Origin of the sequence: Modicisalibacter coralii, assembly GCF_004117855.1 — a bacterium.
In the GTDB taxonomy this organism is placed as follows: Bacteria; Pseudomonadota; Gammaproteobacteria; order Pseudomonadales; family Halomonadaceae; genus Modicisalibacter; species Modicisalibacter coralii.
In genome coordinates, this window is the sequence record NZ_QWBW01000012.1 from 56,893 (window position 1) to 171,368 (window position 114,476).

Genomic DNA, 114,476 nt, shown 5'->3' on the forward strand with positions numbered 1-114,476 from the left:
CAGCGTGACCAGCAGCGCCCGGACCCGCCCCTCCCAGTTGTCGTCGGTCTCGGCCAGGGCGCTGGCGATGATGCCGAGGAACAAGGGTATCGTCAGCGCGATCCGGTCCAGATGCCAGCCGAGGGCGATGGCGCCGCCGAGGGCGAGGAACACGCGCAGGCTGTAGGCGAACTTGTCGAGCGTCCACAGGCGACGCAGGGATTGGGCGAGCGAATCGGGAATCTCGGTATCTCCGGGTCGTGACCGTGGGGCACGCTTGCCTGCCGGGGCGGTGGCAGACACCTGGCGCGGCGCTGATGCTCTTAAACTTTAGTATAACGTCTTGTGGCTTATCGGCGGCAACAGCGAGCGCTTTACCCGGGGCGGACACGCTGGGCGGGGACGCAAGGGTACACAGTCACACCTGAGCCGTGCGGTCTCGGACGTCGGCCCGAGCCGGTTCCTGCGGCTCGGGCGCGCGGCCGCCAGGCGATTGGTCAGAGGTGCTTGAGCAGTGCCTGGAGGCGATTGAGATCCCGGGAATCGCCGACCAGCCGCAAGCGCCCGTCGATCAGGCCCTCGCGGAAGGCCCGCTGGGAGGGCTTCTTCAGGACCGCCAGGGCGGCCTCGGCGTCGCGAAAGCGCAGTTCCAGGTCGAGATCCACCGGCAGGCCCGGGGCGCTGGCGACCCGCTCGGCGTTCATCCGGTAGTGTCGGGCGATGGACAGATCCTCGGTGGCGATGCCCCAGTCCAGCCGACCGCGTTCGCGCAGGGCGTCGCGAAACGCCGTCCGGCGCCGCCGCGCACGCTTGAGCATCCAGCCGAGCAGCCACAGCATCAGTCGAAGCTTCATGGCGCATCCATGACGTCAGAGGAGGAAGGGAGAGCCGTCGCCTGGGCGACGGCTGGCGGGAGGGCCCGAACACGCTGACGGTACCGGGCTCTCTCCCGCGGCGGTCTTACTTGGAGACGGCGTCCTTGAGAGCCTTGCCGGCCTTGAAGGCAACGGTCTTGCTGGCCGGGATGGTCAGCGACTCGCCGGTCTGCGGGTTCTTGCCGGTACGGGCCGCCCGCTCGCGCACGGTGAAGGAGCCGAAGCCGATCAGTGAAACGTCCTGCCCCTTGGCCACGCTGCCGGTGATCTCGTCGAGAATCACGTTGAGCACCTGACTGGCCTTGTCCTTGGAAAGATCGGCACGCTCGGCAATCGCCGCCGCGAGTTCTGGCTTGCGCATATAGCCCTCCTGAAATGTGGCAGTGAAGACGGCAGCCTCGACTACCGTGGGTCTTGTTGTTCGTGACTTAGGTCGACGCGAACCCGCAGGTCTGCGGGGTATGACGCAACTAGATTAGCAACGGCGGCGCGGCCCGCGCCAGTTCGACTTTCCGCCGCACGCAGCGTCCAGTCAACGCAAAGCCCAACAAACGTCCGTTCTCGTCTTCCGCCAGGGCACTGAGGTCGACGTCCTCGCCCTCGATCCGCCAGCGGTGGGGAACTTCCCGCGGGGGCAGGGCGACCACCGGGCAACAGGGGGTCTTGACGATCACCGGCCAGGGTCCGTAATTCACCGCGGTGGGCGTACCGGCGAGCGTCGCCGCCAGCGCCTTGGCGCTCGCCTGCAGCGGCTGGACATACATGGCATTGACGCCGTCCACGCAGGCCACGTCGCCCAGCGCGTAGATCCCCGGCGCCGAGGTGCGCAGGTAGCGGTCGGTATGAATGCCCGCCGCACTGCTGGTGATGCCCGCCCGCTCGGCGAGCGTCGTGCGCGGTGCGAGGCCGGTGGCCACCAGCACCAGGTCGGCATCCAGCGCATGGCCGTCGTCCAGGGGCAGGCACACGTCGCCACCGTCGAGCGACGGGGCCGTCACGCTGCGCCCCAAGTGCAGCGCGATACCGGCGCCGGCGAGCTCGCCGGCCAGCGCGTGGCCCAGCGGCTCGGGGAGCAGGCGCGCCAGTGGCGCTCGCTCGGGGGCAATCATCGCCACCGCGTGGCCGCCGGCGGCCAGGTCGTTGGCATATTCACAGCCCACCAGCCCGGCACCGACGATCGCGACCCGGGCCGGCCGACCGACGGCCTCCAGCGCGGCGTGAAAGGCGCGGTAGTCGTCGAGATCGTTGATGGTGAAGACCCGTCCGGCGAGCGCCGCGTCGATGGCGAAGGGCGGTTGTGGCGCGGCGCCGGTGGCGAGCACCAGCTCGTCGAAGGCCAGCCTCTCGGTGCCGAGGTGCAGCTCGCGCGCCCCCGGGTCGACGGCATCGACCCGGGTATGGGTACGCACCACCAGGTTCAGTTCGTCGGCGAGCGCCAGCGCCGAGCGGCTGGCCAGGGCGTCGGGGGCCAGCCCCTTGGCGAAGCCGGTGGACAGCAGGGGCTTGGAATAGTCGTCGCCACTGTCGGCGGTGATCAGGGTGATCGGCCGTTGCGGCTGGTGGCGACGCAGGGCACGCGCCAGGCCGAGACCGGCCATGCCGCTGCCGAGCAGGATCAGAGGTGAGCTCATGCGGTTCCCTGGCATGATGATTCGAGGGTGACGGGCGATGAATGCCGCCATGGTACACTATCGCGTCCCATTTCCGACCCGGAGGCCGCCGTGCCCGAGGCGACATCCCTCCCGGCGAACGTCCCCCACTGGCGCCCCGCCGCGGCCTGGCGACCGGCGATGAGCGCCGCCTGGTGGCGCTGGCTGGCCTCGCGCGACTCGCTGACCCGGCGGCTGATCGCCGCGGCGCCACAGGGCTTCGCGGTACGCCTGCTCGCCCAGCGGCTCACCTGCCCGCGCCGCGACGAGGCCGTCGCACTGGGCATCCCCGCAACGCGCTACGTATGGTGCCGCGAAGTCGCGCTGTGCAACGGCGACACACCCTGGGTCGTGGCCCGCTCGGTGGCCCCGCTGGAGCGCCTGGGCGGCCAGCGTCTCGGCCAGCTCGGCGAGCGCTCGCTGGGCAGCTGGCTGTTCCGCCAGCCGGGTCTCGAGCGCGGGCCGATCGAGATCACCCGCAGCGCACCGCCCTTCCATCCCGCCACCGGCCCCTGGGGGCGCCGCTCGCGGTTTCGTCACGGCCGCTTCGAGGTACTGGTCCAAGAGTTCTTCCTAGCGCGCATGGCGGATGAACTGGCGCTACCCAGACGCTAGACTGGGCGACGTTTGCCACCGGAGATCACCATGTCAGACAGCCCGCGTCCCACGGGGGCGGCGCGTTTTCATCCCGCGCGCCTGCCCGCCTTCCTGCATTTGACCCGGCTCGATCGGCCGATCGGCACCTGGCTGTTGATGTGGCCCACGCTGTGGGCGCTGTGGATCGCCGCCGAGGGCCTCCCCGAGCGCGCGACGCTGCTGATCTTCGTCGCCGGGGTCTACCTGATGCGCGCCGCCGGCTGCGTGATCAACGATTACGCCGACCGTCACTTCGACGGGCACGTCAAGCGCACCCGCGACCGCCCGCTGGCCACCGGTCGCATCGGCGAAGGCGAGGCCCGGGCACTGTTCGTCGCGCTGGTGGCCGCGGCCTTCGTGCTGGTCTGCTTCACCAACGCCTTCACGGTGATGCTCTCGGTGGGCGGCGTGGCGCTGGCCTTCGTCTACCCGTTCATGAAGCGCTACACCCACTGGCCGCAGGCGGTGCTCGGCGCGGCCTTCTCGTGGGCGATCCCCATGGCCTTCGGCGCCGTCCAGCAGCAGGTGCCGGTGGACGCCTGGCTGCTGTTCTTCGCCAACGTGGCCTGGACGGTGGCCTACGACACCGAATACGCCATGGTCGACCGCGACGACGACCTGACGATCGGCATCAAGTCCACCGCGGTGCTGTTCGGCGCCTACGACAAGCTGATGATCGGCCTGCTGCAGCTCGTCACGCTGACGCTGCTGGCGGTGGTCGGCGCGCACCAGGCGCTGAACGGCTACTTCTGGGTCGGCCTGGCGGCGATGGCGGCGATCTTCGTCTACCAGCAGTGGCTGATCCGCGACCGCTCGCGGGAGCGCTGTTTCCGGGCGTTTCTCAACAATCACTGGGCGGGGCTGGTGCTGTTCGCGGGGATCGGCCTGGCGCTGTGGCCGGTGGTGTAAGAGTTCATTTCCAAACCCTCTGATGGTGGGCGCCGGGGGCAGGGCAAAGCGAGGGTCCTTTGCCATGGACGGCAAAGGTAGCGCCCAGGGAGGGGTTTACAGCGCCCTCGCGACGCCCTGCCGCCGGAGAAGCCCACGCCGCCTACCGGTTGTGAAAGGCCAGCATTGCGCCCGCGGCACGTTTGTCACAAGCTTGTCACATTAGCGCGTTGTAATCGTCATCGTCCTGTCACTGCCGGATGCTCGCCAATGGAGGACGAGATCCGCCACCGCACGAGGCCAGGGGAATGACATCCAAGACCGTGCTCATCGTCGACGACGAGCCCTCCATTCGCGAGATGATCGCCGTGGCGCTGGAGATGGCCGACTACCGGGTACTGGAGGCCGACAACGCCCAGGACGCCCACGCCCTGATCGTCGACGACCAGCCCGACCTGCTGCTGCTCGACTGGATGATGCCCGGCACCAGCGGCATCGAACTGGCGCGTCGCCTCAAGCGCGAGGAGACCACCGCCGAGCTGCCGATCATCCTGCTCACCGCCAAGAGCGAGGAGGACAACAAGATCCTCGGTCTCGAGGCCGGTGCCGACGATTACATCACCAAGCCGTTCTCGCCGCGCGAGCTGGTGGCCCGGCTCAAGGCCGTGCTGCGCCGGACCACGCCGCGTGGCATCGAGGATGCCGTCGAGGTCGAGGGGCTGATGCTCGATCCGGCCAGCCATCGGGTGTCGTCCCACGGCCAGGCACTGGAGATCGGCCCCACCGAGTACCGTCTGCTGCAGTTCTTCATGACCCACCAGGAGCGCGCCTATACCCGCGGTCAGCTACTCGATCAGGTGTGGGGCGGCAACGTCTACGTCGAGGAGCGCACCGTCGACGTGCACATCCGCCGCCTGCGCAAGGCGCTGGGCGAACCCCACCAGCATCTGATCCAGACCGTGCGCGGCACCGGCTACCGCTTCTCGGCAAGAGGCTGACCCCGGCCGATGTACTACTGGACCAACGAACTCTGGCGACTGGCCTATCTGGTCGGTGGACTGGGGGCGTTGGGCTGGGTGCTCGATGCCCCCGGCTGGGGGCTGGCCGGCGGCCTGGGGCTGTTCGTGTTCATCCACCTGCGTCACCTGCGCGAACTCTACGTCTGGCTGACCTATCACCCCGGCCGCGAGCCGCCGGTGGGCAGCGGCGTGTGGGGCGACCTGTTCGACCGACTCTACAAGTACCAGAAGACCCAGCGGATGACCCAGGAACGGCTGCGCGACGTGATCCGCCGCGTCCAGGAGTCCTCCGAGGCGATGCGCGACAGCGTGGTGATGCTCGACAGCCGCGGCGACCTGGAGTGGTGGAATACCGCCGCCGAGCGGATGCTCGGTTTCCAGACCCGCCACGACCGCGGTCAGCACATCACCAATCTGCTGCGCGACCCGCGCTTCGTCGACTACTTCTACGCCCGCGACTATCGCGAGCCGCTGACCCTGCCCTCGCCGATCCGCGACGACCTGGTCCTGCAGTTCCAGATCACCCTCTACGGCGACGACGAACGCCTGGTGATGGCCCGCGACATCACCCGCCTGCACCGCCTGGAGCAGATGCGCCGCGACTTCGTCGCCAACGTCTCCCATGAGCTGCGCACGCCGCTGACCGTGCTCGCCGGCTATCTCGAGACCTACACCGAGTACGCCGATCAACTACCGCCGCGGTGGCGGCGCGGGCTCTCTCAGATGCAGGAACAGACCACGCGCATGCAGAATCTGGTCAACGACCTGTTGCTGCTCTCGCGGCTCGAGACCGATCACCAGACCGAGCGCTCCACCCCGGTGGCGATCGACGACCTGCTGGAGAGCGTGCGCCGGGATACCGTCGCGCTCTCGGAGGGACGCCACAGCGTCCATGTCGAGATCGAGGATCCGCGCCGGCTCTCGGGGGTCGAGCAGGAACTGCGCAGCGCCGTCTCCAACCTGGCGTTCAACGCCGTGCGTTACACCCCCGAAGACAGCACCATCACCCTGCGATGGCGCGCCTGGCAGGAGGGCGCCGCGCTGGAGGTCGAGGACGACGGCGAGGGTATCGATCCGGTGCACATCCCGCGGCTCACCGAACGCTTCTACCGCGTCGACAAGGGCCGCAGCGCCGCCACCGGCGGTACCGGCCTGGGCCTGGCGATCGTCAAGCACGTATTGCTGCGCCATGACGCACGCCTGGAGATCGACTCCAATCCCGGCGAGGGCGCGCTGTTCCGCTGCGTGTTCCCCGCCGAGCGGCTGATCGAGGCCGACCCGGCGCTGGCCGACGCACAGCGGGCCTGACGGCCGAGCCACTCACGCGTCCCGCTGCTTGCCGAAGGGTATGCACAGCGGCGTGTGAAAGAACGGATCCTCGATCACCCGGCACTCCAGCTGGAAGATCTCGCGTACCCGCTCGCGGGTGATCACCGCCGGCGGCGCCCCCTGGGCATGAACCCGGCCATCGCGAACCGCGACGATGTGATCGGCGTAGCGACACGCCAGATTGAGGTCGTGCAGGACCATGACGATGGTCTTGCCGGCCTCGCGGTTGAGCGACTTCAGCAGCTCCAGCACTTCCATCTGATGGGTCAGGTCGAGAAACGAGGTGGGCTCGTCGAGCAGCATCAGCGGGGTGTCCTGGGCCACCGCCATGGCAATCCAGGCCCGCTGGCGCTGACCGCCGGAGAGGGTTTCGACCCGACGTTGCGCCTGGTCGCGCATGGCGGTGCGTTCCAGCGCGTCATCGACCCGGCGCTCGTCCTCCTCGGACCACTGCGAAAGCCAGCTCTGATGCGGGTGGCGCCCGAGGCACACCAGCTGGCGCACGCTGATGCCCTCCGGCGCCACCGGATGCTGCGGCAGCAGCGAGAGGACCCGCGCCACGGCCCGGGTCGAACGCCGGCGAATGTCGTGGCCATCGAGGCTGACCTGGCCCTGCCAGGGATCGAGCAGGCGCGCCAGCGCCTTGAGCAGGGTGCTCTTGCCGCAGCCATTGCTACCGACCAGCACCGAGATGCGCCCCTCCGGCAGGTCCAGCGACAGATCGCGCAGGATGGTCCGGCGCTGATAGCCCAGGGTGAGTCGGCGTGCGGAAATCGTCGTCATGCTAGCTTGCCTGTCGCAGCAGGAGTCCCAGGAAGAACGGCGCCCCGATGGCCGCCACGAAGATGCCCGCCGGCAGGTCCAGCGGCAGGCACAGCGTGCGCCCGGCCAGGTCCGCCAGCATCACCAGGCACGCGCCGAGGACGCACGCCATGACCACCTGCGCGGCGCCGGGGGCCCTCACCAGGCGCCGCGCCAGGTGCGGCGCGACCAGACCGACGAAGGCCATCGCCCCGCCCCAGGCCACCGCGATACCGGCCAGGCTCGCCGCCAGGATCATCAGCGCGGCGCGCACGACCTGTACGCGCACGCCGATGCCGACCGCCAGGGCGTCGTCCAGCGCGGCCAGCAACGCGAAGCGCACCAGCGGTGCCATGACCGCCACGGCGAGGGCGAACCACAGCGCCAGTTGGCCGACATCCGGCCAGTTGCCGCCGTAGACGCTGCCGGTCAGCCAGACATAGGCCGACAGCGTGGTCGACAACGGGCTGGAGACCAGCACGAAGGTCGTCACCGCCCCCAGCAGCGCGGAAAGGCCGATACCCGTCAGCACCAGCCGCAGCGGCGTCACGCCGCGCCGCCAGGCCATCAGATAGACGACGCAGGCGGCGAACAGCGCGCCGCTGGCCGCCGCCAGCGGCAACCACCGGCTGCCCAGGTCGGCGGCCAGAAACGCGAAGTAGCCGACCGCCGCGGCGCTCGCGCCGCTGGTCACGCCCAGGGTGTCGGGCGAGGCCAGCGGATTGCGCATCACCTGTTGCAGCAGCCAGCCGGACAGCGCCAGCGCGCCGCCCACCAGGGCGCCCAGCAGGGTCCGGGGCAGGCGCAGTTGCCAGACGATCAGGCCAAGATCGCTGTGCGGCGTGGCCAGTGCCGAAGCCAGCGCGCCCGGGGCCAGCGGAATCCGGCCCAGCGCCAGGCAGGCGAGCAGCGTCAGCCCCGCCGCTCCCAGCACGATCAGCACGCGCCGCCAGGGTCGCCAGACGACGGCCCGCGAGAAGCCCCCGAGTCGCAGCGCGCCGACCTCAGCCATGCGCCGCCCCCTGGCGTCTCAACAGCGCCATGAACACCGGCGCGCCGACCAGCGCGGTCATCACCCCGATCGGCACCTCGCCCGGCAGGATCAGCGTGCGCGCGGCCACGTCGGCCAGCAACAGCAATATCGCGCCCAGCAGGGCGGCGACCGGCAGCCAGTGACGATGGTCCGGCGTCGACACGCGTCGCGCGACGTGCGGCACGATCAGTCCGACGAAGGCGATGTTGCCGGCCATGGTCACCGCCGAGCCGGCCAGCGCAACGACCAGCACGATCGACACGAGCTGCAGCCGGCGTACCGCCACCCCTGCGCCGATCGCCACCGCCTCGCCGGCGGCCAGCACGTTCCACGGTCGCAGGCACGGGCCGCACGCCAGCAGCGCGGCCAGCGCCAGCAGCATCAGCGGCCAGACATCCGCCAGCGGCCGCCCGGACACCGAACCGGCCAGCCAGAACAGCACCGCGTCCAGGCCCTGCTGGTCGATCACCAGCAATGCCTGACTGAAGGCCTGAAAGAGCGCGGTCAACGCGGCGCCGGCCAGGATCAGCCGCAGCGGGCTCGACTCGCCGGGCCGACGCATGGCGATCCAGCCCACCAGCAGCGAGGCCAGCGCGGCGCCGGCGAAGGCACCGACGTTGGCCAGCCATCCCGGCAGCGCGCCGCCCAGGGTGACCAGGACGACCACCGCGAACAACGCGCCGGCGTTGATGCCCAACAGGCCGGGCGACGCCAGGGGGTTGCGGGTCAGGGTCTGCATGATGCCGCCCGCCACGCCCAGGGCGGCGCCCACCGCCAGGGCCACCAGCGTGCGCGACAGGCGGGTGGTGCGAACCAGCAGGGCGTCGACGTCGGTCGGCGACGGCGCCCACAGGGCCTGCCCGACCGTCAGCGGATCGAGCCAGCGGGCACCGGCCATCAGGCTCAACAGCACCGCGCCCGCCAGGACCGCGATCAGCGGAAGCAGCCGTCGACTCATGCCCGGCCCTCGTCGGCCTCGTCCAGCCAGGCCGCCACGTCGTCGAGCATCGCGAACACGCCGAGGATGCCGCCCGAGAGACTCCACGCCACCGGATCGACCGACCATACCCGGCCGTGGCTCGGCGCGGACAGCCGTTGCCACAGGGGGTGGCCGCGCAGGCGCCGATAGTGCGCCACGGCGGCCTGACTGCGCGACCGGTCGAGCACGAAGAAGACGTCGGCATCGAGCGCCGGCAGGCTCTCGACCCCGCCCACCTCGAGGATCACGCCGTCGGCGTCGCGCGCGGCCCGGTTCCAGACGAAGCCGAGATCGGCCAGTACCGAGCCGCCGAAGCTCGAGGCCAGGTAACTGCGGATCGCATTGCCGCGAATGTCCAGCAGCGACACGCTCAGCGGCCAGCGATCCGCGAAACGCGCCCGCAGGCGACGACGCAGTGCCGTCATGCGGCTCGCCAGGCGCGCCTGCAGGTACGCCGCCCGCGGCTCGCGATCCAGTACGCCGGCCAGGGTCGCGAGGGTGCGCCGGTAGTGGTAGATGTCGTCGAGCATGGCCACCGGCGCCAGCGCCGAGAGCAACGGCGCGATGCGCTGGTGACGAAAGCGCGAGGCGACGATCAGGTCGGGCTCGAGCAGCGCGATGTCCTCGAGACTGGGCTGGGTTTCCAGCCCGACCAGGGTCACGCCGTCGAGCGCCTCGCGCAGGTAGGGGTAGATCGGCTTGTCCTGCCACGACTCGACCACCCCCACCGGCGTCACCCCCAGCGCCACCAGCGTGTCGGTCGCCCCCTGGAACAGGCTCACCACGCGGACCGGCGCGGCCTTCGAACGGCCCCCGGCCAGCGCCGGCAAGGCGCCCAGGGCCATCAGCAGGCCCAGGAAACGCCGTCGCGACGGCGCATCCGGCAAGACGTCCTCACAGCGACTCATGGGACCGGGCTCAAAAGTCGACGCTGTAGCCCACACGCAGCGTCCGGCCACGACCGGCAAAGTAGCGGTCGTTCATGTAATCCGCATTGGCGCTGTCCAGGGCGCTCTGGGAGTAGTAGGTGATGTAGCGCTTGTCGAACAGGTTGGCCACGGCGAGATCGACGCGCCCGACCGGCAAGCGATAACCGACCGCCGCGTCGACCAGGGTGTAGCCGTCGAAATCCAGATCCCAGCCGTTGGCGCTGTCGTCGAAGTCCTTGTCGAAGGCATGGTTGACCTGGATGAAGGTCGACCACCGGGGCGTCCAGTCGGCCGACCAGCTGGCCACCAGACGATCCGGCGCCACGTTCAGGCCGTTGAGCCGGGCGTCGAGGGTGCCGTCGTCGTTGCTGTCATAGCGGCCACGCATGTGCGAGTAGGCCAGTCGCGAGCGGTGGCGCTCGTTGAACCGGTAATCGAGCGAGGCTTCGATACCCTCGATCTCGGTCTTCTCGCGCTGCATCTCGAAAACGCCGTCGTTGGTCGTCAACCGCGAGCCGAAGTCGGAGGAGGAGAGGTAGTAGCTCAACTCGCCGCTGAGGCGCCCGTTGTCGTAGCGGACGCCGGTCTCGATGTTGTCGGTGACGATCGGGCGCAGGTTCTCGATGTCACCGACCGAACTGCCCGGCGTGTCGATGCCGCGCAGTACCCGCCCGACGTCGGGAATGGTGAACCCTTCCGAGTAGTTGGCGAACAGGCTCCAGTCGTCCACCGGCCGCCAGATCACCCCGGCGTTGAACAGGGTGTCGTTGAAGCTCGGCGAACCGCCTTCGACATCGACGCCGTTGTTGGCCGCCACGGTACGGTAGCCGTCGATGTCGAGCTTGGCATATTCATAACGCGCGCCGGCCGAGAAGGTCAGGGCATCGACCGGACTGAAGTCGACCTGCATGAAGGGGGACAGATCGGTGTAATCCACCGGCGGCACGTAGGTGCGGTCGGTAAGCCACAGATATTGCTCGGTCTCGTCGCGCAGGACGTCGAAACCCAGGGTCAGTTTGACTCGATCGGCCCACAGGTCGTCCCTGGTCAACGACGACTTGATGCCGTACTTGCGGGTCTCCGCCATGGACTGGTCGTAGAGCGTGCCCACCGGGGCAATGGCGGGATCCTGGAAGCTGCCGGAGTCGGTGGCACCGAACAGCGATTCGTAATCCTGGTAGAAACCGAGCACGTTCAGATGCATACCCGCGAGATCGTAGTCGTCCCAGGTCAGGCCGGTGGTCCACACCCGGTTGAAGGGGGCGTCCCCCGGCGGATCGCCGCGCTCCGAGGTGGTGGCGATGTCTGCCTGGCGATCGCCGGTGACGCTGAGGTACTCGTCCTCGCCCTCGATGCGATAGTGATTGACGCTGAACTGCAGACGGCGGTCGTCGCCGAACCAGTAGGCGACCTTGCCGAACAGGTCGTAGGCCTCGGAATTCATCAGGTCGCCCTGAGTATTGTCGACGCCGACCGGACGATCGTCGCCATCGAGGTACAGCCCGCGGTCCTCGTAGCTCATGGAGAACACGTAGTCGGCCGCTCCCCGGTTGCCACTGAAACCGTAGTCGGTGCGATAACTGGCGGTGTCGGCATCGAATTCCGAGGTCGGCGTGGTGACCCGGGTCTCGAAGTGCTGATTGAACGAACCGGGTTCCGGGCGCCGGGTGACCAGATTGATCACGCCACCTGCCGCCCCCAGGCCGTTGGTGGCATTCGCCCCCTTGATCACTTCGATGTGGTCGACCATCGAGAAATCGATGGTATGCAGTTCGCGGCCGGTGGGACGCAGCGGATTGGACTGCGGAATGCCGTCGATCAGGACCAGCGGCGTACGCCCCCGCAGGGACTCGCCGCTGCCGCTCATCTTCTGACGGGGCGGCGCATAGCTCGGCAGCAGGTTGCTGAGTATCTCGGACGAATCCGAGGTGATGCGCTGTTGCTGTTCCAGTTCCTCTCGGGTGATGAGCCGTATCACCTGAGGGGTGTCTTCTCGAGTCTCGCCCGAGCGGGTCGCCGTCACCACCAGTGGGTCCATCGCCATGTCGCTGGCCGCCTGCGCCATACCGCCGCCCGTGAGAAGGCCACAGCCAACCACGAGAGGAATTGTCGTCTTTCGCATGATCCTTGCCCTGTGTCGCATTCTTGGCGCTCTTCGTGGGGTCGCGTCGCGACGACAACCCTACCAGGCAAGAAGCGAACATCAAGACAAATGATAACAATTTTTATTCAAATAAAAGCCATGAGTGACATTGACTTCAGACGACCCGCCATCACCAACGGCATGAGCCGGCAAGCACGGCGGCGTGCCGCCGCGCCCACACCTCATTGCGCGACCGGCAGATCCCGATAATGCTGCTGCCACATCAGTACCGCGCCGGCCACCGCGCCGGGCAGCAGCAACAGGTTGAGTACCGGCACCCAGCTCGCCGCCATCACCCAGCCGCCGAAGGTCAGCGTCGGCCACCAGCGCGCGCGCAGGCGGCGCTTCATGTCGGCGAAGCTGACCAGGTTGTTGTCCATCGGGTAGTCGAGGTAGGTGATCGCCATCATCCACGCCGAGAACGCCGCCCACAGAAAGGGCATCACCAGGTTCAGCCCGGGGACGAAGCCCAGCAGGAACAGCAGCGCCATGCGCGGCAGGATGTAGGCCAGCTTGACCAGCTCGCGGCCCAGGGCGTCGATGGCGGTACGCGCGAAGCCGCGATCGTCGAGCGGGGCGCGCCCGGTGACCCGGCGCTCGACCTTCTCGGCGAGAAAGCCGTAGAAGGGCGCGGCGATCAGGTTGGAGACCAGCGTGAAGGTGAAGAACACCACCACGGCGAGACTCACCACCAGCAGCGGCCAGATCAGCCACTCGAGCCAGTTCAGCCACTCGGGGACCTTGAGCATCCAGTAGTCGAGCCAGCCGCCGAAATTGTCGAGTAGATAGACGATGGTGCCGACGTAGAGCAGCAGGTTGGCGACGATCGGCAGAAAGACATAGCGCCGCAGGCCCGGCGAGAGCACCAGACGGGTGCCCCGGGACAGGGCGGTGAGAGCATTGAGCATAGCGCGTGATCCGAGCGGCCTGACGAAACGGCCGTCGCACGGGCGACGGCCGGAAGACGCTGGCGGGCTCGCCCGCCAGGCCGCTAACCTTTGCGCTTCAGAGTCTCGTCGTCAAGCGACTCGACGTCGCTGTGGCGGATGTCGAGCCCCTTGACCAGGTAGATCACGTACTCGGCGAGGTTGTCGGCATGATCGCCGATGCGCTCCAGGGCACGCAGGATCCACATCACGCTGAGGATCGAGGTGATCGAGCGCGGATCCTCCATCATGAAGGTCACCAGCGAGCGCATCGCGGTGGAGTACTCGCTGTCCACGGCGTCGTCCTCCTGGACCACCTTGAGCGCCAGCTCGGTGTCGAAACGGGCGAAGGCGGTCAGGGCGTCGCGCACCATCTTGCGCACGTGTTCGCTGATGTGACGGACCTCGACGAAGCCGCGTGCGGTGAGGCCCGACTCGGCCAGCGACAGGGCGTTGCGGGCGATCTTGCTGGCCTCGTCGCCGATCCGCTCGAGATCCGAGGTGGCGCGGATCACCGCCAGCACCAGCCGCAGGTCGGAGGCCGCCGGCTGGCGGCGTGCCAGGACCCGCGTGCATTCCTCGTCGATCTTGAGCTGCATGTCGTTGACCGCCCGGTCGTTGTCGGTCACGCGCTCGGCCAGACGGCTGTCGCTGTCGAGCAGCGCGGCAATCGCATCCTGCACCTGCTTCTCGACCAGCCCGCCCATCGCCATCAGATGGGTCTTGAGCTCCTCGAGCTCCTGGTTGAACTGGTTGGAAATGTGCTGGCTGTGGGTATCGCTGGTGATGTCCATGATTCCTCCGGGGCCGCGCCGCTCAACTCATGCGGCCGGTGATGTAGTTCTCGGTCCGCGCCAGGCGCGGGTTGGTGAACAGACTGTCGGTGGCGCCGTACTCGACGAGTTCGCCGTCGTGCAGGAAGGCGGTGTAGTCGGAGACCCGCGCGGCCTGCTGCATGTTGTGAGTGACCAGGACCAGGGTCAGCCGTGACTTCAGCGAGCGGATCAGTTCCTCGATCTTGAGCGTCGAGATCGGGTCCAGCGCCGAGGCCGGCTCGTCGAGCAGCAATACCTCGGGCTGCACCGCCAGCGTGCGGGCGATCACCAGGCGCTGCTGCTGGCCGCCGGAGAGCCGCCAGGCCGAGGTGTGCAACTGATCCTTGACCTCGTCCCACAGCGCCGCCGAGACCAGCGCCCATTCGATCACCTCGTCGAGGGTGCGCTTGCGCTTGATGCCCTGCAGGCGCAGCCCGAAGGCGACGTTGTCGTAGATCGACATGGGAAAGGGGTTGGGGGTCTGGAAGACCATCCCCACCCGCCGGCGCAGCTCGGCGACATCCACGTCCGGCGCATGGATGTCCTGGCCCTCGAGCCGGATTCGCCCCGCGCGGCCGACTGTGTCGTCGAGGTCGTGCAGCCGGTTCAAGGCGCGCAGCAGCGTCGACTTGCCACAGCCCGAAGGCCCGATGAAGGCCGTCACGGCGTGGCGCGGAATCGCCAGCGTCAGGTCGCGCAGTGCCGGTCTACCGTCGTAGGCCAGGCTCAGACCGTCGATCGCGAAGCAGCTCGCCGCCGCGTCGAAATCGGTGATCTCGGCGGACGCGCCGCGTGGGCTCAGGGTCACGGACAAGACGATCCCACCTCCCGGACAAGCACGGATATCCGCGGCGACGCGCGCTCAGTGGCGCAGGGCACGATGCCGCTGGCGCAGATGATGCCGCAGAAAGATTGCAGTTAGATTAAGCACCACGATGACCGCAACCAGCAGCAGCGCAGTGGCGTAGACCAGCGGCAACGCCTGCTCGGCGTCGGCGCTCTGGAACCCCAGATTATAGATATGGTAGCCGAGGTGCATGAACTTGCCGTCGAGGTGCAGGTAAGGAAACTCGCCGTCGACGGGCAACTGCGGCGCCAGCTTGGCCACCCCGACCAGCATCAGCGGCGCCACCTCGCCGGCGGCCCGCGCCACGGCCAGGATCACCCCGGTGAGCATCGCCGGCATGGCCATCGGCAGCACCACCCGGGTCAGCGTCTCGTAGTGGGTCGCGCCCAGCGCCAGGGCACCCTCGCGCTGGTGATCGGGAATCCGCGCCAGGCCCTCCTCGGTGGCCACGATCACCACCGGCAGAGTCAGCAGCGCCAGCGTCAGCGCGGCCCACAGCAGCCCGCCGGTGCCGAAGGTCGGCGACGGCAGCGCCTCGCTGAAGAACCAGCGGTCGAGCGTGCCGCCGATCCCGTAGACGAACACCCCCAGCCCGAACACGCCATAGACGATCGACGGCACCCCGGCGAGATTGCGCACCGCGATGCGCACCGCCCGGGTCACCGGCCCCTGGCGGGCGACCTCGTGGAGATACACCGCGGCGAGCACGCCGAACGGCGTGACCAGCAGCGACATCAGCAGTACCAGCAGCACGGTGCCGAAGATCGCCGGCCACACGCCGTCGCTGCCGTTGGCCGAGCGCGGCCCCTCGCTGAGGAAGGCCCAGACCCGTCGACCCCACAGTCCAAGCTTGTCGAGAGTCCCCATGGCGTTGGGCCGCCAGGCATCGAGCACCGTCGCCAGCGGCTGCTCGAGCCGGCGCCCATCGACGCTTTCCAGCACCAGGCTGTCGCGGGCCAGCGCCTCGCGCAGCCCGGTCAACGCATCGCGGGCCCGCTCGAACGCCGCCCGCTGCTCGGCGCTCGCGGTGCCCGCCGCCAGCTGGCGGGCCAACGGGGCAATGGTCTCCCGGCGGCGGGTCTCGATCGTCTCGCGCAGCGCCCGGGCGCGGGCCAGGCGGGTTTCCAGCGCCTGCCAGCGCCGGGCGCTGCCGGCCGTGGCATCGATCACGGTCGTGTCCGCTTCGCGCACCGCGACCAGCCGGCCGATGAAGGGCCCCCAGCGTTCGCGCTGGAGTTCGAGCAGATCCCCCGGGCGGGTGCGCGAGACGATGTCGCCGGCCTCCAGCCAGCGCCAGGTGCGGCCGTCGAGGTCGCGATTGCCGGTGCGATAGAGCCACTCGTCACGCCCGTCGCGGGTCGTGACATGGCGCACCGGCTCGCCGGCGATCACCGCGCCGTCGGCGAGCGTCACCCGCTCCAGCGATGCCGGCCAGAAATGCGCCAGCCCGCGCCCAGCGATCAACATCAGCAGGGCCACGACCATCAGTAGCGACACGGCGACCCCACCCGCCGCCAGCCACGGCCAGCCGCCCTCGCCGCTTGTCCGCCAGCGTTTCATCCCACGGCTCCCAGCCGCCGCCAGCGGCGCCGCAGCCGCTGGCGCACCAGCTCGGCCAGGGTGTTGACGCAGAAGGTGAAGACAAACAGCACCAGGGCACTCAGGAACAGCACCCGGTAATGGCTGCCGCCGACGGCGGCCTCGGGCAGCTCGATGGCCAGGTTGGCGGCGATCGAGCGCAGTCCCTCGAAGGGGCTGACGCCGAAGATCGCGGTGTTGCCGGTGGCCATCAGCACGATCATCGTCTCGCCCACCGCACGCCCGGCCCCGATCATCACCGCCGAGAAGATGCCCGGACCGGCCGCCGGCAGCCAGACCCGCGTCAGCGCCTGCCAGCGGGTCGCGCCCAGTGCCTGGGCGCCCTCGTCGAGGCTGCGCGGTACGTCGGAGAGCGCATCCTCGGCCAGGGCATAGATGGTGGGAATCACCGCAAACCCCATCGCCAGCCCGACGATCAACGCATTGCGGCTGGCATAGTCCAGTCCCCAGCGATCCTTCAGCCAGCCCGGCAGGTCGCCGGCGAACAGCCAGCCCTCGATCAGCGGTGACACGCTGAACGACAGCCAGGCCAGCAGCGCCAGCCAGGGCACCAGCCAGAGCCCCGCCGCGGCCAGCGGCAGGCACCGGCGCGCGACGGCCGGCAGGCGGGCCTGGAGCATTCCGGCCACCAGGGTCCCGACCGGCAGCACGACCAGCAGCAGCAGGGAACCGGCCAGATGGCGGTCGACCCAGGGGGCGAGCACCAGCCCGGCGACGAAGCCGATCACCACCCCGGGCAGCGACTCCATCAGCTCGAGCGCCGGGCGAACCCGGGCGCGCAGTGCCGGGCCCATGTAGGCCGCGGTATGAACCGCCGCCGCCAGCGCCAGCGGAACGGCGAATACCAGCGCCCAGAAGGCCGCCTTGAGCGTCCCCCAGGCCAGCGGGGCGAGCCCGAAATGCGCCTCGCTTTCGGGGCTGCTGACGTTGGCCTGCCAGCGCTGCCGGGGTTGCATATGCCCCTCGTAGAGCACCGGCGTCCACAGCGTGCGCCAGGAGACCTCGGCGTGTCCGGCAGCGAGTGTCAACGTCTTCAGGCCGTCGGCGGCCAGCCACCACAGGCGGCGACCGTCCGCCGACACGGCCAGCGCGAGCGGCGACTCGGCGGCGGCCGGCGCCCCCTGCCAGACGCGGCCGTTGAGGGCCTGATAGAGCGCCAGCCCGCCGTCGGCGTGCAGCGCCACGGCCAGGCGCCGGCCGGGCACGGGCACCAGGCGCGTCACGGCGGTGGAATCCCCGGAGACGGCGTAATCCGGCGCCGCCAGCAGCGGCTCGGCGTCGTCATGCCGGTCGAGCCAGCGGTGCACGCCGCCACGACTGTCGCCGACGAGCAGGGTCTCGCCGCCGCTCAGATAGCTCAGGGCGGTAATCCGGCGATCGTCGGGCAGCACCGGAAGGCGGCCCAGCCTGCGCGGCTCGCCCGCTGCCAACGACCACACGGCGAGTTCGTGCCCGTCACCCAGCACCAGTCGACCGTCGGGGTCGAGCGCCAGCGCCGAGGCGGCGTCGGGCAGGACGAAACGCTCGACCGCCTCGCCGTCACCGCGCAGCACGGCGACACGGCCCGCGGCGTCGCGCCCCGCCAGCCACCAGCGCTCGCCATCGCCGGCCGACGCCAGGGCAGCGATGGTCTCCCCGGCGAACAACGTGTAGCGCCGGGTGCCGGGCCCGTCGGGACGCGCCTCGGCGCGTCGCGGGACGCGTAACACCTCGCCGCCGGACAGGGCCAGCACGAGGGCATCGGGCCCCGCGCTCAGCCCGGTCACCGAACGGCCATCGAGCCGCTCGGCGGGGATCCGTGCGGCATCGATGGCGTCCGCGCCCGGGGCGATGCGGCGATAGCCGCCGTCGCGATCGATGACCAGCACATCCCCGGCCGCCGTGGGCACCAGACCCACCGCCGCCCCGGTGCCTTCGAGATCACGCGAGGCCTCGGTCGTCACGCGGGCCGGCGCGAACAGCGGCACGACCTCCACGGCGAGGAACACGCCGATCGCCAGCACGGCGACGATCACGCCCAGGCCCCCCGCCCGGATCGTCCCGGCGGCGAGACGATCGCGCAGACGACGCCAGCGGCGATGCAGGCGGTGGGACGGGGTCGGAAAATCAGGCATGCATCACGAGGTGGGTGCGGACGAGGGTAAAGCGCGACATTACGACAGACGCATGACAGAACGATGACAATCGGTTCATGGCGAGGCCTCCGAGGGGCTTTCCCACGCCCCGTTGCGTTCCCTCGGCAAGCCCAGTCGACGCCGCCACGCCCGGCGTTGCGCCTCGGGCAACGGCACGAACCCCGCCTCGACGACGCGTGCCTGGCCGTCACGGGAGAGCACCAGGTCGAGAAAGGCCCGCTCGAGTGGCGCCAAGGGGGCTTCGGGGTCCAGGTCGACGTAGAGCAGCAAAGGCCGCGTCAGCGGATAGCGGCCCTCGCGGGCGGCCTCGAGCGAAGGCGGCACCGCTCGACCGTCGGCGTCGATCAGCGCCAGCGGCTTGACCGCCGCGGTGAGATAGCCCATCCCCGAGTAGCCGATGCCGCCGAGACTCTCGCCCACTGCGGCGACCACCGCCGCCGAGCCGGGGTACTGATTGACGTCGGGACGGAAGTCGCCGTGGCACAGCACCACCCGCTTGAACAGGCCATAGGTGCCCGAGGCGCTGTTGCGACCGTGTCGGGTAATCGGCCGCTCGCGCCAGGGCCCGTCGAGGCCCAGTGCGCCCCAGCGGTCGATCGCGCGTGGCTCGCCGCAGCGGCGGGTATCGGAGAACAGCGCATCGAGCTCGCCGAGGGAGATGGCGTCGAGCGGATTGTCGCGATGCACGAACACGGCCAGGGCATCGAGCGCCACCGGCAAGGCGGTGGGCGCGTACCCCCGGCGGGCGATGAAGTCGGCGCGCTCGGCGTCGGTCATGCGCCGCGACATGGCGCCGATCCGCGTGGTGCCCTGGGCGAGCGCCGGCGGCGCGGTGGCCGACCCGGTGGCCTGCAGCTGCAGGCGCACCCCCGGGTAGCGGCGTTCGAACTGCTCGCCCCAGCGCATCATCAGCCCGGCCAGGGTGTCCGAGCCGATCACGTCGAGGGTACCGACCACCGGCGCGGCGCGGACATCACCGCCGACGAACGCCGACGCCGCCAGGATCAGCATCGCCAGCCTGCCCATCAACCATCCTTTCCAGGCACCACCCATCGCGGCCCTCCGAGCGGAATGCATTCGGCGCTGGTCGCGGCACCGCAGCGACGTTTAAGATGATCGCCATCGACCGTGATAACAACAAGCGCCGGAAATGAATCGACCATGACCGATCTCGACGACGTCCCCGCCCCGCAGGGCGATCTGACCCTCAAGGTCCTGGCCACCCGTCAGGATACCAACTTCTACGGCGACATCAGCGGTGGCTGGCTGGTCAACCAGATGGACCAGGCCGCCGAACTGTGCGCCGGCCGCCAGGCCCACGGGCGCACCGCCACGGTCGCCATCGAGGCGATGGACTTCCTGTGCCCGGTACGCATCGGCTCGGTGGCCAATATCTTCACCGCGGTGCGCGAGATCGGCCACAGCTCGATCACCATCGACGTCGAGGTATGGATCCGCCCGCCCCACGAACGCAACCCCGACGAACTCCACAAGGTCACCGAGGCGCGTTTCGTGATGGTGGCACTGGACGACAATGGGCGGATACGGCCGGTGCCCGACAACGACTGACGTCAGCCCTTGTCCACCATCGCCCGGTTCTTGAGATAGGCGAATTCGCCGATGTCGGTGAAGCGCCGTACCTGCTGCTGGAAGGCCTGATAGGAGTCGAAGATCTTCTTCGACGCCGGATCGCCGGCAGCCTGTTCGGCGAGCACGGTCTGTGAAGCCTCGGCGAGCGCCTCGAGCACGTCGTCGGGCAGCGAGCGCAGCTTGACGCCATGCTCGTCGACCAGCGTCTCGAGCGCTTCGGCGTTGCGCAAGGTGAACTCGTCGATCATCGCCAGGTTGGCCGAACGGGCGGCCTCGCTGACCACCACCTTGAGATCGTCGGGCAGCGCCTTCCAGGCATCGAGGTTGACCGTGCCCTCGAGGATCGCGCTGGGCTCGTTCCAGGCCGAGGTATAGTAGTACTCGGCGACCTGATAGAGGCCGAAGGCCAGATCGTTGTAGGGCCCCACCCAGTCGGCGGCGTCGAGCACGCCGGTCTGCATCGAGGTAAAGATCTCCGAACCAGGGATGGTCAGGGCGGTGGCGCCGATGCGATTCATCACCTCGCCGGCCAGCCCGGGCAGGCGGATCTTCAGGCCCTGCATGTCCTCGAGGGAGTTGATCTCCTTCTTGAACCAGCCGGCCATCTGGGTGCCGGTGTTGCCCACCGCGAACGGCTTGAGGTTGAAGCCGGCGTAGAGCTCGTCCCACAGTTTCATGCCGTCGCCCTGGTACAGCCAGGCGTTGGTCTCGGTGGTGTTCATGCCGAACGGCACGGCGGTAAAGTACTGTGCCGCCGGCACCTTGCCGCGCCAGTAGTAGGACGCGGAGTGCCCCATCTGGGCAGTGCCCTCGGAAACCGCATCGAACACTTCGAGGGCCGGCACCATCTCGCCGGCGCCGTAGACGTCGACCTGCATGCGCCCGCCGGAGAGTTCGCCGATGCGCTTGGCGAAGTCATTGGCCCCGGTGCCCAGTGCCGGGAAGTTCTTGGGCCAGGAGGTGACCATCTTCCAGCGCACGGTGTCCTGGGCGCGGGCGGTGGAAACGAAGGGCGCGGCCACGGCGCCGGCGGCCCCGGCCCCCAGCGTCGAGAGGAACTTGCGACGTTGCATGCAGACGTATCTCCGATTTGGTGTTCTTGTCCCCTTAGAACGCCTTTCACAGCCGGTAGACGAAGCGGGCTTCTCCGGCGGCCCCCATCATCCGAGGGTTGGGAAATGAGCTCTTAGGGCTGTGTCCTGTCCCGGGCACGGCGCGGGCCGCGACCGAAAGGCCACAGTATGCGTTAGGGCTTAATTGACCGGCAAGGCAGGAAAGGCCGCCGCCGCGGACCGGCAGACGACCGGCACGCGGCGGCGGACGAGGTCACAGCGGCGTCAGCTTGGCGAACCCCAGCACCAGCCACTTGTTGCCCTCGTCCTCGAAGCTGACGTGGACCCGGGCCCGCTCGCCCTGGCCCTCGGCGTCGAGGATCACGCCCTCGCCGAACAGCGGATGACTCACCCGCTGGCCCAGCGACAGGCTTGGCAGGTCGTCGCCGGCGGACACCGACTCCTGCTGCGACAGCCCGCGCGCCGGGCGCGTGGCGGTCACCGGACGCGAAACCTGACCGCGCAGGCGAACCTCCTCGAGCAGTTCCTCGGGCAGCTCGCGCAGAAAGCGCGACGGCCGCTGGAAGGTCTCCTTGCCGTGCAGCCGGCGCAGTTCGGCATGGGTCAGGTAGAGCTTGTGCATGGCACGGGTCACGCCGACATAGCAGAGCCGGCGCTCCTCCTCGAGACGTCCGGGCTCCTCCAGCGACATCTTGTGCGGGAACAGCCCCTCCTCGACCCCGGCGATGAACACCACCGGAAACTCCAGGCCCTTGGCCGAGTGCAGGGTCATCAGCTGCACGCCGTCCTCGAACTCGTCGGCCTCATGATCACCGGCGTTGAGCGCCGCCTCGGCGAGAAACGGCTCGAGGGCCGCACTGGCCTCGCCGACTTCCTGTATCGCCAGCGCCTCGCCCTGGGTGAAGGCGCGCGCGGCATTGACCAGTTCCTCGAGGTTCTCGACCCGGGCCTGGCCCTTCTCGCCCTTTTCGTTGCGGTGATGCTCGACCAGGCCGGTGACCGCGTTGACGTGCTCGATGATCTCGTGCAGCGCCATGCCCGAGGTATCGTTGTCGAGCTGATCGATCAGGTTGGCGAAGGCGCTGACGGCATTGCCGGCCCGCCCCTTCAGCGTCCCGTCGCTGACGCTGTCGTGGAGCGCCTGCCACAGCGAGACGCCGGTCTCGCGGGCGCGCACGCGCAGGATCTCCACGGTGCGCGTGCCGATGCCCCGCGCGGGCACGTTGATCACGCGTTCCAGCGAGGCGTCGTCCTCGCGGTTGAGCAGCAGGCGCAGGTAGGCCAGGGCATTCTTGATCTCCAGGCGCTCGTAGAAACGCTGGCCGCCGTAGATGCGATACGGCATGCCCTGGCGGATCAGGGTCTCCTCGATGACCCGCGACTGGGCGTTGGAGCGGTAGAGGATGGCGATCTCGCGGCGGTTGAAGCCCTCGTCGACCTTCTCCTTGATGGTGTCGACGATGAAGCGCGCCTCGTCCAGGTCGTTGAAGCCGGCATACACCGAGATCGGCTCGCCCTTGGCCCCGGCGGTCCACAGCTCCTTGCCCATGCGCCCGGCGTTGTGGCTGATCAGGGCGTTGGCGGCGTCGAGGATCGCGCTGGTCGAACGGTAATTCTGCTCGAGACGCACGGTGCGCGTGTCGGCGAACTCCTCCTCGAAGCGGCGGATGTTCTCGACCCGCGCCCCGCGCCAGCCGTAGATCGACTGGTCGTCGTCGCCGACCACGGTGAGGCCGGCACTGTCGCCGGCGAGCAGCTTGAGCCAGGCATACTGCAGGGTGTTGGTGTCCTGGAACTCGTCGACCAGCAGATGGGCGAAGCGTTCGCGATAGTGCGCCAGCAGCCGCGGGTTGTCGCGCAGCAGCTCGAGGCTGCGCAGCAGCAGTTCGCCGAAGTCGACCAGCCCGCCGCGCTCGCAGGTCAGCTGGTAGCGCTCGTAGAGTTCGACCATCTGGCCCAGATAGGCGTCGCCGTGGGTCTGCACCTGCTGCGGACGCAGGCCCTCCTCCTTGCAGCCCGAGATGAAGTACTGCACCTGACGCGGCGGATAGCGCTCGTCGTCGATGTTGTAATCCTTGAGCAGGCGCTTGATCAGGCGCAGCTGGTCGTCGCCATCGATGATCTGGAAATGCTGCGGCAGGCGCGCATCCTGCCAGTGGGTGCGCAGCAGGCGGTGAGCGATGGAGTGGAAGGTCCCCACCCAGATGTTGCGCAGCGAGAGGCCCAGCAGCGCCTCGAGGCGGGTGCGCATCTCGCGGGCCGCCTTGTTGGTGAAGGTCACGGCGAGGATCGCGTAGGGCGAGAGCCGCTCGACCTGCATCAGCCAGGCGATGCGGTGCACCAGCACGCGGGTCTTGCCCGAGCCGGCGCCGGCCAGCACCAGCATGTTGCCCAGCGGCGCGCTCACGGCCTCGCGCTGGGCCGGATTGAGATCGTCGAGCAGCGACGAGACGTCGCCCGGTGAAACGTCGTCCATGGAGGGTCAATCGGGTCTCGAAATGAGCGCCCAGCTTAGCATATCGCGGCCGCCACGGCGCCTGCCCGAGGGGCAGGCTCGGGCCGCTCCGGGCAACCGCGAGCGATTCGCCGCGTTGTCTCGGGCCCCCGGCCCGCGAGCCGGTTGACAGCTCAGCGGCGTCCCGCTTTCATGCGGGCTTCCCGCACGCAGAGACACGACAGCCATGCATCCATCGCTCAACCCCGTGGTCATCCCGGATTCGGTGGCCGTCTCGCGCCGGCCCAACCCCCGCAATCCGGTGGAACCCGAGGCCATGGCACGCTTCGACGGCAAGACGCTCTTCTACGATGTCTTCGTGGATGACCAGCGTCGCCGCCTGGTCGCGATCGGCCCCCCGGCGCTGAATCTCGCCGACTACGTCGATGCGATGACCCTGAGCATCGATGGCCGCGAGGTCGCCTTCCAGCGCCAGGAGTGGGACGAACAGCGCCTCTCGCTGCTCACCGCCGCGTTGCCGGCGGCGGCCACGCACCGCGTGACCTTCAGCTTCGCCGATTTCACGACGACCCTCGACCTCGCCGGTGACGGCGAAGCGCCGCCGCCGCGCAACGTGCTGGCCGCCATCTCCAAGAACAACCGTACGCGCTGGATCTCCGAGTGGGTCGACTTCTACCGCGCCCGCTATCCGCTGGACGCGATCTATCTCTACGACAACGGCAGCGACAACATCGACGAACTCGAAACCGTGCTCGCCGGCCGGGCACAGGTGATCCGCTGGCATTTCCCTTACGGCCCGCCCGGCAAGGTGTTCAACAAGTTCGCCCAGGCGGGCGCCCTGAATCATTGCCTGCGTCGCTTCGTCGGGCGCGGAGTGCTGTTCAACTTCGACATCGACGAGCTGCTGATCGCCGATCCCGAGCGGATCCTGGCGGACGTGGCGCGCCAGGGGACGCTCTATTTCGACAGCTACAACGTGCCTTACGTCACCCCGGCGAGCGACGACTACTCCTACGGCGATTTTTGCCACCGCTATGCACAGCGCAAGACCACGGCACGCAAGTTCATCTGCCGGGCCGAGGCGGTCGACGTCATCTCCCAGCACAATACCTGGCGCTATCGCGGGCCCCGCTTCTGGAAACGCCTCAAGCGCAACAAGCCCGACACCCGCACCAGCCGCGACGGTCACTTCCTGCACTTTCTCGGCATCACCACCAACTGGCAACCCTGGCTCAACAAGCTCGAACCGGTCTCCCCGCAGGATCTGGTCTTCGACGACAGCCATTGCCGGGGCCGGACCGACCCCTGAAGCGCCTCACGCCGGCCCTTCTTCCTCGCCCGGCTCGGGAAAGCGAAGCGGCGTGAGGCTGCGCTTGACCGCCTTCAACTGCTCGGCGAGCCGGGGCCCGCGGGTCTTGGCCACCCCCACCGCGAGCACGTCGATGATCACCAGATGGGCGATGCGCGAGCTCATCGGGGTGTAGATCTCGGTGTCCTCGTGGACGTCGATGTACAGCGCCAGGCTGACCTCCTCGGCCAGCGGCGAGCCGCTGGGACACAGGCCGATCACCGTGGCACCGCTCTCCCGCGCCAGACGCACGCTGTCGACCAGCGCCCGGGTGCGCCCGGTCTGCGAGATCGCCACCACCACGTCGCCCTCCTTGAGGGTCGCCGCGGACATGTTCTGCATGTGCGGGTCGGCATAGGCCGAGGTGGAGATCTGCAGGCGGAAGAACTTGTGCTGGGCGTCGAAGGCCACCGCGCCGGACGCCCCGAACCCGTAGAACTCGACCCGGTCGGCCATGGTCAGGGCGTTGACCGCGCGGCCCAGCGCGTCGTTGTCGAGCCGGTCACGCACCGACAGCAGGGTGCCCACGGTGGAGTCGAAGATGCTGTGGGAAAACTCGGCGATGCTGTCGCTGTCGTTCATCGAGAACTGGGCGAACTGGCTGCCCGAGGCCAGCATCTGCGCCAGCTTGAGCTTGAAGTCCTGGAAGCCGTTGCAGCCCAGCGCCCGGCAGAAGCGCACCACGGTGGGCTCGCTGACCTTGGCCTCGGTGGCCAGGTCGACGATGCGCATGTGGATGACTTCGTCGGGATTGCGCAGCACGAAGCGCGCCACCTTCTGCTCGGAGCGGCGAAAGTGCTCCATGCGACGTCTCATTTCATCGAACAGGGCACGGCTCACGGCTCGCTCCTCGTTGCGGTTGGGGTGCGGCGCTCGTCACCCGCGAGGGGCGAATCCTCCCGCAGGCCGCGACGGCGACTCCAGTATGCCCAATCTGCGTTAAAAACGGCAGCCGGGCCCTCAATGTCACGATTTTGTCAACTGGGGTATAGTAAGAAGTGACGTGTTCAGGTCTCGTTGGCAATACCGGCTGGCGACGGTCGGGCTGGACTCACGTCCACTTGGTATTCTCGTCGCATGGTCGAATGCAGCCCGTTGCCGGCAAGGCCTGGGGGCACCTCTCGTACTGCAAGGAGAGTCGATCATGCGCAACGAAGAACAGCTCGGCGCCGTCAAGAGCGAGCTCATGGATATCTTCATGACCCTCGAGGTCAACGAGCACGAGACCCGCAAGAAGACCGCCGCCGTGCGCTACCTCCGCGCCCGCCGCGGCATCGAGATGCACCGCGAGATCAAGCAGCTCGAGCGGGAGATCACCGACTACGAGGACGACGCCTTGCAGTAGCCCGACACACGGACGCCCCGGCCGATGGCCGGGGCGTCTCGCTTCGCGCAGGCGGTCGCCTCACAGGCTGCCGATGAAGACCACGATCACCCCCAGCGGGGCGATGAAGCGGGTCACCACCTGCCAGACCGCGGCACTGCCGCCGACCAGCCCCAGTTCCTCCTGAACGCTGCGCCGATCGAGGCACCAGGCGGTGAACAGGATCACCCCCAGCCCGGTCAACGGCAGCATGAACTTGCTGGTCAGGGTGTCGAGCAGGTTGAACACATCGAGCCCGAACAGCACCGGACCGCTCCAGACGTTGAACGACAGCAACGCGGCGATGCCCAGCGCCCAGGCCGCCACGCCGGAGACGAGCGTCGCGGCGGCGCGTGACAGCGGCGTGCGCTCCTCGACGAATTCCACCACCGGCTCGAGCAGCGAGATCGCCGAGGTCAGCGCGGCGAAGGTCAGCAGCAGGAAGAACATCAGGCCGAGGATCACGCCCCCGCCCATGTTGCCGAAGGCCAGCGGCAGGGTGACGAAGATCAGCCCCGGCCCGGAGTTCAGGTCGAGCCCGTTGGCGAAGACGATGGGGAAGATCGCCAGCCCCGCGCCGAGGGCGATCACCGTGTCCATGATCACCACGGTGCGCGCGGTGCGCAGCAGGTTGACCTCCTCGCCCAGGTAGGAGCCGTAGGCCATCATGATGCCCATGCCCAGCGACAGCGTGAAGAAGGCGTGACCCAGCGCCGCCAGCACGGTGGTGCCGGTCAGCTTGCTCCAGTCGGGCTGGAACAGGTAGGCGAGCGCCTCGCCGAAATGCCCGGTGGTCATGCCGTAGCCGATCAGCACCACCAGCAGGATCGCCAGTGCCGGCATCAGGGTGCGTACCGCCCCCTCCAGGCCCTTGGTCACGCCGCGGGCGACGATGCCGATGGTCAGCAGCATGAACACCGAGTGCCAGCCGAGGAGCCGGGCCGGATCGCCCAGCATGCCATTGAACAGCCCCCCGATGCCGTCGGCGTCCAGACCACTGAAATCGCCGGTGACCGCGCCCAGGGTATAGGACAGCGACCAGCCGCCGATCACGCTGTAGAACGACAGGATCAGAAAGGCGCCCAGCACGCCGCTGATGCCCACGGCCACCCAGCCGGAGCTGAGGCGGTTGGTGCGGGTCAGTTCACTCATGGTGGAGACCGGGTTCTTCTGGCCGCGCCGGCCGAGCAGCCATTCGGCGACCAGGATCGGCAACCCGATGAGCGCGATGCAGACCAGATAGACGAGCACGAAGGCCGCGCCACCGCTCTGGCCCACCATGTAGGGAAATTTCCAGATGTTGCCGAGGCCGACCGCCGAGCCCGTCGCCGCCAGGACGAAGGCCAGCCGGGACGACCAGTGCGCATGAAGTTGTTTTGACATAATTCACCCTGAGTGTACGTGTCGTCATCGATCGATCGGATGCGATGACGGCTTGTCCTTGTTGGGCCACGTCCCGCGCGCCGTGGGTCGCACGACGCAGACCAGGGGCATGGCAGGATCCTTGAAACGCCAGCAGGATCACTGCCGCCGAGGCGGACCGACGACGCCGCATCGGGTGAGACGCGGCATCGCCGGCCCTGCCGGGTATTGCCGGACAGCAGGCGCCATCGGTGGTATCGGCCGCTGCTTCCAGCAAGAAACGCCATGATGACGAAAATGACCGACAAAACTATCCGATAGCGCCGCCGTTGGCCAGCCTGCCGGGGTGGATTGACCAGGCGCCATGGCGTCGCTCGCTGGTGCTCCACCGCACTCAGAACAGCGCGGCCTGGCGCTCGCCGGGGAAGGCCGGCAAATCGCCCATGGCAAGCCGCTCGTGGAGCCTTCGCGCGAGCTGCGGTGCCTGACGATTGTCCGGGGTATGCACAAACAGGAAAGGGGTTTTCCCCTGTTTTATCCACAACGTGAGCCGCTCGATCCACGGCGTGAAGCGTTCGTTGTTGAGCGCCTCGTCGAGATGCCCGATGAAGCGCACGATTGGCCTATCTCCCGTGGAGAGCACGTGTAGCGGGCGTCTGGGTTTCTCGGCCTGGGCCTTTTTCAGGCGGTGATCGTCGCCGGCCGGGGTCGCGAACAGCGGACGCACGTCGAGCATCACCCGATCGACGTCATGAGTTATCAACAACCGGTTGAGTTGCTGTTCCGCGCTTCCCTTGTGGAAAAATTCACTGGCCCGGACCTCGACACTGCAGGGAATGTCACTGGGCCAGCGGCCGAGAACACCTTCCAGTCGCGGCAATTCGTCCTCGCCGAAGTCCCGTGGCAACTGGATCATCACCGGCCCCAATCGGGGGCCGAGCGGCGCCAGGCGCGTCAGGAAGTCGTCGAGCTCGGCATCGACACCCGTCAGGCGCTGCTCGTGGGTGAGCCGCGCCGGCAGCTTGAAGCAGAAGCGGAAGTTCTCCGGCGTCTGCCGGACCCAGTTGGCCACCGTTGCCTCGCGCGGCGCGCCGCTGTAGAAAGTGGTGTTGCCCTCGACGCAGGAGAACACCCGGGCATAGTCGCCGAGGAAGTCCTCCGATGTGGCGTGACGCGGGTAGAGACCGCCACGCCAGTCGCCATTGGCCCACATCGGCAGGCCCAGGTAGAGCGACGGCGCACGAGGCTGGGGGGCGGCGGTTGGGGTCGACATGGCGCTCCCGTTAGGGAAACACTGCATAAATGCCTGCGCGAGCGAATCGCTTCGTTGCGTGGTACTCGAAAACTCGCCTAACTTCATGTTATGTCTCGTTTTCTGCGTTCCATGCGCCTCGCGCTTCATCTCGCTCGTCGATTTATTCAGCATTTCCTTAGGCGGATCAGGCGGTCATGATACGCCACACGCTCCGTCGCGTCCGCTGCCCGGATTCGACCATAGCGCGCCGCGAGCGCTGCCATGAGGAGCGGCGCTTGCCTATAATCGAGCCAGCGCCGCCACGACGGCGCCTTCAAGGAACGGAAAACGAGGTGCCTTGCGTGATCGTCGACAGCCCGCGTCGTCATGGACGATGGTTGCCCCCCAGCGGCCGGTACTGGGCCGGCCTGATCGTGCTGCTGCTGCTCGCCGCGTGCAGCAGTCAGCGCCCCGCCCCGGAGCCGGCATCGCCGGTGGAACAACAACTGACCCGCAAGATGCATCCGATGGGCTGGCGGGACCTGCCGGGCTGGTCACAGGAGAACGCCGTGGCGGCCTGGGGCGCCTTCCGCGACAGTTGCACCCGGCTCGCCCGGCGCGATGGCTGGGCCGCGGTGTGCCGCGATGCCGACCGGGTCGATCCGCTGGACAGCGCCGCCATCCGCCACTTCTTCGAGAACCGCTTCAATCCCTACCTGATGGTCAACGACGACGGGACCACCACCGGCTTGATCACCGGCTACTACGAGCCGGTACTGCACGGTTCGCTGACCCGCCACGGCGAGTATCAGGTGCCGATCTATCGCCTGCCGCCGGCCTGGCAGGGTTCCCCCGGGGCAACGCGGCCCGGGCGTGCCCAGTTGCGCCGCAGCGGCGTGCTCGACGGCCACGAGCTGGTGTGGGTCACCGATCCCATCGAGGCGGCCTATCTGCAGATTCAGGGCTCGGGGCGGATCGAACTCGCCGAAGGCGGCATGCTGCGCGTCGGCTTCGCCGGCACCAACAACCAGCCGTTCCGCTCCTTTGCCCGGGCACTGATCGACAGCGGCGAGATCACGCCGGGTCAGGCGACCCTGCCGGGCATCCGCGCCTGGGCACGACGCCATCCCGGGCAGGTGGACAGCGCGCTCGACGTCAATCCCCGGGTAGTGTTCTTCCAGATCCGTGACGGCGACGACGCCACCACCCGGGGCGACGGCCCGGTCGGCGCCCTCGGCGTGCCGCTCACCTCACGACGCAGTCTCGCCGTGGACCCCTCGCACATTCCGCTGGGGGCACCGGTCTTCATGGCCACCACCCGGCCGCTGTCCAACGAGCCGATGCAGCGGCTGATGGTCGCCCAGGATACCGGCAGCGCGATCAAGGGCGCGGTGCGCGCGGACCTGTTCTGGGGGCAGGGGGATCAGGCCGGTGAACTGGCCGGTCGCACCAAGCAGCCCGGCCAGTTGTGGGTGTTGATGCCGCGGGGTCGCTGACTCAACCGCGGCGTTCACACGTGCGGCTGGCCGGACTCGTCGACGCTCTCGAAGGTCACGTTGCCCTGGGCGTCGACGCCACAGGTCACGTTGTAGTAGACGTTGCCGTGACCGTGCAGGTTGATGCGCAGAGTGTAGGGCTGGCCCGGCTCGTAACCGGGTGCATTGGTCGACTCCTCCAGCGGCATGCCCTCGAGCCGATCCCCGGCCGGCCCCTTCAGCGCCTGCTCGTGGCACTGTTCGACCAGCCCCTTCGAGCCCGCCTCCCCGTCCTGCGCGGCCAGGGCGTCGGCACAGGCCAGCAGCCCCAGCGTCGCCGAGGCGACGACGATGCCGGATACCATCCATTGACGTGACATGATTGCTCTCCTTGATCGTGCGTTTGTCATCCCTGTATAGGCCGTGGGCCTGCCCGAAAGTTCGCCTCGGCGACTACAGCAGTCGGCGCAGGCGCAGCGCCGCCATCACCTGCACGACCCCGTAGAGCAGCGCGATGACGCCGATCCAGATGGCGGTGACCGCCAGGCCGCTGAGCGGGCTGACCACGAAGATGACGCCCAGGATCAGCGCCAGCACGCCGCTCAGCACGGTCCAGCCCTCGCCGGGCACGTGGCGGCGCACCCGCAGCCCCAGCAACAGGCGATGCACGCCGGCGACGATCAGCCAGAGCCCCAGCAGCACCAGCAGTGCGCTGGCCGCCGAGAGCGGGTCGAACACGGCGATCAACCCGAACAGCACCGAGATCACCCCGTAGAACACCAGCCAGCCCCGCGCGAAGCCGCCCGAGCCGGTCGCCAGGGTAAACAGGCTGGTGATGCCTTCGGCGAGCGCCATGATCCCCATGATCCAGGTCAGCGCGGCGATCGCGGTGAGCGGCTGGAAGACGGCGATCACCCCGAAGACGATGGCGATGACCCCGTAGACCATCAGAATCCACCAACTGCGTCCCAACAGACTTCTCACCCCATTGACCATCGATTCACTCCTTGTCGGTGCCATCCCAGAATAGCAGAGCGTCCGAACCCGTCGTCCTCGGCGTTCAAGCACGCCCGGCAAGGTTTCCTGTCACCCTCTCCAGACGCCCTGCAACCGCCCGACGAGTCGCTCGGCCTCATCGGCGTCCTGGACGTTCGTGAATCCCAGCAACAATCCCGGGCTCGCTGCCTGCCCCAGATACCAATCCGACAGAGCCTTGACCGCCAGGCCTCGTCGTTGCGCCCGTGCCGCCAGGCGCACATCGTCATCATCGTCGATCAGGCGGGCCAGCAGTTGCATGCCACCCGCCGGCAGGTCGACACGCAGGCGAGCGGCAAGCCGCGTCTCGAGGGCTCGCCTGAGGCAGTCGCGGCGCTCGGCGTACAACGCACGCATGCGTTTCAGATGGCGAGAAAAATGCCCCTCGCTCATGAAATCGGCAACCACCGCCTGGGGCAGTTCGGGACAGCCATGTCCGAAAGCGACCAGGGTATGGCAAAAACGCTCGACCTCCGCTTCCGGTACCACCAGATAGGCCAATCGCAGATCGGGGAAGAGCACCTTGCTGAACGTCCCCGTGTAGAGCACGCGACCTCGCCGATCGAGACTCTTCAATGCCGGCAACGGTCGGCCACGGTAACGGAACTCGCTGTCGTAGTCGTCCTCGATGATCCAGGCCTGATTGTCCGCGGCCCACTCGAGCAGCGCCAAGCGACGTGGCAGCGTCAGTGTCACGCCCATCGGGCTTTGATGGGACGGCGTGACCACCGCGAATCGGGCATCCTCGGCTCGGCGTCGCCCCGCGGCGATATCCAGCCCTTCGGCATCCACGTCGATCGGGACGAGCGACATGCCGGCCGCCTGCAACATGTCCCGGGCCATGAAGTAACCCGGCTCTTCGAACCAGCCTCGATCACCGGGTCTCAGCAGCGTCCGACAGATCACACTCAGGGCATCCCGATAGCCGGCGGTGATGATGATCTGGTGTGCATGGCAATCGATGCCCCGCGACACACCGAGATAGGTCGCCAGTGCCTCGCGCAACGCCCTCATTCCCCGGGGATCGGGATAACCGAGTTGCGCGGCGTTTCGGCGTCTCAACCGACGTGTCGTCAACCGTGACCAGAGCTTGCCGGGAAACGCATCCAGGGCCGGCAGGCCCAGTTGAAACGGCAAGGGAGACCGAGGTTCGACGCCCGGTGTCGATACCGCGACGTCCCGTCGCTCGACGAGATCCGCGGTTTGCTCCATCGCCAGCGCCGGCGAGACGAAGGTGCCCGCCGCGCCGCGCGACAGGAAATACCCCTCACTGACGAGGAGCTGGTAAGCCAGTTCCACCGTGCCGCGTGACAGATTGAGTTCGCTGGCCAGGCTACGCACGGAGGGCACACGGTCATCGGGCCGCAATCGCCCGGTGGCGATCGACTCGCGAAACCGCTGGTAGAGCTGGCGATAGAGCGGCACGGTCTGGCGACGATCGGGTTCCAGATGACGATTCGACATGGTGATGTCCCAGTCAATTCAGTGAATCTTGGCCCTATTGACTATGCCATACCCCCGCTATGTTGGATGTCCCGAAACGAGGCGTTCGACATGGCGTCCTCCCCGCTGCAGATCGCCGCGACGCTCACCGCTTCCCCGGCCCCCGAGGGGTCCCCGACCCAAGAGAATCCCACCATGGAAACACTGCGCCTGCCCTATTCGACCCTGTCGGCCGACACCTACCGACACTTCCTGGGCGCCAAGACGGCACTCGAGAATGGCCCCCTGGATGCGGCCACGCTCGAACTCATCAACCTGCGGGTTTCCCAGCTCAACGGCTGCGCCTTCTGTACCCAGATGCATGCCGCCCGGCTACGCGAGCAAGGAATCGATAACGGCAAGATCGACAGCATTGCCGGCTGGCGGGCCAGCCGGCATTTCACGAGCCGCGAGCGCGCCGCCCTGGCCTGGGCCGACGCCTTGACCCGAGTGGACGAAACCGCCGCGCCCGACGAGACCTATACGCCGTTGCTGGCCCATTTCAGCGAGACGGAGGTTTCCGACCTGACGTTCGCCATTGCCCTGATGAACGCCCTCAATCGCATCGGTGTCGGCATGCGGCTGTGACCCAATACCCGGTATGCCTCAAGCTTGCCGTATCAGCTGCAGCGGCCAGCGCAACACGAAGCGGGTGCCGCCGTGGGCCGACGGCTGACAGTACGCCTGCCCGCCGTGCGCCTCGGCGATGGTCTTGACCACCGCCAGCCCCAGGCCGCTTCCGCCGCTCTGGCGCGAGCGCGAGGGCTCGCCACGGCGGAAGGCCTCGAAGAGGTCGCCGGCCAGGGCACTGTCGATGCCGGGGCCGTCGTCTTCCACGCTCAGCAGGCAGTCGTCGTCGACCCGCGCCAGACGCACGTGCAGGGTGCCCGGGTCGGCATGGCGCAGGGCGTTTTCCAGCAGCGCCATCAGCGCCTGGCGGAGTCGCTCGGCATCACACGCCACTTCCAGCTCGGTATCCAGCTGCGCATCCAGCCGAAAGCCCTTGTCCGCCAGCGGCGTGGCGAAGGCCTGCAGGACGGCGCGCAGTTCATCGGCCAGCCTCACGCGGGTCCGCTGCACGTCCAGATGGCCGCTGTCGTTGAGGCTCACCACGCGCAGGTCCTCGACCAGCCGGCCAAGGCCATCCACCTGGCGCAGCAGCCCCTCGAACAGCTCGCTGCTGGGGGTGAACACACCCTCCGCCAGGCCCTGCAGGCGACCGCGCAGCACGGTCAACGGGGTGCGCAGTTCGTGGGCGATGGCGGCATTCCAGAACTCGCGCTCGCGGGTCATGCCCTGCAGGCGTTCGGCCATGGCGTTGAAGTCGCGCACCAGCTGCGCGGTCTCGCCCATGGCACGGTCATCCAGCGGGGCGCGGGCATCGAGCTTGCCCTCGGCCACGTCACGCAGGCTGTGCGCCACCGCGTTCAACGGCGAGATCAGGCGTCGCGACAGCCGAATGGCGACGAATACCGCCAGCGCCAGGGCGGCGATGATGGTGCAGACGATCCAGACCAGCTCCGCTCGGGAGGGCACCAGCGTGTTGGAAATGCTATCCGGGAGGTAGGTCAGGGCTAAGCCGTAGAACACGTAGCTGCCGATCACCGAGAGGCCGATGATGCCCAGCGCCATCACCGCCAGGGACTGGATGATCTGCCGGCGCAGTCCCGGTGTCGGCTTCATGGCGCCACACCGAAGCGATAGCCCACGCCCCAGACGCTGGCCGGCACGCCCTGAATGTCGAAGGCTTCGAGCTTCTTGCGCAGCTTGCTCACGTGGCTGTCCACGGTGCGCTCCAGCGTGTCGCCTTCGGGCAGGCAGCTCTCCAGCAGTTCGGCGCGGCTGAATGCCCGCTGCGGCGTTCGCATCAGGCACGCCAGCAGCTTGAACTCGGTCAGGGTCAGCGCCAGCGCCTGCCGCTGGCCGTCGATCTCCACGCTGGCCTCGTGGCTCTCCAGGTCGACCTGGAACGGGCCCACGCGCAGCACCTGCGTGGCGGCAGGTATCGACCGGGTGCGCCGCAGCACCGCCTGCACCCGCGCCACCACTTCGGCCGCGTTGAAGGGTTTGACCACGTAGTCGTCGGCGCCCAGGCGCAGGCCCATCAGCTTGTCGATGTCCTGATCGAGCGCGGTGAGCATGATCACCGGCGTCTCGCCGCGGGCACGGATCTCGCTGAGCACCTTCCAGCCATCGAGCACGGGCATCTGCACGTCGAGCAGCAACAAATCCGGTTTGAGCGATTGGTGCAGGGCCAATGCCTGCTGGCCATCGGTGGCGTGGCGGGTACGCAGGCCGCTGCGCTGCAGATAGGCGGCGAGAATCTCGGCGATCTCGGTTTCGTCTTCGGCGATCAGCACCAGCCCCTGAGCGGGTGCACCGGGTCGCGCTGCAGTATCAGACATGAGCGGGCTCGATAACGGCGGCACCCGATGGTAACGCGCCCTCCACACTTTCTCCATCAGGCCTCGACACCCTCTCGACAGCGCCAGGCCAGACTGCCGCAACGGCCGTCGCCCGACGCGGCGGCCGGATCGAACAGCGCGTTCAACGAGGTGGGAAATGGCAGGCCGGAGAGTGAACCGAAAAGCGTACCAGCCGCGTGGCGGCATATCCGAGGCGCGCACGGCGCCGGGTATGCGTCTGCGCCAGGGGCGGGTCGGGTTGCGGGCGACGTTGGTCGCGCTGGCCCCGACCCGGCTGATGATCGCCCGAATGATGATCGTCGGGCTGATGATAACCGGGCTGGCCGGCTGCGACTCCCGGTCCGCCGCCACCGACGCGGCCCCAGCCGCACCAACCCCGGTCTCGGTGATGACACTGGAAGCCCACGAGCTGTGGGTGCATGAAGCGCTGCCCGGGCGCGTGGCCGCCGTGCGCAGCGCCGAGGTGCGCGCCCAGGTCTCCGGCATCGTGAAGCGGCGGCTGTTCGAGGAGGGCAGCCAGGTCGAGGCCGGCAAGACGCTCTTCCAGATCGACCCGGCAACCTTCGAGGCCGAGGTCGACGTCGCCGCGGCGGCGCTGCAACGGGCCCAGGCGACGCTGACCCAGGCCCGCACCAAGGCTGAGCGTCTGACCACGCTGAGACGCAGCGAGGCGATCAGCCGCCAGGCCTACGACGACGCCATCGCGCTGCGCGATCAGGCCGCCGCGGATGTGACCCAGGCCAGGGCGACGCTGGCGCGGCGCCAGCTGGACCTGCGCTTCGCCAGCGTCGAGGCGCCGATTGCCGGGCGCATCGACCAGGCGCTGGTCAGCGAAGGCGCGCTGGTCTCATCCACCGATACCACGCCCATGGCGCGCATCCAGCAGATCGATCAGGTCTACGTCGACGTGCGCCAGCCCGCCTCGCGACTGGAGACACTGCGTCAGCAGGCCGGCTCGGCGACACCCGAACCGAACGTGGAGATCCTCGGCAGCGACGGCAAGCCCCTGGGCCTGCGCGGGCGCATCCTGTTCTCCGGCATCCAGGTGGATGCCGGCACCGGCGACGTGCTGCTGCGCGTGCGAGTGGACAACCCGCAGCACCGCCTGCTGCCCGGCCTCTACGTGCAGGCGCGGATTCCCCGCGCGCATTACCCCGCCGCGCTGAGCGTGCCGCAGCAGGCGGTGACCCGCACGGCGGGCCAGGCCAGCGTGTGGGTGGTCGATAGCCAGGACCAGGTACGCCAGGTGCCCGTCGAACTCGGCGAGCTGGTCGCGGGCCGCTACCGCGTGGTGTCCGGGCTCAGCGCCGGGCAGCAGGTGGTCATCGAGGGCATCAAGCGCCTGAGACCCGAGACCCAGGTCGCCACGCGCCGCTGGCAGCCCGCTGCCAGCGGTGACCCCCTCAGCGCTGCCGCGCGCTGAGTTCGGAGAGATCGTCATGCCGCAGTTCTTCATCAACCGCCCGGTATTCGCCTGGGTCATCGCCCTGTTCATCGTGCTGGTCGGGGTCATCGCCATCCCGCAGCTGCCCATCGCCCGCTACCCCTCGGTGGCGCCGCCCTCGGTCAGTCTCACCGCCACCTACCCGGGGGCCACGCCGCAGACCCTCAACGACTCGGTGGTGAGCCTGATCGAGCGCGAACTCTCGGGGGTCAAGAACCTGCTCTACTTCGAGTCCTCGGTGGATGCCTCGGGCAGCGCGCAGATCACCGCCACCTTCAAGCCGGGCACCAATCCCGAGCTGGCCCAGGTCGACGTGCAGAACCGCATCAGGGCGGTCGAGTCGCGGCTGCCCCAGGCCGTGCGGCAGAACGGCCTGCAGGTGGAGTCGGCCGCCTCGAACTTCCTGATGATGGTCGGCATGACCTCGCCCAACGGCCAGTACGACGAGATCGCGCTGAACGACTACCTGGCGCGCAATATCGTCCAGGAGCTGCGTCGTATCGACGGCGTGGGGCGCGTGCAGCTGTTCGGCGCCGAGCAGGCGATGCGCGTCTGGGTCGACCCGCACAAGCTCACCGCCTACGGGCTGACCATGAACGACCTGGCCCAGGCGATCGAACAGCAGAATACCCCGATCGCTCCCGGCCGGATCGGTGACGAGCCGACCGTGCAGGGCCAGCGCGTGACCGTGCCGCTGACCGTACAGGGGCAACTCTCCACCCCGGAACAGTTCGCCGCCATCGTCCTGCGCGCAAGCGCCGACGGCGCCAAGGTGGTGCTCGGCGACGTGGCCCGGGTCGAGCTGGGCGCCCAGTCCTATGGCTTTTCCAACCGCGAGAACGGGGTACCGGCGACCAGTGCCGCCATTCAGCTCTCACCCGGGGCCAACGCCGTGCGCACCGCCGCGGCGGTGCGTGAGCGCCTGGCCGAGCTGGCGCCGAGCCTGCCGGCGGGCATGACCTACTCGGTGCCATTCGACACCGCCCCCTTCGTCAAGGTCTCCATCGAGAAGGTGGTCCATACCCTGTTCGAGGCCATGGCGCTGGTGTTCCTGGTGATGCTGCTGTTCCTGCAGAACCTGCGCTATACGCTGATCCCGGCCATCGTCGCGCCCATCGCGCTGCTCGGCACCTTCGCGGTGATGCTGCTGGCCGGATTCTCGATCAACTCGCTGACCATGTTCGGCATGGTGCTGGCCATCGGCATCATCGTCGACGACGCCATCGTGGTGGTGGAGAACGTCGAGCGACTGATGGCCACCCTGGGCCTGTCGCCGAAAGAGGCGACCCTGCGGGCGATGCGCGAGATCACCGGGGCGATCATCGGCATCACCCTGGTGCTCACCGCCGTCTTCATCCCCATGGCCTTCGCCAGCGGCTCGGTGGGGGTGATCTACCAGCAGTTCACCCTGTCGATGGCGGTATCGATCCTGTTCTCGGCCTTCCTCGCCCTGAGCCTGACCCCGGCACTGTGCGCCACGCTGCTGCGACCGGTGAGCGCGGATCATCATGCCAAGCGCGGCGTCTTCGGCGCCTTCAACCGCGGCTTCGAGCGCCTCACGGCGAACTATAGTACGCGGGTGACGCGCCTGCTCGGGCGCAGCGGGCGGATGATGGCGCTCTTCGCCGTGCTCTGCGCGGTGCTGGCCTTCGCGGCCACGAGGCTGCCGTCGTCCTTCCTGCCCGACGAGGATCAGGGCTACTTCATGACCTCCATCCAGTTGCCCACCGGCGCCACCAGCGAACGCACGCTGGACGTGGTCAAGGCCTACGAGGCGTACGTGGCCACGCGCCCGGCGCTGGACGCCAACCTAGTGGTGCTGGGCTTCAGTTTCTCCGGCTCCGGCCCCAACGCGGCCATCGCCTTCACCATGCTCAAGGACTGGGACCAGCGCGACGGCGCCACCGCCGCCGAAGAAGCCGCGCTGGCGCAGCAGGCCATGGCGGACAACGTCGAGGGTACGGTGATGAGCCTGATGCCGCCGGCGATCGACGAGCTGGGTACGTCGTCCGGTTTCAGCCTGTTCCTGCAGGATCGCGCCAACCGGGGCGAGGCCGCGCTGATGGATGCCCAGGCGCAGCTGATGGCACTGGCCGCACAGAGCAAGCTCGTCAGCGATGTCTACCCCGATGGCCTGCCCCCCGGCGAGAGCATCCGCCTGGAGATCGACCGCCAGAAGGCCGAGGCCATGGGCCTGTCGTTCGCCGCCGTGAGCAACACGCTGTCGGCGGCCATGGGCTCGCTCTACGTCAACGACTTCCCCAATGCCGGGCGCATGCAGCAGGTGATCGTGCAGGCCGACGCCCCGGCGCGCATGCAACTGGACGATGTGCTCGGCCTGCGCGTGCGTAACGCCAGCGGCGGCATGGTGGCGCTGCGCGAGGTGGTGACGCCGGTATGGGGTGAGACGCCGCAGCAGATGCTGCGCTTCCAGGGCTTTCCCGCCGTGCGCATCGCCGGCGGCGCCGCGCCGGGTGTTTCCAGCGGTGCGGCGATGGCCGAGATGGAGCGCCTGGTTGCGCAGTTGCCGCCGGGCTACGCCGTGGCCTGGACCGGGCAGTCGCTGCAGGAGCGTCAGTCGGCGGCGCAGGCGCCAATGCTCATGGCGCTCTCGGCGCTGGTGGTGTTCCTGGTGCTGGCGGCGCTCTACGAGAGCTGGTCGATTCCGCTGTCGGTGATGCTGGTGGTGCCGTTGGGTCTGCTCGGCGCGGTGGCCGCGGTGATGCTGCGCGGCCTGCCCAACGATGTGTTCTTCAAGGTGGGGATCATCACTCTCATCGGCCTGTCGGCGAAGAACGCCATCCTGATCGTCGAGTTCGCCCGCCAGCTGCACGCCGAAGGCCGCCCGCTGGTGGAATCCGCGGTGACTGCCGCACGCTTGCGCCTGCGCCCGATCCTGATGACCTCGCTGGCCTTCACCCTCGGCGTGGTGCCGTTGATGCTGGCCTCCGGCGCCAGTGCCGAAACCCAGCACGCCATCGGCACCGGCGTGTTCGGCGGCATGCTCAGCGGCACCCTGCTGGCGGTGTTCTTCGTACCGGCGTTCTTCGTCTTCGTCATCGGCACCCAGGAACGCTTCAGCGCCTGGCGCGCACGGCGTCGCCGCGGATCCTGACACATCCCGGCACTCTCTCACGCCCGACAATGGAGGAGCACGATGTCACGGTTGCCCACCATCCCCCGCCGCTGGCTGATCCTGCTGGCGGTGATACTGGCTTTCCTGCCGGTGGTCATCGACATGACCATCCTGCATATCGCCGTGCCCTCGCTGACCCTGGCGCTCGGCGCCTCGGCCACCGAGGTGCTGTGGATCATCGACATCTATCCGCTGCTGATGGCGGGCCTGCTGGTGCCAATGGGTACCCTGGCCGACCGGGTCGGCAACCGCCGCGTGCTGCTCGGCGGTCTGGTGGTGTTCGGCCTCGCCTCGCTGCTGGCCGCCTTCGCGCCGACCCCGGCGCTGCTCATCGGCGCCCGAGTGCTGCTCGCCCTCGGCGGATCGATGATCGTGCCGTGCGTGCTGGGCATCATCCGCCGCACCTTCGAGGATGAGCGCGAGCGCGCCCTGGCGCTGGGTCTGTGGGGCACGGTGGGCGCGGCCGGCGGGGCGCTCGGGCCGTTGATCGGTGGGGTGCTGCTGGAGCACTTCTGGTGGGGCTCGGCGTTTTTCGTCAACGTGCCGATCATGCTCGGGGTCGTACCGCTGGTATTCCTCCTGCTGCCGCGCAGCGAGGTGACCACGCCGGGCACCTGGACACCGGGCCAGGCGCTGCTACTGATCGGCGGCATGCTGGGTCTGGTGTATGGCATCAAGGCCGCAGTGGGAGGCACCCAGCCGTTGAGCGTGGCGCTGCCGGTCGCCCTGCTGGGTGCCGCGCTGCTGGGCCTGTTCGCGCGCCTGCAACTGCGCGCGATGACACCGATACTCGATCTGGCGCTGTTCTCGCGCCCGGCGATCCTCGCCGGCATCATCATGGCCACGCTCGCCAGCGGTGCCCTGGCGGGGGTCGAACTGACCCTGGCTCAGGAGCTGCAGTACGTACTGGGCAAGACACCGCTGCAGGCCGGTATCTTCATGATCCCGATCATGGTCGCGGCCGCGCTCGGGGGGCCGGTCGCCGGTCACCTGTCCCACCGCTATGGCTTGCGCCTGGTGGCCAGCGCCTCCTTGGCGGTGTCTGCCGGGGCGCTGGCGTGGCTGGCCATGGCCGACTTCCATCATCCCGGTGTCGGCGTGCCGGCCCTGCTGGCGCTGCTGGGTCTGGCCCTGAGTATCGGCCTGACCGCCTCATCCATCGCCATCATGAGTTCGGTGGCGCCCAGCGAGGGCGCGGCGGCCGGCTCGCTCGAAGCCACCGCCTACGAGCTGGGTACGGGTCTGGGCATCACCCTCTTCGGCGTCTTCATGAGCCGCGTGTTCCGTCACAGCCTCACCCTGGACCCCGAACTGGCCACGCCCCTGGCCGAACGCGCGTCACGCTCCATCGGCGACAGCTACGTGATCGCCGAAAGCCTCGCCGCGCCCCAGGCTCGCGCCCTGGTCGAGGCCGCCAAGGCAGCGTTCTCGGCCACCCATTCGCTGCTATTGATGAGCGCCGCTGCCCTGCTGGCGGTTGTGGCGATTCTGGTGTGTCGGCTGCTACGGGGATATCAAACGCATTTCCAAAACCTCTGATGATGGGCGCCGGTGGCAGGGTAAAGCGAGGGTCCTTTGCCATGGGTGGCAAAGGTAGCGCCCAGGGAGGGATTTACAGCGCCCTCGCGACGCCCTGCCGCCGGAGAAGCCTGTTTCGTCTACCGGTTGTGAAAGGCGTTCATCGTCCGGCACTGGCAGAGAACGGCTGGTGTTCATCACCCGCGATATCCCGCGCGAGTCGCTGGAGAGCGTAGTGGTGGCGGTGAGCTGAACCCTCCCCCTCAAGGCCGGGCGTTGGAGGTCGCCGGGAAATCGCTACTCCACCGTCACGCTCTTGGCCAGGTTGCGTGGCTGGTCGACGTCGGTGCCCTTGAGCACGGCGGCGTGATAGGAGAGCAGCTGCAACGGCAGGGTGTAGAGGATCGGCGCCAACGCCTCGTCGACGTGCGGCAGACGCAACACGTGCACGCCCTCGGCCTCTTCCAGGCGCACGCTCTCGTCGGCGAACACGAACAGTTCGCCGCCGCGGGCACGAACCTCCTGAAGATTGGACTTGAGCTTCTCGAGCAGTTCGTCGTTGGGCGCCACCGAGATCACCGGCATCTCGCTGTCGACCAGCGCCAGCGGGCCGTGCTTGAGCTCTCCCGCCGGGTAGGCCTCGGCGTGGATGTAGGAGATCTCCTTGAGCTTGAGCGCGCCCTCCAGGGCGATCGGGAAGTGCGACCCGCGGCCCAGGAACAGCGCGTGGTGCTTCTCGGCGAAGGCCATCGACAGCGTCTCGATGGCGCCGTCCAGCCCCAGCACCTGGGTGATCGCACCGGGCAGGGTGCGCAGCGCCTGGACGATCTCCGCCTGGCGCGATTCGTCCATGCCGTTGAGGCGCCCCAGCGAGAGCGTCAGCAGCATCAGCGCCACCAGTTGGCTGGTGAAGGCCTTGGTGGAGGCCACCCCGATCTCGGGGCCGGCCTGGGTCATCAACGTCAGGTCGGACTCGCGCACCAGCGAGCTGCCGGGCACGTTGCAGATCGCCAGGCTGCCCACGTAACCGCGCTCGCGGGCGAAGCGCAGCGCCGCCAGGGTATCGGCGGTCTCGCCGGACTGCGACAGGGTCACGAACAGCGTGCCGTCGGGCACCACCACCCGACGGTAGCGGTATTCCGAGGCGACCTCGACCTGGGCGGGAATGCCGGCATACTTCTCCAGCCAGTAGCGGGCCACCAGCCCGGCATGGTAGCTGGTCCCGCAGGCGACGATATGTACCTGACGCACCTGCGAGAAGATCGCCTCGGCCTCGCTGCCGAAGCTCTCGATCAGCGCCCGGCGTTCGCTGAGCCGGCCCTCCAGCGCGGCGGCGACGACCTGGGGCTGCTCGTGGATCTCCTTGAGCATGAAGTGCCGATAGCCGTCCTTGGTGGCCGCGCCGTCGCCGTGTTCGTAGGTGTGCACGCTGCGCTCCTGGCGTTCGCCGGCGGCATCGAAGACCGCCACCGGCTCGCCCCGGGCGATGCGCACCACGTCGCCCTCCTGCAGATAGATGAAGCGGTCGGTGACCGGCAGCAGCGCCAGGGGGTCGGAAGCCAGGAAACTCTCGCCGATGCCCACGCCGACCACCAGCGGGCTGCCCTTGCGCGCGCCGACGATGAGCGACGGCTGGCTGCGATGCGTGACCGCCAGCGCGTAGGCGCCGTCGAGCAGGGCGACCGCCTGGCGGACGGCCTCGAGCAGGTCCTGGGTGCGATTGAATTCCCGCGCCAGCAGGTGGGCGATCACTTCGGTATCGGTCTGCGAGGTGAACACGTAGCCCTGGCTCTCGAGTTCCGCCTTGAGTGTCTCGTGGTTCTCGATGATGCCGTTGTGGACCACCGCCAGGCTCTCGCCCGACTGATGGGGATGGGCGTTCTGTTCGGTGGGCCGGCCATGGGTCGCCCAGCGGGTGTGAGCGATGCCCACCCGCCCCTCGAGCGGCCCGGCATCGAGGCTGGCCTCGAGCGCCGCGACCTTGCCCACCGCGCGCCGGCGGTTGAGCCGGGCGTCGTCGGAGAGCACTGCCATCCCCGCCGAGTCGTAGCCACGATATTCGAGGCGGCGCAGCCCCTCGAGGAGGATTCCCTGAACGTTGCGCTCGGCAACGGCACCGACGATTCCACACATGTTGGGGCTCCTTGTCTCTCAGTCGTCCACGGCGACGCGAACCACCCTGACACCGTGCGCCTCGATGCGCGAGCAGGTCGTGTCGTCCATGCCCGTGTCGGTGATCAGGGTCTGGATGCGTGCCCAGGGCAGTTCCAGATTGGGAATCCGGCGGCCGAGCTTGTCGGATTCCACCAGCACCACCACCTCGCGTGCCACCTCGGCCATGACCCGCGACAGGCCGAGCAGCTCGTTGTAGGTGGTGGTGCCACGGTCGAGATCGATGCCGTCGGCACCGATGAACAGTTGATCGAAGTCGTAGAAGCGCAATACCTGCTCGGCGACCTGGCCCTGGAACGACTCCGAGTGCGGGTCCCAGGTACCGCCGGTCATCAGGATCGCCGGCTCCGGCTCCAGTTCGCGCAGCGCGCAGGCCACCGACAGGGCATTGGTCATCACCACCAGCCCTTCGCGACCGCCGAGTTCGGGAATCATCGCCGAGGTGGTGGTGCCGCTGTCGATGATGATGCGGTTATGCGCACGGATCCGTTCGCCGGCGGCGCGGGCGATCGCCCGCTTGGCCGCCGAGGGCGGCGCGTTGCCCTCGGCGAGCATCTCCTGGGGCAGCGGCACGGCACCGCCGAAACGGCGCAGCAGCAACCCGCTCTTCTCCAGGGTGGCGAGATCCTTGCGCACCGTGACTTCGGAGGTGGCGAAGCGGCGCGCCAGGCTATCGACGCTGGTTTCACCATGGGCGTTGACGTGGGCCAGGATGGCGTGACGGCGTTGGGCGGTATCGCGTTTGCTCATTTCAGCGTTCGTTGCGAAAGCAATATCTTTCGATTCGAAAGAATATCGGCCCATCAAACGCGATGCGCCAGCGCCCGTCAAGCCGCAGGGGGCCGGCGAGGAAGAATTTCAGCGTACGCCGGGTGGCGGGGTCACTCGCCACCCGGCGAGGGGCATGAGAGCGCTCATCGCGCCCGGCGTAGTCCCGTTGGGCGGCGTCAGGAGGAGCGCTTGGTCGGACGCTGCCAGCCGCCGAGCGAGGTCTGGCGGCTGCGTGCCACGGCCAGCGAGCCGGCCTCGACGTCCTTGCTGATCGTCGAGCCGGCCCCCACGGTCGCCCCCTCGCCGACGCTGACCGGCGCGACCAGCGCGGTGTTGGAACCGATGAAAGCCCGATCGCCGATCTCGGTATGGTGCTTGTTGGCACCATCGTAGTTGCAGGTGATGGTGCCGGCACCGATGTTGACGTCGCGGCCCAGGCGCGCGTCGCCGACGTAGCTCAGGTGGTTGATCTTGGCCCCCTCGCCGACCTCGGCGTTCTTGGTCTCGACGAAGTTGCCGATCCTCGCGCCCCGCGCCAGATGCGTCCCGGGCCGCAGGCGGGCGAAGGGCCCCACCTGGCTGCCGCCGTCGAGGGTCGCCCCCTCGATGACACTGTGCGCCTGGATCGTGCTGTCCGGCCCCAGCCGGGCATCGCGGATCACGCAGTAGGGGCCGACGTGCACGCCGTCGGCGAGCTCGACGTTACCCTCGAACACGCAGCCCACGTCGATGAACACGTCGCGTCCGCAGTCGACATGGCCGCGCACGTCGAGCCGCCCGGGGTCGGCCAGCGTCGCCCCGCTGCGCATCAGGCGCTCGGCGGCGTCACGCTGGACGATACGTTCGAGACGCGCCAACTGGACACGGTCGTTGACCCCTTCGACCTCGACGGGATCGCCGGGCTGGGCGGTGGCGATCTCGATGCCCTCCCCGGCTGCCATGGCGATCACGTCGGTGAGGTAGTACTCGCCCTGGGCGTTGTCGGCCGAGAGCCGCGGCAACCAGCGACGCAGTTGATCGGCGGTCATCGCCATGATGCCGGTGTTGCACTCCTGCACGCGACGCTCGGCCGGCGTGGCGTCCTTGTGCTCGACGATGGCCACCGCGTGGCCCCGCTCGTCGCGCTTGATGCGCCCGTAACCGGCGGGATTCTCCAGGGTCACGGTCAACAGGGCCATCCGCCGCTCGTCGACCCGGTCCAGCAGCGCGGCCAGCGTCTCGCGCCGGATCAGCGGCACGTCGCCGTAGAGGATCAGCACCTTGCCGTCGCCGAGCGCGTCCAGCGCCTGCGCCACGGCATGCCCGGTGCCCTTCTGCTCGGCCTGGACGACGAAGTCGGCCGGCGTGTCGCCGAGCGCTTCGCGCACCTGATCGCCGCCATGGCCGATGACCACGTGCAGCCGCCGGGTCTCCAGCTCACCGGCGGTATCGAGCACGTGACGCACCATCGGCCGGCCCGCCAGTTCATGCAATACCTTGGGGCGCCGCGAGCGCATCCGCGTTCCCTGGCCGGCGGCCAGGATCACCACATCGAGCGTCATTGCCGTTCCTCGTCCATCGTGCCTGAAACCCGCTCAGTGTAAGGACAGCCGCGGCCAAGCACCACTGGCGTGGCGACTCGGCCCGCCCCCGTCCCTCCCGGGAACTGTGCCGGTCAGGCGCCGCGCGCCATGCCTGGCGCACCCAAAAAAACGCCCCGTGGAGCGGGACTCCACGGGGCGTCGATCGTGCACACGGTCGGTCTCAGCGCGACCCGCTCTTGCGCCGCAGCTGATCCAGGGTGCGCAGCTTGGCCACTGCCTCGGCGAGCTCCGCCGCGGCCCGGGAGTAGTCCAGGTCCGACTTCTGCTCGTCGAGCTCGTGCTTGGCCTCCTTGCGCGCCGCTTCCGCCTCGGCCTCGTCGAGATCGCGAGCCCGCACCGCGCTATCGGCAAGCACCGATACCAGGTTCGGCTGGACCTCGAGGAAGCCGCCGTCGACGTAGTAGATCTGCTCGTCGCCGTCCTCGCCCAGCACGCGCAGCGGGCCCGGCTTGAGCTCGGTCAACAGCGGCGCGTGACCGGCCATGATGCCCAGGTCACCCATCGTCCCGGCCGCCACCAGCTGGCTGATCTCGCCGGAGAAGATCGACTGCTCGGCGCTGACGATCTCGCATTGGAAGCTGTTCGCCATACCTTAGGTCCTCTCAGTGAGGGGCTTCACTTCATCTTGTTGGCTTTCTCGACGGCCTCGTCGATGGTGCCGACCATGTAGAAAGCCTGCTCCGGCAGCTCGTCGTAGTCGCCGTTGAGAATGCCCTGGAAACCACGGATGGTGTCCTTCAGCGACACGTACTTGCCGGGCGCCCCGGTGAAGACCTCGGCGACGAAGAACGGCTGCGACAGGAAGCGCTGGATCTTGCGCGCCCGGTTGACCGACAGCTTGTCCTCGTCGGACAGCTCGTCCATCCCCAGGATGGCGATGATGTCCTTGAGCTCCTTGTAGCGCTGCAGCACGTTCTGCACGCCGCGCGCGGTGTCGTAGTGCTCATCGCCGACCACCAGCGGATCGAGCTGACGCGAGGTGGAATCGAGCGGATCGATCGCCGGGTAGATACCCAGCTCGGCGATCGAACGCGCCAGTACCACGGTGGCGTCCAGGTGGGCGAAGGTGGTCGCCGGCGACGGGTCGGTCAGGTCGTCCGCGGGCACGTAGACGGCCTGCACGGAGGTGATCGAGCCGGTCTTGGTCGAGGTGATGCGCTCCTGAAGCACGCCCATCTCCTCGGCCAGCGTCGGCTGGTAACCCACCGCCGACGGCATGCGACCCAGCAGTGCCGAGACCTCGGTCCCCGCCAGGGTGTAGCGGTAGATGTTGTCGACGAACAGCAGCACGTCGCGGCCTTCGTCGCGGAACTTCTCGGCGATGGTCAGGCCGGTCAGCGCCACGCGCAGGCGGTTGCCCGGCGGCTCGTTCATCTGGCCGTAGACCAGCGAGACCTTGTCGAGGACGTTGGACTCCTGCATTTCGTAGTAGAAGTCGTTGCCCTCGCGGGTCCGCTCACCGACCCCGGCGAACACGGAATACCCGCTGTGCTCGGTGGCGATGTTGCGGATCAGCTCCATCATGTTGACGGTCTTGCCCACGCCGGCGCCGCCGAACAGGCCGACCTTGCCGCCCTTGGCGAACGGGCAGACCAGGTCGATGACCTTGATGCCGGTCTCCAGCAGCTCGCTGGAGGCCGCCTGATCGGCGTAGGTCGGCGGCGTGCGGTGGATCGGCATGCGCTCGTCCTCGCCGATCTCGCCGGCCTCGTCGATCGGCTCGCCGAGGACGTTCATGATGCGACCGAGGGTGGCCTTGCCCACCGGCACGGAAATCGCCGCCTGGGTGTTGTCGACCGACAGGCCACGCTTGAGCCCTTCGGTGGAGCCCATGGCGATGGCTCGCACCACGCCGTCGCCCAGCTGCTGCTGGACCTCGAGAACGGTCCCGGAATCCGAGACCTTCAGCGCGTCGTAGACCTTGGGCACGTCGTCCCGCGGAAACTCTACGTCAATCACCGCGCCGATGATTTGTACGATACGTCCGCTCATCTTGGTTCCTCTTAAACCTGCAAATGAAACCTGCTGCGTCTCACCGGCGCGTCACACCGCGGCGGCGCCACTCACGATCTCGGAAATTTCCTGGGTGATGGCCGCCTGGCGGGCCTTGTTGTACACCAGTTGCAATTCGTCGATCAGGTCGCCGGCGTTGTCGGTCGCGTTCTTCATCGCGATCATGCGCGCCGCCTGTTCGCAGGCTGCATTCTCGACCACCGCCTGATAGACCTGGGACTCGACATAGCGCTTGAGCAGCTTGTCGAGCAGGTCCTTGGCGTCCGGCTCATACAGGTAGTCCCAGCTGTCGGGACGGGTTTGTTCGCCGTCGGCCCCCTCGTCGAGGTCGGTGCTCAGCGGCACCAGCTGACGCACGATCGGCTTCTGGCTCATGGTGTTGACGAATTCGTTGTACACCACGTAGAGCCGATCCAGCGTGCCCTCGTCGAAGGCGTCGAGCATGACCTTGACGCTACCGATCAGATCCTTGGCCTCGGGGGCCTCGCCGAGCCCGCTCTTGGCGGCAAGCAGGTTGCCGCCGTACTTGCGGAAGAACGCGCCGGCCTTGCTGCCGATGGCGACGAAGTCGGTCTCGACGCCCTTGTCGCGCCACGCCTTGGCGTCCTTGACCACGGCCTTGAACAGGTTGACGTTCAGGCCGCCGGCCAGGCCACGGTCGCTGGACACGACGATGTAGCCGACCCGCTTGACCTCGCGATCGAGGGTGTACGGATGCCGGTACTCGGGATTGGCCTTGGCGATATGCCCGACGACCTTGCGGATCTGCTCGGCATACGGATGACTGGCCTGCATCCGCTCCTGCGCCTTACGCATCTTCGACGCAGCGACCATTTCCATGGCGCTGGTGATCTTCTGCGTATTCTTGATACTGCCGATCTGAGTCTTGATCTCTTTTGCGGCTGCCATAGCGATCTACCTTATTCGTGGCCTCTCAGGGAAATCACGGGCCCGGCGCCGCCGGGCCCGACGGATCACCAGGTCTGAGTGGCCTTGAATTGCTCGACGCCGGCCTTGAGACCCGACTTGATCTCGTCGCTGTAGTCGCCGGACTCGTTGATCTTGTCGAGAAGATCGCCGTGCTCGTCCTTCATGTAGTGGTGCAGCGCGTCTTCGAAAGCCAGCACCTTGTCCACCGGCACGTCCTCGAGGAAGCCCTCGTTGGCGGCGAACAGCGACAGCGCCATCTCGGCGATGGACAGCGGCGTGTACTGCTTCTGCTTCATCAGCTCGGTGACGCGCTGACCGTGCTCGAGCTGCTTGCGGGTCGCTTCGTCGAGATCCGAGGCGAACTGCGAGAACGCCGCCAGTTCGCGGTACTGGGCCAGCGCCAGACGCACGCCGCCACCCAGCTTCTTGATGATCTTGGTCTGCGCGCTGCCGCCCACACGGGACACCGAGAGACCGGCGTTGATCGCCGGACGGATGCCCGAGTTGAACAGCCCGGTCTCGAGGAAGATCTGACCGTCGGTGATCGAGATCACGTTGGTCGGCACGAACGCCGAGACGTCGCCGCCCTGGGTCTCGATGATCGGCAGCGCGGTCAGCGAGCCGGTCTGGCCCTTGACCTCGCCGTCGGTGAACTTCTCGACGTAGTCGGCGTTGACGCGCGCAGCGCGCTCGAGCAGGCGCGAGTGCAGGTAGAAGACGTCACCCGGATAGGCTTCGCGGCCCGGCGGACGACGCAGCAGCAGCGAGATCTGGCGATACGCCCATGCCTGCTTGGTGAGGTCGTCGTAGACGATCAGGGCGTCCTGGCCGCGGTCGCGGAAGTACTCGCCCATCGAGCAGCCGGCATAGGGCGCGAGGAACTGCATGGCGGCCGGATCGGCGGCGCCGGCGGCGACGACGATGGTGTGCTCCATCGCGTCGTGCTCCTCGAGCTTGCGCACCACGCTGGCGATGGTCGACTGCTTCTGACCCACCGCGACGTAGATACAGGTTACGCCCTTGCCCTTCTGGTTGATGATGGTGTCCACGGCGATGGCGGACTTGCCGATCTGACGGTCGCCGATGATCAGCTCGCGCTGGCCGCGACCGATCGGCACCATGGCGTCGATCGACTTGAGACCGGTCTGGATCGGCTGGTCGACGCCCTGGCGGGTGATGACGCCGGGAGCGACCTTCTCGACCGCGTCGGTCTGCTTGGCGTCGAGGTCGCCCTTGCCGTCGATGGGATTGCCCAGCGCGTCGACCACACGGCCAACCAGCTCGGGGCCCACCGGCACCTCGAGGATACGACCGGTGCACTGCGCGGTCATGCCCTCTTCGAGCATCTGGTAGTCGCCCAGCACCACGGCGCCGACATTGTCGCGCTCGAGGTTGAGCACCATGCCGAAGACGCTGCCGGGGAATTCGATCATTTCACCGAACATCGCGTCCGCCAGCCCGTGAATCTTCACGATGCCGTCGGACACGCTGACGATGGTGCCCTCGTTGCGGGCTTCGGAGGCGACATCCAGCTTCTCGATACGCTGCTTGATGATGTCGCTGATCTCGGAAGGATTCAGTTGCTGCATGCCATGTCCCTCAAGCTCAGACGGAAAGTGTCTCGCGCAGGCGCGCCAGTCGACCGCGTACCGACCCGTCGATGACGGTGTCGCCGGCACGCAGGATGACGCCGCCCAGCAAGGCGCTGTCCACCTGAGTGGTAATGGAGATTTCGCGGTTCAGACGCTTGGCCAGGGCGCTGGCGAGCGTGTCTTCCTGCTTGGCGTCGAGCGGATAGGCGGAGACGATGGTCACGTCCATGCGCTTCTCCTGCTCGGCCTTGAGCAGGTCGAACTGCTCGACGATCGCCGGCAGCGCCGCCAGGCGGTTGCTCTGCCCCAGGGTCCGCAGGAAGTTCTTGACTTCCTCGCTGAGCGCATCGCCGCCGACGTCGATGAGCACGTCGGCCTTTTCGGCGCCGGACAACCGCGGGTTGTTCAGCACGCGCTCGCGCAGCGTGTCGTCGGCGACCGCGCGGGCCGCCAGCGTCAGCATCTCGGACCAGGCCTCGAGCGCCCCTTGGGCGTTCGCGAACTCGAACGCCGCCTTGGCATAGGGCCGGGCGACGGTAGACGTTTCAGCCATGGGTCACCTCCTCAGAGCTCGGCGGCGAGCTTGTCGACGAGCTCGCGATGCTTGGTCTCGTCGATGGAGGACTCCAGGATACGCTCCGCCCCTTCGACGGCGAGTCGCGACACCTGCGAACGCAGCTCTTCCTTCGCGCGATTGATTTCCTGGTCGATCTCGGAACGGGCGTTGGCAATCATGCGTTCGCCCTCCTGGCGGGCGTTCTCGCGCGCCTCCTCGATCATCTGGTTGGACCGCTTGTGGGCCTGCTCTAGGATCTCGGCTGCCTGTTCTTTGCTCTCGCGCAACGTCTCGCTGGCCTGCTCCTGGGCCAATTCGAGGTCGCGGGTGGCACGGCTGGCAGCGTCCAGGCCATCGGCGATCTTCTTCTGGCGTTCCTGCAGAGCCTGCATGACCGGAGGCCATACATACTTCATGCAGAACCAGACGAAGACCGCGAAGGCTATGGCCTGACCGATCAGGGTAAGGTTCAGATTCACGCCAGCACCTCTCGCTTCACTAGTTTGTGGTCAGAGTCCCGGTTGGTCTTGCGACCCACCGTGATTCAACCCACAAACGGGTTGGCGAAGGTGAAGAACAGCGCGATACCCACACCGATCATGGTCACGGCGTCGAGCAGACCGGCGACGATGAACATCTTCACCTGCAGCTGCGGGATCATTTCCGGCTGACGGGCAGCGCCTTCCAGGAACTTGCCGCCGAGGATGCCGAAGCCGATGGCGGTACCCAGGGCACCCAGCCCGATCAGCAGGGAAACGGCGATAGCGGTCATGCCCAGAACTTGTGCTTCCATGGTGTACTCCAGTTTTCAGTCAAGTGGTTTAGCGGGTTAAGGGTTAACGGTTCAATGCTCTTCGGTCGCCATGCTCAGGTAGACGATCGTCAGCATCATGAAGATGAACGCCTGCAGCGTGACGATCAGGATGTGGAAGACCGCCCAGGAGAAGTGCAGCGGCAACTGCCACAGCCCGATCATCGCGATCAGGATGAAGATCAACTCGCCGGCATACATGTTGCCGAACAGACGAAGGGCGAGCGATACCGGCTTGGCCAGCAGGGTCACCACCTCGAGGAGGAAGTTGATCGGAATCAGGATGACCTGGAACAGCTTGTTGGAGGAATTGAACGGATGCAGCGTGAGTTCCCCAACGAAGCCGGAAAGCCCCTTGTGACGAATGGAGTAGATGATGATCAGGGCAAACACCGACAGCGACATGCCCAGCGTGGCATTGACGTCGGTGGTGGGCACGACCTTGAAGTAGACGTGCGACGGGTCGGCGCCGAACAGCACGCCGATCTTCTGGGCCAGCATCGGCAGCAGGTCGACGGGCACCAGATCCATGAGGTTCATCAGGAAGATCCAGCAGAAGATCGTCAGCGACAGCGGAGCGATCAGCTTGCTCTTGCCGTGGAAGGTCTCCTTCACCGAGTTGTCGACGAACTCGACCATCATCTCGACGAAGTTCTGCAGCCCCTGGGGCACGCCGGTGGTGGCCGCCTTGGCCGCCTTGCGGAAGAGCCACAGGAACAGCACGCCGAGGCCGATCGACCAGGCCATGGTGTCCAGGTGGATCGCCCAGAAGCCCATCTCGGAAGCCTCTTGCGCGGAATGCGCCATCGCCCAGCCATGCTCGGGGTGATACCCGAAGGTCAGGTTCTGCAGATGGTGCTGGATGTACGCCGTCGGCGTCAGATTGTTGCCTGCTGCCATTGCACTGCCTCGATGTCAGGTGTACGACGCGCGACGCAACAGCCAGGGCCCCAACCATTGCGTCGCCAGTGTCGCCACGTAAGCGCCAAAGAAGAAAGCGGGGTTTGAGGGAGGCACTGCAATGAACACCAGGGTGAACAATGCCGCCGTCAAACCGAACTTGCCGGCTTCGGCCCGATAGAAACTCTTGACGATGTCCCTGGCGTGTCGCGCTCCCTGATAGCGGAAGGCGCGCCAGGCAAAGTAGGCATTGGGAACCACGCCGATCAGGGCGCCGAGCAATGCCGATACTGCCACTGCCACGCCTGCCGTCCCGGCCGCGATCGCCACCATGATCAGCAGCACGAGCATCTGGGCGGCCAGCAGGCGCGCGAATCCGGGTCGTTTTATCTGGGCCGGGCGTGGTTCAGGCATAAATTTTCGGGTGTCTTGCGGCCGCAGCCACCGGATTTATCGTGCACTGAGCGCCCCCAGCGCCGGACCTCGGCGGATTATAGGGAAGCGGGGGGGCGCCTTCAACCGAACCTGCGGCGAATTCACGCGAAGTCCCGCGAGGCTACGACCAAAGCGCGACGAACGTCGGAGAAAACCGCTTACCAGGCTAACTATTGATGCGACCGCTCAGCGAATGTGCGCGAGGATGCCGTCCAGCTCGTCGAGGCTGCCGTAGTGAATGGTCACCTTGCCCTTGCCGCTCTGGCCGTGACGAATCTTCACCGAGGCGCCGAGCAGGTCGCCGAGCTGGGTCTCGAGCCGTGTCACGTCGGCGGACGGCGCGGCCGTGGTCTTCGTCGCGGGCTTGCCGGCCTGCAGCTTCTTGACCAGCGCCTCGGTCTGGCGAACGGTGAGATCGTTGTTGACCACTTCGTGAGCGGCCTTGCGCTGTTTTGCCGCGGGCAGCACCAGCAGCGCCCGGGCATGCCCCATGTCGAGATCGCCGCGTTCGAGCAGTGTCTGGACTTCCGGATCCAGCGCCAGCAGGCGCAGCAGGTTGGCGACCTGGGCACGCGACTTGCCCACCGCATCGGCGACCTGCTGCTGGGTCAGCTCGAATTCGTCGAGCAGACGCTTGAGCGCCAGCGCCTCCTCGACGGGATTGAGGTTCTCGCGCTGGATGTTCTCGATCAGCGCCAGGGCCAGGGCGGTCTGATCGCTGACGTCGCGCACCACCGCCGGGATGGTGTCGAGTTCGGCGAGCTGGGCGGCGCGCCAGCGCCGCTCGCCGGCGATGATCTCGTAGCGGTCCTCGCCGACCGGACGCACCACGATCGGCTGCATCACCCCCTGACTGCGAATCGAGTCGGTCAACTCCTCGAGGGCTTCCGGCTGGATGTCGCGACGCGGCTGGTAGCGCCCGCGCGACAGCTGGCCCAGCGGCAGACGCACCAGCCGCTCCTCGCCACTCGGTTCGGCGGGGGCTTCGGGCTCGGTCTCGGGGGCATCGAGCTGAATATCGGCGTCGAGCAGATCGCGACGGCGGGCGTTGGCACCGATCAGGGCATCCAGGCCGCGGCCCAGGGCACGTTTACGAGTCATGGAGCTTTCCTTGAGACGATCCCGGGGTCATAGCGACAGACGGCGAATCAGTTCCTTGGCCAGCACCCGATGGGCCTGGCTGCCGCGCGAGAAGCGCGCGTACTTGGTGACCGGCAGGCCATGGCTGGGCGCCTCGGCGACCCGCACGTTACGCGGAATCACCGCCTTGAGCAGGGTGTCGCCGAAATAGTCGCGCAGCTGCTTGGTGACGTCGCGGGTCAGGCTGTTGCGGTTATCGAACATGGTCCGGACGATACCGAATACCTGCAGCGCCGGATTCACGCTGGCCTGGATCTGCTCGACGGTATCGAGCAGCGCCGAGAGCCCCTCCAGGGCATAGAACTCGCACTGCAGGGGAATCAGCACGCCGTCGGAAGCGGTCAGGCCGTTGACGGTGAGCATGTTGAGCGACGGCGGGCAGTCGATCAGGACCACGTCGTATTCGCTGGCCACGCCGCTGACCGCCTCGTGCAGGCAGCGCTCGCGCCCGTCGCGGTCGAGCAGGTCGACCTCGGCGGCGGTCAGGTCGCCGTTGCTCGGCAGCAGCGCATAACCGGCCTCGGGGCAGTCGAGGATCACTTCGGCGGCCGGCTTCTCGCCGAGCAGCACGTCGAGCACGCTGCCGTCGAGTTCGTGCTTGTCGACGCCGCTACCCATGGTGGCATGTCCCTGCGGGTCGAGGTCGATCAGCAGCACGCGCCGGTCCAGTGCCGCCAGGCAGGCCGCCAGATTGACCGCGGTGGTGGTCTTGCCGACGCCACCCTTCTGGTTGGTCAGGGCGATGATCTTGGTCACGAACGAGACTCCCTTACTCGACGATGAGCCCGACGGGCCCGGCTTGGTGGCCACCCGGCCGATTACGACGTAGACACCGGCTCGGCGCCCCCGACCCGGCGTCCCCGACTCGGCGTCCCCGACTAGCCGGTACGGCGGACGCGCAGCAGGTGGCGCTCGGCGTCCTCGCCCGGCACGTGAAGCGCACGACGCTCGATCAGACGGGCAGATGCCGGCAGCCCGGCCAGCTCATCCTCGCAGGCCTGCCCCTTCATCGCCAGCCATTCCCCCTCGGCGGTCAGCAGCGGATCGCTCAGAGAGACGAAATCGCCCAGGCTGGCGAAGGCCCGCGAAAGGATCTGGTCGAACGGCTCGGCGGTGAAGCGCTCGACACGCGCCTGGACCGGCGTAACGTTGTCGAGCCCCAGTTCGAGCACCGCCTGGCGCTGAAAGCGAACCTTCTTGCCGTTGCTGTCGAGCAGTGTCACGTCGAGTTCCGGGGCGAGAATCGCCAGCACCAGGCCGGGAAAGCCGGCACCGGCGCCCACGTCGAGCACCCGCGGCCCGCTCACCGCCGACAGTACCGAGGCGCTGTCGAGCAGGTGGCGGGTGACCATCGCTTCCGGGGCGCGTACCGAGGTGAGGTTATAAGCCCGGTTCCACTTGTGCAACAGGCCCAGCAGGGCCAGCAATTGCCGTCGGGCCCCGGCTTCGACGTCGATGGCCAGGGCCGCGAGGCCGGCGTCGAGACGACGCTCGCATTCCGGCGTCATGCGTTCACCGCGCGGCTATCGTCGAGCAGTCGCCGTTTCTTGAGATGGATCAGCAGGATCGATACCGCCGCCGGCGTGACGCCGGAGATGCGGCCGGCCTGGGCCAGGGTCTCGGGGCGCGCCGCGGCGAGCTTGTCGCGGATCTCGTTGGACAGCCCCTCGACCCGCGAGTAGTCGAGATTCGCCGGCAGCGGGGTGGCCTCGTGGCGCTTGAGCTTGTCGATCTCGCCCTGCTGGCGATCGATGTAGCCCTGGTACTTGGCCTGGATCTGCACCTGCTCGGCGACCGCCTCGTCGTCGACGCCCGGTGCCTCGATGCCGTCGAGACCGACGAGATCGGCATAGCCGAGCTCGGGACGCTTGAGCAGCTCGAGCAGGTTGTACTCGCGGTTGAGCGGCTTGGGCAGTCTGGCATTGAGCTGCTCGGCCGCCGCCGAACGCGGCTGGATCCAGGTGGCGGACAGCCGGGACTGTTCGCGCGCGATCGCTTCGCGCTTGGTCGTGAATGCCGCCCAGCGCGCGTCGTCGATCAACCCCAGACGCCGCCCGGTCTCGGTCAGGCGCAGGTCGGCGTTGTCTTCGCGCAGCAGCAGGCGGTATTCGGCCCGCGAGGTGAACATCCGATAGGGCTCCTGGGTGCCCAGGGTGATCAGGTCGTCGACCAGCACGCCGAGATAGGCCTCGTCGCGCCGCGGGCACCAGGACGCCTCGCCGCGCACCCGCAGGGCGGCGTTGATCCCGGCCAGCAGGCCCTGGGCACCGGCTTCCTCGTAGCCGGTGGTGCCGTTGATCTGTCCGGCGAAGAACAGGTTGTGGACGAACTTGGTCTCCAGCGAGTGGCGCAGATCGCGGGGATCGAAGAAATCGTACTCGATGGCGTAGCCGGGCCGGGTGATATGGGCGTTTTCCAGCCCCTCGATCGAGCGCACCACCTGCAGCTGCACGTCGAACGGCAGCGAGGTCGAGATACCGTTGGGGTAGAGCTCGTGGGTGTCGAGGCCTTCCGGTTCGATGAAGACCTGATGGCTCGACTTGTCGGCGAAGCGATGGACCTTGTCCTCGATCGACGGACAGTAGCGCGGCCCCACGCCGCCGATCACCCCGGAGTACATCGGCGAGCGATCGAGATTGGCGAAGATGATCTCGTGGGTGCGCGCGTTGGTATGCGCGATGCGGCAACTGACCTGACGCGGATGCATGTCCCGCGAGCCGAGATACGACATCACCGGCGACGGCGCATCGCCGGGCTGCTCCTCGAGGCGGTCGAAGTCGATGCTCTTGGCATCGAGCCGCGGCGGCGTACCGGTCTTGAGGCGATCGACCCGGAACGGCAGGGCCCGCAGCCGCTGGGCCAGGGCATTGGCGGGCGGATCGCCGGCCCGTCCGCCAGTGTGGTTGTCCAGCCCGATGTGGATAACCCCGCCGAGGAAGGTGCCTGTGCACAACACGACCGTCTCGGCGTGAAAGCGGATCCCGGTCTGGGTCACGGCGCCCTTGACGGTGTCGTTCTCGACGATCAGGTCATCCACACCCTGCTGGAACAGCGTGAGATTGGGCTGGTTCTCCAGCACACCGCGAATCGCCGCCTTGTAGCGCACGCGGTCGGCCTGGGCGCGGGTGGCGCGCACGGCCGGCCCCTTGCGGGCGTTGAGGACGCGAAACTGGATGCCGGCGCGATCGGTGGCCAGAGCCATGGCGCCACCCAGGGCATCGATCTCCTTGACCAGATGGCTCTTGCCGATGCCTCCAATCGCCGGATTGCAGGACATCTGGCCCAGTGTCTCGATGTTGTGCGTCAGCAACAGGGTCTGACAGCCCATGCGGGCGGCGGCCAGTGCGGCTTCCGTTCCCGCATGGCCACCGCCGATGACGATGACGTCAAAGCGGTTGGGATAATCCACGGTGTACCTCGACTTGCGCCTGCGGCGCGTCGGTTTCATCAGGCAAGTAGCGACAAGCCGCACAGTATAACGTCCCTGTGGGTAACCGTCAGGGGTTTTCCACACCGTGGCCAAGCCGAGCGTTTTGCGCCTCGCTGAATAAATACAATGTAATGAAGAAAAGAGAAGTTCTGTTGTGGTTGTGACTACTGGTGTGGACATTTTTTGTGGATAAGCGGTTTTTCCACCAACTTTTCAATTCGTTGCAATGTTGACGATGCGTTGCAAAAAAGGTCGACGACATGCGGACAGGCTGCGTCGGGCCTGTGGATGAAAGAGGGCCTTGTCCACAGCGCCGCCGATCCCCGGCTTATCCACCGCTGCATACCGGGGCTGTGCGTGATGTCGTCAACATCGGGTGTCGAGGCGTTTCAGGCCGACAACCGTGGGGGTTGTGGAAGATTCGAGGTGGATTGGCCGAAACTCTTGTCCACAGGCCCTCGGGCGCGGGTGTGAACCTCCGGGAGCCGGCCGAAGAGCGGGCGGGGGAGCCGCCCCGCGCCGGGAACGACGCGGGGCAGGGGGTCAGTGCTTGAGGACGCGGGCGAGAAAGGACTGGGTGCGTTCGTGTTCGGGACTGTCGAAGACGCGTTCGGGCGGGCCCTGTTCGACGATCCGGCCCTTGTGGATGAAGATCACCCGATCGGCGACCTCGCGGGCGAAGCCCATCTCGTGGGTGACGATCATCATCGTCATGCCATCGTTGGCGAGCTCTCGCATGGCGTCCAGGACCTCGCCGATCATCTCCGGGTCGAGCGCCGAGGTCGGCTCGTCGAAGAGCATCAGGCGCGGTTCCATGGCCAGCGCGCGGGCCAGGGCGACGCGTTGCTGCTGTCCGCCGGAGAGCTGGCCCGGGTACTTGTCGGCCTGGTCGGCGATCCCCACCCGCTCGAGCAGCCGTTCGGCGGTTTCCACGGCCTGGCCGCGGCTGATGTTGCGTACCTTGAGCGGCGCGAGGGTGACGTTGTCGCGTACCGAGAGGTGTGGAAACAGGTTGAACTGCTGAAACACCATGCCGACCTCGGTGCGGATGGTCTGCAGCGACCGGCCGTTCTTGCCGTAGGGCAAAAGCTGGTTGCCGTCGACCTCGATCCGGCCGCTCTGGAACTCCTCGAGGCCGTTGACGCAACGGATCAGCGTCGACTTGCCCGAGCCGCTGGCCCCGATGATCACCACCACCTCCCCGGGGGCGACCGCGAGGTCGATGTCCTGCAACACGTGCAGACTGCCGAAATGCTTGTTGACCTTGTCGAGACGCACGATGGGGTCATTCTGGCCCGCCAGGGTCTCTTGGGCGCGTTGCTTATCGTTCATCGCCTTGGCTCCTCATTGACCGACCAGGCCGCGACGCTCGAGCAGGCGCAGCGCGAAGGACAGACTCAGGGTGATCGCCAGGTAGAGCATGGCGACCATGAAATACACCTCGAGGGCGGTGAAGGTGGTGGCGATGTAGATCTGGCCCTGACGGACCAGTTCGCCGACGCCGATCACCGAGAACAGCGAGGTGTCCTTGATGCTGACGATGCCCTGGTTGCCCAGCGCCGGGATCATGCGCCGCAGTGCCTGGGGCCAGATCACGTAGCGGAAGGCCTGGGGGCGCGACAGGCCCAGCGACAGGGCGGCCTCGCGCTGGCCCTTCTCGATCGACTGCACGCCGCCCCGCACGATCTCGGAAATGTAGGCCCCGGCGTTCAGGGCGATGGCGGCGATGCCCGCGGTGACGGCGTCGATGGGGCCGCCGATGATCTGCGGAAGGCCGTAGAAGATGAACAGCACCTGGACGAGTACCGGGGTGCCGCGAAAGACCTCGATGTAGGTCACCGCCGGCCAGCGCAGCACGCGCAGCGGACTGATGCGCAGCAGACCGAAGATGATACCGATGACGAAGCCGATGGCCAGGCCGCCGAACGAGATCAGCAGTGTCCAGGGAATCCCGTCGAGCAGGTAGGGAATGGAGGCGATCGCCGCCTGCCAGTCGAACTGGAAATTGACGTCCACGTCGGAGTCTCCGCTACGGTCCGCCAGCTTTTGGCGGGCCGCGTTTCAGGGGTGAAAAACGCAACGGGGCCGGGCGTTGCGGCCACCCGACCCCGTAGACTGGCGTGTGTCGTGCTTACTGGCTGTCGGGCATCTCGCCGAACCACTTCTTGTAGATCTCGGCGTAGGTGCCGTCCTCCTTCATGGCGGCGAGGGCCTCGTTGGCGGGTTCGCGCCACTGGCTGCCGGAGGTGAAGGCGATACCGTACTGCTGGCCTTCGTAGAGCGGACCGACCACCTGGGCCTTGCCTTCGCCCTTGGTCTTGGCGAAGTAGCCGACGTTGGGCGCGTCGTAGAAGACCGCGTCGACGCTGCCGCCCATCAGCGCCAGGTACATGTCGGCGCTGCCCGGGTAGGGCTTGATATCGGCCTTGTCGCCGAGGTGCTTCTGCAGATAGTCGTAGCTGGTCGAGCCGATCTTGGTGCCGATCCGCTTGCCTTCCAGATCGCTCAGGTCCTGGACGCTGTCGTCGCCGGCGGGGACCAGGATACGCAGGCCGCTGTCGTAGTAGGGATCGCTGAAGTCGACGATCTTCTCGCGTTCGTCGGTGATGGTGATGCCGGCGATCGCCAGGTCGGCGTTGCCGGTCTGCACGGCGGGGATGATGCCGTTGAAGTCCATGGTGCGCAGGTTGATGTCGAACCCGGCGCGATCGGCGATCTCGCGCAGGATGTCCATGTCGAAGCCGACCATCTCGCCGCTGTCCTTGTCCATCATCTCGAACGGCACGAAGCTCGGGTCGGTGACGGCATTGACGGTATCGGCGGCTTGGCCGAGGGAGGAAAGCCCCAGGCCCAGGGTCAGGGCGGAGGCCAGCGAAAACGACTTGAGCAGTGATTGGTTCATGACGTTCCCCAGTTTGGAATCTTGTTGATGGAACACGCTTTTACCTTGGCGAGTTCCACGGGGAGCGTCAAGCGAGGGATGCGGGGGGGCGGCAGGCGTCGGCGGGAAGCGGCTGGCGAGGCTGGGCGGAGAGACCGGCGGGGCGCCGGTCAGACCATGAACGAGGCGCCGCAGCCGCAGGTGGCGGTGGCATTGGGATTCTTGATCACGAAGCGGGCGCCGGCGAGACCCTCCTCGAAGTCGACCGTCGAGCCGACCAGATACTGGTACGACAGCGGGTCGACGACCATCGCCACGTCCTCGATCTCGATCAGGGTGTCGTCGCCGGCGGCATCCTCGGCGAAGTCGAAACCGTACTGGAAGCCGGAACAGCCCCCGCCGGTGACGTAGACGCGCAGCTTGAGAGCCGGGTTGCCTTCTTCGTCGGCCAGCGCCTTGAGTCGACGCACGGCCGATTCGGTGAGCATCAGCGGCGTGGGAGCGAAGGAAGCGGCATCGCTCATGGCGAATTCTCCATGGTCGGGGAAGCGTTGAGAGGAATTATCCCTAATCCCTAGCAAAAGGGTCAACTTTAGTGTGCGATCGGCAACGCCGCCGCCTTCATCCCACGTCGCCTTGAGCCGACAGGCGTTCCTGCGGGTATGATAGTCCATCCGTGACCGACCGCCGACCCGCCCGGCCTCCGCCGACATCGGGCCGAATGCGGCGAACGATACTCCCGTCAAAGAGGAACCGTGCGGCGTGCGTCCCTTTCCCGATCTGAGTCTCGAGCGATTCCGACGCCAGCTGGCCAGTGTCGACGCCATGCCGCAACTGTGCCTGCTGGGGGTGGCGGCGGGTCTGCTCACCGGGGGCTTGATGGTGGCGTTTCGCCTGCTGCTCAAGCTGGGTGCCTGGGCGTTCATGCCCGACGGCGACTCGGAGGCCTTCGAGGCCCTTGCACCCGTCTGGCGCGCCCTGTTGCCGGTGGTCGCATCGTTGCTGATCATCGCCTGTTTCTGGCCCCAGCCGAGCAATGCCCGCAAGCTGGGGGTGGGCCATGTCATCGAGCGCCTGACCTACCACCAGGGCCGGCTGCCGCTGCGCAACTGGATCAACCAGTGGTGGGTGGGGGTGGTCTCGGTGCTCGGCGGGCTCTCCGCCGGGCGCGAGGGGCCGGCGATCCACCTCGGTGCGGCGGCGGCCAGCGGCATCGGTCAGCGTCTGCGCCTGCCTCACAACAGCCTGCGCGTGCTGGTCGGCTGCGGGACCGCGGCGGCCATCTCGGCCTCGTTCAATACCCCGGTCTCGGGGGTGATCTTCGCCATGGAAGTGGTGATCATGGAGTACACGATCGCCGGCTTCATGCCGGTGATCCTCGCCTCGACCATGGGGGCGGTGGTCGCTCAGCTGGCCTACGGCGCCGAGCCGGCCTTCCAGGTGCCCAGCGTCAAGCTGGGATCCTTGCTCAACCTGCCGTGGATCGCGGTCAGCGCCCTGCTGATCGGCCTGCTCGCCGGGCTGTTCATCCGCATCGCCCAGCGCGGCACGCTGTTCGCCAAGTGGCCGCTGGGCCTGCGTCTGCTGGTGCCGGGGCTGGCCGTGGCGGCGGTCGCCTGGTGGTATCCCCAGGTCCAGGGGATCGGCTACGACAGCCTCGCGGCCTCGCTCGACGGCAGTCTGGCGCTCGACGTGCTGTTCGCCATCGTCATCGGCAAGCTGTTGCTCACGGCCTTCACCTTCGCCTGCGGGATCCCCGTCGGCATCATCGGGCCGGTACTGGTGATCGGTGCGGCGGCGGGGGCGATCTGCGGCATGGCCGGCAACTGGGCATGGCCGCAGGTGGCTTCCGACCCGGGGTTCTATGCCATGCTGGGCATGGCGGCAATGATGGGTGCCGTGCTCCAGGCCCCGCTGGCGGCGCTGATGGCACTGCTCGAGCTGACTCACAACCCCAACATCATCCTGCCCGGCATGCTGGCGGTGGTGGTCGCCGGGCTGACGTCGCGGCAGATCTGCCACTGCCATGGGCTGTTCGTGACCATGACCCAGCACGGCCTGCACCCGCTGCAGCAGCCGCTCATGCAGGCACTGTCGCGGGTGGCGGTACCCGCGGTGATGGAGCGCAGCGTGGCGCGGACCCAGCGCATGATCACGCCGGAGCAAGCCCGCAAGCTGCTCGACGACAAGCCCACCTGGCTGGTGATCACCCGCTCCAGCGAGGAGAAGACACCGCTGGCGCTCAAGGCCGCCGATCTGGCCCGCGCCCTGCTCGACGAGAATCTGGTCGAGGACGCGGCACTCGATCTGCTGGAGATCCCGGGACAGCGCCTGGAACTGGCGCCGATCCATCTCCAGGCGACGCTCAGCGAGGCCTTCGACCGACTCAATGACTACGGGGTGGATGCGCTCTACGTCCAGCACACCACCGCGCCGATGATCCAGAAGATTTCCGGTATCATCACCCGGGACGCGATCGAGAACTACTACCGCTACAAGCGCTGAAGACACGTACCCCCCCGACACTGTGGATAACGAGGATTTTCGATGTACCTGTGGATAAAAGCGTTGCACCTGATCGCCGTGGTGACCTGGTTCGCGGCGCTCTTCTACCTGCCGCGGCTGTTCGTCTATCACGCCACGGCGCGTGACAAGGGCGATACCCAGGCCATCGAGTATTTCAAGGTCATGGAGCGCAAGCTCTACCGCGGCATCATGACCCCGTCGATGATCGCGGTACTGGTGTTGGGCGGCTGGCTGCTCTACCTGGTGCCGGGCTTTCTGAGCCAGGGCTGGATGCACGCCAAGCTGGCGCTGGTGGTGGCGCTGATCGGCTATCATCACGTGTGCCTGGCTTACATGAAGCGGCTGGCCGCGGGCACCTGCGACAAGTCGCATCGCTTCTTCCGGATGTTCAACGAGCTCCCCACCATCGGGCTGTTGCTGATCGTGTTCCTGGCCGTGGTGAAACCGTTCTGATGCCCAGTGCCAAGCTTCCCGTGGTACTGGTCCTGGCCGGGCACGACCCGACCGGCGGGGCCGGTCTGGTCGCCGATGCCGAGGCGATCGCCGCCTGCGGCGCCTGGCCGTTGACCGTGCCCACCAGCCTGACCGTGCAGACCACCCACGACGTGCTGCGGGTCATGCCCTGTCCGGCCGATGCCGTTCGCGATGCGGTCTGGCCGCTGCTCGACGAGTTCGAGGTGGCGGCGATCAAGGTCGGCCTGATCGCCGACGAGCCGACCCTCGAGGCCATCGAGGATATCGCCCGGGCCTGCCCCGGCGTGCCGCTGGTCGTCGATCCGGTGCTGCGCGCCGGCGGTGGCAGCACCCTGAGCGATGCCGCGCTGATCGACGAGATGCGCCGCCGCCTGCTGCCGCTCACCGATCTGCTCACCCCCAACCGCCAGGAGCTGGCGCAGCTGGCCGGTGTCGACGGCGACGATACCCGGCAGGCGGTGGAACTGCTGGCGCTGGGCTGTCAGGCGCTGCTGATCACCGGCACCGACCAGCCGGCCCCCGGCAGTGCCGACGACCGGGTCGTCCACACCCTGCACACGCCGGATACCAGCCGGCAGTGGCAGTGGCCGCGACTGCCGGGGCGCTATCATGGCTCGGGCTGTACACTGGCCTCGGCCCTGGCGGCGCGGCTGGCGGTCGGCGAGCGACTGGTGGCGGCCTGCGAACAGGCCCAGCGCTATACCTGGCAGAGCCTGCGCCACGGTTGGCAGCCGGGAAGCGGTCAGGCACTGCCGCGGCGGCTCTGGCAGCAACCGACACCGTTCACGCTGGAGGAAGGTCCATGACCCGTGCCTGGCGGTCCGGCGTCTACGCGATCACCGACGCCGACCTGTTGCCGGACGACGCCCGCCTGGTGGCGGCCTGCGATGCCGCGCTGCGCGGGGGCCTGGCGCTGCTGCAGTATCGCGACAAGTCTCGGGACGCCCCGCGACGGCGTCACCAGGCCGAGGCCCTGGCGACGCTGTGTCGGCAACACGGGGTGCCGCTGATCGTCAACGACGATCTGGACCTGGCGCGGGAACTGCGCGAGGCGGGATTCGCCAACGTCGGCGTGCATCTGGGCCAGGAGGATACCCCCGTCGCCGTCGCCCGGCGGCAGCTGGGCGACGCGGCGATCGTCGGCGCCACCTGCCACGCCCGGCTCGATCTGGCCGAGCGCGCCGCCGGCGAGGGCGCGAGCTATCTGGCCTTCGGACGCTTCTTCACGTCGCGTACCAAGCCCGAGGCGCCGCCCGCCGATCTTGGCCTGCTGGCCGAGGCGGCGCGCTTCGACCTGCCGCGGGTGGCGATCGGCGGGCTCGGCGCCGACAATGTGGGTCGGGCCCGCGAGGCCGGCGCCGATCTCGTGGCCATGGTGCATGCGGTCTTCGGCGACGGGGATCCGGCGGTCAACGTGCGGCGACTGCGCCGGCGGCTGTCGTGACCAGGCAAGTTATCCACAGTTCTTCAACGGGCAGTTATTCCAACTGTCCAGAGAGTTATCCACATAGAGACGAGAGGTCGACATGACCACATCTGCCGAACTCTTCGAACGGGCCTGTCGCCACATTCCCGGTGGCGTCAACTCCCCGGTTCGGGCCTTCAAGGGACTGGATCGTCCGCCGTTGTTCATGGAACGCGCCCAGGGCGCCTACCTGTTCGACGTCGAGGGCAAGCGCTACGTCGACTATGTCGGCTCCTGGGGGCCGATGATCACCGGCCATGCCGATCCCGACGTGCTCGGCGCGGTGCGTGAGCGCCTCGATGCCGGGTTGTCGTTCGGCACCCCGACGGCGATCGAGACCACCATGGCCGATCTGATCTGCGAGATCATGCCGTCGATCGAGATGGTGCGCATGGTCAACTCCGGCACCGAGGCGACCATGTCGGCGATCCGTCTGGCGCGGGGCTATACCGGACGCGACAAGATCGTCAAGTTCGAGGGCAACTACCACGGCCATTCCGACTCGCTGCTGGTCAAGGCGGGTTCCGGGGCCCTGACCCACGGCGAGCCGAGTTCCCCGGGCGTCCCCGCGTCGCTGGCGGAACATACCGTCACCCTGCCCTACAACGACATCGCGGCGCTCGAGGCGTGTTTCGCCGAGATCGGCGACGAGATCGCCGGGGTGATCGTCGAGCCGGTGGCCGGCAACATGAACTGCATTCCGCCGGTGCCGGGCTTTCTCGAGGCATTGCGCGAGGTCTGCGATCGTCACGCCGGCGTGCTGATCTTCGACGAGGTGATGACCGGCTTCCGGGTCGCCCTGGGTGGCGCCCAGGCGCACTATGCGGTGACGCCCGATCTGACCTGTCTGGGCAAGATCGTGGGTGGCGGCATGCCGGTGGGTGCCTTCGGCGGCAAGCGCGAGATCATGGAGAAGATCTCGCCGCTGGGGCCGGTCTACCAGGCCGGCACGCTGTCGGGCAATCCGCTGGCCATGGCGGCGGGCATCGCCCTGCTCGAGAAGATTCGCCAACCGGACTTCCACGGCCGGCTCGCCGCGCGGGTCGAACAGTTGTGCAGCGGGCTCGAGGCGCGTGCCGCCGAGGCCGGTATCGAGCTGATCACCCAGCGCGCCGGTGGCATGTTCGGGGTCTTCTTCACCGCGCAGTCGGCGGTCGAGAACTTCGCCCAGGCCGGGGCCTGCGACGTCGAGCAGTTCCGCCGCTTCTTCGCCGCCATGCTCGACCATGGTGTCTATCTGGCACCGTCGCCCTTCGAGGCCGGATTCATGTCGAGCGCCCATGGCGACGAGGACATCCGCCTCACGCTGGAGGCCGCCGAGCAGGTCTTCGCCGAGATGGCTCGCTGAGCCACCATTGTCAGGGAGATTGTCGTGACTCGGACCATGATCGACGCCTTGCGGGACGGCCGCTGCTTCGACCACGCGGTCGACGCCATCGAGGTCTTCGAGACGCATGTCTCGTGGATCGTGCTGACCGGCGATTACGCCTACAAGATCAAGAAGCCGCTGGATCTGGGCAGCTTCCTGGACTTTTCCACCCTCGACAAGCGGCGGTATTTCTGCGAGCAGGAGGTTCGCCTCAACCGGCGTCTGGCGCCGGATCTCTACCTGGGCGTGGTGGCGATCTCGGGCTCGCCGGAGGCGCCTCGGGTCAACGACGAGGGCGCGCCCATCGACTATGCGGTGAAGATGCGTCAGTTCAGCAACCGCCACCTGCTCAGCCACCTTCAGGCGAGCGGCGAGCTGACCCTGGAGCTGGTCGACGATCTGGTCGATCAACTGGTGACGTTCCACGACTCGGCCGAGCGCTTGTCGGAGGCGGGCGAGTACGGTTCGCGGCGTTCTCTCGAAGCCATCCTCGCGCGCGAGTTCACCCTGATCGAGGCACGGCTGTCCGGTGACTCCGATCGCCGCCGGCTCGCGCAGTTGCAGACCCGGGTCGCCGAAGCCGTCGAACGTCTCGACGCCGTGTTCGCTCGCCGTCACCGGGAGGGTTTCGTGCGCGAGACCCACGGCGATCTGCATCTGGGTAACGTCGTCTGCCACGCAGGGCGGGCGCTGGTCTTCGACGGTCTCGAGTTCAACGAGGCGCTGCGCTGGAACGACGTCGGCAGCGATCTGGCCTTCCTGCTCATGGACCTGGAGGCGCGTGGCGAGGAAACCCTCGCGCGGCACGCGCTGAATCGCTATCTGGAGCACTCGGGCGATCACGAACTGGTGCGCCTGCTGTCCTTCTACAAGCTGTACCGGGCGTTGGTCCGCGCCAAGGTGGCCATGCTGCGTTATCACCAGCCGGACCTGCATCCCAGCGATCGCCAGTCGATCATGGCGGACTTTCGCCGTTACCTGACGCTCGCCGAGCAGTATGCCGAATTCCATTTTCCCTATCTGGTGATCGGGGTGGGCGTTTCCGGCAGCGGCAAGAGCCGCTTCACCGGCGAGATGGTCCGGCGTCTGGGCAGCATACGCTTGCGCTCGGACATCGAACGCAAGCGCCTGCACGGATTCGATCCACAGGCGGATACCGCCCGGGAGGCTGTGGATATCTATACCCCGCAGGCCACCGAGCGGACCTATCGTCACCTGGCCTGGCTCAGTGGCGTGCTGCTCGAGGCGGGGCTGCCGGTGTGTATCGATGCCACCTGCCTGAAGCGAGAACAGCGTGACCTGCTGCGTCACCAGGCGGAAGGGCGCGGCCTGCCGGTGCTGATCGTGAGTTTCGAGGCCGACGAGGCGACGCTCCAGGCTCGCATCGAGAAGCGCGCCCGGCGGGGCGGCGACCCCTCGGAGGCGGGGCTCGCGGTACTCCAACGCCAGCAACGCGATTTCGAGGACTTCACCGACGAGGAGCGCCTGCATCTGGTCCATCTCGACACCACGCAGGACAACGCCAATCTCACCCTGGTGGGGTTGATCCAGGAACACCTTCGCCTGCAGTGACTCGGCGACGATGCTCGAAAAAAGGCCCCGCGGGTGCGGGGCCTTGGTGTTTCGGCACTGGCGTGTGTCGCCGTTGTTGCGCCTGCCGTGATCAGTACTGGTAGACGTTGGCCACGTTGCCGCCGCCGGTCTGACTCACGGCCGATGCGTTGTTGAAGCCTTGCTGGACGATGGTCGCGGTATTGCGGGCCATGTTGAACAGGCCCATGCCGGATGCCGCGCTCTGGCTGACCACCGATTCGTTGCTCCAGCCGCTCTGATGGACGTCGGCCAGGTCGTTGTAGCCGGTCTGGTCGATGGAGGAGTAGTTGTCGCCCCATCCTTCCTGGAGCACGATGGCATCGTTGCCGTAGCCGCTCTGGGTGGTCACGGCGACTTGATCCCGGCCGCTCTGGGAGATGTCGGAATCGTTACGACTGCCGGACTGGGTGACGGTCGCGGTATTGTCCTCGCCACGCTGGGCAATGTCCGAATCGTTGCGGTATCCGGACTGGGTGACGAAGGCGGCGTTGCGTTCATCCTGCTGGGTCACGTTGGAGTTCTGGTCCGTACCGCTCTGTTGGACAGACGCGTAGTTATCGTGTCCACCCTGTTGAATGGTGGAGTCATGGTAACTGCCGTCCTGGGAGACGATGGCGACATCGTCATAGCCCGTCTGGGTGACCGTGGAGGCGTTGCCCAGGCCGTTCTGGGTGACTTGCGCATAATCGTCCCGGGCCTGAGAGACCGAGGAGTCGTTGCTGCTGCCGGTCTGGTTGACCACCGCTTCGCTGTTGCGGCTCAACTGGGTGATGGACGACGTGTTGTCGATACCGGACTGGGTGGCGGTCGCCGTGTTGAAGGCCCCACGCTGGTAGACCTGAGAGTTGTTGCCCCAGCCTTGTTGAAGCTGAGTCGCCTGGTTGCGAAAGCCTGTCTGATCGGCACTGGCTCGATTGAAGCTACCTTCCTGATTGATCGTGGACGTCTGGCTACCCCCGAAGTACGAGAAATTCTGGGAAACGTCGGCGTTGTTCCCGTATCCCGTCTGCTCGATACTCGAGTCGTTGTTGTCGGCCATGGCATTACCGGAGAGTGCGATGGCGGCCGCCAGCATGGTCATCTTGAGTTTCATGATTGTTCCCTTCTCGTTGATCTGGAATCGATGGATCGACTTGCTACCCTTGACGACATCCTGTCGTTACCCCTTCCTGATCGCTGAATTCAGCGATACGCGAACGCGTTCAGTGTTGAATGACCTGAACGTTCATCCTGCCCTTGGCGTACTGTGTTACCGTCACGGGGGTGTTGCTGCTGCTCAGTTGCACGACCCTGACGTTCCCGGCGATCCCCTGTTGGTCGATCGACGCCTCCTTGGCGTAACCGGACTGGATGATCTCGGCGTCATGTCCGATACCGCTTTGCGTGATATCGGCGTGTAGATAGCTGCCCGATTGAAGAATGGCCGCTTCATTGGCGTAGCCACGCTGAGTGGTCTGCGCGACGTTGGCGTGACCGCTTTGAGCGACTATTGCGGTATTGGACTGCCCCCATTGATAGCTGCCGGCGTGGTTGAATGCGCCCTCCTGCTGCAGTTCGAGAGCGTTGCCACCCTGGCGATAGGCGGCTGCTGACGAGGGCTCGAGTTCCGAGCCGATGGCGAGATCCTCGGCCATGGCGATGTGGGCCATGAAGCAACTTCCGAGTAACAGGGCCAGGGCTGACGTTTTCATGACGATTCCCGCCGTTAATGTATGGTTACATTTTTATACATTTCGGAAATCTCGCTATAGGAATCGAGCATGAAGTTGGGGATGGATTGTTTAATGGATTCCGCTTCACAGGTAATGAATGGCCTGCAGAAACAGGCATTAGGTGGCGATGGGCTTTGTGTTGGAAAAGGCTTAGAAACGTAGTCCTGAAAAAGGGCGATCAGGCATGAAAAAGGCGCCCCGATGGGCGCCAAGAAGGCTATTGCAAAGTGCTAGAGCATGGGAGTCGGCGCCTCGAGATAGGCGCTGAGAACCGGGTCATCGATGTCCGACGGATTCGCCAGGTTCCAGAGCCCGTCCTTGATGCCGCGAGCAATCAGGTGAATGACCGAGGACTCGATGGCCGACATCACGGCCATCTGCACCGGTTCGTTGTTGGTATATCCGATCTCGCCCTCGAGCAGCCGCTTGAAGTCGATGAAGCGGTAGACGCCGGCGCGAATCTCATGGGAGAAGATGGTCTTGCTGGTGGTGACGTTGGCCAGCACCGCGCCGGTGGCGATGTCCACCGCGCGGAGGTTGATGGTGACCTGATCGACCTGATATTGCCCCGACGCGCCGATGCCGAAGTATTCCGCCCCGGCGCCGCCGGTACGCAGGTTGGAGTCATAGGCGATGATCCCGCCCTCGAGCAGGATGCGCGCGGCATTCAGCGAGTCCAGGGCATCGGCGTTGCCTTGACGCTCGAGGGTCGCCCTGATGATCTTGCGCTCGGTGAGCAGGTTCTGCAGGCCGACTCGCTCGAGCGGGACGAACCAGCCGGAATCGGCCAGCGCGCCACTGAGCATGGCCGCGCCTCCTTGAGTGACCGCGGTGGAGAAGGTGCTTGCCGGCTGTGGCTTGTACTGCCCGGTCTGGTCGCGGAAGTCGTAGACGGCGGCGTAGATCTTGGCACTGGGCCTGGGCAGACTGATCAGGTCGCTGTAGGTCCCCGAGCGTGGCATCAGTGTGGCCGGCGCCGCCTCGAGGCCTTCCGTGTTGGTCACCATGCTCGAGCAGCCACTCAGCAGCACGGCCAGGCCGAGAGTCAGGAGATAGGTCACGCGTTTCATGGTCATTCTCCTTGTCTCAATTGATGGCCTGGGCAGGGTCGTTGAAATTCACGTCGGTGACTTCGCCGGTCCGCTTGTTGAGGATCTGCAGCTTGAAACCGGAGCCGACCGGGGTCACCGTGACTTTCAGCTCCGACGAGTCGACGATGCCCCCGCCACCACTGTTGAGCGCATCCTCGATCAGGTTGTTGGTCAGTGACGTGCGCAGATCCTGGATGAACAGGTCGGTTTCGGTGTAACTGCCGTAGTCGATCGCATCGGGATCCTTGGTATCGTTCTGCGCCTGTGCCTTGTTGAGCAGATAGTTGCCATTGAGCGGGTCGCCACCGAAGGACGGATTGATGGGCTGGTAGACCAGTTCCCCGGCGTGAGCGCCCCCCGCCGCCAGTACGAGCGACAATAGAAGTGGATGGATTTTCATGATGGTTCCCTCGTGCCTGTCGTGGATCCCCGACTCACCATTCGTCGTCGGCCAGATCGCCATTTTGTTCCAGGGCCTGCATGACCTTGCGTCTGAGGATGAGCTGTTCGACCTGCCCGACGGCCGCGGCGGCATACTGGTCGACATCGCTCAGGCGCGGGGTCAGCGTGGCCTGGTAGAGAATGCTGTTGCCCTCGGCGACCCAGACGATGCTTCCCCAGCGCGCCGATGGACGCTCGTTGATCACCAGATTGGTGTTGCTGAGGATCACGCTATCCAGGCGACGCTGGCTGAACTGCTGGTAGAACGTCTTGCCGATCATGGTGATGGTCCTGTCCACGACCAGTCCGTTGAGCGGCAAGGGCCCCGTGGGCTTTAACGTCTGGGTGGCCGGCCCGTCCTCGCCTTCGGGCGCATCCGGTTGCACGGGCGTGACGTGCGCGCTTTCGCCGGCGACAGCCTCGTCCTGCGCCGGGGCATGCCCGGACAGGGCCATTGCCAGCGCGCACAGCACGCCGCCCACGAGCCGCGCCTTCACGACGGTCACCGCCGCTGCGGCTTGTTGGGGCTGGGGGGTGGGGCGCCGAGATTCTGGCGCGCCCAGTTCATCGCCTGGATGCGGTTGTGCACCTTGATCTTGCGGAAGATGTTGTAGAGATGAGACTTGACCGTGTGTTCGCTGACGAACAGCTTGTCGGCGATTTCGGTATTGGACGCGCCGGAACCGAGCAGACCGATGATCTCGAGCTCACGGTGGGTCAGGCCGCAGACCGGGCGATAGGCGTTGAGCTGCTGACGACGGTAGAATTCGATCAGCCGCGTCATCAGCGACCGGGACATCCACAGGTCGCCATCCAGCAGGGCGCTGATGCCCTTGCAGATCAGCGCCATGCTGTCGCGTCGGTAGAAGACCCCCTTGAGATGCAGTGACGCCAGCACATCGGCGGCGTGGTCCTCGTCGCGCAGGTTGATTGCGGCCAGGGTCATCGCCCGGCTCTCGGCCGCCTTGCTGTGCCACTGCTGCATGCTGCTTTCATCGACGTGATCGGCATCGAGCAACACCAGCACCTTGTCGTCGCCGAGATTGTCGAGGTTGTCATGGGGGGCCACCGCCGAGATCTGACAATCGAGCCGCTCGGCGATGTATTCCATGAAGAGTTGCGTCTGAGGGTTACAGTCTGTAACCAGAAGAATCAACGGATTCCCTTGGGTCATGATCGTTGCTCCAGAAGTATGGGTGTTGTTATGAGGCGTTATGCTGTCCCGACATACCCATGCTGAGGTCTGACTCAGCTTTGTCGGTCTCACGCCTTTTGTAAAGTTAGGTTACAAGGCTGTACATATAGCGGTATCGAATATCGTCTGGCCATTTACCTAACGGATTCGAAAACGGCTTATGAAATCGTTGGTTAGTCGTAAACTCATGGCTGCCCAAAAAACGAGTCTGGGTGGCGTAGGAGAAAAATCAGGAAGCTAAGTGTTTTTTGCTAACCGTTTCTTACCAACTTTTGATGAGGTTTCTCATACCGTGGGTGCGTGTCTTCTCCTGCTTATCCATGACGTTCACGGGCTCGGTTGCTGGCGTTCCTCGGGGATGGGTTGAGCCTATAGAATGGGTATAGACCCAAATGACGAAGGTGGCTCGAAGATGGATCAACGCTTGGTATTGGCCAGCAGCAATCCGGGAAAACTGCGTGAGTTCAACGCGCTGCTGGCCCCGCGGGGTTATCGGATTTGCCCCCAGGGCGACTTTTCGGTGACCGATGTGGAGGAGACCGGGACCACGTTCGTCGAGAATGCGCTGCTCAAGGCCCGTCATGCCTGCCGCCTCAGTGGGCTGCCCGCCCTGGCCGACGATTCGGGACTCGCCGTGGATGCGCTGGCGGGTGCGCCGGGCATCCATTCGGCCCGCTACGCCGGCGAACCCAAGGACGATACGGCCAACAATCGCAAGCTGCTCGCCGCCCTGGCCGAGGTGCCCGAAGGACAGCGCACGGCTCGCTACTGGTGTGTCCTGGTCTGGCTGCAGCACGAATTCGATCCGGTGCCCCGCATCGTCCAGGCCAGTTGGTCGGGCGAGATCCTGGCCCATCCCCGGGGCGAGGGGGGATTCGGTTACGATCCGCTCTTCTGGGTCCCGGAGCGAGGCGTGAGCGCGGCCGAACTGAGTGCCGAGGACAAGAACCAGCTCAGCCACCGCGGGCGCGCCCTGCGTGAGCTGATGGAACTGCTGGATCGATGAGCGGCCTTCCCGACCTGTCGCTTTATGTGCACGTGCCCTGGTGCGTGCGGAAGTGCCCCTATTGCGACTTCAACTCCCACGGCATCGGCCGCACCACCGAGCTACCCGAAGCGGACTACCTGACGGCCCTGCTGGCGGATCTCGACGAAGAGTTGCCCGGGGTGCAGGGACGCAGGCTACAGAGCGTATTCATCGGTGGCGGGACGCCCAGCTTGATGTCGCCGCACTTTTACGAGCGGCTCATCGACAGGCTCTCGCGCCACGGCCTGCTGACCGAGGGTTGCGAGATCACGTTGGAAGCCAACCCCGGCACGGTCGAGCAGGGGCGTTTCGAAGGCTATCGCGCGGCGGGCATCAATCGGCTCTCCCTGGGCATACAGAGTTTCCAGGAAGACCAGCTCGCGGCCCTCGGGCGCATCCATGGTGGCGACGAGGCGCGACGCGCCGTCGACAGCGCCCGTCGGGCGGGTTTCGACAATCTCAATGTGGATCTCATGCATGGCCTGCCGGGGCAGGATCTCGCCGGTGCGATGGCCGACATCGACCAGGCCCTGGCGCTCGCGCCGGAGCACCTGTCCTGGTATCAGCTCACGCTCGAGCCCAATACCGAGTTCCACTCGCGCCCGCCGGTATTGCCCGAGGACGAGACCCTCTGGGCCATTCAGGATGCGGGCCACGAGCGGCTCGAGGAGGCCGGGCTCGAACGCTACGAGATCTCCGCCTACGCCAGGCCCGGCAAGGCCTCGCGACACAACCTCAACTACTGGCGCTTCGGCGACTATCTGGGGATCGGGGCGGGCGCCCACGGCAAGCTCAGCCGTGTCGGGGAGACGGGCGACTGGCGCATCGAGCGTCGCTGGAAGAGCCGGCAGCCCGACGCCTATCTTCGGCGTCGCCGGGACCCGCGTGGGTTTCTCGCCGGCAGCGAGCCGATCGACGTCGAGCAACTGCCGCTGGAGTTCGCCATGAACGCCCTGCGGCTCGTCGAAGGCGTGCCGCTCTCGCTGTGGACGGCGCATGTCGGCCGCCCCCTCGACGAGCTGTTGCCGCGGCTGACTGCCGCCCGTGACAAGGGCCTCCTGCTGGAAAGCCCGTCGCGCCTGCAGGCCACCTCGCTGGGTCTGTTATTCTTGAACGACCTGCTGGCCATGCTCGATGACGATCGATGACCGGCAATGTCCCTGCGCAATCCATGGAAACGAGGAACTTCAAAGGATGATTCACAAGCAACTCTGGCTCGCGATTCCCCTCTCCGCGGCGCTGGCCGTGACCGGGTGCTCGACCACCAACCCGCAGACCGGCGAGCAGCAGACCGCCAAGGCCACCAGCGGGGCCGGCATCGGTGCCGCCGTGGGGGCGGTGGCCGGTCTGCTCAGTGGTGACAGCGCCACCAGCCGCCGCGATCATGCCGCCATCGGTGCCGCGGTGGGCGCCGCCGCCGGGGCCGGCATCGGTTACTACATGGACCGTCAGGAAGCCCAGTTGCGCGATCGCCTTCAGGGCACCGGCATCGGCGTCCAGCGTCAGGGCAACGACATCGTCCTCAACATGCCCAACAGCGTCACCTTCGGCTTCGATTCCAGCGATCTGACGGCGCAGGCCAGGCAGGCGCTCAACGACGTGACCAGCGTGCTGCGGGAGTATCCCGATACCCGCATCACGGTCGCCGGCTATACCGACAGCACCGGCAAGGAAGCCTACAACCAGCGCCTCTCCGAGCGCCGGGCCGCTGCCGTCGGCGACTACCTGGTCCAGGGCGGCGTCGAGTCCCAGCGTATCCAGCGGGTGGGCTACGGTGAGCGCCAGCCGGTCGCCAGCAACGACACCGAACAGGGTCGCGCCCAGAACCGTCGTGTCGAGATCACCGTGACGCCGACCCAACAGCAGTCGGGCTGACGTCCAACGCCGTCGCAGGCCCGTCGAGGACGATCGGCGGGCCTTTTTCTTGTCAGGAACCCCTCATGCTCGCCTATCAGCACGCCTATCACGCCGGCAACTTCGCCGACGTCCACAAGCACTTGACGCTCTTCGCGGTAACGCGGCATCTCTTACGTAAAGAATCGCCCGTTACGTATATCGATACCCATGCCGGGCGCGGCCTGTACCCGCTCGACGGTGTCGAGACGCAGAAACTCAAGGAGTACCAGAACGGCGTCGCCCCCTTGTGGGCGGCCCGGGAGCGCCTGCAGGACGGCGATGAACTGCTGACGGGCTGGCTGACGGCTCTCGAGCGCTGTCAGAAGGGACGATCGCGGCTCGAGCGTTATCCCGGCTCGCCCTGGTGGCTCGCCGAGGCACTGCGTCCTCAGGATCGGCTGAGCCTGTTCGAGTTGCATCCCGGCGAATATCGTCATCTCGAGGAGGGCGACCTGCCGAACGCCCGGCGGATTCACGGCGACGGGCTGGCCGGGCTGACACGCCTGCTGCCGGTTGGCACGCCGCGGCTGTGTGTGTTGATCGATCCCAGCTACGAACGCAAGGCGGAATACCTCGAGGTGGCCGAGACCCTGCAGAAGGTCGTGCGCAAGGCGCGTCACGCGGTCGTGGTGATCTGGTACCCGCTGCTGCCGGCGGGCCGTCACGAGACGTTGCTGGAGCGTCTCCGCGACGCCGGCATCCGCAAGCTCTGGCGCAGCGAGATACGCCTCAGTGATGGGACGGATGCCACCCACGGGATGCAGGGCAGCGGTGTGGTGATCCTCAATCCGCCCTGGGGATTGGGCGACGAACTGGATGCCAGCCTGGCGCGCCTCGTCCCGCTGTGGGGCGGGTCGGCACGCCATCGGGCCAGCTGGTGGGTGGGCGAGTAGCCAGGGGGCTGCTATTTCCCGATGCAGAATTCGCCGAAGATCTTGCCCAGCAGATCGTCGGCGCTGAACTCGCCGGTGATCTCGCCGAGGGCCTGCTGGGCCTCGCGCAGGTCCTCGGCGAGCAATTCGCCGGCGCCGTGGCCCTGGAGCTGGGCCTCGCCGTTGGCGAGCGCCTGCTCGGCCCGGTCGATCGCTTCCAGGTGGCGGCGCCGCGCCGAGAAGCGCCCCTCGGTGGTGGCCGTGTAGCCCATCACCGCCTTGAGATGTTCCTTCAGGTTATCCACACCCTCGCCGGTCCTGGCGGAGAGCCGGACCACCGGCGGGGTTGTGGATAAGTCACCTTGCGGGGTTTCGCGGGTGGTGTCGATCTTGTTGCGCACCAGGGTCAGACGCGACGGATCGGGCAGTCGCGAGACGAATTCCGGCCAGATCGCCATCGGGTCGGTGGCTTCGGTGGTGGTGGCATCGACCAGCAGCAGGACACGGTCGGCCTTCTCGATCTCCGCCCAGGCACGGGCCACACCGATCTTCTCCACCGCATCCGGGGTGTCCCGCAGGCCGGCCGTATCGATCACGTGAAGCGGCATGCCGTCGAGATGGATGTGCTCGCGAAGCACGTCACGGGTGGTCCCGGCTATCTCGGTGACGATGGCCGTTTCCTGGGCCGTCAGGGCGTTGAGCAGGCTCGACTTGCCGGCGTTGGGGCGACCCGCGATCACCACGCTCATGCCCTCGCGCATCAGCGCCCCCTGGCCCGCCGAGCGGCGCACCTCGGCGAGTTCGTGCTGCACGCCGGCGAGCAGCGATGCCACATGGCCATCGGCGAGGAAATCGATCTCTTCCTCCGGGAAGTCGATCGCTGCCTCGACGTACATGCGCAGTTCGATCAGGCGCTCGACCAGGCCGGCCACTCGCTCCGAGAACGCCCCCTGCAGCGAGCGCAGGGCATTTTCCGCGGCGGCCCGGGAGCTGGCGTCGATCAGATCGGCGATCGCCTCGGCCTGGGCCAGGTCGAGCTTGTCGTTGAGAAAGGCGCGCTCGGAGAACTCGCCGGGGCGGGCCAGTCGGGCACCCAGCGTGACGCAGCACTCCAGCAGCATGTCCATGAGGACCGGACCGCCATGGCCCTGCAGCTCGAGGACATCCTCGCCGGTGAAGGAGTGCGGGCCGGGGAAGAAGAGGGCGATGCCCTCGTCGATGGCCTGGCCGTCGCCGCCGAGAAAGGGCCCGTAGACGGCATGGCGCGGGGCGGGGCGGGTTCCCAGCACGCTCTCGGCGATCGCCCGGCAGGCGGGCCCCGAGACGCGAATGATGCCCACCCCGCCACGCCCCGGCGGGGTGGCCAGCGCGGCGATGGTGTCCTGGGTGTAAAGAGGCTGATCGAGCATTGTCATCGAACTCCCTGGGGATGAAACCATTGTCGTCATCCCGCTCTCAAACGCCAGACCCCCGCACGAGGGCGGGGGTCCGGGAAGATCGTTGGCGGGGGACTACTTGCCCTTGGCGGGGGCAGGATCGCCGGCGATCTTGCGGGTGATGATCCACTGCTGAAGGATCGAGATGCTGTTGTTGACGATCCAGTAGATCACCAGGCCGGCCGGGAACCACAGGAAGAAGAAGGTGAAGACGATCGGCAGCATCTTCATGATCTTCGCCTGGGTGGGGTCCGGCGGCGCCGGGTTGAGCATCTGCTGTACCCACATGGAGAGACCCATGAGGATCGGCAGCACGAAGTAGGGATCCTTCACCGACAGGTCGTTGATCCACAGCATGAACGGTGCGTGACGCAGTTCCACCGATTCCTTGAGCATCCAGTAGAGTGCGATGAACACCGGCATCTGAATGACGATCGGCAGGCAGCCCCCCAGCGGATTGATCTTCTCCTTCTGGTAGAACTTCATCATCTCCTGCGACATCTTCTGTCGGTCGTCGCCGAAGCGCTCCTTGATGCGCTGCATCTCGGGGCCGAGCTTGCGCATCTTGGCCATCGACTTGTAGGCCTTGGCCGAGAGCGGGAAGAGGATGATCTTGACGGTGATCGTCAGCAGTACGATCGACCAGCCCCAGTTGCCGATCACGCTGTGGATCTTGTCGAGCAGCCAGAACAGCGGATTGGCGAGGAACCACAGCCAACCGAAATCGACGGTGAGCTCGAGGTTGGGCGCCACCGCGGCCAGACGCTCCTGGACCTTGGGCCCCATGTAGAGGGTGGCGTCGAGCGTCGTTTCGCTGCCGGGGGCGACGGTCTCGGTGGGGCCGGCGAAGGCCACCACGTTACGATCCCGGGAATCGGTGGTCGCGTAGTAGAGGTTCTGCTGATTCTGTTCCGGGACCCAGGCCGAGGTGAAGTAGTGCTGGATGATCGCGGCCCAGCCGCCCTGGACGTCGCGGTTGTTGAACTGGCCGTTCTGGATCGTCTCGAAGTCGACCTTCTCGTAATGGTTGTCGGGCGAGGAGTAGGCAGCACCCAGATACGAGCTCATGCCCACGCCACCCCCGGTGGAAGGATCGGGGCTGTTGTCGCGGGCCAGTTGGCCGATGAAGCGGGCGGTGACCGGGGTCTTGCCCTGGTTGTCCAGGTGGTAGCTGACCTTGACGGCATAGCTGTTGCGATCGAAGACCAGGCGCTTGATGACGTCGACACCGTTGACGGTGGCGTGCAGGTCGACGGTCAGCGATTCCTGGCCCTTGGCGAGGGTATAGCGGGTCTTGTCGGGATCGAAGACGATCCGTCCCTTGTGACCCTCGAGCTGGAGCCCGGACTTGGCGACGTAACTACGGGTCTTGCCATCCGAGAGCAGCACGAAGGGCCGGTCGGCATCGCGGCTCATCTTGTGCTGGGGCAGGGCCGCATAGACGATGTCGCCGCCACGGGGGTCGATACGCACATCGAGCACATCGGTACTGACCTTGATCAGGCTGCGCCGATTGTCGGTCGCGGCCTCGTCGGCCATGGCCGGGCTGGTGCCGTCGGTCGCCGGCTTGGCCTGGTTCGACGGGGCCGCCAGGCCCTGTTCGTCGTCGTTGCTCTGGTCACTCGCGTCAGGGGTGGCGCTGTCGCTGAAGGACGGTGCCTGGGTCTCGACGGGGCTCTGGCCGTAGTCCTGGTTCCACTGGATGACCAGCAGGTAGGCGAGAACCGCGAGCGGGATCACGAGTAGCAGTCGTTTTACGTCCATTAGGGATCTGCCCGATGGGATGTTGGATCATTCTGGTGACGTGCGACGCCAAGCAGTGCCGGTCAGGAGGATGAGGCAACGGCCGAATGCTTGCGAACCTCCTTTTCCAGGCGTCGCCACAAGCCGTGCAGCTGACGATGCAACGTGGGGTTATCCAGGTCGCTGACGCCACGGCGGGCGAGGACCACGATATCCACGTCGGGCAGACGATGCTGCCGAAGACGGATGGATTCACGCACCAGACGCTTCAAACGGTTGCGATCGACGGCACGACGAACATTCTTCTTGCTCACGACCAGCCCGACGCGAGGATGGCCCAGCGCGTTGGATCTGGCCAGGGCCAGGATCCCTCTGGCATGGACCTTGTACGTGGCGTGATCGAAAACGTAGCGATAGTCCCCGGCGTTCAGCAGACGCAATTGCCGGGGAAAGCCCTGACAGGACATTCGGGGCCGATCAAGCGCTCAGACGCTTGCGGCCCTTGGCACGACGGCGCGCCAGGATCTGACGACCATTCTTGGTAGCCATGCGAGCACGGAAGCCGTGCACACGCTTGCGCTTCAGAACGCTGGGTTGAAAAGTGCGTTTCATAACGGCGGTTTCCCACGTGATGGATTGGATTGCCAGGTGCCGGGCCCCGCGAAGGGAACGCTGGGCGGATTCGGCTCAAGGCCGGGAATTCTAGTGAATTCGCGGGCCGCGTGCAATTTTTGCGCGCGATTATCCACACCCGGTTTTCGACGCTCGGCCATCAGCGGTTGCGGGGCCGTGTGTCTCGCGACTTCGCCGGTGCCCGTGGCGGGAAGATTCATCCTGGCAGGCAGTCACTACAATAACTTTTCATTTTAAATGATGTTGTTATTACTATTGGGGATACTTTTTGTGGATAACCAGGTTTTACCCTTTCGTATCAAATGCTTGGTCTATTGACACCTGCGTTGACAAGATGCCCGGAAGCTGTCGGCGGCCTGCGTTGGGCCTGTGGATGAAAGCGACGGTTGTCCACCGGGTCCGGGTTGTTCAGGCTGTGTACCCCATTCGTCAACCGTCCTGTACGTCAGTTTTCCACAGCATGCGGGCAACCCCCGCTCGTGTGGATAACTCGACCTCGGGGCGCTACAATGCCCGGTCATTCGCAAACTGGGATGGATCGCTCGCGTGTCGGTCGCTCTTTGGCAACAATGTCTGGATTACCTGCAGGACGAACTGAGTTCACAGCAGTTCAATACCTGGATCCGCCCGCTCCAGGCGGAGGATACGTCGTCCAACGAGCTCAGCCTGCTGGCACCCAATCGCTTCGTGCGTGACTGGGTCAGCGACAAGTACCTCAAGCGAATCAACGAGCTGCTCCGGGAACTGGCACCCGCCAAGCCACCCAAGGTGTCGCTGGCGGTGGGCAGTCGGCGTGCCGCGCCCAGCCCGCAGCCGCGGGAGCTGGGCAACCCGGTTTCCGCGAGCCGCTTTCGTCAGCCGCCTGCGCCGGCGGTACAGACGCCGCCGCGAGGCGATTACGCCGACGAGCAGGAGATCGAGCAACTGCGTGACGAGACCGCCAGGCGTGCCTCGCCGCCGGCGGAGCGCCAGGTTCAAGTCGAGGGCAGCCTCAAGCACCAGAGCGGGCTCAATCCCAACTTCACCTTCGACACCTTCGTCGAGGGCAAGTCGAACCAGCTGGCCCGGGCGGCATCCCGGCAGGTCTCCGAGAATCCGGGGGGCGCCTACAATCCGCTGTTTCTGTATGGTGGCGTGGGTCTGGGCAAGACCCACCTGATGCATGCGGTGGGCAATCAGCTGGCGCTGCAGCGCGACAATGCGCGAGTGGTCTACCTGCACTCCGAGCGCTTCGTCGCCGACATGGTCAAGGCGCTGCAACTCAATGCCATCAATGATTTCAAGCGTTTCTATCGCAGCGTCGATGCCTTGCTGATCGATGACATCCAGTTCTTCGCCGGCAAGGAACGTTCCCAGGAGGAGTTCTTCCACACCTTCAACGCCCTGCTCGAGGGCGGCCAGCAGATGATTCTCACCTCGGATCGCTACCCGAAGGAGATCAGCGGGGTGGAAGAGCGCCTCAAGTCGCGTTTCGGCTGGGGGCTGACGGTGGCGATCGAGCCACCCGAGCTCGAGACACGGGTGGCGATCCTGATGAAGAAGGCCGATCAGGCCAAGGTGGACCTGCCGCATGACGCGGCCTTCTTCATCGCCCAGAAGATTCGCTCCAACGTTCGCGAGCTGGAAGGCGCGTTGAAGAAGGTGATCGCCGATTCGCACTTCATGGGCAAGCCGATCACCCAGGACTTCATTCGCGAGTCGCTCAAGGACCTGCTGGCTTTGCAGGACAAGCAGGTCGGCGTGGACAATATCCAGCGCACCGTGGCCGAGTACTACAAGATCAAGGTGGCGGACCTGCTCTCGAAGCGTCGTTCGCGCTCCGTTGCCCGGCCACGTCAGGTGGCCATGGCGCTGGCCAAGGAATTGACGAATCACAGCTTGCCGGAGATCGGTGATGCGTTCGGCGGCCGGGACCATACGACCGTACTGCACGCGTGCCGCAAGGTGCAGGCCCTTCAGGAAGAGAGCGCCGACATTCGCGAGGACTACAAGAATCTGATGCGGCTACTGACCAGCTGACGGATCCCGATGGCCCTCGTGACGCCCATCATCGCCTTGATATTCAGGACAGAGTGGAGTCCCCATGAAATTTTCCATCTCCCGTGAAGCCCTGCTGCGCCCGCTGTCGTTGGTGGCGGGGGTGGTCGAACGACGCCAGACGCTGCCGGTCCTTTCCAACGTGCTAATCGAGGTACAGGATGCCCGCCTGGCCCTGACCGGGACGGATCTCGAAGTGGAACTGATCGGCCGGGCCGAGCCCAGTCAGGTCGACGAGCCCGGCTCGGCAACGGTGCCGGCGCGCAAGCTGATGGACATCTGCAAGTCGTTGCCCGATCAGTCGGAGATCACCTTCACGCTGGAGGAGGGCAGGGCGATTCTGCGCGCCGGTCGCTCGCGGTTCACGCTCTCCACCCTGCCGGTGGCCGAGTTTCCCAATATCGAGGATGGCCAGGTCAGCCAGGAGCTCAGCCTGCCGCGCGGGACGCTCAAGCACCTCATCGACGCCACGGGCTTCGCCATGGCCCAGCAGGACGTGCGCTATTACCTCAATGGCATGCTGCTGGAGTTCGGGCATCACCTGGTGCGTACGGTCGCCACCGACGGTCACCGTCTGGCGATGTGCACGCGTAGCGCCGAGATCGACGTCGAGCCCTCCCAGAAGCTGATCGTGCCGCGCAAGGGGGTGCTGGAACTGGCCCGGTTGCTCGATGGCAGCGACGAGCCGGTCAGCCTGACCCTGGGGGCCAATCACATCCGCGCGCATACCGGCGAATTCACCTTCACCTCCAAGCTGGTCGACGGCAAGTTCCCCGACTACGAGCGGGTCATCCCGCGAGGCGGCGACAAGACCTTCATCGCCGATCGCGCCGAGTTGCGCCAGGTCCTGTCGCGGACCTCGATCCTCTCCAACGAGAAGTATCGCGGCGTGCGCCTCAACCTGGAGAGCGGCAACCTGCGCGTGCTGGCCAACAACCCGGAGCAGGAAGAGGCCGAGGAGAACGTGGCGATCGAGTACGACGGCGATGCCATGGAGATCGGCTTCAACGTCGGCTATCTGATCGACGTGCTCAATGCCCTCGACAACGAGCGCATGCAGATGATTCTCTCCGACCCCAACAGCAGTGCGATCATGGAAGAACCGGGCGGTGGCGACGCGCTCTACGTCGTCATGCCCATGCGTCTCTGATCCCACCGATCGCTTGCGGAGCGCCTCCGGGCGCTCCACGGATCCGCCTCGATGCCTCTCGACCGTCTCTCCTTCCTGGGATTGCGTAATCTCGCGCCGCTCGAGATGCGACCGTCGCCAGCCGTCAACCTGATCGTCGGCGATAACGGCAGCGGCAAGACCAGTCTGCTCGAGGGGATCCACATCCTCGGCATGGGACGCTCCTTTCGGACCCAGCAGGTCAAGCAGGCCATCGCCCATGCGGGCGATAGCATGACCGTCCACGGGCGTCTCGGCGGCGACCCCCCGATTCCCATCGGCGTCCGCCGCCACCGCAGCGAGAGCGAGCTGGAAATGCGCATGGCCGGCGAGCGCGTATCGCGCATCGCCCAGCTCGTCGAAGCGCTGCCGCTGCAGTTGATCAACCCCGATGCCTTCCGCCTTCTCGAAGGGTCGCCGGCGTCGCGGCGCGAGTTTCTCGACTGGGGTGTGTTTCACGTGAAACACGACTTCTTCGAGGTCTGGAAGCGGGTTCGACGCGCGTTGAAACATCGGAACGCCCTGCTCAAGCGTGATAGAATGGATGCCCAGTCGATCGTCGTCTGGGAACGTGAACTGGTGCACTGGAGCGACCGACTCGACGCCCTGCGCAGCGAATACATGACGGCCTTCCTCCCCGTGTTCGACGAGACGTTGGCCGAGTTGCTGCCGATGCCGGGGCTCGAGTTGCGCTATTACCGCGGCTGGGATCGACGACGTGAGCTGGCCGACGTGCTTGAGCAGGGCCGGGCGACGGACCATCAGATGGGCTTTACCCAGCAGGGACCGCAGCGCGCCGATCTGCGCATTCGTGTCGAGCGTCGGCCGGCGGTCGAGGTGCTCTCCCGGGGGCAGCAGAAGCTCGTGGTCAGCGCGATGAAGCTGGCCCAGGGGCGCCTGCTCGAGGCCAGTACCGGACGCAAGTGTCTCTACTTGATCGACGATCTCGCTGCGGAGCTCGATACCGCCCATCGGCGTACCTTCTGCCACTGGCTGGAACGTATGCAGTGTCAGGTATTCATCACCAGTGTCGACCCCGAGGCATTGGCGGGCATGTGGCAACCGGAGACGGCCGTTGCGATGTTTCACGTGAAACAGGGCCGGCTGGAGGCACACGGAACGAATGACTTCACGACGGAGTAGTCAATGAGCGAACAGGCTTACGACTCATCGAGCATCAAGGTCCTCAAGGGGCTGGATGCCGTGCGCAAACGGCCCGGCATGTACATCGGTGATACCGACGACGGTACCGGCCTGCACCACATGGTCTTCGAGCTGGTGGACAACTCCATCGACGAGGCGCTGGCGGGTTACTGCAGCGAGATCCGTGTGATCATCCATCCCGACGAGTCGGTAACGGTCAGCGACAACGGGCGTGGCATCCCCACCGATATCCACAGCGGCGAGGGCGTGTCGGCGGCCGAGGTGATCATGACCGTGCTGCATGCCGGCGGCAAGTTCGACGACAACTCCTACAAGGTCTCCGGCGGTCTGCACGGCGTCGGGGTGTCCGTGGTCAACGCCCTGTCCGAGGAGCTCAAGCTGACCGTGTGGCGCGCCGGTGACGTCTACGAGCAGATCTATCAGCATGGCGTGCCACAGGCGCCGCTGTCGGTGGTCGGGCAGACGGAGCAGAGCGGCACGCGGGTGCACTTCCGGCCCTCGCCGCAGACGTTCGCCAACATCGAATTCCACTACGATATCCTCGCCAAGCGGCTGCGCGAACTGTCCTTTCTCAACTCCGGGGTGGCGATTCGCCTCACCGACGAGCGCAGCGGCAAGGAAGAGCTGTTCCATTACGAGGGCGGTCTCAAGGCCTTTGTCAATCACCTGAACACCAACAAGAGCACGCTCAACCCGGTATTCCATTTCGAGGCCCAGCGCCCCGACGGCATCACCGTCGAGGTGGCGATGCAGTGGAACGACACCTTTGCCGAGAACGTCTTCTGCTATACCAACAACATCCCGCAGCGCGATGGCGGCACCCACATGGCGGGGTTTCGCGCGGCGCTGACACGTAGCCTCAACAGCTATATCGAAGCCGAGGACATTCAGAAGAAGGCCAAGGTGGCCACCTCCGGTGACGACGCCCGCGAAGGTCTCACCGCGATCATCTCGGTCAAGGTGCCCGATCCCAAGTTCTCCTCCCAGACCAAGGACAAGCTGGTCTCCTCGGAGGTCAAGACCGCGGTCGACCAGGAGTTGAGCCGGCACTTCTCCGATTATCTGATCGAGCACCCGGGCGAGGCCAAGTCGATCGTCAACAAGATGATCGACGCCGCGCGGGCCCGCGAGGCGGCACGCAAGGCGCGCGACATGACCCGGCGCAAGGGCGCGCTGGATATCGCCGGCCTGCCCGGCAAGCTGGCCGATTGCCAGGAGAAGGACCCCAGCCTGTCCGAACTTTACCTGGTCGAGGGTGACTCCGCCGGCGGTAGCGCCAAGCAGGGCCGCGATCGCCGTACCCAGGCGATCCTGCCGCTCAAGGGCAAGATCCTCAACGTCGAGAAGGCGCGCTTCGACAAGATGCTCTCCTCGGCCGAGGTGGGCACCCTGATCACCGCGCTGGGCTGCGGCATCGGGCGCGAGGAGTTCAACCCGGACAAGCTGCGCTATCACTCGATCATCATCATGACCGACGCCGATGTCGACGGGTCGCATATCCGCACGCTGCTGCTGACCTTCTTCTTCCGGCAGATGCCCGAGTTGATCGAGCGCGGCCACGTCTTCATCGCCCAGCCGCCGTTGTACAAGATCAAGCGTGGCAAGCAGGAGATGTATCTCAAGGACGAGCAGGCGCTGCTCGACTATCTGACGACCACGGCGATGGATGGCGCGCGGCTGCACGTCAACCCGGATGCTCCCGGCATCGGCGGCGAGCAGCTCGAGGCGCTGGTCACCCAGTATCGCGACGTCATGAAGCGCATCGATCGCCTCTCGCGGGTCTATCCCAGCGAGGTGCTGCGCAAGATCGTTCACGCTGCGACGCTCGACGGCGAGGAAAGCCTGCGCGATCGGGTCACCATGCAGAACTGGATCGAGTTTCTGCAGAAGGAGATGGACGCCTTGGTTGCTTATGAAGGCGGGCCGCGCTACGTCTTCCAGTTGCAGGAGGACGATGAGCGAGGGCTTTTCCTGCCCGGCGTCTCGCTGACGGCACATGGCGTGACCACCGACTACATCTGGGGGGCGGACTTCTTCCGCAGTGCCGACTATCGCAAGTTGGCGGCACTGGGCGAGACCCTCAACGACCTGCTGGGCGAGGGCGCCTACGTGGCCCGCGGCGAGCGCAGCAAGCCGGTGGCCAGTTTCTACGAGGCGCTCGACTGGCTGATGAGCGAGGCTCAGCGAGGTTTCTCCATCCAGCGCTACAAGGGGCTGGGCGAGATGAACCCCGATCAGTTGTGGGAAACCACCATGGACCCCGAGTCGCGGCGCATGCTGCGCGTATCGATCGAAGACGCCGTGGCCGCGGACATGATGTTCAACACCCTGATGGGCGATGAGGTCGAGCCGCGCCGCGATTTCATCGAGCAGAATGCCCTGGTGGCCAACCTCGACATCTGATCCGGCGGTTGATGGCAAGAGGGTGGTGGTGTGTTTCACGTGAAACATGCTGACCCCGGAAAACGCCCCGGTCGACGCTCGTCGGCCGGGGCGTCTTCATGCAGGGCGGTCTCTACATTGTCGCCTCAGGCGAGGCGACGACTGCGCTCGAGCCGGATCGCCACCGCCTTGGAGGTCGGTGTGTCGGTCCCGATGCCCACGCTTTCCAGCGGCACCAGCGGGTTGGTTTCCGGGTAGTAGGCCGCACAGCAACCGGCCGGGATGGCGTAGCTGACGAGGCGGAAAGCCGCCGCTCGGCGCTCGCGATCCTGGTGTGGCTCACCCACCAGGTCGACCCAGTCCCCGTCACGCAATCCCAGCCGTGCGAGGTCTCCGGCGTTGATGAACAGCACGCGACGTTGGCCGTGAACGCCTCGATAGCGGTCGTCATAACCGTAGATCGTGGTGTTGTACTGGTCGTGACTGCGCAGGGTCTGCAGCGTCAGCCAGCCCGCGTCGCGACGTTCATGCAGCCGCTGGTGCATCACCGCCTCGGGCAGCTCGGCACGCGAGAACATCGCCTTGCCCGATGGCGTGGGAAAGCGCCGCTGCCGGGCCGGGTTGTCGAGGGCGAAACCGCGGGGTTGGCGCAGGCGGGCATTAAAGGCCTCGAACCCGGGGATCACGGCTTCGATCTCCGCACGAATGCGGTCGTAGTCGCTGACCCAGTTCTGCCAGTCGAGAGGCTGTCCGGCCGCCGTCTCACGCGAGGGCGTGCGGGCGAGGGTCGCCTCGGCAATACCCGCGACGATCGTCGGTTCCGAGCGCAGTGCCGGCGAGGCCGGTGCCACGCGACCGCGGCTGGCATGCACCATCGACATGGAGTCCTCGACGCTGATCGCCTGGATCTCGCCGTCCGGCCCCTGGTGGTCGTGTTCGCTGCGCCCCAGGCAGGGCAGGATCAGCGCGTCCTCGCCGATCATCAAATGACTGCGGTTGAGTTTGGTGCTGATCTGTACGTTGAGACGCGTCCGGCCCAGTGCTGCCTCGGTTCGCGGGGTATCCGGCGTCGCCCGGGCGAAATTGCCGCCCAGGGCGACGAACACGTCCGCGTCGCCACGCTCCAGGGCGGCGATCGCCGACACCGTATTGTGTCCCGGGCGGCGCGGCAGGGGCCGGCCGTAGCGGGCCTCGAGGGCGTCGATCAGCCAGCCGGGGGCCTTCTCGTCGATGCCGACGGTGCGGTTGCCCTGAACGTTGGAGTGACCGCGAACCGGGCACAAGCCGGCACCTTCGCGGCCCACGTGACCGCCCAGCAACAGCAGATTGACGATCTCGCGTACGGTGTCGACCGAATGCACGTGCTGGGTGATGCCCATCGCCCAGGTGGCGATGACCCGGCGTGAGTGCGCATAGACCGTCGCGGCCCGGGCGAGTTCGTCACGGCTCAGCCCGGACTGGGCCTCGATGTGCGCCCAGTCGGTGGCTTCCACCCGGGCCCGCCAGGCATCCAGGCCTTCGGTCAGAGTGTCGAGGAAAGCCCGGTCCGGTGTGTAGTCGCCGACGTCGATCATCGTGAACAGCGCCTTGGCGATGCCGCGCACCGCAGCCATGTCACCACCCAGCTTGGGCTGGAAGTAGTGCGAGCTGATGCGATGGCTGCCGCCGCTGAGCATCTCGAGCGCGTTCTGTGGATCGGCGAAGCGCTCCAGTCCCCGCTCGCGCAGCGGGTTGAAGGTGAGGATCGCCGCGCCACGCTCGGCGGCGCGGCGCAGATCGCCGAGCATGCGAGGATGATTGGTGCCGGGATTCTGGCCGAAGACAAGAATGGCATCGGCATGTTCGAAGTCTTCCAGGGTCACCGTGCCCTTGCCGACACCCAGGCTGGCCGTCATGCCCAACCCGCTGGCCTCGTGGCACATGTTGGAGCAGTCCGGCAGGTTGTTGGTGCCATAGACCCGGGCAAACAGCTGGTAGAGGTAGGCCGCCTCGTTGCTGGCTCGACCGGAGGTATAGAACAGCGCGCGGTCGGGGTCGATGGCGGCGAGATGATCGGCGATCAGGGCGAAGGCGTCCTCCCAATCGATGGGGTGGTAGCGGTCGCTGGCCGCGTCGTAGCGCATCGGTTCGGTGAGCCGACCCTGATCCTCGAGCCGGAAGTCATCCCAACCGCGCATCTCGCTGACGGTGTGCTGCGCGAAGAACCGTCGGGTGACCCGTTTGGCCGTGGTTTCCCACGAGACCGCCTTGACGCCGTTCTCGCAGAATTCGAAGGAGGATTCGTGCTCGGGATCGCCCCAGGCGCAGCCCGGGCAGTCGAACCCTTCAGGCTGGTTGGTGGCCAGCAGGGAGCGACTGCCCTTGAGCGGCGACTGGTTGTGCAACAGATGGCGGCCGACGCTCTTCAGCGCCCCCCAGCCGCCCGCAGGGCCGGGGTAGGGGGCGATGCGCGGGTGGCGAGTCTTTCGAGGGTCGGCCAGGGGGAGGGGGTCGTCGGTCGGCAGGGACGAGTCGCTCATGGGCAAGCTCCGGAGTCGAATCAATCCATTAGCTTACGGCGATGTTGTGGCGGCGGCCAATTGTTCTGCCGGATGAGCCGATAGACGACGCCGATCAAGTGAGGTCGGCGGCGGACTGCCACAGCGACAACGCTGCCTGCAGTCGCCGACTGGGCGAGCGGGTGGCGTGCCACAGCAGGCCGATACGGTCCCCGTCGCCCGGCAGGAGGCGGACATCCAGTGGGGAGCCGTTGGTGAAGTGCTCGCCGAAATGTGCTGGCAGCACACTCACACCGACCCCGCTGCGCAGCATGACCTCCAGCGTAGTGATTGAATTGGTCTCGACGACCGGGGCCACCGAGAGGCCGTGGCCGGCCAGGCGGGTTTCGAGTCGCTTGCGGTGTTCCATTTCCGGCGTCAGCAGGCATAGCGGCCACTGGTCGAGGGCTTGCCAGCGTGGCGTTTCGGGAAGCGAGAAATGAGCTGGCGAGGCGATCAGTGCGGGCCGCTCGCGGTAGAGTTCGCGGTGCGCATAGCCGGCCATGGCCGGTGCGTCGGTATAGCCCATCACCAGATCCAGCGAACCGTCCTCGAGCCCCTGGGCGAGGGCCGACGTGGCCAGTTCGCGGATACGCAGGCGCAACCGGGGAAAGGCGTTGCGCAGCGCCGGCAGATGGGTATCGAGGGCATGCAGCGCCGAGGGAATCACGCCCAGACTCAGGCAGCCGCTCGGGGCGGTGTCGGGGCCGACATCGGCGCGCAGGGCGTCGAATTCATCGAGAATACGGTGGGCATGGGCGAGCACGCGTTGACCCTCGGGCGTCAGTCCTTCGAAGCGACGGCTGCGGCGAATCAGCGACGTGCCCAGCTCTTCCTCGAGCTGCTGCAGGCGGGCCGATAGGGTCGGTTGCGTGACGTGGCAGGCCTTGGCCGCGCGGCCAAAATGGCGTTCCCGGGCGAGCGCGACCAGGAAGGTCAACTGGCGATGGTCCATGAGCGCTCCGGATCAGCGGGCCAGAGGAGAGTCGCTGTTCAGGAGGGCCTCGACGAAAGCCGCGAGGTCATCGTGAACAGGCACGTCGGCGAGCACCTCGGCATGCGTCTCGAGGGTCCTCGTGCCCTTGCCGCTGCGCACCAGCGCGACGCGACAGCCCGCCGCGCGGCCGGCCTCGATATCGCGCAGGCTGTCACCGACCATCCAGCTCCCCGCCAGCGAGGGGAGGTCGAGCGAATGGCGGATCTCCGTGAGCAGGCCGGGCAACGGCTTGCGACACGCGCAACCGTCATCCGGGCCATGCGGGCAGACGGCGATATGCTCGATGTGTCCGCCGGCCGCCTGGACGAGGGCATTCAGCCGACGGTGCATGGCCTCGAGGGTGGCGCGGTCGAAATAGCCACGGGCGATTCCCGACTGATTGGTGGCCACGGCGACACGCCAGCCATGTCGGCAGAGCCGGGCGATCGCCTCGATCGCCCAGGGGTAGGGCTGGAATTCCTCCAGCGACTTGACGTAGGCGTCGGAGTCGCGATTGATGACCCCGTCGCGATCGAGGATGACGAGTTTCGGGTTCATGCGGCGGGATCCTGTTGGTTCGAGAGCCACAGTCTAGGGTCGTGTTTCACGTGAAACAACGTTGGGAAGAGGGAAGAGCGGAGCCGCCGCCCATGGAGAGTGCTTTCGATGGCTGGAAAGAAACCCTGGCGCATCGACCGCCGCCCGCGGCGTTTCACGTGAAACACCGTGCCTTGCGACACAAAAAAAACCGGAGCCGCCAGGGCTCCGGTTCGACGGCGTGCAAGCCGGATTACTGGGGGAGTTCGGCGATATCCGCGATTTCGAGAAACAGGCTCTGCAGGTCGGCCAACAGCGCCAGACGGTTGCGGCGCACGGCTTGATCGTCGGCCATGACCATCACCTCGTCGAAGAAGGTATCGACCGGGGCGCGCAAGGCGGCCAGGGCGTCGAGGGCTTCGCTGTAACGGGCCTCGGCGAATAGCGGGGCGACCTCACGGCGGCGCGTCGCCAGTGCCTCGGCCAGGGCGCGTTCGGCCTGCTGTTCGAGCAGGTCGGTGGCGACCGACTCGGCAACCTCGTCCCCCTGCTTGCCGAGGATATTGGAGACACGCTTGTTGGCCGCGGCCAGGGCGGCGGCTTCCTCACGATGGCTGAAGGCGTGCACGGCATGAATGCGCCGGGCGAAGTCCAGCGGGCGGGTCACCGGCCGCGAGCGCACCGCCAGATAGACCTCGACGGGAATGCCTTCGTCCTGGGTCCAGGCGCGGAAGCGGTCGAGCATGTACTCGAGCACCTCGTCGACCAGACCTTCGGCCCTGGGCAGGTTGCGGTGCTGGCTGGCCGCCACATCGAGCAGTTCGCGAAGATCGAGATCCAGCTCGGCCTTGATCAGGATGTTGAGCACGCCGATGGCGGCACGGCGCAGGGCGAAGGGGTCCTTGGCGCCGGTGGGCCGTTGGCCGATACCGAAGATGCCGGTCAGGGTGTCCAGGCGGTCGGCCAGGGCCAGGGCCAGCCCGGCCTTGGTGCGCGGGATGGCATCGCCGGCGAAGCGTGGCAGGTACTGCTCGTGCAGGGCCTGGGCGACATCCTCGGCTTCGCCATCGTGGCGCGCGTAGTAGCAGCCCATGGTGCCCTGCAATTCGGGAAACTCCAGGACCATCTCGCTGACCAGGTCGCACTTGGCCAGCTGGGCCGCGCGTCCGGCATGCTCGACATCGCCCTCGATGCGCTCGGCGATGTAGCGTGCCACGGCCTCGCTGCGTTCGGCCTTGTCGGCCAGGGTGCCCAGTTGCTGCTGAAAGACGACGCTGGCCAGGCCCTCCCGCCGTGAAGCCAGGCTGTGCTTGAGGTCGGTCTCGTAGAAGAAGGCGGCATCCGCGAGGCGTGGACGAATGACCTTCTCGTTGCCTTCGATGACCTGCTGCGGATCGCGGCTGTCGATGTTCGAGATGGTGATGAACAGCGGCTTGAGCTGGCCGGCGGCGTCGAGCAGGTGGAAGTACTTCTGGTTGGCCTTCATCGACGAGATCAGGCACTCGGCGGGCACGTCGAGGAAACGTTCGTCGAAGCTGCCGGTGAGCGCCACCGGCCATTCGACCAGGCCGCTGACTTCGTCGAGCAGCGCCGGGTCGATGACCGCGGTGGCCTCCTGGACCTCGGCCTCGGCGAGCACCTGTTCGCGGATCCGCTCGCGACGCACCCGGCGATCGGCCAGTACATAGGCCTCCTCGAGGACGGCCAGGTAATCGTCGGCGTGGTCAAGAGGCAGGGCCTCGGGGGCATGGAAACGATGACCGCGGGTCTCGCGGCCCGCCGCAAGGCCCAGCACCTCGGCCTCGACCACGTCGCTGCCGTAGAGCGCCACCAGCCAGTGGACGGGGCGCGAGAACTCGATCCGCGAGGCGCCCCAGCGCATGTTCTTGGGCACCGGCAGGGCGGCGACGGCCTTGCCCAGGATCTCGGGCAGCAGGGCGGTGACCGCCTCACCGGGCTGCTCGTAGCGGTAGCCCAGCCAGGTGCCCTTGTCGGTCTCCAGGTGGATCAGTTCATCGACGCCGACGCCACAGGAGCGGGCGAAGCCCTCGGCGGCCTTGGTTGGCTGGCCCTCCTTGAAGGCGGCCGCCAGGGCCGGGCCGCGGCGCTCGATCTCGCGGTCGGGCTGCTTGTCGGCCAGTTCGCGAATCTGCACCGCCAGACGCCGTGGCGTGGCGAAGGCGAGGACCTCGCCGAAGGTGACTTCCGCGTCACGCAGCCCGTCGGCGATGCCGTCGGCCAGGGCGTCGGATAGCGCGTCGATGGCGCCCGGCGGCAGTTCCTCGACGCCCAGTTCGATCAATAGGGTGTTGGATGCCATGCTCAAGCGTCTCCCTGTTCTTCCAGCAGTTCGCGACGCAGGGCATCCGGCGCCATGGGGAAGCCGGCAGCCTTGCGTGATTCGTAATAGGCGTGGGCGACGTCACGGGCCATGGTGCGCACGCGCAGGATATAGCGCTGACGCTCGGTGACCGAGATGGCGTGACGGGCGTCGAGCAGGTTGAAGGTATGCGAGGCCTTGAGCACCATCTCGTAGGCGGGCAGTGGCAGGCCGGCCTCGAGCAGCTTGCCGCACTCGCCCTCGAGGTGATCGAAGGCACCGAACAGCGCCGGGACGTCGGCGTGCTCGAAGTTGTAGGCCGACTGCTCCTTCTCGTTCTGCAGGTAGACGTCGCCGTAGGTCACCCGCGAGCCATCGGGCGCGAGCGTCCAGACCAGGTCGTAGACGCTGTCGACGTCCTGCAGGTACATGGCGATGCGTTCCAGGCCATAGGTCAGTTCACCGGTGACCGGGTAGCACTCGATGCCGCCGGCCTGCTGGAAGTAGGTGAACTGGGTCACCTCCATGCCGTTGAGCCACACTTCCCAGCCCAGGCCCCAGGCGCCGAGGGTGGGGGATTCCCAGTTGTCCTCGACGAAACGGATGTCGTGAACCAGCGGGTCGATGCCCAGACGCTCGAGCGAGCCGAGATAGAGAGCCTGCAGGTCGGCCGGCGACGGCTTCATGACGACCTGGAACTGATAGTAGTGCTGCAGGCGATTGGGGTTCTCGCCGTAGCGGCCGTCGGTGGGACGGCGCGAGGGTTGCACGTAGGCGGCATTCCAGGTCTCGGGGCCGATCGAGCGCAGGAAGGTGGCGGGATGGAAGGTACCGGCCCCCACTTCCATGTCCAGCGGCTGCATGATCACGCAGCCCTGTTCGGCCCAGTATTGCTGCAGAGCCAGGATCAGGCCCTGAAAGGTAGTCACGTCTGGTATCGACTGTGTCATTGGCGGGTCACCGTTGGCCCATGAATTCACGAACCGCCAAGTATACAATTAGCGGTTAATCGGTTATAGGCACCGTGCCGAATTGCCCTCGGGCGGCGCGGAATGCTCATCCACGGAGGATTCGCGAGATGATCGTAGTGACGGGCGGCGCCGGGTTCATCGGCGCCAATCTGGTGAAGGCGCTCAACGCGCGCGGCCACGACGACGTGCTGGTGGTCGACGACCTGACGGACGGCACCAAGTTCGTCAATCTGGTCGACTGCACGCTGGGCGACTACCTGGACAAGGACGACTTCCTCGAGCGCGTGAAGGCCGAGCTGCGCGGCGAGAGCGCCGGCCTGCCGCCGATCGAGGCGATCTTCCACGAGGGCGCCTGCTCGGACACCACCGAGTGGGACGGTCAGTTCATGCTCGACAACAATTTCGAGTACTCCAAGGTGCTGCTGCACTACTGCCAGCACAAGCGGATCCCCTTCCTCTACGCGTCCTCGGCGGCGACCTACGGGGGCAGCGAGGTGTTCGTCGAGGCACCGGAGCACGAGAAACCGCTCAACGTCTATGGTTACTCCAAGCTGCTCTTCGACCAGTACGTGCGGGCCCGCTGGGAAGACTTCACCAGTCAGGTGGTGGGCTTTCGCTACTTCAATGTCTACGGGCCCCGCGAGCAGCACAAGGGCAAGATGGCCAGCGTGGCCTTCCATCACCACACCCAGGTGCAGGCAGGCGAGAACCCCAAGCTGTTCGGGGCCTGGGATGGCTTTGATGCGGGCATGCAGAGCCGCGACTTCGTCTATGTGGGCGACGTGGTCGACGTGAACCTGTGGTTCCTCGACAACCCCGAGGTCTCCGGCATCTTCAATCTGGGAACCGGCCGCGCCGAGCCGTTCAAGGCGATCGCCGAGACGGTGATTGACTACTACGACAAGGGTGAGATCGAGTACATCGACTTTCCCGAGGGGCTCAAGGGGCGCTACCAGAGCTATACGCGCGCCGATATCACCCGGCTGCGCGAGGCCGGCTATAAGGCCGAGTTCAAGACGGTTCGCGAAGGGGTTCGCGCCTACCTGGACTGGTTGAATGGCTGACGCGACGCCCGCGCCGCGCCTGCTGGTCGTCGGCCCGTCCTGGGTCGGCGACATGGTCATGGCGCAGAGCCTGTTCATCACGCTCAAGCAGCGTCACCCCGGCGCCCGGCTCGGCGTACTGGCCCCGGGCTGGTCCTTGCCGATTCTCGAGCGCATGCCCGAGGTCGACGAGGCGATCGCCCTCGACGTCGGTCACGGCGAGTTCGGCTGGCGGACGCGGCGGGACGTGGCGCGGTCGCTCAAGGGGCGCTTCGAGCGGGCGATCGTCCTGCCGCGTTCCTGGAAGTCGGCGCTGGTGCCGTTCCTGGCACGTATCCCCGAGCGGGTCGGCTTCACCGGCGAGCAGCGCGTGATACTGCTCACCGAACGGCGTCGCCTCGACAAGGCGCGGCTCGATCAGACCGTCAAGCGTTTCGTGTCGCTGGGGCTCGATGCCGGCGAGGCGGAGGGCGAGTTCGCGATTCCCGCACCGCAGTTGCGAACCGACCCCGCGAACCAGCAGCGGCTGCGGGAGTGTCTGGCGCTGGAGAGCGATCGTCCGGTGATCGGCATGATGCCGGGGGCCGAATACGGCCCCGCCAAGCAGTGGCCGTTGACGCACTTTCGTGAACTGGCCGAGACGCTGGGTCGACACGGCTATCGGGTCTGGGTGCTGGGCGGGCCCAAGGACGCCGAGGACGGCGAGGTCATCGCCGGCGGTCTCGATCACGTCGTCAATCTGTGCGGGCGTACCCAGCTCGCCGACGCCGTGGACCTGCTGGCCGCCTGCGAGCAGGTCGTGACCAACGACTCCGGGCTGATGCATGTCGCCGCCGCCGTCGGCACCCGGATCCAGGCGATCTACGGCTCGTCGTCGCCTGCCTACACGCCGCCGCTCACCGCTAACGCCGCCATTCATGACCTGGCCCTGGATTGCTCGCCCTGTTTCCAGCGGGTCTGCCCCCTGGGGCACACCCATTGCCTGCACCATATCCTGCCCGATCACTTGCTGCGGGCCATCGAGACCCGCGATTGAGGCGCGCAGGCGCGACAGCGCCTTCACCGTTACCCGGACGTTGGCCGCTCGGCAGGCACCGGATTGGGCATTTTTGTTAGCCTGTTAATTTTTAGTGGCTTGGTTTATACTGCTATCAAAACGCCGTTCTATAATTGGCTTCGGAATCCGGGTCACACGCATGTCTTTCTTCCTCCACCGGGGGATCGAAACGCCCTCGCTCCCCCTTCCACCGAGCGGAGACAGGGCCTTCGCGCCACTGCTCGATGCGCGGATGCGCTGGCCGGTCCGGCGTGCCCGCTGGCAGGCCGCCCTGCGCGACGGTTTCCAGCGCCGTGTCGGCATCCCCATCGAGGAGTCCTGGTGGCATCTCTGGGAACGGCATCTGCCCGGGGGGGATCGGCTGGAAGGCCTGGGTCTGCCGCGGCGTTCCCTCGAATCGCGGCTGGGCGAGCGACTCGTCGTGCACGTCGACCCGCGTGCGCTGGTCCGCAGCGTCGACTGGCGGGGCACCGGTCGACATCGGCCCTCGTCATCGGCCTTCGTCTGGGACGGCGACTGGGATCTGCGCCGGGGCGACCTGCGTCACAGCTCGCGCTACCGGTTCATCAGCGACATCGACGCGCATCGTCACGATCTGCGCCTTACCGAACGCTTTCGCCAGTTGCACGCCCGGCTGGAGAGCGGCCGCCCCTGGTCATCGTACCAACAGGGCATTCTGCTCGACTCGGACGAACGGATCCTGACCTACCTGCGGGTCTACCTGAGCTTCCTCGACGACATGACCCTGCGCGGCTTCGATGCCACGCGGGGCAAGGACGTCCTCGGCGTGGCGGTCACCCGCGAAGGCCGGCTGTTGAAGATCAACCGCGGCTTGCATCGCCTGGCGATGGCGCAGCGCCTGGGTCTGCCGTCGATTCCGGTCCAGGTGAAAAGCGTTCACCGCCAGTGGTGGGACGCGGTCGTCGCGGGAGCGCGGGGCAGCCAGGCGCTGGAGCGGCTCGCCGAGGCGCTACCCGGCTGCACGCCGGAGTGGCGGCCCGGGCCGCTCGATCCGGCGCCCGACCTGGGCGAGGTCGCCTGGCCCGAGCCACGTCATACCCTGAGCTAGGGTGGCGCCCCGTTCGACCACAATCGCTGCTGCAGCGCCCGCTCCTCGTGAAGGCGGGCATTGAGAGCCTCGACGCCGTGGCGTTCGACCAGCGTCCGGGCCGGCGACAGCAGCGAGGCACCGAGACCGGCACGGTGCGCGGGGATGCCATAGCCCATGGCCTCGAGCAGGGTGGGGAGCACATCCACCATCGACGCTTCGCGGTGTACGGTTCGCGGCGACAGGCCGTTACCCAGCAGCATCAGGGTGTTTTCCCGGGGGCCGGCGATCAACGACTGCCAGGCGGAGTTCTTCATCGACAGGTGATCGCTGGCCACCACCACCAGGGTATTGTCGAGCAGGCCTTCGCGGTCGAGCCGGTCGATGAAGCGTCGCGCCAGCCAGCCGGTGCACTTCACCGAGTAGAGGATGTCCTCGCCGTCGAAGGGCCCCTGATTGTCGAGACAGGCCTGGGCGGGGTGCCCGTAGGGCGGGTGCCCGGCCAGGGTGATGGTGAACAGGCCGAACGGGCCTGGTCGTGCCTGCAAGCGGCGAACCTTGTCCACGGCCATCTCGAACAGCGAGTCGTCGTAGAGCCCCCAGCTGTTGAGGTAGTTCGGGTCGTCGAGGCGCGGGCGCAGGGCCTCGCGGCCCAGCACCTCATCGAAACCGTGCTGGCGGTAGAACAGCCCCTTGCCGGCGAATTCGTTGCTCGCGCCGCCCATGAAGGCCAGTTGATAACCCTGGGCGGACAGCAGGTCGCCGAGGCAGTCGACGCCGGGCACGACACGCTCGAGCGGCTCGAGCTGGTTGTCGTCCATCAGGCCGGCCGGTATCAGCGGGATGCCGCACTGGCTGGAGATCATCCCGGCCACCGTCCAGCCGGTATTGTCGAGCTGGCGGACGCCGTGGAACACCACCCCGCGTCGTCCCAGGGCCTTCAGGTCCGCGTAGGCATCGCCGAATCGCGAAGTGTCCGCATAGGTGCCCTCGGTACTTTCCAGATAGAGGTAGATCAGGTTGGGCGGATCGGTGGGTGTCGCCGTGATCTCGGGGGGGACGTAGCGGCGCTCCAGCCAGGCGCCGTCCTCGGCGACGATCGCCGCGCCCCGCTGGGTGATGCCGAACAGCAGCGGGTTGAAGGCCAGCAGGAAGAGCACCAGCGGGCGTTCGAGCAGGCGCCAGCGGTGATCGGCACGCACCAGCCAGGTGAAGACCGCGAGCATGACCAGGCCGGCGAGCGTGTAGAGCGCCCCGGCGACGATACGCTCGCCGCTGCCGTTCTCGCCGATGCCGGCCTGCAGGTGGAAGACCACCGCGCCGATGTCGACCTTGCCGAAGGTGTCGGCCAGGTAGAGATAGATCCACCACAGGGCCAGCGGCAGCAGCGACCAGGGCCAGGCCTTCGGCGAGCGTCGTGCGTGGCGCGGCGCCCCCCAGCGAAACAGCCAGGCCAGGGCCAGCCAGCCGGCGATGACCGGCAGCGACCAGAGGTGGGGGAGGGAAAACGCCGTGGTGGTCGTGTAACCGACACACAGGCCCAGATAGGCCAGGGCCCACCAGCGCCAGGCGGGGAGTCGAATCGACATCTGCGAGAATCCTTTCAGGCAATGCTGGCCAGATTAACAAGCCCATCACAGCGCTGTCATAGATTGATCACGATTCTGTCATGTTTCCTCGGTGCGGGCGGCCTCGTTCTCGTAGAGCTCGTTGAGCTTGGCGTACTTCATGTAGGCATGAAACGCCGTGGTCAGTGCCACGGTCATGCCATCGGCGCCCTGGAACAGCCCGCCCTTGAGCAGCAGCTTGCGTAGCGTGGCGCTCAGGGCATGCAGCGTGGGGCGCAGCGAGGAAGGCGCGACGCCGCGCTCCTTCATCGCCCAGGCATCGCGGGTCGACAACTGATCGATGCGCTGCATCCAGTGCGACAGGCTCGCGTAGGTGAAGTGACGAATATGCGCCGACGTCCGTTCGACCCGCGGCGCCTGCACCGAGGAGTGCGCCTTCTTGGGCAGGTAACCGGCGGTGGTGCGGTTGTAGAGCCGGGTCACGGCATCCGGGTAGAAACCGGCCGCGCGGATCCAGTGCCGGCCCACATAGTTCTTGCGGCGAAAGGCGTAGGCCGTCTGCGGATCGTCGAGTGTCAGCCGCTCGATCAGGGCGATGGCGTCCTCGTCGAGACGCTCGTCGGCGTCCAGGGCGAGTATCCAGTCGTTGCCGGCGAACGGCACGCCATGCGCCTTCTGCGGGCCATCGCCGAGATAGGCCTGCGGGATGACCCGGGCCCCCTCCGCCTCGGCCAGGGCGACGGTGTCGTCCTCGCTGAGCGAGTCGACGACGATCACCTCGTTGCAGACGCGCCTGAGCGAGCGGATACAGTCGACGATGTTGTCCGCTTCATTGAGGGTGATGACGATACCGGTGATCGCAGGCATCAGACGGCTCCGGGCGAGGATGTCGCGTCACCGGCGACGGGAAGGGTCGGCCACCACTCGGCAATCCGGGCGGCGGCGGCGGGGATGTCGATACGGGTCATGTCGGTCTCGCTGTCGCGACCGGGCGGCGGGCTGAAGGCCAGGCGGTGTGTCTCGCGATTGCAGGTCTGCCAGCGTAGCGGCGTGGCCGAGCGCTTGGCGGGGTAGAAGCCTGCCGTGGGGACATCGAGGCAGCCGGCGACGTGCAGCGGGCCGGTGGAACCGGCGATCAGCAGGTCGGCGGCCGCCAGGCTGCGGGCGAAGGCGGTGAGTCCCGCGCGGGGCGGCAGCAGCACGGCAGGAATGTCTCGCGCGTGGAGGCGATCGGCCAGATGCTGGGCCGCGTCCCGCTCCTGCGGACCGAAAGTGAGTACCCACTTCGATTCGAGGTTCGATGATTCGGCGATTGCCGTCACCAGATCGGCATACTGGTCCAACGACAGGTTGACCGCCGAACCGCCGCTGCCCGGGTGCACGAAGGCCCAGCGGCAGGCCGGGTCCAGATTCAGTTCCTCGGCCAGCCCGCGTCGCTCTTGCCGGCGGGTCTCGGCGGCCAGCGGCCAATAGGGCGGTTCCAACCGGGGCGGCGACTGATGCATCGCCGCCAGCAGCGACTCGGCGAGCTCGAGGTTGTAGCGGTACTCCGGTCGTGCCGAGCGCGAGCGCCGCTGGACGACGCGCCGATTGTAGAAGACCTGGGCCCACTTGGTGGCCGGCGCCAGGCGCAGCGGGATGCGCGCGCGCCAGCCCAGCCAGCCGACGCGTGGCGTCGAGAACAGCGTCAGCAGGGCATCGAAGCGTCCCGTGCGCAGGCGCTCGAGCAGTGCCCGTTGCGCGGCTTTCGTGCCCTCGGCGCCGGGGTCGAGGATCACCTCGTCGATCCACGGGCAGCACTCGGCCAGGGGGGCGGTATAGGCGGGCACGAGCACGCTGATCCGGTTGCCGGGGTGGGCGCGCTTGAGGCACGCCAGGGCCGGCCAGGCGAGCATGAAGTCGCCGAGCTTGTCGTTGCGCACGACCAGGATGCGTCGTCCTTTGCTGAGTGTCATCGCGGTTTCCGGCTGCAATCTCAAGGCGCCCGACACGGCGTCGAACGTGGCGGATTATACCCGACCGCCGGCGCCCCCGGACACGTCGCGGGCGGCATAGCCGCGGCGGATGGTTGGCGAGCAGGCCGTGGCGGCGAACTTCGCCAGCGAGCGTTCCAGGCGCTCCAGGTTGCGTTCCCGCCAGGCGCCGGGGCGGCGCAGGCGGCAGCGGTCGAGGTCGATCAGCCAGACCGTCTCGTCGGGGGTGACCAGCAGGTTGCGGGCGTTGAGGTCGACGTGGTCGAGCCCGGCGTCGTGGAAGCGGCGGATCGTGGCGCCGACCCGCTCGAGCAGCGCGGTGTCGGCCTCGCCCAGACAGTCGGCCAGCGACCGGGCTCCCGCGAGGCGCACCGTGAGCAGCGCCGCGCGGTAACCCAGCCGGTGCCGGTGGACCCAGCCGGCGACGGGCCGTGGCACCGGCAGGCCCCGCTCGAAGAGCCGGGCGGTGAGACGCAGTTCGCGAAAGGCCCGCGAGCGCTCGTGGCCGGTCCACAGGTAGCGGTCCTCGCTGAGGCGGGCGATCATCCCGCCGCGACGATAGGCGCGCAGGACCCATTCTTCCTCGGCGACACCCACCACCGAGGGGTCGACGAACAGGCTGGCACCCCGCCCCGGGGCCTGGCCGACGATGGCGTCCCGCGCCCGCCAGAAGGCCCCGTTGAACCAGGCGGGGCCGATTTGTGGCGGCGTCCGTGCGTCACATAGAATGCCGGCATCATGTAAAATGAAATCTTTTCCCATCCGGAACGTTGCCAACTGCATGAAGCATCCTCTGCCTGCCCAGCCCGCGCACATCGCGATCCTGCGACTCTCCGCGCTGGGCGATGTCTGCAACCTGGTGCCCACCGTGCGCGCTCTGCAACGCCAGTGGCCGAATGCCCGCATCACCTGGATCATCGGCAAGGGGGAACACAGTCTACTGACCGGCCTTTCCGGGGTCGAGTTCGTGGTCTACGACAAGGCGACGGGACTCGCCGGCATGCGCGAGATCTGGCGGCGCCTCGCCGACACCCGCTTCGACGTGCTGCTGCACATGCAGCAGGCGCTGCGGGCCAGCGTGCTGTCGCTGGGGCTCAAGGCCGGCGTGCGGGTGGGCTACGACCGGGCGCGGGCCAAGGACTGGCAGTACCGCTTCACGCACCGCCAGATCCCGCCGCATCCGCGGGCCCACGTGCTGGAGTCGTTCATGGACTTCGCGCGCCTGCTGGGCGTCGAGGACACGCATCTGGCGTGGGACCTGCCGATTCCCGACGAGGCCCGTAGCGAGGCCCGCCGACTGACCGGCGAGGCCCCCTATGCGCTGATCAGCCCGTGTGCCAATCCGCGGCTGCGCAACTTTCGCAACTGGTCGGCCGAGGGCTACGCCAGCGTGATCGGCCATCTGTGGAGCCAGCACGGCCTGAAGAGCGTGCTGACCGGCGGCGGCAGCGCCCAGGAGCGCGAGATGGGCGAGCGGATCCGGGGTCTGGTCGGCGACGAGGCGGTCGTCGACGCCATCGGGGCCAGCTCCCTCAAGGGGCTGCTGGCACTGATCGACGCGGCGCGGCTGGTGATCGCCCCGGATTCCGGGCCGGTGCACATGGCCAACGCCCTGGGCCGTCCGACCGTGGGGCTCTATGCCACCACCAATCCGCAGCGTGCCGCCCCCTATTGCTGGCGCGACTATGTCGTCGACCGTTATCCCGATGCCGTGCGTACCTACCTGCACAAGCGCCCCGAGTCGATCACCTGGGGCCAGCGGGTACGCCATCCCGACGCCATGAGCCTGATCCACGCCGACGACGTGATCGCTCGCATCGAGCAGGTACTGGCGCTTGGCTCTTCCGACCGCGATGCTGGAGTTCCGCGATGAAGCTCGATCTGACCGCTCTGGAACAGGCCCGCCTGCTGGTGGTGGGCGACGTGATGCTCGACCGCTACTGGCACGGCGGTACCTCGCGGATCTCGCCCGAGGCCCCGGTACCGGTCGTGCGTGTCGACGAGTCCGAGGATCGGGTGGGCGGGGCGGCCAACGTCGCGCTCAACATCGCCGCGCTGGGCGGCCACGTGGCGCTAGCCGGGCTGACCGGCGACGACGACAATGCCGAGGTGCTCAGGGCTCGGCTCGATGCGGCTGATGTAAGTGCTTACTTTCAGCGGAGCCCGCAAGTACCAACGATCACCAAGCTGCGGGTGATGAGCCGCAACCAGCAGTTGATTCGTCTGGACTTCGAGGAGAGCCTCGCCGAGGTGGATACCCGCGAGCTGCTCGACAAGGTGACGGCGCTGTTGCCGCAGACCGACCTGGTGATCCTCTCCGACTACGGCAAGGGCACGCTCAATCGCGTCGAGGAGCTGATCGCGACGATCCGCGCCGCCGGCAAGCGGGTGCTGGTCGATCCCAAGGGCAGCGACTTCCGCCGTTACCGGGGGGCCAGCGTGATCACCCCCAACCTCACCGAGTTCGAGGCGGTGGTCGGGGCCTGTCGCGACGACGACGAGCTCGCCGCGAAGGGCGAGCGGCTGCGCGCCGAACTCGAACTCGAGGCGCTGCTGATCACCCGCAGCGAAAAGGGCATGACGCTGATCCGCGAGGGCCACGCCCCGTTGCACCTGCCGACCCGGGCCCGTGAAGTCTTCGACGTCACCGGTGCCGGCGACACGGTGATCGGCGTGCTGGGACTGGCGCTGGCCGCCGGCCACGCCTACCCCGAGGCGATGACCCTGGCCAACCTGGCCGCCGGGCTGGTGGTCGCCAAGCCGGGGACCGCGACGTTGTCGGTCGCCGAGCTCTACACCGCCCTGCACGGCGACAAGCTCGCCGAGTTCGGGGTGATCGCCGCGCCCGCCCTGGTCGAGGCGGTGCGCGCGGCGCAGGCCCGCGGCGAGCGGGTGGTGATGACCAACGGCTGCTTCGACATCCTCCACGCCGGTCACGTCGCCTATCTCGAGCAGGCCCGGCGGCTCGGCGACCGCCTGATCGTGGCGGTCAACGACGATGCCTCGGTGGCCCGGCTCAAGGGGCCGCGACGACCGATCAACCCGCTCGAGCGGCGCATGCAGGTGCTCGCCGGGCTGGCGGCCGTGGACTGGGTGGTGCCCTTCGACGACGACACCCCGGCGGGGCTGATCGAGTCGGTGCTGCCCGACGTGCTGGTCAAGGGCGGCGACTATCGCCCCGAGGCGATCGCCGGCGGCGAAGCGGTGATCGCCAACGGCGGCGAGGTGCGCGTGCTGGGCTTCGAGGACGGCGTCTCGACCACCGCGATGATCGGCACCATCCTCGACCGCGAGCGCTGAGCATGCTCGACCCCCGGCTCGCCAGACGCCTCTACAGCGGCGTCCTCTATCTGGCGGCTCCGCTGATCGGCTGGCGTGTCTGGCGCGAGTCGGCGCCCGGTCATCCGCGGCGTGAGCGGCTGGGCTGCATTCCGCGCCAGGCGCCGGCGCCGCGCCTCTGGATTCATACCGCCTCGGTCGGCGAGGTGGTCACCGCCGCGCCGCTGATCCGCGGCCTCATCCAGCGCTATCCGGCGACCGCGATCATCGTGACCACCATGACCGCCACCGGCGCAGAGCGCGTGGATTCGCTGTTCAGAGGCGAAGTGAGTCATTACTTCTTGCCGCTGGATTTCCCCGGGGCGACACGCCGTTTCCTCGATCGGCTGGCGCCCACGCTGGCGATCGTCGCCGAGACCGAACTGTGGCCCAACCTGCTCGAGGCCTGTGCCCAGCGTTCGGTGCCGGTGCTGCTCGCCAACGGCCGCTTGAGCGAGGGCGCCTTTCACACCTACCGCCGCTTCGCCGCGCTGTCGCATGGCATGCTGCAGCAGGTGGCCTGGGTCGGCGCCAAGTCCTCGCTCGACGCCGAGCGTTTCCGGGCCCTGGGCTGCCCGTCCGAACGGGTCGTGGTCACCGGCGCGCTCAAGTTCGATCTGCAGGTCGACGAGCGGCTGCGTGCCGATAGTGAGCGCTTGCGTTCGCGGTGGGGCGAGCGCCCGGTGTGGGTCGCCGGCTCGACCCATCCCGGCGAGGACGAAGCCGTGCTCGCCGCTCATGCGCGCTTGCGTCGGTCCCATCCGCAGGCCCTGCTGGTCCTGGTGCCGCGCCACCCGCAGCGCTTCGAGGCGGTCGCCGAGCTGTGCCGCTCGCAGGGCGTGTCGCTGGCCCGGCGCTCCCGCGGCGAGACGCCGACGGCGGATACCGCGGTGCTGCTCGGCGATACCATGGGCGAGCTGATGCGCTTCTACGGCGCCGCCGATCTGGCCTTCGTCGGCGGTTCGCTGGTGCCGGTCGGCGGCCACAACCTGCTCGAGCCGGCGGCGCTGGGCACGCCGGTACTCAGCGGCCCCCAGCTCGACAACCTGCGCGAGATCGCCGACACCCTGGCAGCGGCGAACGCGCGCTGCGAGGTCAGCGATGGCGATGCGCTCGGCGATGCCCTGATCGCGCTGTTCGACGACCCCGACGAACGGCGCCGGCTGGGCGCCGCCGGTCAGGCCGTGGTCGACGACAACCGCGGCGCTCTGGCCAGGACCTTGGCCGAAGTTGGCACTTACATCGAGGCGGCGTCGGGCGGCACGCCGCCGTCCGGTTCCGAGGCTGCGGCGTCCGGTCGCTGACCGCGAAACGCGATCGCGATTAGGCTGAAAACTTCATGAACATCCAGGAGTCCGTCATGCACGTGACCGTCTACAGCACCCAGCCCTACGATCGGCGCTTTCTGGAGGCGATGCGCGAGACACGCTTCGCCGATGCCGGTATCCAGTGGCACTTCCAGGAGGCCGCGCTGAACGCCGAGACGGTGGCGCTGGCCCACGGCAGCCAGGCGGTCTGCGTGTTCGTCAACGACAGCCTCGACGAGGCGGTGCTGGCCGGGCTGCACGCGGCGGGCGTGGAGGCGGTGGTGCTGCGCTGTGCCGGCTACAACAACGTCGATCTCGAAGCCGCGCGGCGACTGGGACTGTTCGTCGCCCGGGTGCCGGCCTACTCGCCGGAGGCGGTCGCCGAGCACGCCATGGCGTTGATCATGACCCTCAACCGCAAGACCCACCGTGCCTACAATCGCGTTCGCGAGGGCAATTTCGCCCTCGATGGCCTGCTCGGCGAGACGCTGTTCGGCAAGACCGCCGGGGTGGTCGGCACCGGGCGTATCGGCCTGGCCATGGCGCGCCTGCTGCACGGTTTCGGCTGTCGGGTGCTGGGCTTCGACCCCTACCCCAGCCCCGACTTCGCCGCCTGGGGCGAGAGCGCGGCCCTCGACGACCTGCTCGCGGCCTCGGATATCGTCACGCTGCACTGTCCGCTGACCGACGCGACCCACCATCTGATCGATGGCGACGCGCTGGCACGCATGAAGCCGGGGGCGATGCTGGTCAACACCTCGCGCGGGGCGCTGATCGACACTCCGGCAGTGATCGAGGCCCTCAAGGCGCGACGCCTGGGGGCGCTGGCGATCGACGTCTACGAGCAGGAGAGCGAGCTGTTCTTCCGCGATCATTCGGCCGAGATCATCGACGACGATCTCTTCGCCCGCCTGACGAGCTTCCCCAACGTGCTGATGACCGGCCATCAAGGGTTCTTCACCGCCGAGGCGCTCGACGAGATCGCCCAGGTCACCTGCGAGAACCTGCTCGCCTTCCGTGACGGGTCGCCCTGCGCCAACCGCCTCGCCTGAACCGCGGGGGTCGGGGCTCAGCGGGTGTGGCGTTCGATGCCGCTTTCGGTGCCCAGCAGCAGCACGTCGGCGGGACGCCGGGCGAACAGGCCGTTGGTGACCACGCCGACCAGATTGTTGAGCTCGGCCTCGGTGCGCGCGGGCTCCTCGAACAGCGCATCGAAGCAGTCGAGGATCTGGTTGCCGTTGTCGGTGATCACGCCGTCGCGATAGACCGGGGTCATGCCGAGCCGGACCAGCTCGCGGGCAACGTAGGAGCGGGCCATGGGAATCACCTCGATGGGCAGCGGAAAACCGCCCAGCACCTCGACCCGCTTGGAGGCGTCGGCGATGCACACGAAGCGCTCGGCGCAGGCGGCGACGATCTTCTCGCGGGTCAGCGCGGCGCCGCCGCCCTTGATCATTTCCAGCCGGGCATTGATCTCGTCGGCGCCGTCGACGTAGACCGGCAGGCTGCCCACGTGGTTGAGCTCGAACACCTCGATGCCGTGATCCTTGAGGCGCTGCGCGGTGGCCTCGGAGCTGGCCACCGCGCCCCGGAAGTCGTGCTTGTACGCGGCCAGGGCGTCGATGAAGCAGTTGGCGGTGGAGCCGGTGCCGACGCCGATCACCGCGTCGGCGGTCAGCAGGGGCCGGATTTCATCGATGGCGGCGGCGGCGACCGCGCGCTTGAGTGCGTCTTGGCTCATGTCAGGGCTCGCTGGTGAATGGCGTGCGCATTATAGGCGAGCCGTCGCCCGCTGTAGATGGCCGGCCGCGCCCGGCAACGCGGCGCGCTGGACGAGTCGCCGTCGCTTCTGCTACCAATAGGGGTTCTCTCCATGCCGGGCGCAATGCCCACGCGACGCGCGATTCTCCAGGAAAAACAGGATGCTCGAAGACACCGTCAAGAAGATACTCCAGGCCCGCGTCTATGAAGCGGCCCGCGAAACCCCCCTTTCTCCCGCCCATTTCCTGTCTCGCCGTCTCGACAACCGGATTCTGATCAAGCGCGAAGACCTCCAGCCGGTCTACTCCTTCAAGGTGCGGGGTGGCTACAACAAGCTGGCCCAGCTCAGCGACGAGCAGAAGGCCAAGGGCGTGATCGCCGCTTCGGCGGGCAATCACGCCCAGGGGGTCGCGCTGGCGGCGAAGCAACTGGGCGTCAAGGCGGTGATCGTGATGCCGCGCATCACTCCGGAGATCAAGGTCCAGGCGGTGCGCGCCCGGGGGGCCAAGGTGGTCCTCAAGGGCGACGCCTTCAGCGAGGCCCAGGCGCATGCCCAGGCGCTGATCGCCGAGCACGGCTACACCTATATCCCGCCCTTCGACGATATCGACGTGATCGCCGGCCAGGGCACGGTGGGCATGGAGATCCTGCGCCAGAACGCCGGCCGCCTCGATGCGATCTTCGTGCCGGTGGGCGGCGGCGGCCTGATCGCCGGGATCGCCGCCTACGTCAAGTACCTGCGCCCCGAGGTCAAGGTGATCGGCGTCGAGAGCGAGGACAGCGCCTGCCTGAAGGCCGCGCTGGAGGCCGGCGAGCGCGTGGTGCTCGACCAGGTCGGCGTGTTCGCCGAAGGCGTGGCGGTGGCGCAGATCGGCGAGGTGCCGTTCGCCATCGTCCGCGACCTGATCGACGGCGTGATCACCGTGAATACCGACGAGATGTGCGCCGCGGTCAAGGACACCTTCGAGGACACCCGGGCGGTGGCCGAGACCTCGGGCGCGCTGGCGCTGGCCGGCCTCAAGAAGTACGTCCAGCAGACCGGTGCCCAGGGCGAGACCCTGGTGTGCATCAATTCCGGGGCCAATACCAACTTCGACCGGCTGCAGCACATCGCCGAGCGCACCGAGCTGGGCGAGCAGCGCGAGGCGATCCTGGCGGTGACCATCCCCGAGCGCCCGGGCAGTTTCAAGAAGTTCTGCCGGACCATCGGCCGGCGCATGGTCACCGAGTTCAACTACCGCTATGCCGACGCCGAGCGAGCGCACATCTTCGTCGGCGTGCAGGTCAAGCCGGGTGGTGACGACCGGGCCGAGGTGATCCGCAAGCTGCGCGAGGCCGACTATCCGGTCGAGGACCTCACCGACAACGAACTCGCCAAGTTGCACATCCGCCACCTCGGCGGCGGTCGGCCCAAGGCGCACTTCGAGGAGGAGGTCTATCGCTTCGAATTCCCCGAACGCCCCGGCGCGCTGATGAACTTCCTCACCCATCTGCCGGCCGACTGGAACATCTCGCTGTTCCACTACCGCAATCACGGTGCCGCCTACGGTCGGGTGCTGGTGGGCATGCAGGTGCCCAACGGCGACCGCTGCCACGTGGAGGAGCATTTCCAGGCGATCGGCTACCGCTTCTGGAAGGAAACCGACAACGTCGCCTACCGGCTGTTCATGGAATAACGGCCCTTTTCCTGTCCAATTCGCCGGTGTGGGCGCTTGCTCACCCGGCAGCCCTCGTATTACAAGGGCTTACATATCAGCCTTTGCTGAACCGGAGACTTGTCATCGGCGTGTCACGGCCCTATAGTCGGTGGCGCCCCTAGGCTTTGTACGAAAACTACCTGCGCTCGGCAATACGGCGTTAAAAATCGGCTCAAAATGCTCATTTACACCCCGTAAACTCCGCGTTTTCGCCGATTTTTGCCTTGTCTTGCCTTCGCTCGCTGACTTTTCGCACAGAACCTAGGGCGTGAGTCATCGATAACAACTCTCGGAGCGGTCATGAAACGCAAGCCTGACCTGGTCATGGCACTGGTACTCATTTTCGGACTCGGGGTGGTCGCCACCGGTTATGCCCAGACTCTGGTCGGGAGTTGAGGCATCGCCGCCACACGCGGCGACACGTCGAGTCAAAGGCCGCCGCGGAATCACTCCGCGGCGGCCTTGTCGTTTCTGGGGGATAGCTCAGGTGCCGCGTGGCGTCATGACGGGTCGTCGGCGCGGCCCGGACGAACGACTTCCCGGTCGCTGACGATGGCATCGAGCGGAATGTCCCAGCCGGCGATCGGCAGGCGGTCGACCCGCTGGCAGTCGTGAGCGACACCGATCAGGCGCGGGCGTGGGCGCCGCCTGCGGGTGAAGGCGAAGCTGCGGTCGTAGAAACCGCCGCCCATGCCCAGGCGGTTGCCCGCTTCGTCGAAACCGACCAGCGGCATCAATACCAGGTCCAGCGCCCAGGGGGGTAGCTGGCGGGCCCGGTGGGCGCCGTGACGGGTATCGGGCTCGTGGATGCCGAAGCGGTTTTTCACCATGGGCGTGCCGGAATGATAGTGCACGAACCACAGGCGGTTCTCGGCCAGCGGGCGCAACACGGGCAGATACACCCGGGCGCCGCGTCGGCGCAGCCAGGCGATCAGCGGTGTGGCGTCGATCTCGCCGTCGTTGGGCAGGTAGAGCGCGACGCGCCTCGCGCGCTGGACTTCCGGCAGCCGGCGCAGCCGGTGGCACAGGGCGTTCGACGCCCGGCGCTGCTGGCTCGGGCTCAGGTCTCGGCGGCGGCGACGCAGCGTGCGTCGCAGGGCCCGCCGCGAATCGTCGCGGGTCGCAAGATCGTTCAAGTGCGATACGTCGAGGCCGGTGGAAAGGGTGTTCCCCAGAGTGCCGCTGTCGTTCTGGCCCTTGAACCCACTGGTTCAAGGTGGGTGGCCGCAGACAGACCGTCAGGCTTTCCGTCGCACGGACATGCACACGGGTCTGTCTAGCATTTGGCCCCCTGGGTACTGCGCATAGGCTCGAGGGACGTCAACGACTGGCGTACACCCCAGGGAACGTCTTCATCCTATCAGAGCGGCGCCGTGCGCCAAAGGGAAACACTGACTAAATGCCTGCGCGGGCGCATCGCTGCGTTGCGCGGTGCTGGCGCGCCAGCCCGGTCGGAATCCTCACCTATACCCCATAGGCTCCGGTTCCTGTGCTCCGTGCGCCTTGCGACGTGGCGACGCCCGCTACATCTCGCTCGGCGATTTATTCAGCGATTCCCAAAGGACTGTTTCCGCGCGTCGTGATTCATGAGCGCCGCGGCGGTACCTCGCCCAGGGCCTGTTCGAGGCGTTCGTTGAGCTGGGTCAGACTCTCTTCGCTGGCGCGCTGTTCGTCCTGGGCCCGGAGCAGTTCATGGGTGATATTGAGGGCGGCCATGATGGCGATCTTCTCGTCGCCCAGGACCTTGCTGCGCGAGTGGATGCCGTGCATGGCACGATCCAGGTAGCGGGCCGCCCGCTTGAGGTCGGCCTCTTCCTCCGGCGGGCAGGCGATGACGTAGGCCCGCCCCAGCAGGGTGATTTCGACGGTCGACCGTGCGTCATCGCTCATGGCAGGCTCCTGAAGGGGCCAAGTCCGGGCCCGTGCGATAAGATGAAGTCAGATTTCGAGCCACTATAGAGAGGCGCCGACGGGCGGTCAACGCGCGCCACGGGCCCTGCCGGCCGCATCCGACGCCTCCCCACTCTGCATGGAACAGGCATGTCTATCATCAACGACCAGCTCGACTTTTCCACCGTTGCCGACGTCTTCCTGATGCACGGCAGCCTGCAGTCACCGGCCTTTCTCGACGGTCGCCTGAGCGCCTCGCTGGCGCTCCACGACATCAGCGCCGAAGCCTGGCTCGACGAGGTCTGTCAGGCGATGGGCGTCGAGCAGCCCCGCGATCGTGACGCCGCCGAGGTCCTGCTGGCCTGGCGTCGCCAGTCGCTGGACGCGCTGTCGGCGGCGGCGCTCAATTTCGAACCGCTGCTGCCCGATGACCTCTTCTCGTTGGCCGAACGCGCCCGCGGGCTGCGCGAATGGACCCTGGGCTTTCTCGAGATCGTCGGCGAAGTCGCCGCCGAGACCCGCGACGCCTGGTCGGCCAACCTGCGCGAGGCGATCGAGGATCTCGAGACCCTGGCCGGCCTCGACGAACTGGCGCTGGACGAGTCGCCCGAGAACGAGAACGACCTCTTCACGCTCACCGAGCACGCGCGCATGGCGGCGATGCTGCTCTACACCGAGCAGCACCCCGGCCAGCCGCAGGTCGAACAGCCCGACGAGACGCCCGAGCAATAGCCCCCGCTTCAAGGAGCCATGATGCTGCCCGAAACCCTCCCGCGCCCTCCCGCCATCGCGCTCGACGAATACCGCGCCCGGCGCCGGGCCTTGATGGACGCGCTGCCCGTCGGCAGCGCGGTGATGCTGCCGGCGGCCTCGCTGGTCACGCGCAGCAACGACAGCGACTATCCCTTTCGCCAGAACAGCGACTTCCACTACCTGACCGGCTTTCCCGAGCCCGATGCCCTGCTGCTGCTGCTGCCGGGTCGCGAGGCGGGCGAGAGCGTGCTGTTCTGCCCCGACAAGGACCCCCAGCTGGAAGCCTGGACCGGCATCCGCATCGGCGCCGAGGCCGCGGTGGCCCGCTACGGGGTCGACCAGGCCTTTGCCAATGCCGAGCGCGATGGCCGCCTGAGCGAGCTGCTCGACGGCCGCCAAGCCCTCTATCTACCGCTCGACGATGCCGCCGCCGTGGCGAGTGCCGAGGGCATTCGTCTGATGCTCAAGGCGCGCGCCCGCCAGGGGGCCCGCCCCCCCGAGGCGTTCGCCGACGTCGCGCCACTGATCCACGAGCAGCGCCTGATCAAGAGCGAGGCCGAGCTGGCGTTGATGCGTCATGCCGCGCGAATCTCCGCCCAGGCCCATGTGCGGGCGATGCGCGTGGCCCGCCCCGGCCTCCATGAATACCAGCTGCAGGCGGAACTCGAGCACGAGTTCCGCTGGCAGGGGGGCAGCGGGCCGGCCTACGGCACCATCGTCGGCGGCGGCGCCAACGCCTGCGTGCTGCACTACGTGGAAAACGCCGCGCGTCTCGAGGCGGACACCCTGGTGCTGATCGACGCCGGCGCCGAGTTCGAAGGCTATGCCGGTGACATCACTCGCACCTTCCCGGTCTCGGGGCGCTTCAGCGAGGCGCAGCGCGCGCTCTACGACGTGGTACTGACCGCTCAGGAACGCGCCGTGGCGGCGGTTAGCCCCGGGGTGACCCTGAGCGAGATCCACCAGGGCGTGGTTCGCGATCTCACCCACGGCCTGGTCGAGCTTGGGCTGCTTGCCGGCGAGGTCGAGGCGCGCATCGACGACGCGAGCTACAAGCGCTTCTATCTTCATTCCACCTCGCACTGGCTGGGTCTCGACGTTCATGACGTCGGCGGCTACCGCCGCGACGGCACGCCACGTCAGCTTGTTCCGGGCATGGTGCTGACCGTCGAGCCCGGCCTCTACATTCCCGATGACGACGATATTCCGGCCGACCTGCGGGGCACCGGCATCCGTATCGAGGACGACGTCGCGGTCACCGTCGAGGGGCATGAGGTGCTGACCGCGACGGTGCCCAAGCGGGCGGACGAGATCGAGGCCCTGATGGCGAAGGAATGATCAGCGCGTTCTGGCTGTTTTTTAACCATACGTAATTTTCGTAATTTCGTATCAATCATTACGCTAAGGATGACTGTGGATGGCTAGCAAGTCGGTGGATATCGCCATCGTGGGCGGCGGGCTGGTCGGCGCCAGCCTGGGGTGCGCCCTGGAGCCGCTGATCCGGGCGCGGTCGCTGCGGGTCGCGGTGATCGAGGCGGCGCCGCTGGGTGAGACGCGGCTCGATGACTACCAGCCGAGCTTCGACGTTCGGGCCAGCGCCATCGCCCAGGGCTCGCGACACCACTTCGAGACGTTGGGCGTCTGGTCGTCGCTGGCCCGCGAGGCCACCGCCATCGAGACCATCCACGTCAGCGAACGCGGCCGGCTGGGGGCGACACGCCTCAGTGCCGCCGAGATGGGCGTCGAGGCGCTGGGTTATGTGCTGCCCAACGCCTGGATGGGCCGCGTGCTGCACGCCCGGCTCGCCGAGCTGCCGCTTCAGTGGCACTGCCCGGCCCGGGTCGAGACGATCGTCCCGCAGTCCGGCGGCCATCGCCTGACGCTCAGCGATGGCCAGACCCTGGACGCTGCGTTGACGGTGCTCGCCGACGGCGGGCGCTCCGGGCTCAAGGAACGCCTGGGCATCATGAGCCACGCCGCGCCCTACGAGCAGAGCGCGCTGATCACCACGCTGGGCGTCAGCCGGCCGCATCGGGGGATGGCCTACGAGCGGTTCACCGCCGAGGGGCCGGTGGCGCTGCTGCCGATGCCCGGGGAACGCATGGCGCTGGTCTGGACGCACGAGCAGGGCGCCGAGCAAGCCACGCTGGCACTGTCCGATGGCGATTTCCTGGCCCGGCTGCAGCGGCTGTTCGGCGAGCGGGCGGGGCGCTTCACCCGAGTCGGTCAGCGCCACGTCTATCCGCTGTCGCTGGTCACCGCCCAAGAGACGGTACGCCCCGGGCTGGCGGTGCTGGGCAACGCCGCCCATTCGCTGCATCCCGTCGCCGGCCAGGGCTTCAATCTCGCCCTGCGCGGGGTGATGGACCTGGTCGCCAGCCTCGAGGCCGGGCTCGAGGCGGGCCGCAGACCCGGCGACATGACGGTGATGCAGGCCTTCGAGACACGCCGCTCGCGGGATCGCCACAACGTGATCCGTTTCAGCGACGGGCTGATCCGGCTGTTCGGTATCGATCACCCGCTGCTCTCGCATGCCCGTGCCGCGGGGCTGGTGGGGCTCAACCTGGCCGGACCGTTGCGCCGGGCGCTGACCCGCCGGGCGATGGGGCTGGAACGTTGAACGCACTGGTCACGGGGTTCGGCCTTCAATCAGGGATACGCAGGGAGAGGCAGTCATGACGGGGAACGAGGCGAAGGATCTGACCACTGATGTGGCGGTGGTCGGTGGCGGGATGGTGGGCGCCACGCTGGCCGCCTTG

General features: G+C 67.0%; 104 protein-coding genes, 1 other RNA gene and 1 pseudogene (2 of these 106 only partly in view). 38 read left to right on the forward strand and 68 right to left on the reverse strand.

The features are described from left to right. The 4 genes from yccS to D0901_RS07650 all read right to left on the reverse strand — a co-directional run. Positions 1-222: the start of a YccS family putative transporter gene (gene yccS, locus D0901_RS07635; protein WP_129139815.1), read on the reverse strand. Its footprint begins 1,998 nt before the window's first position; only the first 222 of its 2,220 coding nucleotides appear in the window; it begins with the start codon at positions 220-222; its stop codon lies beyond the left edge, outside the window. Between the two features lie 254 nt (positions 223-476). Next, positions 477-833, reverse strand: a complete 357-nt coding sequence (locus D0901_RS07640) for a hypothetical protein (RefSeq protein ID WP_129139710.1) — start codon at positions 831-833, stop codon at positions 477-479. A gap of 106 nt (positions 834-939) precedes the next feature. Further along, a complete protein-coding gene (locus tag D0901_RS07645) occupies positions 940-1,317 on the reverse strand; it encodes an HU family DNA-binding protein (RefSeq protein ID WP_267899211.1) in 378 nt (125 codons plus the stop codon). Between the two features lie 7 nt (positions 1,318-1,324). Further along, positions 1,325-2,485, reverse strand: a complete 1,161-nt coding sequence (locus tag D0901_RS07650; RefSeq protein ID WP_129139711.1) for an FAD-dependent oxidoreductase — start codon at positions 2,483-2,485, stop codon at positions 1,325-1,327. A 159-nt stretch (positions 2,486-2,644) separates the two neighbouring features. Between D0901_RS07650 and D0901_RS07655 the strand changes: the two genes are divergently transcribed. The 4 genes from D0901_RS07655 (at position 2,645) to phoR (ending at position 6,354) form a co-directional block, all read left to right on the forward strand. Further along, the gene (locus D0901_RS07655; protein WP_129139816.1) at positions 2,645-3,118 is read left to right on the forward strand and encodes a chorismate--pyruvate lyase family protein; all 474 of its coding nucleotides are present in this window, start codon (positions 2,645-2,647) and stop codon (positions 3,116-3,118) included. 30 nt (positions 3,119-3,148) lie between these two features. After that, entirely contained in the window at positions 3,149-4,048 is a 900-nt protein-coding gene (ubiA, locus tag D0901_RS07660; RefSeq protein ID WP_129139712.1) for a 4-hydroxybenzoate octaprenyltransferase, read from the forward strand. A gap of 287 nt (positions 4,049-4,335) precedes the next feature. Then, entirely contained in the window at positions 4,336-5,025 is a 690-nt protein-coding gene (gene phoB, locus D0901_RS07665) for a phosphate regulon transcriptional regulator PhoB (protein ID WP_129139713.1), read from the forward strand. A 9-nt stretch (positions 5,026-5,034) separates the two neighbouring features. Further along, entirely contained in the window at positions 5,035-6,354 is a 1,320-nt protein-coding gene (gene phoR / locus D0901_RS07670) for a phosphate regulon sensor histidine kinase PhoR (RefSeq protein ID WP_129139714.1), read from the forward strand. 12 nt (positions 6,355-6,366) lie between these two features. On the opposite strand, the gene D0901_RS07675 is transcribed toward phoR, so the two are convergent. The 11 genes from D0901_RS07675 to D0901_RS07725 form a co-directional block, all read right to left on the reverse strand. Continuing rightward, a complete protein-coding gene (locus D0901_RS07675; protein WP_129139715.1) occupies positions 6,367-7,158 on the reverse strand; it encodes an ABC transporter ATP-binding protein in 792 nt (263 codons plus the stop codon). A 1-nt stretch (position 7,159) separates the two neighbouring features. Continuing rightward, positions 7,160-8,188, reverse strand: coding sequence for a FecCD family ABC transporter permease (locus D0901_RS07680; protein ID WP_129139716.1), 1,029 nt, complete (start codon positions 8,186-8,188; stop codon positions 7,160-7,162). After that, positions 8,181-9,167, reverse strand: coding sequence for a FecCD family ABC transporter permease (locus D0901_RS07685; protein ID WP_129139717.1), 987 nt, complete (start codon positions 9,165-9,167; stop codon positions 8,181-8,183). Before D0901_RS07685 ends, D0901_RS07680 begins: the two co-directional genes overlap by 8 nt. Next, complete coding sequence (locus tag D0901_RS07690) at positions 9,164-10,096, reverse strand: ABC transporter substrate-binding protein (RefSeq protein WP_129139718.1); 933 nt, start codon at positions 10,094-10,096, stop codon at positions 9,164-9,166. Before D0901_RS07690 ends, D0901_RS07685 begins: the two co-directional genes overlap by 4 nt. A 10-nt stretch (positions 10,097-10,106) precedes the next feature. Further along, on the reverse strand, positions 10,107-12,182 hold the full coding sequence (locus tag D0901_RS07695) for a TonB-dependent receptor (RefSeq protein WP_129139719.1): 2,076 nt from the start codon (positions 12,180-12,182) through the stop codon (positions 10,107-10,109). Between the two features lie 260 nt (positions 12,183-12,442). Next, positions 12,443-13,168, reverse strand: coding sequence for a sulfate transporter CysZ (cysZ, locus tag D0901_RS07700; RefSeq protein WP_129139720.1), 726 nt, complete (start codon positions 13,166-13,168; stop codon positions 12,443-12,445). Between the two features lie 83 nt (positions 13,169-13,251). Then, positions 13,252-13,980 carry a phosphate signaling complex protein PhoU gene (phoU, locus tag D0901_RS07705; RefSeq protein ID WP_129139721.1) on the reverse strand — a complete coding sequence of 243 codons (729 nt, stop codon included), beginning with the start codon at positions 13,978-13,980 and terminating at the stop codon, positions 13,252-13,254. Positions 13,981-14,002: 22 nt separating this feature from the next. Then, complete coding sequence (pstB, locus tag D0901_RS07710) at positions 14,003-14,776, reverse strand: phosphate ABC transporter ATP-binding protein PstB (protein ID WP_203234829.1); 774 nt, start codon at positions 14,774-14,776, stop codon at positions 14,003-14,005. An 87-nt stretch (positions 14,777-14,863) separates the two neighbouring features. Next, the gene (gene pstA / locus D0901_RS07715; protein WP_129139723.1) at positions 14,864-16,408 is read right to left on the reverse strand and encodes a phosphate ABC transporter permease PstA; all 1,545 of its coding nucleotides are present in this window, start codon (positions 16,406-16,408) and stop codon (positions 14,864-14,866) included. Further along, a complete protein-coding gene (locus D0901_RS07720; RefSeq protein ID WP_129139724.1) occupies positions 16,405-18,561 on the reverse strand; it encodes an ABC transporter permease subunit in 2,157 nt (718 codons plus the stop codon). Before D0901_RS07720 ends, pstA begins: the two co-directional genes overlap by 4 nt. 75 nt (positions 18,562-18,636) lie before the next feature. After that, positions 18,637-19,635: a PstS family phosphate ABC transporter substrate-binding protein gene (locus tag D0901_RS07725; protein WP_129139725.1), complete on the reverse strand. Its 999-nt coding sequence runs from the start codon at positions 19,633-19,635 to the stop codon at positions 18,637-18,639. Between the two features lie 108 nt (positions 19,636-19,743). On the opposite strand from D0901_RS07725, the gene D0901_RS07730 reads away from it, so the two are divergent. Beyond that, positions 19,744-20,151, forward strand: a complete 408-nt coding sequence (locus tag D0901_RS07730) for an acyl-CoA thioesterase (RefSeq protein WP_129139726.1) — start codon at positions 19,744-19,746, stop codon at positions 20,149-20,151. 2 nt (positions 20,152-20,153) lie between these two features. Here D0901_RS07730 and D0901_RS07735 read toward each other — a convergent pair whose 3' ends face one another. Further along, positions 20,154-21,245 (reverse strand): TRAP transporter substrate-binding protein, encoded by a 1,092-nt coding sequence (locus D0901_RS07735; protein WP_129139727.1) that lies wholly within the window; start codon positions 21,243-21,245, stop codon positions 20,154-20,156. Between the two features lie 253 nt (positions 21,246-21,498). Beyond that, positions 21,499-23,721: a DNA helicase II gene (uvrD, locus tag D0901_RS07740; protein WP_129139728.1), complete on the reverse strand. Its 2,223-nt coding sequence runs from the start codon at positions 23,719-23,721 to the stop codon at positions 21,499-21,501. A gap of 205 nt (positions 23,722-23,926) precedes the next feature. Here uvrD and D0901_RS07745 point away from each other — a divergent pair, with 205 nt between their 5' ends. Further along, complete coding sequence (locus D0901_RS07745) at positions 23,927-25,009, forward strand: glycosyltransferase family 92 protein (RefSeq protein ID WP_129139729.1); 1,083 nt, start codon at positions 23,927-23,929, stop codon at positions 25,007-25,009. A gap of 6 nt (positions 25,010-25,015) precedes the next feature. Here the strand turns inward: D0901_RS07745 and hexR are convergent, their stop codons facing one another. Further along, on the reverse strand, positions 25,016-25,888 hold the full coding sequence (hexR, locus tag D0901_RS07750) for a transcriptional regulator HexR (protein ID WP_129139730.1): 873 nt from the start codon (positions 25,886-25,888) through the stop codon (positions 25,016-25,018). Between the two features lie 304 nt (positions 25,889-26,192). Between hexR and D0901_RS07755 the strand changes: the two genes are divergently transcribed. Beyond that, positions 26,193-26,393, forward strand: coding sequence for a PA3496 family putative envelope integrity protein (locus D0901_RS07755; RefSeq protein ID WP_129139731.1), 201 nt, complete (start codon positions 26,193-26,195; stop codon positions 26,391-26,393). 60 nt (positions 26,394-26,453) lie between these two features. Here D0901_RS07755 and D0901_RS07760 read toward each other — a convergent pair whose 3' ends face one another. Together D0901_RS07760 and D0901_RS07765 are read right to left on the reverse strand one after the other, a co-directional pair. Further along, positions 26,454-27,794: a sodium-dependent transporter gene (locus D0901_RS07760; protein WP_129139732.1), complete on the reverse strand. Its 1,341-nt coding sequence runs from the start codon at positions 27,792-27,794 to the stop codon at positions 26,454-26,456. Between the two features lie 373 nt (positions 27,795-28,167). Further along, positions 28,168-29,046: a DUF72 domain-containing protein gene (locus D0901_RS07765; RefSeq protein ID WP_129139733.1), complete on the reverse strand. Its 879-nt coding sequence runs from the start codon at positions 29,044-29,046 to the stop codon at positions 28,168-28,170. A 323-nt stretch (positions 29,047-29,369) separates the two neighbouring features. Between D0901_RS07765 and mltA the strand changes: the two genes are divergently transcribed. Then, entirely contained in the window at positions 29,370-30,503 is a 1,134-nt protein-coding gene (mltA, locus tag D0901_RS07770; protein WP_233440380.1) for a murein transglycosylase A, read from the forward strand. A 14-nt stretch (positions 30,504-30,517) separates the two neighbouring features. On the opposite strand, the gene D0901_RS07775 is transcribed toward mltA, so the two are convergent. The 3 genes from D0901_RS07775 to pdxR form a co-directional block, all read right to left on the reverse strand. After that, positions 30,518-30,862 carry a hypothetical protein gene (locus D0901_RS07775; RefSeq protein ID WP_129139735.1) on the reverse strand — a complete coding sequence of 115 codons (345 nt, stop codon included), beginning with the start codon at positions 30,860-30,862 and terminating at the stop codon, positions 30,518-30,520. A 73-nt stretch (positions 30,863-30,935) separates the two neighbouring features. Then, positions 30,936-31,478 (reverse strand): HdeD family acid-resistance protein, encoded by a 543-nt coding sequence (locus D0901_RS07780; protein WP_203234823.1) that lies wholly within the window; start codon positions 31,476-31,478, stop codon positions 30,936-30,938. Positions 31,479-31,568: 90 nt separating this feature from the next. After that, positions 31,569-32,981, reverse strand: coding sequence for a MocR-like pyridoxine biosynthesis transcription factor PdxR (gene pdxR, locus D0901_RS07785; protein WP_129139737.1), 1,413 nt, complete (start codon positions 32,979-32,981; stop codon positions 31,569-31,571). A gap of 90 nt (positions 32,982-33,071) precedes the next feature. Here pdxR and D0901_RS07790 point away from each other — a divergent pair, with 90 nt between their 5' ends. Continuing rightward, the gene (locus D0901_RS07790) at positions 33,072-33,587 is read left to right on the forward strand and encodes a carboxymuconolactone decarboxylase family protein (protein WP_224418473.1); all 516 of its coding nucleotides are present in this window, start codon (positions 33,072-33,074) and stop codon (positions 33,585-33,587) included. 18 nt (positions 33,588-33,605) lie between these two features. Here the strand turns inward: D0901_RS07790 and D0901_RS07795 are convergent, their stop codons facing one another. Continuing rightward, positions 33,606-34,682 (reverse strand): ATP-binding protein, encoded by a 1,077-nt coding sequence (locus D0901_RS07795; RefSeq protein ID WP_129139738.1) that lies wholly within the window; start codon positions 34,680-34,682, stop codon positions 33,606-33,608. Next, complete coding sequence (locus D0901_RS07800) at positions 34,679-35,404, reverse strand: response regulator (protein ID WP_129139739.1); 726 nt, start codon at positions 35,402-35,404, stop codon at positions 34,679-34,681. The genes D0901_RS07795 and D0901_RS07800 overlap by 4 nt, the downstream gene beginning before the upstream one ends. A 232-nt stretch (positions 35,405-35,636) precedes the next feature. Between D0901_RS07800 and D0901_RS07805 the strand changes: the two genes are divergently transcribed. The 3 genes from D0901_RS07805 to D0901_RS07815 are packed head-to-tail and all read left to right on the forward strand — an operon-like array spanning position 35,637 to position 41,544. Then, entirely contained in the window at positions 35,637-36,848 is a 1,212-nt protein-coding gene (locus D0901_RS07805; RefSeq protein ID WP_203234824.1) for an efflux RND transporter periplasmic adaptor subunit, read from the forward strand. A 16-nt stretch (positions 36,849-36,864) separates the two neighbouring features. Then, positions 36,865-39,984, forward strand: a complete 3,120-nt coding sequence (locus D0901_RS07810) for a multidrug efflux RND transporter permease subunit (protein ID WP_129139740.1) — start codon at positions 36,865-36,867, stop codon at positions 39,982-39,984. 42 nt (positions 39,985-40,026) lie between these two features. After that, positions 40,027-41,544, forward strand: coding sequence for an MFS transporter (locus D0901_RS07815; protein WP_129139741.1), 1,518 nt, complete (start codon positions 40,027-40,029; stop codon positions 41,542-41,544). A 276-nt stretch (positions 41,545-41,820) separates the two neighbouring features. Here D0901_RS07815 and glmS read toward each other — a convergent pair whose 3' ends face one another. The 20 genes from glmS to erpA all read right to left on the reverse strand — a co-directional run bounded on the left by glmS (position 41,821) and on the right by erpA (position 61,261). After that, entirely contained in the window at positions 41,821-43,656 is a 1,836-nt protein-coding gene (glmS, locus tag D0901_RS07820; protein ID WP_129139742.1) for a glutamine--fructose-6-phosphate transaminase (isomerizing), read from the reverse strand. An 18-nt stretch (positions 43,657-43,674) separates the two neighbouring features. Then, positions 43,675-44,445 (reverse strand): DeoR/GlpR family DNA-binding transcription regulator, encoded by a 771-nt coding sequence (locus D0901_RS07825; RefSeq protein ID WP_129139743.1) that lies wholly within the window; start codon positions 44,443-44,445, stop codon positions 43,675-43,677. A 197-nt stretch (positions 44,446-44,642) separates the two neighbouring features. Then, entirely contained in the window at positions 44,643-46,007 is a 1,365-nt protein-coding gene (glmU, locus tag D0901_RS07830; protein WP_129139744.1) for a bifunctional UDP-N-acetylglucosamine diphosphorylase/glucosamine-1-phosphate N-acetyltransferase GlmU, read from the reverse strand. 202 nt (positions 46,008-46,209) lie between these two features. Continuing rightward, entirely contained in the window at positions 46,210-46,638 is a 429-nt protein-coding gene (locus D0901_RS07835; protein ID WP_129139745.1) for a F0F1 ATP synthase subunit epsilon, read from the reverse strand. A gap of 26 nt (positions 46,639-46,664) precedes the next feature. Then, positions 46,665-48,041 (reverse strand): F0F1 ATP synthase subunit beta, encoded by a 1,377-nt coding sequence (atpD, locus tag D0901_RS07840; protein WP_129139746.1) that lies wholly within the window; start codon positions 48,039-48,041, stop codon positions 46,665-46,667. A 51-nt stretch (positions 48,042-48,092) separates the two neighbouring features. Then, positions 48,093-48,971, reverse strand: coding sequence for a F0F1 ATP synthase subunit gamma (gene atpG / locus D0901_RS07845; RefSeq protein ID WP_129139747.1), 879 nt, complete (start codon positions 48,969-48,971; stop codon positions 48,093-48,095). 65 nt (positions 48,972-49,036) lie between these two features. Continuing rightward, the gene (gene atpA, locus D0901_RS07850) at positions 49,037-50,581 is read right to left on the reverse strand and encodes a F0F1 ATP synthase subunit alpha (RefSeq protein ID WP_129139748.1); all 1,545 of its coding nucleotides are present in this window, start codon (positions 50,579-50,581) and stop codon (positions 49,037-49,039) included. A 16-nt stretch (positions 50,582-50,597) separates the two neighbouring features. Then, positions 50,598-51,137, reverse strand: a complete 540-nt coding sequence (locus D0901_RS07855) for a F0F1 ATP synthase subunit delta (RefSeq protein WP_129139749.1) — start codon at positions 51,135-51,137, stop codon at positions 50,598-50,600. A gap of 11 nt (positions 51,138-51,148) precedes the next feature. Further along, positions 51,149-51,619: a F0F1 ATP synthase subunit B gene (locus D0901_RS07860; RefSeq protein ID WP_129139750.1), complete on the reverse strand. Its 471-nt coding sequence runs from the start codon at positions 51,617-51,619 to the stop codon at positions 51,149-51,151. Positions 51,620-51,684: 65 nt separating this feature from the next. Further along, positions 51,685-51,933, reverse strand: coding sequence for a F0F1 ATP synthase subunit C (gene atpE, locus D0901_RS07865; protein WP_011508579.1), 249 nt, complete (start codon positions 51,931-51,933; stop codon positions 51,685-51,687). 51 nt (positions 51,934-51,984) lie between these two features. Next, entirely contained in the window at positions 51,985-52,851 is an 867-nt protein-coding gene (atpB, locus tag D0901_RS07870; RefSeq protein ID WP_129139751.1) for a F0F1 ATP synthase subunit A, read from the reverse strand. A 15-nt stretch (positions 52,852-52,866) separates the two neighbouring features. After that, positions 52,867-53,265 (reverse strand): ATP synthase subunit I, encoded by a 399-nt coding sequence (locus D0901_RS07875; RefSeq protein ID WP_129139752.1) that lies wholly within the window; start codon positions 53,263-53,265, stop codon positions 52,867-52,869. Positions 53,266-53,472: 207 nt separating this feature from the next. Next, on the reverse strand, positions 53,473-54,387 hold the full coding sequence (locus D0901_RS07880; protein WP_129139753.1) for a ParB/RepB/Spo0J family partition protein: 915 nt from the start codon (positions 54,385-54,387) through the stop codon (positions 53,473-53,475). A 27-nt stretch (positions 54,388-54,414) separates the two neighbouring features. Then, positions 54,415-55,182, reverse strand: coding sequence for a ParA family protein (locus tag D0901_RS07885; protein WP_129139754.1), 768 nt, complete (start codon positions 55,180-55,182; stop codon positions 54,415-54,417). 122 nt (positions 55,183-55,304) lie between these two features. Beyond that, on the reverse strand, positions 55,305-55,934 hold the full coding sequence (gene rsmG, locus D0901_RS07890) for a 16S rRNA (guanine(527)-N(7))-methyltransferase RsmG (RefSeq protein WP_129139755.1): 630 nt from the start codon (positions 55,932-55,934) through the stop codon (positions 55,305-55,307). Then, entirely contained in the window at positions 55,931-57,835 is a 1,905-nt protein-coding gene (mnmG, locus tag D0901_RS07895; RefSeq protein ID WP_129139756.1) for a tRNA uridine-5-carboxymethylaminomethyl(34) synthesis enzyme MnmG, read from the reverse strand. The genes rsmG and mnmG overlap by 4 nt, the downstream gene beginning before the upstream one ends. A 564-nt stretch (positions 57,836-58,399) precedes the next feature. Next, a complete protein-coding gene (locus D0901_RS07900) occupies positions 58,400-59,188 on the reverse strand; it encodes an amino acid ABC transporter ATP-binding protein (RefSeq protein WP_129139757.1) in 789 nt (262 codons plus the stop codon). Between the two features lie 12 nt (positions 59,189-59,200). Further along, entirely contained in the window at positions 59,201-59,872 is a 672-nt protein-coding gene (locus D0901_RS07905; RefSeq protein WP_129139758.1) for an amino acid ABC transporter permease, read from the reverse strand. Positions 59,873-59,987: 115 nt separating this feature from the next. Then, entirely contained in the window at positions 59,988-60,758 is a 771-nt protein-coding gene (locus D0901_RS07910; RefSeq protein ID WP_129139759.1) for a transporter substrate-binding domain-containing protein, read from the reverse strand. 149 nt (positions 60,759-60,907) lie between these two features. Beyond that, positions 60,908-61,261 carry an iron-sulfur cluster insertion protein ErpA gene (erpA, locus tag D0901_RS07915; protein WP_129139760.1) on the reverse strand — a complete coding sequence of 118 codons (354 nt, stop codon included), beginning with the start codon at positions 61,259-61,261 and terminating at the stop codon, positions 60,908-60,910. 238 nt (positions 61,262-61,499) lie between these two features. Between erpA and D0901_RS07920 the strand changes: the two genes are divergently transcribed. From D0901_RS07920 to D0901_RS07945, 6 genes are all read left to right on the forward strand, one after another. Further along, positions 61,500-63,242 carry a chloride channel protein gene (locus tag D0901_RS07920; protein ID WP_224418484.1) on the forward strand — a complete coding sequence of 581 codons (1,743 nt, stop codon included), beginning with the start codon at positions 61,500-61,502 and terminating at the stop codon, positions 63,240-63,242. A 42-nt stretch (positions 63,243-63,284) separates the two neighbouring features. Next, positions 63,285-63,716, forward strand: a complete 432-nt coding sequence (hemJ, locus tag D0901_RS07925; RefSeq protein WP_129139761.1) for a protoporphyrinogen oxidase HemJ — start codon at positions 63,285-63,287, stop codon at positions 63,714-63,716. Continuing rightward, positions 63,716-64,543, forward strand: a complete 828-nt coding sequence (gene thiD / locus D0901_RS07930) for a bifunctional hydroxymethylpyrimidine kinase/phosphomethylpyrimidine kinase (protein WP_129139762.1) — start codon at positions 63,716-63,718, stop codon at positions 64,541-64,543. The genes hemJ and thiD overlap by 1 nt, the downstream gene beginning before the upstream one ends. Then, on the forward strand, positions 64,540-65,181 hold the full coding sequence (thiE, locus tag D0901_RS07935; RefSeq protein WP_129139763.1) for a thiamine phosphate synthase: 642 nt from the start codon (positions 64,540-64,542) through the stop codon (positions 65,179-65,181). Before thiD ends, thiE begins: the two co-directional genes overlap by 4 nt. Positions 65,182-65,263: 82 nt before the next feature. Further along, the gene (gene hemL / locus D0901_RS07940) at positions 65,264-66,550 is read left to right on the forward strand and encodes a glutamate-1-semialdehyde 2,1-aminomutase (protein ID WP_129139764.1); all 1,287 of its coding nucleotides are present in this window, start codon (positions 65,264-65,266) and stop codon (positions 66,548-66,550) included. Between the two features lie 24 nt (positions 66,551-66,574). After that, the gene (locus tag D0901_RS07945; protein ID WP_129139765.1) at positions 66,575-68,143 is read left to right on the forward strand and encodes a bifunctional aminoglycoside phosphotransferase/ATP-binding protein; all 1,569 of its coding nucleotides are present in this window, start codon (positions 66,575-66,577) and stop codon (positions 68,141-68,143) included. 91 nt (positions 68,144-68,234) lie between these two features. On the opposite strand, the gene D0901_RS07950 is transcribed toward D0901_RS07945, so the two are convergent. From D0901_RS07950 to D0901_RS07975, 6 genes are all read right to left on the reverse strand, one after another. Continuing rightward, positions 68,235-69,257: a hypothetical protein gene (locus D0901_RS07950; protein WP_129139766.1), complete on the reverse strand. Its 1,023-nt coding sequence runs from the start codon at positions 69,255-69,257 to the stop codon at positions 68,235-68,237. A gap of 109 nt (positions 69,258-69,366) precedes the next feature. After that, a complete protein-coding gene (locus tag D0901_RS07955; protein ID WP_162500839.1) occupies positions 69,367-69,813 on the reverse strand; it encodes a hypothetical protein in 447 nt (148 codons plus the stop codon). A gap of 293 nt (positions 69,814-70,106) precedes the next feature. Further along, a complete protein-coding gene (locus D0901_RS07960) occupies positions 70,107-70,946 on the reverse strand; it encodes a CsgG/HfaB family protein (RefSeq protein WP_203234825.1) in 840 nt (279 codons plus the stop codon). A 16-nt stretch (positions 70,947-70,962) separates the two neighbouring features. After that, positions 70,963-71,367, reverse strand: a complete 405-nt coding sequence (locus D0901_RS07965) for a curli assembly protein CsgF (protein ID WP_129139768.1) — start codon at positions 71,365-71,367, stop codon at positions 70,963-70,965. A 34-nt stretch (positions 71,368-71,401) separates the two neighbouring features. Then, positions 71,402-71,914 (reverse strand): CsgE family curli-type amyloid fiber assembly protein, encoded by a 513-nt coding sequence (locus D0901_RS07970; protein WP_129139769.1) that lies wholly within the window; start codon positions 71,912-71,914, stop codon positions 71,402-71,404. Then, a complete protein-coding gene (locus tag D0901_RS07975; RefSeq protein WP_129139770.1) occupies positions 71,911-72,582 on the reverse strand; it encodes a LuxR C-terminal-related transcriptional regulator in 672 nt (223 codons plus the stop codon). Before D0901_RS07975 ends, D0901_RS07970 begins: the two co-directional genes overlap by 4 nt. Positions 72,583-73,015: 433 nt before the next feature. Here D0901_RS07975 and rdgB point away from each other — a divergent pair, with 433 nt between their 5' ends. From rdgB to D0901_RS07995, 4 genes are all read left to right on the forward strand, one after another. Further along, positions 73,016-73,609 (forward strand): RdgB/HAM1 family non-canonical purine NTP pyrophosphatase, encoded by a 594-nt coding sequence (rdgB, locus tag D0901_RS07980; RefSeq protein WP_129139771.1) that lies wholly within the window; start codon positions 73,016-73,018, stop codon positions 73,607-73,609. After that, positions 73,606-74,778, forward strand: coding sequence for a radical SAM family heme chaperone HemW (hemW, locus tag D0901_RS07985; RefSeq protein WP_129139772.1), 1,173 nt, complete (start codon positions 73,606-73,608; stop codon positions 74,776-74,778). Before rdgB ends, hemW begins: the two co-directional genes overlap by 4 nt. Before the next feature lie 46 nt (positions 74,779-74,824). Then, positions 74,825-75,505, forward strand: coding sequence for a YiaD family glycine zipper/OmpA-like lipoprotein (locus tag D0901_RS07990; RefSeq protein ID WP_129139773.1), 681 nt, complete (start codon positions 74,825-74,827; stop codon positions 75,503-75,505). A 65-nt stretch (positions 75,506-75,570) separates the two neighbouring features. Continuing rightward, on the forward strand, positions 75,571-76,419 hold the full coding sequence (locus tag D0901_RS07995) for a 23S rRNA (adenine(2030)-N(6))-methyltransferase RlmJ (RefSeq protein ID WP_129139774.1): 849 nt from the start codon (positions 75,571-75,573) through the stop codon (positions 76,417-76,419). 11 nt (positions 76,420-76,430) lie between these two features. On the opposite strand, the gene mnmE is transcribed toward D0901_RS07995, so the two are convergent. The 4 genes from mnmE to rpmH form a co-directional block, all read right to left on the reverse strand. After that, complete coding sequence (mnmE, locus tag D0901_RS08000) at positions 76,431-77,807, reverse strand: tRNA uridine-5-carboxymethylaminomethyl(34) synthesis GTPase MnmE (protein WP_129139821.1); 1,377 nt, start codon at positions 77,805-77,807, stop codon at positions 76,431-76,433. Between the two features lie 102 nt (positions 77,808-77,909). Next, a complete protein-coding gene (yidC, locus tag D0901_RS08005; RefSeq protein ID WP_129139775.1) occupies positions 77,910-79,598 on the reverse strand; it encodes a membrane protein insertase YidC in 1,689 nt (562 codons plus the stop codon). A 62-nt stretch (positions 79,599-79,660) separates the two neighbouring features. Further along, entirely contained in the window at positions 79,661-80,044 is a 384-nt protein-coding gene (gene rnpA / locus D0901_RS08010) for a ribonuclease P protein component (protein WP_129139776.1), read from the reverse strand. Positions 80,045-80,054: 10 nt separating this feature from the next. Further along, positions 80,055-80,189, reverse strand: a complete 135-nt coding sequence (rpmH, locus tag D0901_RS08015; RefSeq protein WP_129139777.1) for a 50S ribosomal protein L34 — start codon at positions 80,187-80,189, stop codon at positions 80,055-80,057. Between the two features lie 567 nt (positions 80,190-80,756). Here rpmH and dnaA point away from each other — a divergent pair. From dnaA to gyrB, 4 genes are all read left to right on the forward strand, one after another. Continuing rightward, the gene (dnaA, locus tag D0901_RS08020) at positions 80,757-82,229 is read left to right on the forward strand and encodes a chromosomal replication initiator protein DnaA (RefSeq protein WP_129139778.1); all 1,473 of its coding nucleotides are present in this window, start codon (positions 80,757-80,759) and stop codon (positions 82,227-82,229) included. Between the two features lie 64 nt (positions 82,230-82,293). Continuing rightward, on the forward strand, positions 82,294-83,397 hold the full coding sequence (gene dnaN, locus D0901_RS08025; RefSeq protein ID WP_129139779.1) for a DNA polymerase III subunit beta: 1,104 nt from the start codon (positions 82,294-82,296) through the stop codon (positions 83,395-83,397). Positions 83,398-83,448: 51 nt separating this feature from the next. Next, on the forward strand, positions 83,449-84,558 hold the full coding sequence (gene recF, locus D0901_RS08030; RefSeq protein ID WP_129139780.1) for a DNA replication/repair protein RecF: 1,110 nt from the start codon (positions 83,449-83,451) through the stop codon (positions 84,556-84,558). A 3-nt stretch (positions 84,559-84,561) separates the two neighbouring features. After that, positions 84,562-86,982 carry a DNA topoisomerase (ATP-hydrolyzing) subunit B gene (gene gyrB / locus D0901_RS08035; RefSeq protein ID WP_129139781.1) on the forward strand — a complete coding sequence of 807 codons (2,421 nt, stop codon included), beginning with the start codon at positions 84,562-84,564 and terminating at the stop codon, positions 86,980-86,982. A 125-nt stretch (positions 86,983-87,107) separates the two neighbouring features. Here the strand turns inward: gyrB and D0901_RS08040 are convergent, their stop codons facing one another. From D0901_RS08040 to glyQ, 5 genes are all read right to left on the reverse strand, one after another. Continuing rightward, entirely contained in the window at positions 87,108-89,480 is a 2,373-nt protein-coding gene (locus tag D0901_RS08040; protein WP_129139782.1) for an FdhF/YdeP family oxidoreductase, read from the reverse strand. Positions 89,481-89,574: 94 nt separating this feature from the next. Then, entirely contained in the window at positions 89,575-90,453 is an 879-nt protein-coding gene (locus tag D0901_RS08045; RefSeq protein WP_129139783.1) for a LysR family transcriptional regulator, read from the reverse strand. Positions 90,454-90,465: 12 nt separating this feature from the next. Further along, entirely contained in the window at positions 90,466-91,032 is a 567-nt protein-coding gene (gmhB, locus tag D0901_RS08050) for a D-glycero-beta-D-manno-heptose 1,7-bisphosphate 7-phosphatase (protein ID WP_129139784.1), read from the reverse strand. 232 nt (positions 91,033-91,264) lie between these two features. Next, positions 91,265-93,331, reverse strand: coding sequence for a glycine--tRNA ligase subunit beta (gene glyS, locus D0901_RS08055; RefSeq protein ID WP_129139785.1), 2,067 nt, complete (start codon positions 93,329-93,331; stop codon positions 91,265-91,267). A gap of 2 nt (positions 93,332-93,333) precedes the next feature. Then, positions 93,334-94,281, reverse strand: a complete 948-nt coding sequence (glyQ, locus tag D0901_RS08060; protein ID WP_129139786.1) for a glycine--tRNA ligase subunit alpha — start codon at positions 94,279-94,281, stop codon at positions 93,334-93,336. Positions 94,282-94,409: 128 nt separating this feature from the next. Here glyQ and rfaD point away from each other — a divergent pair, with 128 nt between their 5' ends. The 3 genes from rfaD to D0901_RS08075 all read left to right on the forward strand — a co-directional run bounded on the left by rfaD (position 94,410) and on the right by D0901_RS08075 (position 97,471). Beyond that, the gene (rfaD, locus tag D0901_RS08065; protein ID WP_129139787.1) at positions 94,410-95,366 is read left to right on the forward strand and encodes an ADP-glyceromanno-heptose 6-epimerase; all 957 of its coding nucleotides are present in this window, start codon (positions 94,410-94,412) and stop codon (positions 95,364-95,366) included. Further along, positions 95,359-96,381, forward strand: a complete 1,023-nt coding sequence (waaF, locus tag D0901_RS08070) for a lipopolysaccharide heptosyltransferase II (protein ID WP_129139788.1) — start codon at positions 95,359-95,361, stop codon at positions 96,379-96,381. Before rfaD ends, waaF begins: the two co-directional genes overlap by 8 nt. 160 nt (positions 96,382-96,541) lie before the next feature. Continuing rightward, entirely contained in the window at positions 96,542-97,471 is a 930-nt protein-coding gene (locus D0901_RS08075; protein ID WP_233440381.1) for a hypothetical protein, read from the forward strand. Here the strand turns inward: D0901_RS08075 and D0901_RS08080 are convergent. The 4 genes from D0901_RS08080 to D0901_RS08095 all read right to left on the reverse strand — a co-directional run bounded on the left by D0901_RS08080 (position 97,468) and on the right by D0901_RS08095 (position 101,774). Beyond that, on the reverse strand, positions 97,468-99,039 hold the full coding sequence (locus D0901_RS08080) for a sulfatase-like hydrolase/transferase (protein ID WP_129139789.1): 1,572 nt from the start codon (positions 99,037-99,039) through the stop codon (positions 97,468-97,470). The genes D0901_RS08075 and D0901_RS08080 overlap by 4 nt on opposite strands. 78 nt (positions 99,040-99,117) lie before the next feature. After that, entirely contained in the window at positions 99,118-99,885 is a 768-nt protein-coding gene (locus D0901_RS08085) for a glycosyltransferase family 2 protein (RefSeq protein ID WP_129139790.1), read from the reverse strand. Further along, entirely contained in the window at positions 99,885-100,973 is a 1,089-nt protein-coding gene (locus D0901_RS08090; RefSeq protein WP_129139791.1) for a glycosyltransferase family 9 protein, read from the reverse strand. The genes D0901_RS08085 and D0901_RS08090 overlap by 1 nt, the downstream gene beginning before the upstream one ends. Positions 100,974-101,027: 54 nt before the next feature. After that, the gene (locus tag D0901_RS08095; RefSeq protein ID WP_129139792.1) at positions 101,028-101,774 is read right to left on the reverse strand and encodes a 3-deoxy-D-manno-octulosonic acid kinase; all 747 of its coding nucleotides are present in this window, start codon (positions 101,772-101,774) and stop codon (positions 101,028-101,030) included. On the opposite strand from D0901_RS08095, the gene D0901_RS08100 reads away from it, so the two are divergent. Genes D0901_RS08100 through D0901_RS08115 form a run of 4 tightly spaced genes read left to right on the forward strand, consistent with a single transcriptional unit; the run spans position 101,773 to position 106,668 of the window. After that, entirely contained in the window at positions 101,773-102,864 is a 1,092-nt protein-coding gene (locus tag D0901_RS08100; protein WP_129139793.1) for a glycosyltransferase family 9 protein, read from the forward strand. The two genes, D0901_RS08095 and D0901_RS08100, sit on opposite strands and share 2 nt — an antisense overlap. Continuing rightward, entirely contained in the window at positions 102,861-104,291 is a 1,431-nt protein-coding gene (gene hldE / locus D0901_RS08105) for a bifunctional D-glycero-beta-D-manno-heptose-7-phosphate kinase/D-glycero-beta-D-manno-heptose 1-phosphate adenylyltransferase HldE (protein WP_129139794.1), read from the forward strand. Before D0901_RS08100 ends, hldE begins: the two co-directional genes overlap by 4 nt. A 2-nt stretch (positions 104,292-104,293) precedes the next feature. Further along, the gene (gene waaA / locus D0901_RS08110; RefSeq protein WP_129139795.1) at positions 104,294-105,613 is read left to right on the forward strand and encodes a lipid IV(A) 3-deoxy-D-manno-octulosonic acid transferase; all 1,320 of its coding nucleotides are present in this window, start codon (positions 104,294-104,296) and stop codon (positions 105,611-105,613) included. Between the two features lie 56 nt (positions 105,614-105,669). After that, positions 105,670-106,668 (forward strand): 2-hydroxyacid dehydrogenase, encoded by a 999-nt coding sequence (locus tag D0901_RS08115; RefSeq protein WP_129139796.1) that lies wholly within the window; start codon positions 105,670-105,672, stop codon positions 106,666-106,668. A 17-nt stretch (positions 106,669-106,685) separates the two neighbouring features. Here the strand turns inward: D0901_RS08115 and rpiA are convergent, their stop codons facing one another. Then, positions 106,686-107,357, reverse strand: coding sequence for a ribose-5-phosphate isomerase RpiA (rpiA, locus tag D0901_RS08120; protein WP_129139797.1), 672 nt, complete (start codon positions 107,355-107,357; stop codon positions 106,686-106,688). A gap of 175 nt (positions 107,358-107,532) precedes the next feature. Between rpiA and ilvA the strand changes: the two are divergent. Next, positions 107,533-109,053 (forward strand): annotated as a pseudogene (gene ilvA, locus D0901_RS08125) (threonine ammonia-lyase, biosynthetic); the annotation flags it as partial. 521 nt (positions 109,054-109,574) lie between these two features. Here ilvA and D0901_RS08130 read toward each other — a convergent pair. The 3 genes from D0901_RS08130 to D0901_RS08140 form a co-directional block, all read right to left on the reverse strand. After that, positions 109,575-110,210 carry a 5-formyltetrahydrofolate cyclo-ligase gene (locus D0901_RS08130; protein ID WP_129139799.1) on the reverse strand — a complete coding sequence of 212 codons (636 nt, stop codon included), beginning with the start codon at positions 110,208-110,210 and terminating at the stop codon, positions 109,575-109,577. A gap of 28 nt (positions 110,211-110,238) precedes the next feature. After that, positions 110,239-110,423, reverse strand: a non-coding RNA gene (gene ssrS, locus D0901_RS08135) — 6S RNA. A 235-nt stretch (positions 110,424-110,658) separates the two neighbouring features. After that, a complete protein-coding gene (locus D0901_RS08140) occupies positions 110,659-110,964 on the reverse strand; it encodes a cell division protein ZapA (protein WP_129139800.1) in 306 nt (101 codons plus the stop codon). A 150-nt stretch (positions 110,965-111,114) separates the two neighbouring features. Between D0901_RS08140 and D0901_RS08145 the strand changes: the two genes are divergently transcribed. From D0901_RS08145 to D0901_RS08160, 4 genes are all read left to right on the forward strand, one after another. Beyond that, a complete protein-coding gene (locus D0901_RS08145; RefSeq protein ID WP_129139801.1) occupies positions 111,115-111,696 on the forward strand; it encodes a UPF0149 family protein in 582 nt (193 codons plus the stop codon). Positions 111,697-111,717: 21 nt separating this feature from the next. Further along, positions 111,718-113,055: a Xaa-Pro aminopeptidase gene (gene pepP, locus D0901_RS08150; RefSeq protein ID WP_129139802.1), complete on the forward strand. Its 1,338-nt coding sequence runs from the start codon at positions 111,718-111,720 to the stop codon at positions 113,053-113,055. Between the two features lie 79 nt (positions 113,056-113,134). Beyond that, positions 113,135-114,337, forward strand: coding sequence for a 2-octaprenyl-6-methoxyphenyl hydroxylase (gene ubiH / locus D0901_RS08155; protein ID WP_129139803.1), 1,203 nt, complete (start codon positions 113,135-113,137; stop codon positions 114,335-114,337). Between the two features lie 55 nt (positions 114,338-114,392). Further along, on the forward strand, positions 114,393-114,476 hold the 5' end (the start) of the coding sequence (locus tag D0901_RS08160; protein WP_129139804.1) for a UbiH/UbiF/VisC/COQ6 family ubiquinone biosynthesis hydroxylase. Its footprint extends 1,161 nt past the window's final position; 84 of the gene's 1,245 nt are visible here — the first part of the coding sequence; the start codon lies at positions 114,393-114,395; the stop codon falls past the right edge of the window.

Coding starts and splice junctions, on each gene's coding strand:
- D0901_RS07960 (WP_203234825.1), bottom strand. CDS start 70,946: ATGAAACGCGTGACCTATCTCCTGACTCTCGGCCTGGCCGTGCTGCTG.
- D0901_RS07880 (WP_129139753.1), bottom strand. CDS start 54,387: ATGACTCGTAAACGTGCCCTGGGCCGCGGCCTGGATGCCCTGATCGGT.
- D0901_RS07825 (WP_129139743.1), bottom strand. CDS start 44,445: ATGAGCAAACGCGATACCGCCCAACGCCGTCACGCCATCCTGGCCCAC.
- atpG (WP_129139747.1), bottom strand. CDS start 48,971: ATGGCAGCCGCAAAAGAGATCAAGACTCAGATCGGCAGTATCAAGAAT.
- D0901_RS07685 (WP_129139717.1), bottom strand. CDS start 9,167: ATGAGTCGACGGCTGCTTCCGCTGATCGCGGTCCTGGCGGGCGCGGTG.
- phoU (WP_129139721.1), bottom strand. CDS start 13,980: ATGGACATCACCAGCGATACCCACAGCCAGCACATTTCCAACCAGTTC.
- D0901_RS07855 (WP_129139749.1), bottom strand. CDS start 51,137: ATGGCTGAAACGTCTACCGTCGCCCGGCCCTATGCCAAGGCGGCGTTC.
- D0901_RS08075 (WP_233440381.1), top strand. CDS start 96,542: ATGTCTTTCTTCCTCCACCGGGGGATCGAAACGCCCTCGCTCCCCCTT.
- glyQ (WP_129139786.1), bottom strand. CDS start 94,281: ATGACACAGTCGATACCAGACGTGACTACCTTTCAGGGCCTGATCCTG.
- rsmG (WP_129139755.1), bottom strand. CDS start 55,934: ATGACGCCGGAATGCGAGCGTCGTCTCGACGCCGGCCTCGCGGCCCTG.
- erpA (WP_129139760.1), bottom strand. CDS start 61,261: ATGAGCGATGCCGCTTCCTTCGCTCCCACGCCGCTGATGCTCACCGAA.
- D0901_RS07730 (WP_129139726.1), top strand. CDS start 19,744: ATGACCGATCTCGACGACGTCCCCGCCCCGCAGGGCGATCTGACCCTC.
- pdxR (WP_129139737.1), bottom strand. CDS start 32,981: ATGTCGAATCGTCATCTGGAACCCGATCGTCGCCAGACCGTGCCGCTC.
- D0901_RS07650 (WP_129139711.1), bottom strand. CDS start 2,485: ATGAGCTCACCTCTGATCCTGCTCGGCAGCGGCATGGCCGGTCTCGGC.
- D0901_RS07760 (WP_129139732.1), bottom strand. CDS start 27,794: ATGTCAAAACAACTTCATGCGCACTGGTCGTCCCGGCTGGCCTTCGTC.
- D0901_RS07995 (WP_129139774.1), top strand. CDS start 75,571: ATGCTCGCCTATCAGCACGCCTATCACGCCGGCAACTTCGCCGACGTC.
- D0901_RS07780 (WP_203234823.1), bottom strand. CDS start 31,478: ATGGTCAATGGGGTGAGAAGTCTGTTGGGACGCAGTTGGTGGATTCTG.
- pepP (WP_129139802.1), top strand. CDS start 111,718: ATGCTGCCCGAAACCCTCCCGCGCCCTCCCGCCATCGCGCTCGACGAA.
- ubiH (WP_129139803.1), top strand. CDS start 113,135: ATGGCTAGCAAGTCGGTGGATATCGCCATCGTGGGCGGCGGGCTGGTC.
- pstA (WP_129139723.1), bottom strand. CDS start 16,408: ATGAAACGCTGGCGGACAAGCGGCGAGGGCGGCTGGCCGTGGCTGGCG.
- D0901_RS08090 (WP_129139791.1), bottom strand. CDS start 100,973: ATGACACTCAGCAAAGGACGACGCATCCTGGTCGTGCGCAACGACAAG.
- D0901_RS07745 (WP_129139729.1), top strand. CDS start 23,927: ATGCATCCATCGCTCAACCCCGTGGTCATCCCGGATTCGGTGGCCGTC.
- rnpA (WP_129139776.1), bottom strand. CDS start 80,044: ATGTCCTGTCAGGGCTTTCCCCGGCAATTGCGTCTGCTGAACGCCGGG.
- D0901_RS07950 (WP_129139766.1), bottom strand. CDS start 69,257: ATGAAACTCAAGATGACCATGCTGGCGGCCGCCATCGCACTCTCCGGT.
- D0901_RS07790 (WP_224418473.1), top strand. CDS start 33,072: ATGGCGTCCTCCCCGCTGCAGATCGCCGCGACGCTCACCGCTTCCCCG.
- rpmH (WP_129139777.1), bottom strand. CDS start 80,189: ATGAAACGCACTTTTCAACCCAGCGTTCTGAAGCGCAAGCGTGTGCAC.
- D0901_RS08140 (WP_129139800.1), bottom strand. CDS start 110,964: ATGAGCGATGACGCACGGTCGACCGTCGAAATCACCCTGCTGGGGCGG.
- uvrD (WP_129139728.1), bottom strand. CDS start 23,721: ATGGACGACGTTTCACCGGGCGACGTCTCGTCGCTGCTCGACGATCTC.
- D0901_RS07755 (WP_129139731.1), top strand. CDS start 26,193: ATGCGCAACGAAGAACAGCTCGGCGCCGTCAAGAGCGAGCTCATGGAT.
- D0901_RS07795 (WP_129139738.1), bottom strand. CDS start 34,682: ATGAAGCCGACACCGGGACTGCGCCGGCAGATCATCCAGTCCCTGGCG.
- D0901_RS07810 (WP_129139740.1), top strand. CDS start 36,865: ATGCCGCAGTTCTTCATCAACCGCCCGGTATTCGCCTGGGTCATCGCC.
- D0901_RS08040 (WP_129139782.1), bottom strand. CDS start 89,480: ATGAGCGACTCGTCCCTGCCGACCGACGACCCCCTCCCCCTGGCCGAC.
- D0901_RS07975 (WP_129139770.1), bottom strand. CDS start 72,582: ATGACCCAAGGGAATCCGTTGATTCTTCTGGTTACAGACTGTAACCCT.
- D0901_RS08100 (WP_129139793.1), top strand. CDS start 101,773: ATGAAGCATCCTCTGCCTGCCCAGCCCGCGCACATCGCGATCCTGCGA.
- hldE (WP_129139794.1), top strand. CDS start 102,861: ATGAAGCTCGATCTGACCGCTCTGGAACAGGCCCGCCTGCTGGTGGTG.
- D0901_RS07675 (WP_129139715.1), bottom strand. CDS start 7,158: ATGACGACGATTTCCGCACGCCGACTCACCCTGGGCTATCAGCGCCGG.
- D0901_RS07955 (WP_162500839.1), bottom strand. CDS start 69,813: ATGGCCCACATCGCCATGGCCGAGGATCTCGCCATCGGCTCGGAACTC.
- atpA (WP_129139748.1), bottom strand. CDS start 50,581: ATGCAGCAACTGAATCCTTCCGAGATCAGCGACATCATCAAGCAGCGT.
- dnaN (WP_129139779.1), top strand. CDS start 82,294: ATGAAATTTTCCATCTCCCGTGAAGCCCTGCTGCGCCCGCTGTCGTTG.
- atpB (WP_129139751.1), bottom strand. CDS start 52,851: ATGGCAGCAGGCAACAATCTGACGCCGACGGCGTACATCCAGCACCAT.
- D0901_RS07725 (WP_129139725.1), bottom strand. CDS start 19,635: ATGGGTGGTGCCTGGAAAGGATGGTTGATGGGCAGGCTGGCGATGCTG.
- D0901_RS07655 (WP_129139816.1), top strand. CDS start 2,645: ATGAGCGCCGCCTGGTGGCGCTGGCTGGCCTCGCGCGACTCGCTGACC.
- D0901_RS07735 (WP_129139727.1), bottom strand. CDS start 21,245: ATGCAACGTCGCAAGTTCCTCTCGACGCTGGGGGCCGGGGCCGCCGGC.
- D0901_RS08045 (WP_129139783.1), bottom strand. CDS start 90,453: ATGGACCATCGCCAGTTGACCTTCCTGGTCGCGCTCGCCCGGGAACGC.
- yidC (WP_129139775.1), bottom strand. CDS start 79,598: ATGGACGTAAAACGACTGCTACTCGTGATCCCGCTCGCGGTTCTCGCC.
- D0901_RS07910 (WP_129139759.1), bottom strand. CDS start 60,758: ATGAACCAATCACTGCTCAAGTCGTTTTCGCTGGCCTCCGCCCTGACC.
- glmU (WP_129139744.1), bottom strand. CDS start 46,007: ATGACGCTCGATGTGGTGATCCTGGCCGCCGGCCAGGGAACGCGGATG.
- phoB (WP_129139713.1), top strand. CDS start 4,336: ATGACATCCAAGACCGTGCTCATCGTCGACGACGAGCCCTCCATTCGC.
- rfaD (WP_129139787.1), top strand. CDS start 94,410: ATGATCGTAGTGACGGGCGGCGCCGGGTTCATCGGCGCCAATCTGGTG.
- D0901_RS07990 (WP_129139773.1), top strand. CDS start 74,825: ATGATTCACAAGCAACTCTGGCTCGCGATTCCCCTCTCCGCGGCGCTG.
- D0901_RS08095 (WP_129139792.1), bottom strand. CDS start 101,774: ATGCAGTTGGCAACGTTCCGGATGGGAAAAGATTTCATTTTACATGAT.
- atpE (WP_011508579.1), bottom strand. CDS start 51,933: ATGGAAGCACAAGTTCTGGGCATGACCGCTATCGCCGTTTCCCTGCTG.
- D0901_RS07800 (WP_129139739.1), bottom strand. CDS start 35,404: ATGTCTGATACTGCAGCGCGACCCGGTGCACCCGCTCAGGGGCTGGTG.
- waaF (WP_129139788.1), top strand. CDS start 95,359: ATGGCTGACGCGACGCCCGCGCCGCGCCTGCTGGTCGTCGGCCCGTCC.
- gmhB (WP_129139784.1), bottom strand. CDS start 91,032: ATGAACCCGAAACTCGTCATCCTCGATCGCGACGGGGTCATCAATCGC.
- cysZ (WP_129139720.1), bottom strand. CDS start 13,168: ATGCTCAATGCTCTCACCGCCCTGTCCCGGGGCACCCGTCTGGTGCTC.
- D0901_RS07965 (WP_129139768.1), bottom strand. CDS start 71,367: ATGAAAATCCATCCACTTCTATTGTCGCTCGTACTGGCGGCGGGGGGC.
- D0901_RS08085 (WP_129139790.1), bottom strand. CDS start 99,885: ATGCCTGCGATCACCGGTATCGTCATCACCCTCAATGAAGCGGACAAC.
- D0901_RS07815 (WP_129139741.1), top strand. CDS start 40,027: ATGTCACGGTTGCCCACCATCCCCCGCCGCTGGCTGATCCTGCTGGCG.
- atpD (WP_129139746.1), bottom strand. CDS start 48,041: ATGAGCGGACGTATCGTACAAATCATCGGCGCGGTGATTGACGTAGAG.
- thiD (WP_129139762.1), top strand. CDS start 63,716: ATGCCCAGTGCCAAGCTTCCCGTGGTACTGGTCCTGGCCGGGCACGAC.
- D0901_RS08115 (WP_129139796.1), top strand. CDS start 105,670: ATGCACGTGACCGTCTACAGCACCCAGCCCTACGATCGGCGCTTTCTG.
- D0901_RS07680 (WP_129139716.1), bottom strand. CDS start 8,188: ATGGCTGAGGTCGGCGCGCTGCGACTCGGGGGCTTCTCGCGGGCCGTC.
- phoR (WP_129139714.1), top strand. CDS start 5,035: ATGTACTACTGGACCAACGAACTCTGGCGACTGGCCTATCTGGTCGGT.
- D0901_RS07695 (WP_129139719.1), bottom strand. CDS start 12,182: ATGGCGCAGGCGGCCAGCGACATGGCGATGGACCCACTGGTGGTGACG.
- glmS (WP_129139742.1), bottom strand. CDS start 43,656: ATGTGTGGAATCGTCGGTGCCGTTGCCGAGCGCAACGTTCAGGGAATC.
- hemJ (WP_129139761.1), top strand. CDS start 63,285: ATGTACCTGTGGATAAAAGCGTTGCACCTGATCGCCGTGGTGACCTGG.
- D0901_RS08080 (WP_129139789.1), bottom strand. CDS start 99,039: ATGTCGATTCGACTCCCCGCCTGGCGCTGGTGGGCCCTGGCCTATCTG.
- D0901_RS07690 (WP_129139718.1), bottom strand. CDS start 10,096: ATGAGTCGCTGTGAGGACGTCTTGCCGGATGCGCCGTCGCGACGGCGT.
- thiE (WP_129139763.1), top strand. CDS start 64,540: ATGACCCGTGCCTGGCGGTCCGGCGTCTACGCGATCACCGACGCCGAC.
- D0901_RS07720 (WP_129139724.1), bottom strand. CDS start 18,561: ATGCCTGATTTTCCGACCCCGTCCCACCGCCTGCATCGCCGCTGGCGT.
- D0901_RS07805 (WP_203234824.1), top strand. CDS start 35,637: ATGCGTCTGCGCCAGGGGCGGGTCGGGTTGCGGGCGACGTTGGTCGCG.
- glyS (WP_129139785.1), bottom strand. CDS start 93,331: ATGGCATCCAACACCCTATTGATCGAACTGGGCGTCGAGGAACTGCCG.
- hemL (WP_129139764.1), top strand. CDS start 65,264: ATGACCACATCTGCCGAACTCTTCGAACGGGCCTGTCGCCACATTCCC.
- D0901_RS07640 (WP_129139710.1), bottom strand. CDS start 833: ATGAAGCTTCGACTGATGCTGTGGCTGCTCGGCTGGATGCTCAAGCGT.
- gyrB (WP_129139781.1), top strand. CDS start 84,562: ATGAGCGAACAGGCTTACGACTCATCGAGCATCAAGGTCCTCAAGGGG.
- recF (WP_129139780.1), top strand. CDS start 83,449: ATGCCTCTCGACCGTCTCTCCTTCCTGGGATTGCGTAATCTCGCGCCG.
- hemW (WP_129139772.1), top strand. CDS start 73,606: ATGAGCGGCCTTCCCGACCTGTCGCTTTATGTGCACGTGCCCTGGTGC.
- mnmE (WP_129139821.1), bottom strand. CDS start 77,807: ATGCTCGATCAGCCTCTTTACACCCAGGACACCATCGCCGCGCTGGCC.
- D0901_RS08145 (WP_129139801.1), top strand. CDS start 111,115: ATGTCTATCATCAACGACCAGCTCGACTTTTCCACCGTTGCCGACGTC.
- D0901_RS07835 (WP_129139745.1), bottom strand. CDS start 46,638: ATGGCGAACAGCTTCCAATGCGAGATCGTCAGCGCCGAGCAGTCGATC.
- rpiA (WP_129139797.1), bottom strand. CDS start 107,357: ATGAGCCAAGACGCACTCAAGCGCGCGGTCGCCGCCGCCGCCATCGAT.
- ubiA (WP_129139712.1), top strand. CDS start 3,149: ATGTCAGACAGCCCGCGTCCCACGGGGGCGGCGCGTTTTCATCCCGCG.
- D0901_RS07775 (WP_129139735.1), bottom strand. CDS start 30,862: ATGTCACGTCAATGGATGGTATCCGGCATCGTCGTCGCCTCGGCGACG.
- waaA (WP_129139795.1), top strand. CDS start 104,294: ATGCTCGACCCCCGGCTCGCCAGACGCCTCTACAGCGGCGTCCTCTAT.
- D0901_RS07900 (WP_129139757.1), bottom strand. CDS start 59,188: ATGAACGATAAGCAACGCGCCCAAGAGACCCTGGCGGGCCAGAATGAC.
- rdgB (WP_129139771.1), top strand. CDS start 73,016: ATGGATCAACGCTTGGTATTGGCCAGCAGCAATCCGGGAAAACTGCGT.
- D0901_RS07765 (WP_129139733.1), bottom strand. CDS start 29,046: ATGTCGACCCCAACCGCCGCCCCCCAGCCTCGTGCGCCGTCGCTCTAC.
- D0901_RS07875 (WP_129139752.1), bottom strand. CDS start 53,265: ATGCCTGAACCACGCCCGGCCCAGATAAAACGACCCGGATTCGCGCGC.